Source organism: Sandaracinus amylolyticus (genome assembly GCF_000737325.1).
In the GTDB taxonomy this organism is placed as follows: domain Bacteria; phylum Myxococcota_A; class Polyangia; order Polyangiales; family Sandaracinaceae; genus Sandaracinus; species Sandaracinus amylolyticus.
Genome location: NZ_CP011125.1, coordinates 6,318,218 through 6,432,868, shown reverse-complemented (window position 1 = coordinate 6,432,868; position 114,651 = coordinate 6,318,218). Strand labels below are relative to the sequence as shown.

Sequence of the window (114,651 nt, the reverse complement as noted above, 5' to 3'; positions counted from 1 at the left end):
CGGGGATCGATGCGAGCGTTCGCGGCGAGGGCGTGCACCGTCGCGTCGTGAGCACGCCCGTCGAGGGGCGCAGCGTGCTCGTGCATTGCTTCTGGTACGAGCGGGCAATCGCGGGGCGGATGATCGGGCTCAACCCCGCGAACGCGCGCAGCCGTCTCCACGCGCCGTGCGCGCCGTACGAAGGGCCGGAGTACCTGGTGATCGTGCGCGATCACGGCGTCGACGTCGCGGACGGGCGGACGCGCGATGCGGCCGAGGCCGTCCTGTGCGCCCGCCTGTGGTCCGCGGGCGTCGGGCTCGACGAGCTCGTGCGACACGTGCCGTTCATCGACGAGCATCCACGCGCGATGCGCGCGCTCGCCCGACGCATCGACCCGCGGCTGCACCTCGTCGTCGGCGGGGATCTCTGGGCATACGCCGAGGATCGCGCGTGCGAAGTGACGCTGCGGCCCGAAGGCATGGCGTGCCGGTTCCTCGTCGGGCAGGTGCAGGTGGCTCTCGGAGCGCCAGTGGACGACGTTCCCGGCGCGGTCGCCGCGTGGCTGCTCGACGGGCTCTCGGTCGCGGCGCTCGCGCGCGTCGCCGGCGTGGAGATCGAGCGCCACGCTGAGGTGCTCGAGACCGATCCGGCACGATGGCACTGGCTTCACGTCCGGGATCGCATCGCGAATCCGCACGACGTCCTCGCGCCGCTGCGAGAGCTGCTGGCAGCGCTGGCACAGAGCCCGATCGCGACGCGGTTCTACTCGTACTCGAGCCTCTCTCAACTCTGCTTCTCGGCGAGCTCGCACCATCCGTGGGTCGACGCCGACTTGCCGGTGATCGCGCCGGGCCGCGATGGGACCTACCTCGTCCACGATCGCGACGGTGAGCCCGAGCGCTGCGGTCTTCGTCGTGCGGTCGAGCGCGTCGAAGCGACGCTCGCGCGATCGAAGGTCCCGCCGTTCTTCGGCTCGGCGCCGCACTGGGAGCTACCACTGCTCACCGAGGCTCTGGCGCGGCAGGGAAGCGCGCTGCGCCCGGAGCTGGTCCGAACCGGCGAATTCCATCGACTCGTCGTGGCGGACTCGAGCGGCGTGAAGCAATGCGACGTGGACGGTTTGTTCGTCACGTTCTCTCATCACACCGAGCACGTCTTCGCGCACTGGCCGACCTTGGACGAGGCGGTCGTCGCGATCCGACGCTATCTCGGCGGCGGCACAATCCTCCACGAGATCGCAGCGGATCCGCACGCGTCACGCCGAGGAAAGTACGTTCCGCCGTCGTGATTGCGCGGCTCGCCGGCACCGGCGCAGTCGATCGCGATCGCGCCGCTCAGAAGCGAACGCGCAGGTCCGACGCGTCGCCCAGGCACGCCAGCGACAACCCGACGAGCACGCCGACGCTCATCACGATCGTGCCCGTGACGACGAGGCTCGTCGCGAGCGCCTCGTCCTGGCCCGCCATCATCGCGCCCGCGAGCACCAGGCTGCCGGCATCGAGCCCCACGCCCAGCGTGATCCATCCGGCGGTGCGCACGTCGCGGCGATCGTCGTAGCGCAGCTCGAGCTCGGCCGGCTGCGCGATGTCGAGCGCGCGGTACGACGGATCGGGTGGGTCCTCGCCGCGCCCGAGCGTGAGCCGGTGCGCGCCCGGCGCGACGTCGATGTCGCACGGCGCGTCGCACACGCGCTCGAAGTCTCCGTCCTCCGGCGGCTCCCACGCGCGCACGTCGCGCGTGACGCGATAGAGCACGAGCCCGCGCTCGCTCGACGTGACGTGCACGCGCGTCCGCGCGACACCCGGCGCGACCTCGCCGATCATGGCGATCGGCGCGACCGGCACACCGAGCGCGCGTGCCTCCTGCGCCGACGCGCGCTCCGCCGCCGCGATCGTGACGATCGCGGCGATCACGACGCACGTCGCGACCGCCTTGCCCCCCATGAGCGCGGGAGCGTACTCGCAGTCGGGGCTCGCGCGCGATGCCGCGATCCGGGGACGCGCCTCAGGCCGAGCGGTGCGCCTTCTGCATCAGAACCGCACGACGGCTTCGGCGTGGTTGTTCATGAAGATGAGCGGGAAACCGACCGCCATGCTCACGCCCGCGAGGACACCACCGCCGATCAGGTATCCGGTGTTGTCGCCGTACGAGCCGGTGAGCACCGGCAAGGTCATCAGCAGCGTGCCGCCGATCATCCCGCCGATGAACACCATCCAGCCCGCCACACGGATGCCCGTCCGGTCCTCGTACTCGAGGAAGAGGTCCACGTCGCCGCGAAGGTCGATCGGCCGTCCGGAGCGCTGCGCGTCGCCGGTGCCGTGCGCGATCCCGAGCTGGTACGTGCCCGCGGGGATCTCGGTGTCGCAGGGGGCGTTGCAGATGACGGCGTATTGATCGATCCGCGCCGTGCCCGTGCCGCGCCCGGTCCACACCGCGACGGTGGCGCTGCCGGTGAGCTGGTGGAGCGAGAGCTCTTCGTCGTCGGTGGTGACGCGCAGCCGCGCCATCGGCGGACCGATCGGCGCGGCTGGCAGCGCGACGACCGGCGGCGGCGCGACGGGCGTGGCGAGCATCATCTCCGCCGGCCCCGCGGACTCGACCTCGGCGGCCGCGTACGTCCGGGTCTCGCCGGTGGGGAGCATCACGACGACGCGCTCGGGGGTGCGCTCGACGATCGTGCCGCGGAGGAAGCTGCCGTCGCGGAGTCGCACGACGTCGGGGGGCGTCGTCTGCGCGAGCGCGCCGGTCGGTGCAACGAGCGCGGTCGCGATCGCGAGGAGCGCGGCACCAAGGACGAGGAGAGCTGGGCGAAGGGAACGGGGGGCCGTCATGGCGCGCGAGGGTACTCCGCGGGCGCGTCCGAGCACGCGGCGATTCGGCGCTCGCTCACGCGAGGGCGCGAGCCGCGCACATCGCATCACGCGCGTCTGCGCTCAGGCCGAGCGGTGCGGCGTCTGCTCGAGCGCCTTCTGGATGAGCGCCTCGCGCTGCGTGCCTTCCATCTCGGCCTCGGGCGTGAGCACGAGGCGATGCGCGAGCACCGGCACCGCGAGCGCCTTGATGTCGTCGGGGATGACGAACGGGCGCCCCTGGATCAGCGCCCTCGCGCGCGCCGCCTGCACCAGCGCGAGCGACGCGCGCGGCGAGGCGCCGAGGAAGACGCGCGCCTGTTGACGCGTCGCGGTCGAGAGGCGGACGACGTAGTCGAGGATCTCCTCCTCGACGTGCACCTGGCCGACCATCTGCTGCATCGCGAGGATCTGCTCGGGCGCGAGCACCTGCTGCGGCTGCGGCGAGCCCTCGAGGAAGCGGCGGAGGATGCCGCGCTCGTCGCGCGCGCTCGGATAGCCGATCAGCAGCCGCACGAGGAAGCGATCGATCTGCGCCTCGGGCAGCGGGTACGTGCCGGCCTGCTCCACCGGGTTCTGCGTGGCGAGCACGATGAACGGCGTCGGCAGCGGGCGCGTGTCGCCCTCGATCGTCGCTTGGTGCTCCTGCATCGCCTCGAGGAGCGCGCTCTGGGTCTTCGCGGGCGCGCGGTTGATCTCGTCGCCCAGGAGGACGTTCGTGAAGATCGGGCCCTCGCGGAGCTGGAACGTTCCTTCGCGCGGCGAGAAGACGTACGTGCCGGTGATGTCGGCGGGCAGGAGATCCGGCGTGAATTGGATCCGCCGGAAGCCCGCGCCGAGCGTCGACGCGAACGCCTTGCACAGCGTCGTCTTCGCGACGCCGGGCACGCCCTCGAGCAGCGCGTGGCCCTTGGCGAGCAACGTGATGAGCAAGAGCTCGGGCACGGTGCGCGGACCGACGTACACGCGCTGCACCTCGTCGACGACGGCGTGGGCGCGCTCCGCGACGTGGGCGAGCGTACGAGGCTCGATCGGCGCGCTCATCTTGTCAGTGTCTCCAGCGAGCACGGGGCTTCATCCCAGGTTCCGCACCTTCTCGAGCAGCGCCTCGCCGGACGCCAGGATCTTCCGGAAGCGCGCCTCGGGCAGCGCGTCCCCACGCGTACCGCGCTCCCACTCCTCGCGCAGCTCGGCGAGCTCGCCGAGCAGCCTGCGTGCGCTCTCCACGTCGGTCGATCGCATCCCTCTGGCCTTCATCCGGTTCGCGACGTCGTCGATCGACACCGGCGCGATCAGTCCGAGGCGCCGGTGCAGCTCGATCTCGAGCTCGAGCTTGTAGACCATCGCAGGGTCGCCGAGGTTCGCAGGTCGCTGCGAGAACCACTCGATGCGCCCCGCGAAGCCGCCCGGGACGCTCGGGCGCGCGAACATCGCGGCACCGACGTAGGGTGAGCTCCGAGGGAGCACGCCCGCGGCGAGCACCATCAAGATGCCGGCGATCGCGGCGGCCGCGATGCGCAGCGCGGTCTCGGGCAGCTCGACGTCGGCGAGCCGCTCGAGCATGGCGCGCACGTCGTGGAGCGGACGATCGGCGCCCGGCTCGCCGTAGCGCCCGACCATCACCGCGCCCGGTGTGATCAAGAAGAGGCGTCCGCCGCGCCCGCCGTCGAGATAGTCGACGAGGTTCTCCGCGAAGCGCTGGTTGCCGCGCAGCTCGAGCATGTTGGCGATGAGCACGCTGGGATCCCCGATGGCGACGAGGCGGCCCGCCCCGACCGCGCCCGCGAGGACCACGGCGTCGCGCTCGCCGAACGAGAAGATCGGCTCGAGCTCGGGGTGGTAGACGACCATCGGGTGGTTCGTGACGAGCGCGCTGACGCCTTCGGTCAGCGGATGACCGGCGCTGGGCCGCGCGACGAGCAGCTCGTCGTTGCCGCGGAGGCGCAGCGCGTCGGCGCGGTTCGGACGGCCGCGTCCGATGCGGAACGTGCGCAGCAGCGTGTCGCCGCGCCCGAAGTCGTCACCCAGCGCGACGCGCCCGCCGGCGCGCATGAAGTCGGTGAGGCTCGCGGCGGGGAGCTCGTCGTTCGGTGAGACGACGATGAGCGCGTCGGCGGGCTGGAGCGTGCCGACGTCGAGGCGCGCGGGGATCTCGAGGGTGACCCCGCGCTCGCGCGCGATGGCGGCGAAGCGCCCGAGGCCGTTCCATGCGTCGCTCTCGGGCGAGAAGTCCTCGTCCTGCGCTCCGGCGCGCGCGGCGATCGCGACGAGCGCGAGCGCGAGCAGCGCGACGAGGAGATGACGAGGACGCGACGACACCGCGCGCGGAGAATAGCGAAGAACGGGGTCGTGGTCCGGGTCGCGGTCGACGTCCGGTGCGGGACGCGGGCGCCGCGCGCGTTCCGGCTCGGCGCCCGGAGCGTTCCGGCTGCGGAGCCGGACGGTGCAGAAAACGAGAACGGCGGCGAGACCTCTCGGTCGCGCCGCCGTTCCAGGAATCGCGGGTGAGCAGGAATGCTCACCACGATCCGAATGTCGCTATCAGGCGAGGTCGATGATGATCACGCCTCGGTCCGATTCCTCCGTCGCGGGCTTCTGCTCTCGACGACGACGAGGCTCGGGGAGCGGGAGCTGGATCACCGGCGCTTCCTGCGCCTCCTCCTGCTCGCGCCTGCGGATCTGCTCGATGATGTAGGGGGGCAACATCGGCCAGCTCCTTCCTTCCCGGGGAGGGCTGGGCCTCCCGATCGAGGGGAACGGCGTTCTCCGCAAGCCGGCTGCCCGCCTCGCACAGAGCACCTGACGAGCGATGATAGCAACGCAGGTGCCAGTGTCTAGCCAACTGCTTCCGACGCGTTTCCGCCCGGTCGCTCACGCACGCGTGATGTCTCGCCACACGTCTCGCAGTTCACGAACGGAAAGAGGTCTTCCATCGCTGAAAGATCCAGTCGTCTCTCGCGCGCGAAAGGCATAGGCGCGAGCGCCCGCGATCCCGAGCACCTCGCCGTGGACGTCCTCGGCCAGCGACGAGGACAGGAAGACCGCGAGCGGGGCGACGTGACCGGGGCTCATGGACCCCTCCTGGATCCCCTGGAAGGTCGGGAGCTCCTCGGTCTGCCGGGTGCGCGCCGTGGGCGCGAGCGCGTTCACGCGCACGCGATGCTTGCGCAGCTCGAGCGCGGCGGAGCGGGTGAGCGCGACGACCGCCGCCGAAGCGGCGCCGATCGCGGACTGACCTCGCGCGCCGAAGAACGCCGACGGTCCCGTGCAGAGCACGATCGCGCCGCCCTCCTTGCGGTCGACCATCACCTGGCCCGCCGCGCGCACGAGCGCGAACGAGCCCTTCACGTGCACGTCGAGCACGCGAGAGAGCAGCGCGTCGTCGGTCTTCAGCACCGATCGATCGGCGACGATCCCCGCGCAGGAGATCAGCGCGTCGAGGCGGCCGAGCTCGCTGACGGCGCGATCGACGATCGCGCTCGCGGCGCCGGGCGCGGAGACGTCGTGCGCGTCGGCGATCGCGGTGCCGCCCGCCCCGCGGATCTCCGCGACGACCGCGTCGGCGACGGTGGGGTCCACGCCCTCACCGACGAGGTCGCAGCCGAGATCGTTGACGAGCACCTTCGCGCCTTCGGCTGCACACGCCAGGGCGATCGCACGCCCGATGCCGCGGCCTCCGCCGGTGACGACGACGACCTTTCCTCCGAGGACCGGACCCTCGAGCTCCGACGGTGACGAGTCGCTGCTCACGCGAGCGAAGCTAGCAGGCGCGCGTCAGCGGACGAGCGCGCTGCGCTGCAGGACGAACGCCTGACCCGGCGTGAGCCGATCGTTGCTCCCGTCGCCGACGACCGACCAGTGCATCAGGTTCGTCATGTCGCCGTAGCGCGTGTCGCCGATCACGTCGGTCGCGCCGAAGGGCGCGCAGTCGGACGTCGGCTCGCCGGTGCACGGGCGCGCTTGCTCGGTCGTGTGGAAGAGGCCGAGGAAGTGCCCGACCTCGTGCGCCATGATGTGGCCCGCAAGCGTTCCGTCGCCGACGACGCCGGAGTCGAACGACACGACCACGCCGCTGTGCATCGTGCCGTGCACGCCGGGCGGGCCGGGGATGCCGCCCGCGATGCCGAGCGTGCCGCCTCCGCCGCCGATGGACCGCACGAAGAAGATCGAGACGCGCTGTCCGCTGCGCGACGCGCTCAGCCGGAAGAGCCCCGCGAGCTCGCTGCTCGATCCCTCGCGCGAGTCGATGATCTGGTAGCGCGTCGCGTCGGCGCTCGAGACGTCGTGGTACGCGACGTTGCCCACCGTGATCGACGCGCGCGACATCACGCTGCGGAAGCGCGAGAGGGCGTTCTGCACCCGCGCATTGGATCCCGCCTGCGACGCGGTCACCCCGACGCCGACGAGGAACACGTCGAGATCCAGCGTGCCCGACGAGACCGTTCCGCCCGGCGCGCGCCGCACGAGCGCGCTGACCTGCACCCGCGCGCGTCCGGTGTCGCCCTCCGTGCGCTGCATCGTGATCACGCGGACGCGATGCGCGCCCGGCACGTAGGGCAGGCGCTCGCGCGTCGCGTTCGGGACCAGCATCGCGATCGCCTCTTCGGTGTCGATCGGGAGCCAGCGATCGGGCGTGTCGCGCAGCTCCGCGATCTCGTCGAACGAGAAGATCTGTGTCTCGCGCGGATCGTGGACGTCGTAGAACGCGAGCGGCAGCGAGTCGCCCGAGAGCGTGCGCGCGACGAGCGTCACGCTCACGGAGTCGGGCGGGGTCGCGAACTCGAGATCGGTCGTGCCCGCGCCCGCCGCGAGCTCGTGCTCGCCGAGATCGATCGTCGTGACGCCGGTGCCGGGCGCGTAGCCGCAGCCCTGGAACGTCGCGCCGCTCCAGCTGACGTCGCCGCAGCGCTGACCGTCGATGCAGTCGGACACGTCGCTGCACGAGACGGTGCACTGGCCGTCGACGCAGGTGCGCGCGAGACAGTCGTCGTCGCTCGCGCAGGGGCGTGCGGGATCCGCGCCGCCGGGCATCGTGGGCACGCACGCGGTGACGAGCGCGCCGCCGCGCGCGACGGGCGCGCACAGCGCGTCGATCTCGACGCGCTCGATGCAGTCGAAGAGCGACTCGCACGGCGCGGTGCAGACGCCGCCGCGCTCGGGCGGCAAGCACAGGCCCGAGGCGCACTCGCCGTCGCTCTCGCACGCGGCGCCGTGCGGACGATCGCCGCCGGCGTCGTCGGGCGGCGTGGTGACGCACGCGCCGTCGACGCAGCGCCCGCCCGCGCCGCAGTCGGGGTCGCTGGTGCACCCGTTCGCCTGGCAGCGTCCGGCGACGCAGGTCGCGCCCGCGCCGCACGTGCTCGGATCGACGTCGCAGGTCGCGCGGCAGGCGCCGCGCCAGCACTGGTAGCCGTCGCGGCAGTCGGAGGGCGCGTCGCACGCGAGCAGGCAGAGCGGCGGGCCGAGCTCGGTCGCGCAGATCGCGCCCTCGCCGCACATCCCGTCCTCGCAGATGCGCGAGCAATAGCCGCCTGGGAAGGTCGCGCCGCCGACGCACGCGAGACCGTCGGCACACTCGCCGCACGCGGCGCCGTAGCCGGGTCCATCCGAATCGCACGCGATCACGAGGAGCGCGACGAGCGAGAGCGCGGTCACGGCGCTCGTACGCTTCCACTTCATTTGCGGCACGGTGTCGGAGTATACGTGGGCGAGGGCAGGGGAATAGGTCAGGATTCCGCCCTTGATTGCCTTGTTGTCCTTGACGCCGCCCGAAGGCCGGCCGCGAGTGATCGGATGAGCGCGCCTCGACTCGGACGCTACGAGCTCGTGAGGAAGATCGCCGCCGGCGGGATGGCGGAGATCTTCCTCGCGCGTCAGTGGGGCGCGGGCGGGTTCTTCCGCGACGTCGTCATCAAGCGGCTCTTCAAGCACCTCGCGGAGCACCCGCGCCAGCTGCGCATGTTCCAGGACGAAGGGCGCCTGCTCGCCGCGCTCTCGCACCCGAACATCCCGCAGGTGTTCGACCTCGGGTTCGCCGACGGGCACTGGTACATCGCGATGGAGTACGTCGACGGCTGGAACGTCGCCGACGTCTGGAGGCAAGGCGCGAAGACCGGGCAGACGATGCCGATGCAGGTCGCGCTCGGCATCGTGATGCAGGCGTGCGAAGCGCTGCACCACGCGCACGAGCGCGCCGATCGCGCGCGCCGTCCGCTGCGGATCGTGCATCGCGACGTGACGCCGCAGAACCTGATGCTCACGCGCGACGGCGTCGTGAAGCTGATGGACTTCGGGGTCGCGCAGACCACGGCGCGCAAGGACACCGAGGCGGGCGCGGTGCGCGGGACGTTCTCGTACATGGCGCCGGAGCAGGTGCGCGCGAAGCCGCTCGACAAGCGCGCCGACGTGTTCGCGCTCGGCGTGATCCTCTACGAGCTGACCACGGGCTCGCGTCTCTTCCGCGGCAGCGACGTGCAGATCATGACGCAGGTCGTGGAGCAGGACGTCGCGCCGCCCTCGACGCGCATCGCGGAGTATCCGCACGACCTCGAGGAGATCGTGCTCGGCGCGCTGCAGCGTGATCGCGGTCGGCGCACTCCGTCGGCGGCGCACATCGCGTGGAAGCTCGAGGAGCTCGCGCAGCGCAACGGGTTCCTGGTCGGTCCGCGCGCGGTCGCGCGGTACGTCTCGCAGGTCATCCCGGCGGAGCCGATCCTCGAGGAGGATCTCGCGCTGGTGCGCCCCGACGCGACGCCGCCCGACGACATCGCGCAGGAGATCGACGCGGCGCCCCCGCCGGAGAGCGAGAACGTGCAGGAGCTCGTCGACGACGAGGGTCTGCTCGAGGATCTGCAGCTGCTCAGCCTGCCGCCCGACGCCGACGACGGCGCGCTCGACGACGGCGAGGACACGCCCGCGCCGATCGCGTTCGACGGCCACGAGGTCGCCGACGAGGACATCGATCTCGACGACGTCGACGGCGATCGCGTGACGACGCCCTCCGAGCCGCCGCGTCGCGCCGACGACGCGACGCCCGAGGCGATGGGCCTGGCGGATCTGCTCGCGACCGAGCCGGTGAGCACGCGCCCGCCGCGCCCGTCGTACCTTCCGCCGGGCGTCGTGCCGCTGACCGCGGCGGAGCTCGAGCACGAAGAAGAGCAGCGCCCCGTCGTGCTGCTCGGCGCGCCGAAGAAGAAGAGCACGCCGAGCATGTCGCCGAGCGGGCGTGACTACGTGCGCGAGCTGGAGAAGCGGCTCGCTCGCGACGACGACGACCATCGATGATCCACGGAAACCAGCAGGCGGCCGAGCTCGCCGCGCGCGTGGCGGGGCTCGGTGCGCCGCGAGGGGTGTCGGGGGAGGGCGCGGGGCTCGCGCAGCTCTGGCTCTGGCTCGGTCACGCGGAGCGCGCGCGCGCCGAGGCGGAGCGCGCGTTCGCCGACGCGGATCTGCGCGGCGACGAGGTGCAGGCGGGCCACGCGCAGGCGGTGCTCTCGGCGCTCGATGCGCGCAGCGGTGATCTCGATCGCGCGCTCTCGCGCGCCGACGATGCGATCGCGCGGCTGCGCGCGAGCGAGCGGCTCGCCGACGCAGCGGGTGTGATGCTCGACGTGGCGGAGGCGCTGCTCTCGCGCGATGGCCCGGCGGATCTCTCGGCAGCGGCCGCGCGCCTCGCGGAAGCACGCACGGCGCTGAGCACCGAGCCGAGCGGTGCGGCGCGCGACCGACTGCGCCTGCTGCTCGCGTGGGCGCGCGGCGCGACGGGCGACGTCGACGGAGCGATCGCGGAGCTCGAGTCGCTCGAGCCTTCGGTGTCGAGCGCGCGCGACCTCGCGTGGCGCGTGCACGCGACGCTCGCGCATCTGCACGAGCTGCGCGGCGCCGAGGTCCATGCGCGCCGCAGCAGCGAGCGCGCGATGGAGCTGCTCGAAGATCTCGCGACCGCGCTGCCGCGCGAGGCGCGCGAGCACTTCTGGCTCGATCCACGTCGTGCCGCGGCGCGGGCGCGCGCATCGGGCAGCGCGCGGGCAGCGGCGAGCAGCGCCGCGAGCGTCCAGGGCGAGCCCGCGCGCGACGGCCGCTGGGCGCGCCTGCTCGAGATCACGAAGCGGCTCGCGGGCGAGCACGAGCTCGATCGTCTGCTCGAGCGCATCACCGACAGCGCGGTCGAGCTGAGCGGCGCCGAGCGCGGCTTCGTGCTGCTCGTCGGCGAGGACGGAAAGCTCGCGCCCGCCGCGGTGCGCGACGCGAAGAGCCCCGACGATCCGCACGTGGTCTTCAGCCAGTCGATCGCCGAGGCGGTGCAGATCGACGGCGAGCCGATCGTGACCGTCGACGCGCGCGCCGACGGGCGGCTCAGCGAGTACCTCTCGGTGCACAAGCTGATGCTGCAGTCGGTCGCGTGCCTTCCGATCCGCGATCGCTCGGGCATCGTCGGCGTGCTCTACGTCGAGCACCGCGTGCGCCGCGGTCGCTTCCGCTCGGGCGACGTCGAGCTGCTCCTCGCGTTCGCCGATCAGGCTGCGATCGCGCTCTCGAACGCGCGCCTGCTCGGAGAGAACGAGAAGAAGCGCCGCGAGCTCGAGGCCGCGAACGAGGCGCTCGAGAAGGCGAAGGACGAGATCGAGCGCCTGCTCGTCGCGCGCACCGCGGAGCTCGACGACGCGCGCCGCGAGCTCGGTCGCGCCCGCGACGCGCTGCGGAGCGCCCACGATCGACACGGCATCGTCGGCCGCAGCGAGGCGATCCGTCGCGTGCTCGCGATCGTCGATCGCGTGCGCGACGCGTCGGTGCCGGTCGTGATCCACGGCGAGAGCGGCACCGGCAAGGAGCTCGTCGCGCGCGCGATCCACTACGGCAGCAGCCGCGCGCGCAAGAGCTTCGTCGCGGTGAACTGCGCGGCGATCCCCGAGCAGCTCCTCGAGAGCGAGCTCTTCGGCCACGTGCGCGGCGCGTTCACCGGCGCCGATCGCGACCGCACCGGCGTCCTCGTGCAGGCCTCCGGCGGGACGCTCTTCCTCGACGAGATCGGCGACATGCCGCCGAAGATGCAGGTCGATCTCCTGCGCGTGCTGCAGGACGGCAAGGTGCGCCCGGTCGGCTCGGAAGAGGACGTGCTCGTCGACGTGCGGATCGTCTGCGCGTCGAACAAGAGCCTGCGCGATCAGGTCACGAAGGGGCTCTTCCGCGAGGACCTCTTCTATCGCCTCAGCGTCGTCGAGATCCGCCTGCCCGCGCTGCGCGAGCGCCGCGAGGACATCCCGCTGCTCTGCGATCACTTCCTCGCGTCGATCGCCAAGCGCGAGGAGAGCACGCCCAAGCGCATCTCGCGCGAGGCCGTGCGGAGGCTCGCGTCGCACCCGCTGCCGGGCAACGTGCGCCAGCTCGAGCACGTGCTGATGAACGCGTGCGTGATGGTCGAGGGCGACGTGATCGAGGCCGACGATCTCGCGCTGCTCGGCGACGACTTCCGTCCGTCGCTCGACGTCGCGCCGGCGGCCCCGAGCTTCGCCGACGAGGACGACGCGGAGGACGACGCCGACGACGTGCGCGCGCTCGGTGGCGCGCCCCCCGCGAACCTCGAGGAGTGGAAGACGCTCGAGCGCCGCAAGATCCTCGAGGCCCTCGAGGCGACGAATTGGAACCGCGTGCGCGCGGCCGCGCATCTCGGGATGCCGCGCCGCACCTTCTACCGTCGCCTCAAGGAGTACGACATCCTCTGACGCTTGCGGGCGCACGCGACGGAACGAGGTGCGGGAGCTATGCTCGATCGCATGCGTGCGCGGACACCGGCGCTCTTCGTGTCGATCGCGCTCGGGGCGACCCTGCTCGCGGCGACCCTGCTCGCGGGTTGCCCGCGGGAGCTGCAGCCGCCACCGCCGGGCGACGCGGCTGCATGCGAGACGCTCGAGGACTGCAACGCCGGGCGCAGCTGCGGCGAGCTCGCGCTCTGCGTCGGTGGGTTCTGCGAGGAGTCGACGACGTTCGCGATCCCGTGCCCCGGTGATGGCGTGCCCATCGTGATCCCGGAGCCCGAGGTCGAGACCGACTGAGCTACTCGGTGGCCGCGGTCGGAGCGGCGGCTTCGGCGTCCTCCTCGGCCGCGACCGCGCCCTCGGCGCCCTCGTCGGACACGTCGTCGCCACCCTCGCCCACGCGCGAGCGCTCGTCGCTCGTCGCATCCGCGGGCGGCGCCTCGCCACGGCGCTGGTAGCGCGGCGCCTCGCCCGGCCGCGACCAGTCGACCCAGTAAGTGGTGCGGTCTCGGACGTCGAAGTGCACGAACGTGCTGCGCGGGTAGTAGCCGACGCCCACGCGATCGAGCGTGCGCAGGTAGTCGCGGAGCACGGTGTTCGGCACGCCGTCGATCCGGATGTCGATCGCGTGACCGGCGACGTGCTGGCTCGTCTCGCGCGTGTAGCCGCCCGCCGAGCGGAACCCGCTCACCACGTGGATGGTGCGCCCACCGAAGTGATCGGACACGCGCGCCAGCAGCTCGAGGAGACGCGACGGCGGCTGCGGATACCGGTCGCGCCGGGTCGCGCCGCGCGGACGCATCAGCTCCTGCATGCGCCGCAGCGACGCGCGCGGCGCGCGCCCGCGGGTATCGACGAGCCGGATGCGGGTGCGCGTGCGGGTCGCGGTGCGGTAGATGGTCGCGACACCCGGCGTGCGCGGTCGTCCCCAGCGCGACGCGGCGCGCTCGACCTCGGCCTGCGCGACGTGCCCGGGCAGCACGATGCGCTGACCGACCCGCAGCGACTGCCCGTCGCGCAGCCTGTTGAGCCGCTGGAGGTCCGCGATGCTGCACCCGGCGTCGTGCGCGATCTCGCTGAGCGTCTGGCCTTCGCGCACGTAGGTGACGCCCGCTTCCGGAACGCGCAGCTCCTGGCCGGGGCGCACCTGGGCGTCGGGCCGGAGCCCGTTCGCGGCGGCGAGGTCCGACACGCGCACGTCGTAGCGGCGCGCGATGCGCGCGAGGCTCTGTCCCTCGCGAACGGTGTGGCTGCGCTGGGCGCTCGCCGCGCCGGGCATCGCGAGCACGGCCAGCGCGAGCCCGAGCATCGCGAGGAGGAGACGGAACGGCGTCATCACGTCGAGGGCGCGCAGGTTACGCGGGCTCGCGTCCGAGGCAAACGGCGGGAGCGCTCGCGCGTCGAACGAGCGGTCGGTGCTCGCGTCCGCTTTTTTTGATTCGAGCGGACCGCTCTGCGAACATGGCGACTCCGACCTTCGCTCGTTGACAACCGAGAGGAACGCGTGACGTGCCGTGCGACGCGACGGATCGCCCCGGGATCCGCGAGGCTCCCGGCGTGGGATATCAATTAGACGTCAGTTCCATCTAACTTCAGCGTCAATGGATTTGAATTGACGCGAAATGCTTGACGTTCCCGCCGATCCGCGCCAAGACGGGGGAGAGGCTCGGCCTCCCGTTCCGCATCCGCCTTTTCCGCCTTTGCGGGTTCCGCCTTTCGCCATGGAGCACGACGACAAGTTCGCCGCGATCGTGCCGGGCTCCTCCGTTGGGCCGGGAGACGGATCCGTGATCACCGGTGGGTCGATCACGGGCGGAGAAGCGGTCGCGGTCTCGCCGGAGCTCGAGACGGGCTCGGGTGGCGGCGCGGTCGCGCCCGCGAAGTCGAGCGAGCCGGCGAAGGCGAGCGCGGGCGAGCGCGCCTCGGCGCAGCGTGAGCCCGGTGGCTCCGACGGGCCGGACGCCGCCGCGAACGAGGCGGTCGAGGGAGAAGAGGACGACGAGGCGCCTCGCAAGGCGCGCGGTCGTGGAGATTCTGGGCGCGGAGCCGAAAAGGGCTCCAACTCCGACAAAGGCTCGGAGAAGGGCAAGCGCCAGCCCAACAACGTTCGCCGCCTGCGCATCGAGCGAATGATGTCGAAGGCGGAGCTGGCACGTCGTGCGAACCTCTCGGTGCTGACGATCGATCGCGTCGAGAAGGGATACGGGTGCCGGATGGATTCGAAGAGAAAGATCCTCGAGGCACTCGGCTTGAGCCTCGCGGACCGCGTACGCGTGTTCGGCGAGGAGGAGTGATGAAGCCCGATGTCCGAGGGGAAGCACCTGGTCGGGGTCGACATCGGGTCGAGCTCGATCAAGGTCTGTGAGCTGAAGGAGGGCCGCAGGGGCGCGCGCCAGCTGGTGCGCTTCGCGTATCACCCGCTTCCTCCGCAGACCATCGTCGACGGCCACATCATCAACTCCGCGGCGGTGGTGGAAGGGCTCGACAAGCTCTTCCACAAACAGAAGAACCGCGACGTCGCGCTGCGCGTGAGCGGGCACTCGGTGATCATCAAGAAGATCACCATGCCGCTGATGACGAGCGCCGAGCTCCGCGAGCAGATCAACTGGGAGGCGGAGCAGCACATCCCGTTCGATCTCGCGGAGGTCGAGATCGACTGGCAGGTGCTCCAGCAGCGGCAGGAGCAGGGCCAGATGGACGTGCTCCTCGTCGCGGCGAAGAAGGAAGAGGTCAACGACCTCACGAACATCGCCGCCGAGGCGAAGCTGCGCCCACGCGTGGTCGATCTCGATGCGTTCACCGTGCAGAACGCCTTCGAGGTCACGCAGCAGGGCGGCATCCCGACGGACAGGACGATTGCGCTGATCCACGTGGGCGCCTCGCTGACGACGCTGAACATCCTCAGCGCCGGCACGACCGCGTTCACGCGCGACATCGCGAACGGCGGCAACCAGATCACCGAGGAGATCCAGCGCTCACTCGGGATCAGCGCCGAAGAGGCCGAGGCCTACAAGTGCGGCGGCGACGGGCGCGGGCTCGTCCCGCGCGAGGTCCCGGAGATCGTGCAGCAGGTCGTCGAGCAGCTCGCGGGAGAGATCCAGCGCTCGCTCGACTTCTATCTAGCGACGAGCGGCGAGGGCGAGGTGCACCGCGTCGTGGTGTCGGGCGGGACCGCGAACATCCGCGCGCTGCTCGACGCGATCGAGCGGCGCGCGCGCGTTCCCGTCGAGCTGCTCGATCCGCTGCGCATCGCGGAGGCCGCGCCGAAGGCCGACGATGCGTCGCTGCTCCAGGCGCGCGCGGCGCAGGCGGCGGTCGCGTTCGGCCTCGCGCTGCGTCGTGAGCGGGAGAAGCTGCAATGATCCGCATCAACCTGCTGCCCGCTGCGAAGAAGCAGGCGCGCGGGACGAGCGCGGGCGGCGGCGCTGCGACGCCCTGGGCGGTCGGGTACGCGGCGGCGGCGCTGCTCACGTGCGTGGTGCTCGCGGTCGTGTACTTCGGCAAGGAGAGCGAGCTCGAGGAGCAGCGCGCGCGCAACACCGCGCTCGAGACGCAGATCCGACAGCTCACCGCGCAGAGCGCGAGCATCGACGAGGTGCGCGCGCAGCTCGCGCGCAGCCAGGAGCTCGAGCAGGTCGTCGCCGAGCTGCAGCGCGCGCGCTTCGGACCGACGCGCGTGCTGATGGAGCTCTCGCGCATCCTGAGCGCGGGCGGTGGGCCCTCGATCGATCCGCAGCGGCTCGAGGAGCTGCGTCGCGGCAACCCGCTCGCGGGGTTCAATCGCGGCTGGGACGCGCGACGGCTCTGGCTGACGTCGTTCGAGGAGCAGGATCGACAGGTGCGGATCCGCGGTGTCGGGCGCACCAACGAGGACGTCGCGGAATTCCTCCGGCGCCTCGCGCTCTCGGACTCGTTCGAGGGCGTGAACCTGCAGAAGACCGAGGCGGTCGAAGATCGCGAGACGCACCTCGCGCTGATCTCGTTCGAGCTCACGGCGACGGTGAGGTACTGAGATGGCCGCTGCACCGACCGCAAAGGCCGCCGGGGGCGCCAAGCAGCCGCAGACGTTCGCCGCGCAGCCCACCGCCGTGAAGGTGATGCTCGCGGTGTTCATCGTCGCGATCCTCGGCGCGATCTACTACTTCGCGCTGCACACGCCGATGGAAGAGGCCATCGCGAACGAGCAGGGGCGCTTCGGGCAGCTGCAGAACGACATGCGCGAGGCCGAGGAGCGGCAGCGCGAGTTCATCCGTCTGCGCGAGGAGGTCGCGTCGCGCGAGGGGCTCGATCGCGCGAACATGCGCGTGCTCCCCGAGCAGGCGGAGATCGCGGCGTTCCTCCAGGATCTGAACCGGCTCGCGGAGACGAGCGGCCTCCAGATGCGGCTCGTCGAGCCGCGCCCCGAAGAGCCCGACACGCACTACGTGCGGCTGCCGGTCGCGCTGCGCGTGCGCGGTCGTTATCACCAGCTCGCGCGCTTCTTCTACAACGTGAGCCGGCTCGAGCGCGCGATCAGCATGGAGAACATCGAGCTGAGCGACCCGACGGTGAGCGGCGAGGACGTGGTGCTCGACGTGGGCGTGCTCGCGACGACGTACCGGCGACCGACCGAGCCGGCCGCGGCACCGGAAGGGGCGGCGTCCGCGCCGCAGGGGGGCTGAGCGATGCGCCTCGTCGGAGATCACGTGTCGCTGCGGACGCTGCGCGTGCTCGTGTGCGCGCTCGCGCTCGCGGGATGCGAAGAGGACATCCAGGTCGGCCGCGGTGTCCCGCCTGCGGCGGGTGGAGGCGCGACGACGCCGACGCCGCCTCCCGACGTCACGCCCACGGCGCCTGCGGCCGCGCCCGATGCGGGCGTGGGGCTCTCGTACCGCGACGACGACTTCGTCGAGGCGGAGACGAACCGCGATCCGTTCCGCTCGTTCGCGGAGATCTTCGTCACGCGCCCGACGCGCGAGCCCGTGCAGCGCGAGGTCGTGATGCCGCGCACCGCGATCGACGACATGCGTCTGATCGCGATCGTGAGCGGGATGGCGAACCCGAGCGCGATGCTCGTCGACACCGACGGCACCGGGCACACGGTGCATCGCGGTGACTACCTCGGGCGGCCCGAGGTCGTGCAGACGGGCGGCGAGGACGCGGTGCCGATCACGCTGAACTGGCGTGTGGATCGGATCCGTCCCGGCGAAGTCGTGCTGACGCGCGAGGACCCGACGGCGCCCAATCGGCCGCCGCTCACGCGCGTGCTCCCGCTGCACTCCGAGTCGGCCGAAGCGACGCTCTGACGCGCGCGCCGCAGCGTCGTCCGCACGCTCTCGCGGGGTGGAGGACGACGTGCGCGCGCTGCACGAGCGAGATCGCGTCTCGCCGCTTTTTTGCGAATCGCGCGACGCGCGTTCGAAGATCACGACGTGGGACGAGAGGAGAGCTCCATGCGTCGGCTGTTCCCGATCGTGGCGATCGTCGCGCTGCTCTGGCAGGGCACGAGCGCGGTGCGCGCGCAGCCGGCGTCCTCGGCGCGCGTCGAAGCGCTCGCGCTGCGAGGCGACGAGACTCGCGCCGATGTCGTGATCCGCGGCGCGTTCGACGTGCCGGTCTACGCGGTGCGCAGTCGCGAGGGTGGGCGCGTCGTCGTCGTCGACGTGCAGGGCGCGTCGCTCGCCGATGCGGGCGCGTCGCTCGAGGGCGATGCGTCGCTGATCACGCGGACGACGTCGAGCACGAGCGCGCACGGCGTGCGCATCGAGCTGGAGACGCGGAGCGCGGTCTCGTATCGCGTGCGCGCGTCGTCGGGGCGCATCCAGCTGCGGCTCGAGGCGCTGCCCGACGCGAGCGACGAGAGCGAGAGCGCGGTCCCGGTCGTGTCGGGCGCGGAGGAGCCCGCGAGCGAGCCCGCGGCGGACGCGCCGCTCGCGGTGCGCGGCGTGAGCGTGGAGCGTCGCGACGGACGTGATCGCGTCGTCGTGTCGCTGAGCCGCGGCGCGGAGTTCCGGCTGCTTCCGGGGCGCGTCGGGCCGGCGCGGCTCGAGCTGCCCGCGGCGGAGATCGCGCCGGGCGCGCGTCGCGAGGTGCGCGTCGAGGGGGACGGCGCGGTCGTGCGCAGCGTGCGCGTGCGCAGCAGCGACGGACGCACGATCGTCGAGGTCGATCGCGCGGAGGGCGCGACGGGCACTGCGATCCGCGAAGGTGATCGCATCGTGTGGCTCTTCGCAGCGCCGCCGCCGAGCGCCGACACGCGCCCCCGCTCGCGCACCATCGCGCGCGAGACGCACCTCGACGACGAGCTCGGGACGCTCGAGGACGCGGGCGCGAGCGAGATCGAGTCGGAGGAAGCAGCGGCGTTCCTCACCGACGTCCCGCTGCAGGTCGATGCCGCGCGCGGATCGCGCCAGTACCGCGGGCGCCGCATCGATCTCGACTTCAACAACGCCGACATCCACAACATCCTGCGGCTCCTCGCGGAGGTCGGCGGCGTCAACATCGTCACCAGCGACGACGTGAGCGGCACCGTCACGATCCGCATGCGGAACGTGCCGTGGGACCAGGCGCTCGAGGTCGTGCTGCAGGCGAAGGGCCTCGGCATGGTGCGCCGCGGGAACCTGATCCGCGTCGCGCCGCTCTCGACGCTCGAGAAGGAGCGCGAGGCCGCGATCGCGCGACGCAAGCAGCAGGTGGAGCTCGCGCCGCTCGAGACGCGCCTGGTGCCGGTGAGCTACGCGACCGCGAGCGAGCTCGAGCCCCGCGTGCGCGAGCTGCTCTCGCCGCGCGGCACCGTGAGCGTCGACGAGCGCACCAACGTGCTGATCGTGCGCGACATGGTCGAGGCGCTCGACGACGTCGAGGAGCTCGTCCGCACGCTCGACACGCAGACGCCACAGGTGCTCGTCGAAGCGCGCATCGTCGAGGCGACGAGCCAGTACATCCGCGACGTCGGCATCCAGTGGGGTGGCGACGTGACGATGAGCACCGCGACGGGCAACCCGACGGGCCTCGTGTTCCCGTCGTCGGTGGGCGTCGCGGGTGGTGCGTCCGATCAGACGACGCCGACCGCGGGCCTCTCGCCGTTCTCGCGTCAGGTCGCGGTGCCGAACTTCGGCGTGAACCTCCCGGCGACGGTCGGCACCGGCAACGGCGGCGCCATCGGCCTCACGCTCGGATCGCTCGGCGGCAACGTGCACCTCGCGGTGCGCCTCAGCGCCGCGGAGGCCAGCGGCACCGTCCGCATCATCTCGAGCCCGCGCATCCTGACGCTCGACAACCACGAGGCGCACATCGCGCAGGGCACCCTGATCCCGTACTCGCAGATCAGCGCGCAGGGCGTCCAGACCGCGTTCCAGGAAGCGAAGCTCGAGCTGCGCGTGCGCCCGCACGTGACGAGCGACGGCAGCGTCGCGATGCACGTGCGCATCACGCGCGACGAGCCCGACTTCACGCGGACGTCGGTGCGCGGTGACCCGACGATCCTCAAGCGCGAGGCGGAGACCGATCTGCTCGTCGACGACGGGCACACCGCGGTCATCGGCGGCATCTACACGCGCACGACGGGCCGCAACGTCGATCAGGTGCCGTTCTTCGGCGACATCCCGATCCTCGGCGTGCTCTTCCAGCGCCGCCGCGTGCGAGACGAGCGCAGCGAGCTGCTGATCTTCCTCACGCCGCGCATCGTGAACCGCGACGAAGCGCTGCGGCGGTAGTCAGAAGCGCAGCAGAGGGAGCTCGACGCGCCCGGGAGGCAACGTGCCCCCGGGCGTTTGTCCTCCGTCGCTCGCCGCGACGCCGATCGCGACGCCGGCGCCGACCACGATCACCGCGCCGCCGATCAGCGCCCAGAACCACCACTCCTCGATCACCGAGCCGCCGTCACCGGTGCGCACCGGGACCGACGAGGGCACGAGCGGGCCACCTGCGCGCGCGACGACACGATCGCGCGCGTCGCGCAGCTCGGCGTAGAGCTCGATCGATCCGACGCCTTCGGGCACGTCCACCGACGCGACGAACCGCTCGCCGTCGCGCTGCGCGTCGATGCTGCGCCACTCGAGCTCGCCCTCGGCGCGCGCGAGCACGCGCACGGTGGCGCGATCGCTCGCGTCGCCTTCCACGTCGATCGCGACGCGCGTGCTCGAGCCCGCGCGCGCTGCGCTCGGCGCTTCGAGGCGGAGCGCGATCTCGGGATCGAGCGCGGCATCGGGGACCATCCGCGCGCGCACGGTCTCGACGAAGCGACGAATGCGCGGCGAGCCGCTGGGCTCGCGCACCGACCAGTACGGATCGATGCGGAAGAGCGACTCGAACGCCTCGCGCGCCGCCTCTTCGCGATCGAGCACCACCAGCGCCGAGCCCATCGTCTCGAGCGCGCTCGCGCGCTCGACGTCGCGCACCCCGGGCGTGCCGAGCGCGCGCCGTGCGGCGTCGACCGCGCCGGCGAACTCGAGCTCCGCGTAGAGGCGGCGCGCGTCGTCGACGAGCCGCTGCGCGTCGCTCGGCGCCTGCGCGTGCGCTTGCGCAGCGGTCATCACGAGCACGGCGAGCGCGATGCGTGTGCTCAGGGTCGCCACGTCGTCACCGTCGAGCTCGCGTCCCGCACTGCGATCTCGCGCGCGCCGTCGCCGTCGGCGTCGAGCACCGCGAGATCGATCGCGACCGCGTCGAGCGTCTCGGTCGAGGCGACCCAGAGCCCGCGCGCGTCGCGCGCCCACACGCTCACCGCGCCCGCGGCGTCGAGCGCGACGATCTCGTCGACGCAGTCGCCGTCGAGATCGACCGCCTCGAGGCGGCGCGCATCGGCCGCGAGCATCGGTGGGGTCGCGCCGGTGCGATCCTCGAGCAGCCCGTCGCCGCGGTTGAGCGCGATGCGCAAGGTCGCGCCCGTCGCGCTCGCGAGATCGAGCGTGCCGTCGCCGTCGAGATCGCCCAGCGTGATCGGCCCCGTCGCGGTCGCGATCGACGCTGGCAGCGCGCCGGGCTCGTCGCGGAACCCCGCCTCGAGCGCGAGCAGCACGCGGGTCGCGGTGTCGCTCGTCGCGACGAGATCGTCGCGACCGTCGCCCGTGAGATCGCCCGCGAGCACGCGCGTGAACGATCCCGTGGCGATGCTGCGCGGAGCATCCTCGTCCCACGCGCTGATCGCGAGCCCGGTGTCGCTCGCGATCGCGACGCCGCGCGCGCCGTCGTCGGTGCGCACCCCGAGCGCGACGTCGCGCGCCGACGCACCGAGCGTCGTCGAGCCCGCGCCGGGATCGTCGCCGCGCACCACCCGCGCGCCGTCGGCGCCTGCGATCACGACGTCGACGAGACAGTCGTCGTCGAGGTCGCCGCTCGCGACCGCGAGCGCACCGACCGCCCCGAGCTCCGCGACGAGCCCGCCCTCGAGCGCGACCAGCGCGCCCTCCGCGTCGATCGCGAGCAGCTCGTCGCGACCATCGGCGTCGACGTCCGCCGCGAGCATCCGCGCGCCGTCGGGCAGCGCATCGAACGCGCCGACCTCGCGCGGCGCGATGGGATCGACGTCGCGCGTGACGCAGCGCACGGCACGGAGGCGCTGCTCGACGACGCCCTGATCCCCGAAGCGCGCCTCGCTCGACGCGCGGGCGACGGTGCGCCCGTCGCGCGACACCCGCGCGCTCAGGACGAGCGTGTCGTTCACCCGCTCGCCCGCGACGAACGTCAGCGAGCGCTCGCCCGCGGGCAGCGCCGCGACCTCGTACGACGAGGCGAACACCATCTCGTCCGCCGCGGACGCGACGAGGCACACGGAGTCGCCGTCGCGGTCGTCGATTTCCAAGAGCACCCGGACGGCGCGTTCGCTTCCGCACGCGGCACAGAGCGACACGACCACGAGCCCCATCGCGGGCGGCGAAAACGCGCGCACCGCGCCTACATACCACGCGCGGCCTTCGTATACTGCGCCATGCTTCTTGGCCTGCGGGGCGTCGGCCCCGGTGCTCGCGGTCTGCGCGCGCTCGTGCCAGTCCTCGTCGCGCTGTTCGCGATCGCGAGCGCGTCGTGCGGCGCGCGATCGACGCTCGAGATCCACCAGTGGGACTCCGGCCCGGGCCCGGTCCCGTCGCCCGAGCGATGCAACGGCATCGACGACGATCTCGACGGGCTCGTCGCGAGCGGCGTGCTCGACGGCGGCGTGCTCGACGGCAGTCGGCGCGACGGCGCGGTCTGCGACGGCGACGGAGGGTGCGACGTCGATCAGCGCGTCGACGAGGACTTCCGCGACGATCTCGGCCGCTACGTGCACCCCGAGCACTGCGGCGCGTGCGGTCGCGCGTGCACCGTGGAGAGCGTCGAGCACTCGGTCGAGGTGACCTGCGGCGTCGTCGAGGAGAGCCCGGTGTGCGTCGCGCTCGCGTGCGAGCCCGGGTTCGCGCCGTCGAGCACCGGACGCTGCGTGCCGATCTGGGATCGCCTCTGCCTCTCGTGCGCCGACGACGGCGACTGCGGTGATCTCGCGATGGGCGCCAGCTGCTCGTTCCTCGCGGGCGAGCGGCGCTGCACCGTCGACTGCGCGCTCGGCTGCCCCGACGGCTACGCGTGCCTCGAGGGCGTGTGCGCGCCCGAGGGCGGCAGCTGCTCGTGCGATCCCGGCGACGACTTCGACCTCGCGTGCGCGCTGATCGATCCCGAGGGCCGGCGCTGCGCCGGGAGCGCGTCGTGCGACGACGGAACGCTCAGCGAGTGCGTCGCGCCCGACGAGGTGTGCGACGAGGTCGACAACGACTGCGACGGCACGATCGACGAGGGCTATCGCGACGCGCGCGGCGCGTACATCCTCGACATCCACCACTGCGGCGAGTGCGGCGTCGACTGCACGCTGAGCACGGTGCCCGAGGGCGATCTCGTGTGCGGAGGCGATCCCTTCGTGCCGACGTGCGTGCTCTCGTGCCCCGACGCGGAAGACGGCATCCAGCCCGGCGACGAGATCGACGGCGATCGCGACATCGCGACCGGCTGCGAGTGCACCGTGACGTCGCTCTCCGACGTGCCGGGCCCGGTGCGCGCGACCGGCGAGATGCTCGACGTGAACTGCGACGGCGCGGACGGCATCGTCGTGCAGAGCTTCTACGTCGCGGCCGACGGCAACGACGCGTGGCCGGGATCGCCGACGCGTCCGCTGCGCCACATCGACGTCGCGCTGGAGCGCGCCGCGATGTCGCTCGAGACCGCGAGCCCGCGGCCGCACGTGTTCGTCGCGGTCGGGCTCTACACCGAGACGCTGCACGTGCCCGACGGAGTGCAGCTGCACGGCGGCTATCGACGCGACTTCCTCTCGCTCGACCCCGACGGCTTCCGCGTCGAGGTGCGCGCGCCGAGTGACACCACTGCGCCCGGCGGCGCGGCGATGGAGGTGCGCGGCGCGGGCGCGCGCGAGACCGTGATCGAGTGGATCTCGCTGCGCGGCGTCGACGCGGACGGGCCCTCGGAGGCGGCGTTCGGCGCGTACCTGCTCGATCCCGGGCCGCGCTTCGTCATGCGCGACATGACGGTGCGCGCGGGCGTGCCGGGCAGCGGCGTCGGGGGCGCGAACGGCGTCGCGGGCGTCGGCTCGATGTCGATGCCGGAGGTCGGCGAGGTTCCGCGCGGTGCGGTCGAGGACGGGGCGCATCGCTGTCTACCGGGCGACGCGCGCAACGTCGTGCGCGGCGGGCGCGGAGGACGGAACGTGTGCGACGGAGTCGAGACACACGGCGGCGACGGCGGCTCGCCGCGCTGCCCGATGATGTCGACGTTCCAGCCCGCCGGCGTGGTCGGACGCAGCGCGGGCGCCGCGTCGGGCGGCGGGGGCGGCAACGGCGGTCAGGACTCGCGCGGTCCGATCACGCGCGAGACCGGCACGTGCCCGACCGCGGTGTGCTGCGGGCTCGCGGACTTCTCGGTGCCGACCGACTTCACCGGGCCGGAGCCGGGCCGCCCGGGCAACGACGGCGTGAACGGGACTGCCGGGAATTCGTGCGCCGAGCCCTTCGGTCGCTTCGATGACGATCGCTGGGTCGGCGTCGACGCGACCGCGGGCTCGGTGGGACGCCCCGGCAGCGGCGGCGGCGGCGGCGGCGCGGGCGGCGGCGCCGAGATGCAGTGGTTCGATCGCTCGTGCGAGTTCGTCGACGGGCTCGGCGGCGGCGGCGGCGGTGGCGGCGCCGGCGGATGCGGCGGTCAGCCCGGTCGCGCCGGGACGAGCGGCGCGCCCTCGGTCGCGATCCTCGTGCGCTACACCGCGGGCGCGCCCACGAGCGTGCCGACGATCTCGGGCGTGACCATCGCACCGGCCGACGGTGGTCGCGGCGGCGACGGCGGCGCGGGCGGTGACGGCGGACAGGGCGCGAACGGCGCGTTCGGTGGCGCGCTCGATCGCGCGTCGCGCACGACGCCGACGCTCGCCGGGCCCTTCGCCGGCGCGCGCGGCGGGCAGGGTGGCAACGGCGGCGCGGGTGGCGGCGGCGGCGCGGGCTGCGGCGGCGCGTCGGTCGGCGTGTGGATCACCGGCGTCTCGAGCGAGCCCTCCGGGGTCGGCGCGTGGCGCTCCGGGAACACGTTCGAGCTCGGTCGCGGTGGGCTCGCGGGGCGTGGTGGTGGCGGTGCGGCGGCGGCGCGCGACGGTGCGGCGGGAGGGTCGAGCGATGTCGTCGTTCGTTGAGCGTTCGCTCCTGCTCCTGGTCGCGCTGGTCGCGCTGAGCGGCTGCTACGAGGCGCACCTCTGCGGCACGCCCGAGGTCTGCAACCTGCGCGACGACGACTGCGACGGCCGCGCCGACGAGGGCTTCGTCGACGACGACGGCGTCTACCGCAGCGTCGAGGCGTGCGGGCAGTGCGGCATCGTCTGCGCCGACGTCTTCCCGACCGCCGAGCTCGTCGAGTGCGTCGACGACGAGGAGAACGGTCCGACGTGCGTGATCATCACCTGCGCCGAGGGCTTCCATCGCGCCGGCGACGGCGCGTGCGTGCCCGACGTGCCCTCGCTCTGTCTGCCCTGCACGACCGACGACGACTGCGGCCTGCGCCTGCCCGGCGCCCGCTGCCTCGAGACCGCGACCGGCGCGATGCGCTGCGGCCAGCCGTGCGACGACACCGCGCTCTGCCCCGAGGGCTTCGAGTGCCTGCCCGGCATGCCCGAGGGCGATCCCGGCCAGTGCGTCCCGCTCAGCGGCATCTGCGCGTGCGGCGAGGGCACGGAGGGCGTGGAGCTCGCGTGCATCCTCGAGAGCCCCGACGACGGCCAGCGCTGCGCCGGCATCCAGCGCTGCGGCGCCGACGGACCGAGCGAGTGCGAGCCCGCGCTCACCGAGGTCTGCAACGCGCAGGACGACGACTGCGACGGCGCGCTCGACGAGGACTTCCGCGACGAAGAGGGCCGCTACATCGCGCGCCTGCACTGCGGCGGCTGCGCGACCCCGTGCGTCGAGCCGGGGCCGAACATGATCGCGGAGTGCCTCCCCGACGGCGCCGCGCCGAGCGTGCGCTGCGAGGTCGAGTGCCTCGAGGGCTTCGTCGACGTCGATCGCATCCTCGCGAACGGCTGCGAGTGCGAGCGCTGGGACGGCAGCGGACCGCCGCCCGCCGTCGGCGGCGACGCGGACTGCGACGGCGTGCCCGACGACACGTCGGACTTCGTCTACGTGAGCGTCACCGGCAGCGACACCAACCCCGGCACGCTCGCGCGTCCGATGCGCACGCTGACCGCGGCGCAGGAGCGCGCGCGCGCGCAGGGCAAGGACGTGCTCGTCTCGCGCGGCATCTACGACGGGCCCTTCGACGTCGTCGGCGGCGTGAGCGTGTTCGGCGGGTACTCGCCGGACTTCCGCGATCGCGACCTCGAGCTCTACCCGGTGCTCATCGAGCGCAGCGCCGCCGAGGCGGGCACGCCGCCGCTCACCTGCCGCAACGTGACGGCGGCCACGCGCATCGAGGGCTTCGTCATCCAGGGCAGCGACGCGACGCGCGAGGGCGCGGGCAGCACCGCGGTGCTCGTCGACGGCTGCGGGCCCGCGGTGCGCTTCGCGTCGCTCACGGTGCTCGCGGGGCGTGGCGCCGACGGCGTGCGCGGCGACGACTCGAGCACGAACCTGCGCGACTGGGGCCTCAGCACGCTCACCCAGCTCGACGGAACGCGCGGCGCCGAGGGCGCGCCGGGCAACACCGACGGCGTCGCGTGCCGTCGCGTCGAGGGCGGCGCGGGCGGTCGTCACGCGTGCCGCGCGGTCGACGTGAGCGGCGGTCGCGGTGGTGCCGCGGAGTGCCCGGGGAACATCTGCACGAACGGCGCGGCGTGCGCGAACGCGGGCTGCACCGACTTCACGAGCGGCGGCGTCTGCGACATCGATCGCGTGCTCGCGCTCGCGACGCCGAACCCCGCCGCGCAGACGGGCCGCGGCCCGACGCCGGGCGCGGCGGGCGAGCTCTCGTTCAACGCGCCGACCAACCGCGGCGTCTGCAACTTCTGCGACGACAACCCGACGCTGCTCCGCGACGGCGGCAACGGCGTCGACGGCGGCAGCGGCGCGAACGGCGGGGGCGGGCTCGGGTGCAGCGCGCCTCCGATCGTCGACGTGCAGGGGCGGCTCGCCGGTCGTCGCGGCAGCGACGGCACGCCGGGCAGCGACGGCAGCGGCGGTGGCGGCGCGACGGCGGGCGGCGGGTACGAGGTGATCGGCGGCACGTCGGGCAGCTGCATCGATCGCAGCGGCGGCAGCGGAGGCGGCGGCGGCAGCGGCGGCTGCGGCGCGCCCCAGGCCGACGGCGGCGGCGGCGCGGGCTACTCGGTCGGCGTGCTCGTCATCGCGCGCGGCGGCGCCGGGCCGACGTTCGAGAGCACGGTGCGCGTCGTGACCTCGAGCGGCGGCCGCGGCGGCGACGGCGGCGTCGGCGCGGCGGGCGGCGCGGGCGGCACGGGCGCGGGCGGCGGGGTGGGCCGCTTCTGGTGCGCGCGCATGGGCGGCCGCGGCGGCGACGGCGGCCGTGGCGGCTCGGGCGGCGGCGGCGGTGGTGGATGCGGCGGCGGCAGCCACGGCGTGTACATCAGCGGCGCGGATGGGGGCTATCGCGACGCGGTCGCGGGCTCGGTGATGATCGAGCGCGCGGGCGTCGCGGGCCGCGGCGGCCGCGGCGGCTTCTCGCCGGGCATGTCGGGCACGGACGGCACGAACGGCACCGACGCGGCAGTCGTGCTGGCGCCGTGATCTCGAGAACGATCTAGGTGCTCACCGTGAGGCTTCGGTGTGCACGTTCGCGCGAGGGCGCGCTGGCGCGCGCTCGCGCTCACAGCTGTTTCGTTTGGGTCTCGTCGAGCGGGCCGCTCGTGGTGGGGTTGCTTCGCAGGGGCGCGATCTCGAGTCCCCGCAGATCGTGCTCGGCGATGTGATCTCGAGGACGGTCGCGATCTTCGACGCGCTGGCGATCTCGAGAACGCGCACTCGCACTCGCACGCTCGCTCCGCACTCGCACGCTTCCCCCGCCCTCCCGCTCCGAGCGCTTCGATCACGTCCAGACACGCGCTCACCTCCCGCGCGCTCCCGAGCGCCGTCAGGTTGCGCAGCCGTCGATTCCCGCCGCGCAGGCCGTCCGCCTCCGCGAGATTGAGCGGCACGCTGATCGCCGCGCGCTCGAGCTGTCGCGCCAGCTCCGCGCTGCGCGTCTTCACCGCTTCGCCCAGCCGCGCTGCGTCGCGCACCAGCTCGACGGCGTCCGTGTAGATCCTGAGCATCGTCGTCTCCGCGCCCGGCTCGAAGCTCGACTCGCGTCAGTGCGCGCCGACCCGAGCTCGGGTGCGCAGCACCCCCGCAGGCGCGCGCAGGCGGGGTCGAGGCTCGCGAAGCGACCGTGCAGCGAAATCGATGGCGAGCCGCTGTTGCTCGCTGTCGATTTCGCGGAGCGGCGGGCCCGCAGGGCCCGGCCTCGACGCCGCCGAGCACGCCAGCACGCTCGAGAAGCCCGAGCGACCCACTCCGGCCTGCAGGCGGCGTGATGGAGCTTGGGGTGCGGGGGCGGGGATGGGTGCGGGGGCGCGTGCGGGTGCGGGGGCGCGTGCGGGTGCGGGGTTGCTTCGCGCTGGGGTGATCTCGAGGACGCGCTCGTCGCCTTCGAGAGCGTGATCTCGAGAGCGCGCTGGGTGCTCACCGTGAGGCTTCGGTGTGCACGTTCGCGCGAGGGCGCGCTGGCGCGCGCTCGCGCTCACCGCTGTTTCGTTTGAGCCGTGTCGAGCGGGCCGCTCGTGGTGGGGTTGCTTCGCAGGGGCGCGATCTCGAGTCCCCGCGGATCGTGCTCGGAGGCGCGCTCTCGAGAACGGTCGCGCTCTTCGACGCGCTCGCGATCTCGAGAACGCGCTTCCCGCCCCCGCCCCCGCACTCGCCCTCGCCCCCGCCCTCGCACTCGCCCCCGCCCCCTCCCGCCCCTGGCGCGCTTCTCGCGCCCGTTGTTACCGTCCCGCGCGGGAGGGCAGCCATGCCGAGAAAGCTGAGAGCACAAGAGACACTCGACACCATCGAGGACGAGATCCTCTTCACCCGCGCGGCCCTGGAGGCCGACCCCGACGCCGCGGATCTGCTCCCGATGACCGACTCCTGGCTCGCGCTGGTCGACGCCACCCGCGCGACCGATCGCACGGCCCGCATCGCGGGCACGAGCGCGAGCGCCCTGCGCATCGTCGCGAACGGACGCCTCGACGACGCGTGCACCCGCTTCGGTCGCACGCTCGCGATCGACACGCCGACGACCTCGCCGCGCTGGCGGCGCTTCTTCGGCTCCGCGATCTCCTCCTGGATCGAGCAGCGCCTCGTCGCCCAGGTCGCCGCGGTCCGCGCGTGGCTGGCGATCACCGACGAGCCCGTGCTCGAGGCGCACCGCGCGCCGCTCGCGCAGTGGAGCGAGGCCGCGCAGGTCGCCCTCGACCGCACCGCCGCGAGCGCGCAGACCCGCGGCGCGGCGCAGATCGCGCGCGAGTCGCTGGCCGAGGATCTGACCCGCGAGCGCGACGGCGTGTACGCCGCGCTGCTGCAGCGAGCCGGCGAGCGCAGCCTCGCGCGCGACTGGGCCGCGCGCTTCTTCCGCGTCGAGCGCCGCCGCGGTGACCCCGACGCCGAGCCCGAAGGCCCGCCGAGCCCCGCCTCCTGATCGGAGCCCGCGCTCCGCAGGCCGGAAGCGACGATCGTGACGTCCGCGAGGGCGCCTCCCGACCCCGGGCAGGCGCCCTCGCGCGCTCGCGGAGCCCGATCCGGCGCCCGGAACGCGCTCTCGGACGCCCGATCCGGCCCTTCCGGCGCCGAGATCCCGGCCCCCACGGCCCCGCGGGAGCTCGCCCGGCCGCCGGATCGCGCCCCGGGCGCGTCACATGTATCGAATTCGCTCTCCGGAGAGCCCGCTCGGACCGCGCGCAGCGTCTGGACGACGCGGGAAGGAGCGAGCGAGCATCCCCCGATGGTGGCTCGCTCCCTCGTCCTCGCGGTGCTCCTGCTCGTCCCGATGCGCGCGCTGGCGCGCGACGTCCCGGTGTCCGACGCGACATCCCTCCGCGCCGCGCTCGCCGATGCGCAGCCCGGCGACGTCATCCTGCTCGCCGACGGCACCTACGACGTCGACGCGAACCTGCGGTGCGACGCCGACGGCACCGCCGAGGCGCCGATCGTCGTGCGCGCCGTGACCGCGCTCGGCGCGCACGTCCGCTTCGACGCCGTCGAGGGCTTCGTGGTGCGCGGCGCGCACTGGCGCTTCGAGGATCTCGAGATCGAAGGCGTGTGCGCCGTCGACAGCGAGTGCGAGCACGCGTGGCACGTCGTCGGCGACGCCGACTTCACGGTGATCCGCGGCAACCGCGCGCACGGCTTCAACGCGCAGATCAAGGCGAACGGGGAGGGCGACCCGCGCGTGTGGCCCGACGACGTGCTCGTCGAGGACAACGAATTCTTCAACCCGCGCGCCCGCATGACGAGCAACCCCGTCACGCCGATCGACGTGGTCGGGGGTCGTCGCTGGATCGTCCGCGGCAACTACATCCACGACCACCACAAGGGCATGGGCGACGGCATCAGCTACGCCGCGTTCCTGAAGGGCCACTCGCACGACGGGATCATCGAGCGCAACCTCGTCGTCTGCGAGCAGCTCCACACAGGCGGCACGCGCCTCGGGCTCTCGTTCGGCGGCGGCGGCACCGGCCCCGACTCGATCTGCGAGGGCGGCTCGTGCTCGCCCGAGCACCAGGGCGGCATCATGCGCAACAACGTGATCGTGCACTGCCCGAGCGACGTCGGCGTGTACGTGAACGAGTGCGCCGACTGCCTCGTCGCGCACAACACGCTCTACGACACGACCGGCATCGACGTGCGCTTCGCCGCGAGCGACGTGCGCGTGATCGGCAACCTGCTCTCGGGGCGCGTCCGCGCGCGCGACGGCGCGACGCTCGCGTCGAGCGGCAACCGCGAGATGGTCGCCGAGGCCGAGTGGACCGCGTGGTTCGTGTCGCCCGACGAGGCGGACTTCACGCTGCGCGACGGCGCGGAGATCGTCGATCGCGGCGCTGCGCTCGCGGAGGTGACCGACGACTTCTGCGGCAACGATCGCGACGACGGCATGCCCGATCTCGGCGCGGTCGAGCACGACGGAGACGGGCCGTGCGACACCACGATGCCCGGCGGCGGTGGAACGACGCCGGGCGTCGACGCGGGCATCGTGGTCGACGCGGGCATGGTCGACGCGAGCACCTCCGGCGTCGACGCGGGCACGTCCGGCGTCGATGCGAGCGCGCGCGTGGACGGCGGCGCGCCGGCGGGCGAGGTCTCGGGCGGGTGCGGCTGTCGCGCCGGCGGTCGCGGCGGATCGCGCGTCGCGTGGCTCGCGCTGCTCGCGCTCGTCGTGCTCAGCCGATCAGCTCGGACGCGATCGCGACGAGACGCGCAGGGTCGAACGGCTTCGCGAGCACGGCCTGGAACAGCGAAGGACGGAACCGCACGAGCTCGTCGGTCCTGATCTCGCCGCTGATCGCGATCGCGGGCACCTCGCGGAGCCAGCCCGCGGCGCGGATGCGCTCCATCATCTCGATGCCGCTCTCGGTCGGCATCGCGATGTCGGTGACGATCAGGTCGACGCTGCGCTGCGCGAGCGCCTCGCGCGCGGTCGCGCCGTTCGAGGCGCCGATCACCGTCGCGCCGCCCGACGCGAGGTACTGCGAGATCAGGTCGCGCATGTCCTCGTGGTCCTCCACCACGAGCACCGTGCGTCCGCGAAGTGGCCCGTTCACCGAAGGAATCGTCACAGCGTCCGTCTCGTGGACGTAGACGCTCCGCGATGCGCGCGCAACAACACACGTGATGACCGACGCATGCGCGGCTGGCTCACACGATGGTTCCCCGTTCGCGCGCTCGACCACGTCGGCGCGGGCGCGTACGCCCTCGTCGACGCGACCGTGATCTCGGCCGACGCGATCGCGAGCACGATCCGCCGACCCACGCCGCCGCGATCCGCTGGACGCTGCTCTACGAGCACAGCGAGCTCGGCTCGTCGCGCGCCGGCGGAGGGCGCGACAGCGCGCTGCGCGCTTTCGCGAGCGGCTGGCGCGGCGAGTCGATCGTGCTGCGCGCTGCGTGCGGTCGGACGATCGGCGTCGCGCTCGCGGACGCGCGCCTGCGCGCGCCGATCGATCCCGCGGACGGGACGCCGCTCGGCACCAGCCCCGCGTCGTCGGCGGCCTACGGCGCGCTCGTGTCGCGCGCGCCTGCGGGCGCGGGACCGGTCTTCGTGCGCGAGCACGGCATCCAGGCGGGCCAGACGCTGCGCCTGCGCGCGTGGCTCGAGCCAGCGGGGCCCACCGGCGGCTATCGCGACGCGGCGAGCCCGACCTCGGTGCAGTTCCGCGCCACGCGCGAGATCACGCTCGAGGACGATCTCCGGGCCTAGCTGCCTTTTGTGTTTCGTCGCAGCCCGTCGAACAACACCACGTTCTCCGCGGAATCCCAGCATCTGACGATGCCGGCTCCGCTCCGATCGCGGCATCGTTCGACGGGCTGCTAGACGCGGAACGCGTCGCGGTAGTGCTCGAGCGCGCGATCGACGTCGCGCTCCGCGAGCCCGAAGTCGCTCAGCCGGTAGCGGTGCACGCCGTGCCGGTGCTGCACCTCGCTGCGCAGCGTGTCGCGCATCCGCGTCTCGGCGTCCTTCGTCCACGGCATGCCGGTGCGCTCCTCGATGCCGCGCACCACCGCGAGCGGGTTCTCCATCAGCTCGCCGTAGCGCACGTCGACGAAGCGCGAGGCGCCCACGCGCTTCCGCACGTCCATCGCGCGCGTCATCATGCGCGTGCCTTTGCGCAGCCAGCTGCGACCGATCTCGTGGGGGTCGACGTCGTCGCTGAACACGCCGCGACCGTGGGCGAGCATGCTGCAGAAGCTCGGCACGACCTGCTGCGGATCGCGGTGCGTCCACACGATCGTCGCGTCGGGGAACACGTCGAGCAGGACGTCGAGCCACTCGAGGTGGTGCGGCGTCTTGAGCACCCAGCGCGCGTGCTCGCCCTCCGCGGGGCGCTGCCACTGCAGCGACTGCAGCACGCGCTTCATGTAGCGATAGGCGGGCGTCTGATCCTGCTCCTCGAGCCACATCGCGTAGCTCGGCACGCGCAGCGTGCTCTCGGGCACGGTGCTGCGGAACGCGAGGTCGAGCAGCAGCACGTCCTCTTCGGGCGCGAGCGCGTCGACCGGGTGCACCGCGAAGAAGTCGGGCGCCATCCACCGCAGCCCGGTCTCGGCGCGCTGCGCGTTCGCGACGCGCTTCTGTCGCTCCTCGAGATCGGCGCCCGCGGGATCGAGAGGGACCGGCGAGAGCGCCTCCCACGAGGAGAGCGTTCGGATGCGCGCGTCGCTCGCGAGGAGGCGATGCAGCAGCGTGGTGCCGGTGCGCGGCAGACCGACGATCACGATCGGCTTCGCGACGCGCTCCGACTCGATGCGCGGCTGACGGCGCACCAGCTCCTCGAGCCGCATGCGCGTCGCGAGCGTCGAGATGAGCCGCTCGCGCGTGATGTAGCGACCGATCGGGTGCAGCCGCGCCTCTTCGTCGATGGCGCGCAGCAGCACGCGCATCGGCTGGCGGAACGACGCGTCGCCGAGGTCGAGCAGCCCGGTGCGCTCCTCCGCGGCCTCGATCAGCGACGACTCGTCGAGCGAGATGCGCCATCCGCGTCCGCCGAGTCCGCGCATCAGCCGGTTCGCGAGGCGGATCACCCGCGGGCGATACGGACGGCGATAGTCGGTCGACGTCGCGCTCCGACGCGCGAAGAGGCGCACGCGCCTCACGGGAGCCCTCGGACGTCGGAGAGCTTCACCACGCGCGTGCGCGGCTGCGGGGGATCGCCCTCGGGCCGCACCCAGCGGAAGCACATCGTGCCGAACGTGTGCCCCGTGGTCTCGATCCAGTTGGGCACGCCGGGATCGCGATGCGCGACCACGATGCGCACGCTGCCGTCGTCGCGCGTCGTCGCGGTCGCGGTGTTCACGTGGATGCGGTGGTAGCGGTAGTCGAGCGACTCCATCCAGTGGTTGTTCAGCTGGAAGTTCCAGTGGTCGCACTTCGGCGGTGTCGCATCGATCACCAGCGCCTCGTCGTCCGCGAGGCGCCAGTACGAGTGGTAGTACGCGATGTCCGCGAGCCCCCCGAAGCGGTTCGAGATCTCCTGGTCGAAGCGCGGCAGCTCGTTCGTGTGCGCCTGGAACATCTGCGCCCACGACGCGAAGAGCATCGGCGCGCCGCGCACCAGCATCGCGGTGCTCTGGAAGCCCTCGTCGAGCATCGCAGGCGTGAGCGGCTCGAGCGCGCGATCCGCGCCGATGCGCTCGATGCGCAGCTCGGCGATGCGCTCCTTCGGATCGAGCCGCGACTGCCGGACGATCAGCGTGCCCGAGTCCTTCGTCATCGGGAGCCACGTCTGGCCGGGCTCGAGCGCCGCGGGCTTCTCGCAGGCGACGATCACCTCGAACGTTCCGTCCTCGCGCACGCGCAGCTCGCTCGTGTCGATCTGCCCGGTCGGCGGCATCCCGTTGCCGCGCCCGTAGTGCCCGATCTGCGTCGCGAACGAGAGGAAGTGCACCGTGCCGCGCGCGCCCACGATGCGATACGCGTGCTCGCCCGAGATCGCCGCGTTGAGATAGACGTTGTCCGGGTTGTCCGCGCCCATCTTCGCGGTCTCGTGGACCACCCGCTGCAGGACCGGCGCGCGCGGATCGTTGTGCTCCACGAACGTCTGGAGCGCGGCGCGCAGGATGCGCGACAGATAGCGATAGCCCTCGGCGCGCGTCAGCGGATCCGCGGGCCCGTCCTGCACGATCTGCCCGGCGGCCTTGAGCGCGTCGCAGAGCTCGGCCCACGACGTTCCGTCCATCACTCGCTGCGTGCTGTCGCTCATCGTCCTTCTCCGCCCTCGTCCGAACGACCGAGCGCGTGACCCGTGCTCGCGAGCAAGCGCTCGCTCGCGTCCCAGAGCCGCTTGCCGAGCTCGGCGTCGCGCGCCTGCGCGGCGCGATCCTTCACGCGCGTGACGTGCACGTAGAGCCCGGTGTCGCCCTCGATCGCGCGCGCGCCGACGAGATAGACGATCGGCTTCGCGGCGAGCGCAGGGTCCTTGAAGAACGCCTTCATGGTCGCGCCGAGCGCGGGCTTCGCCCACGACGGCGCCTCGCGCGCGATGTCCGTGTTCACCGCGCCCGGACAGACGGTGTGCACGGCGACCTCGCCGCGCAGCCGATTCGCGAGCTCGTGCGACCACGTCTCGGCGAGCAGCTTCGTCGCGCCGTACTCCTGCACCGCCTCGCGCATCGACCAGGCGCGGAACGAGCCGAGCCGCGAGAAGTCGATCGGCGGCGCGCTGCGATGCGACTCGCTCGACACGAACACGATGCGCGGCAGCCGATGGTCCTGACCGGGATCGCGCGCGTCGGGATCGTCGCCGGCGCGCGCGCCGGGCCCGCGCGCGATCACGCCGCGCTCGAGCAGGCGCCGCACGAGCAGCACGTTCGACAGGAAGTTCACCTGGAAGCTCTCGTCGAGCCCGTGCTTGGTGCGTCGCGCCTCGCGCGGGACGATCCCCGCGTTGAGCACCACCGCGTCGAGCGCGACGCCGTCCTCCGCGAGCTCCGCGACCATGCGCTCGATCGACGCGAGATCCCCGAGATCGAGCCCGACCGCCTCGACCGTGCCCGCGCCCGCGCCGGCCTCTCGGCGCACGACGTCCATGACCTCCGGGATGCCGCTGCGACACGCCATGACGACGTGCGCGCCGCGGCGCACGAGGTCGACGGTGATCGCGAGGCCGAGCCCGCGGTTCGCGCCCGTGACGAGCACGGTGCGCCCGTCGAGGCGCTCGTGGGGAGAGAGTGCGAGCGGCGGTGCGCGGTCGCGGATTCGGTCGACGATCCCACCGATCGTCGCAGCGAAGGCACCGTCGTAGCGTGGACGCAAGAGATCGCGAAGCCCCATGCGACGCGGGAGCATACGGGATCGCGCAACGAGTGGTGCGAACAAGAGCGCGACCGCTTCTCCGACCGCGGCGCGGCCTCTACGATGCGTGCATCGCGATGTCCGAACGCAACCTGCCTCGCCGCGTCGCGCGCCGCGTGCTGCGCGCTGCGCTCTCGACCCCCGCGCCCGTGCTGCGCCGCATGCTCGGCCCCGCGCCGGTGAACGATCGCGGCTCGCCGCTCGACCTGCAGACGCAGGCGATCCTGCGGCTGCTCGCCGACTGGCGCGAGCCGCCGCACGAGCTCGGCACGCTGCGCATGCGTCGCGACTTCGACCTGCAGGCGCCGCTCGTCGACGTCGAGCCCGCGCCGGTGCATCGCGTCGAGGATCGCTTCGTGCCCGGCGCGCACGGTGCGATCCGCGTGCGCATCTACGAGCCCGAGGCGCGCGCGTCGCGTGCCCGCCCGGCGTGCGTCTACTTCCACGGCGGCGGCTGGGTGATCGGCAGCCTCGAGTCGTACGACGCGGTGTGCCGCAAGATCGCGACGCGCGCGCGCTGCGTCGTGATCTCGGTCGACTACCGGCTCGCGCCAGAGCACGTGTTCCCCGCCGCGGCGCTCGATGCGATCGCCGCGTTCCAGTGGGTGATCGAGCACGCGGGCGAGCTCGGGATCGATCCGCGTCGCGTCGCCGTCGCGGGCGACAGCGCGGGCGGGAACCTCTCGGCGATCGTCGCGCGCGAAGCGCGCGCGCTGCGCTCCGCGTCGGGAGAGCCGCGCGCGCCCGCGTTCCAGCTGCTCGTCTACCCGGCGACCGATCTCACGCGCACGCACGAGTCGCATCGCCTCTTCGCGCGCGGGTTCCTGCTCGAGAAGGACACGATGGACTGGTTCCTCGGCCACTACGGGGTCGAGGACGAGCGCCATCCGCTCGGCTCACCGCTGCACGCCGACGACGTGCGCGACGTCGCGCCCGCGTACGTCGTCACCGCGGGCTTCGATCCGCTGCGCGACGAGGGCGAGGCGTACGCGAAGAAGCTCGGAGATGCGGGCGTGCGCGTCGAGGTGCGCTGCGAGCAAGGCCTCGTGCACGGGTTCTTCTCGATGGGCGGCGTGATCGACGCAGCGAGAACGGCCGTGGATCGTGCGATCGACGCGCTCTCGCGAGGCCTCGCCGGCACTGTTTAGTTCCACATGGACCGTGGATGCTCGTGGTAGGCTCGGAGCTTCGCGGAGCGAGCGCTCACCGATGCCGTCCCCTCTCCTCGGATACAACAACAACGTCCGGCACCGCGGGAAGATCTTCCACATCCAGACCGAGGATTCGGGGGTCACGCACGCGCACATCTTCACGCATCTCTTCGCCGACGGTGGGCGCATCATCGCGACGAAGAAGACGACGTACGCGCAGTACCTCGGGACGGAGCGCTTCCCGGGCATCGTGAAGAAGCTGATGCAGGCGCAGCACAAGGCGATGTTCATCGCGCTGCGCGACGGGCTCTTCGACGAGGACGAGGTCGCGGGCGCGCGTGCGTTCGCCGAGCGTCCGATCGTCCTCGAGGAGGACGCGACGCAGCCGACGTCGGTGGTCGCGCCGACCGCATCGCGCCCCGAGGTCGACGTCGACGCGCTCGAGCGCGCCGCCGCGCAGCTCTCCGGCGGCTACACGCCCCCGAGCGCGCCCGCGAAGCCCGCGCCCGCCGCGAAGTCCCCGCCGATCCCGCCCGCACCGAGCCGTGCGGCGCAGCCCGTCGCCGCCGCAGCACGCCCGGTGACGCCCGCTGCCGCGGTGAAGCCGCCGAGCAACCGCCCGCGCTACCAGGCGACGCAGCCCGCGTCGGTGCGCCCGCGCGCCCCGAAGCAGAACGAGTCGCTCTTCGGCGCCGACATCCTCAGCGAGAAGTCGCTCGACGAAGTGATCATGAGCTACCTCGCCGAGGACCTCGACGAGAAGGAGTGACGATCAGCGCGCTGCGCCGGTCGCGATCAGCGCGTCGATCTCGCTCTCGCTCCAGCCTGCGTCGTGCAGCACCGCGCGCGTGTCGCGCCCCTGCGTCGGCGCCGGGCCCGTCGCGGCCTCGCTCGCGATCGGGGTGCGCGGCACCGGCAGCGTGACGCCCGACGCGTCGTGCGCGACGAACATCTCGCGCGCGACGTGCTGCGGGTCGCTCGGCACTTCCTCGGGCATCAGCACCGGCTCGAGGCAGCAGTCGACCTTCTCGGCGAACGCGACCCACTCCGCGAACGTCTTGCTCGCGAAGACGTCGCGCAGCCGCGCCTTCCAGGTCTCCTGGTGCGGCCCCGGCATCAGCGCGTCCATGCCCGGCTCGATCCCCACGCCGGTGCAGAACGCGACCCAGAACTTCGGCTCGAGCGCGCCGAGCGCCATCGCGCGCCCGTCCTTCGTGCGGTACGTGCCGAACGGCGCGATGCCTCCGTTGAGCGCGCCCGCGCCCTGCGCGTGCGATCCATCGCCCGCGAGCGCCGCCATCAGCCCGAACGCGCCGAGCACCATCGAGCCCTCGCACATCGACACGTCGACGAAGCGTCCCGCGCCCGTCGTCGTGCGCGCGTGCAGCGCCGCGAGGATCCCGCTCACCGCGAAGAGCGCGCCGCCCGCCATGTCGGCCATCTGCACGCCGGGCACCTGGGGCGGACCGCTCTCCGGGCCCGTCAGCCCGAGCACGCCCGCGCGCGCGATGTACCCGATGTCGTGCCCCGCGCGCTGCGCGGCCGGACCGTCCTGACCGAACCCCGTGATCGCGCAGTACACGAGCCCCGGGCTCGCCGCGCGCAGCCGATCGAACCCGAGCCCGAGGCGCTCCATCACGCCGGGGCGAAAGCTCTCGATCAGCACGTCGTAGCGCGGCGCGAGGCGCAGCAGCGCCTCCTGTCCCTCGCGCTTCTTCAGGTCGAGCACGAGGCTGCGCTTGCCGCGGTTCAGCGCGTGGAACGCGGCGTTCATCGGCGTGCCCTTCGAGGCATCGCCGACCATCGGCGGCATGAAGCGCAGGTAGTCGCCGCCGCTGGGATCCTCGACCTTGTCCACGGCCGCGCCGAGATCCGCGAGGATCATCGACGCGAAGGGGCCGGGGAGCAGGCGCGAGAGATCGAGGATGCGCAGGCCCGAGAGCGGGCGTCGTGTCAGCCGATCGACCGCGTTCGGGCCGTGCGCGTCCGTCATGGAATCACGCGAGGATCTGCTGGAGCTTGGTCGCGAGCATCGCGTTGCCCGTGACCTTGAGCTTGCCGGTGAAGAAGAGCTGCATCGCCGCGCCCGGGTTGTCGGAGATGGTCTTCCAGTCGTCGGCCGAGAGCTCGAGCGTGCAGTCCGCGCCGCCCTTGTCGCCGGTGGTCACGCCGACGTCGTTCTTGCAGTCGACCGTCCAGACGCCGCCGCCGTCGCCGTTGATCTTGAAGAGGAAGACGGCGCCGATGGCCTTCGCCTTGTCGGGGTTGGCGGCGATCTTCTGCGGGAGGCGGGTTCCGAAATCGGTCTGGGCGTCGGCCATGAGATGTCCTCCGAAGGTTCCTGAACGCGAACGCCCGATCACCGAACCGGCACTGAATGGCGATTCAGCGGGCGCGTCGCGGTCATAGACCCCCATGCCGCACGGTGTCAAGGCGCCCCACGTCGTGCTACGACCGTCGCCTTCTTCCCGACGATCGGAGACAGCGCGCGTGGCCATCAAGGACTTTCTCAAGAAGCGTGGCATGGAGCTGATGCAGGACCCGAAGGTCACGAAGCTCATGCAGGACGAGCGCGTGATGAAGGTGGCGATGCAGGCCTTCCAGCTGCGCGGGAAGGTGCAGGAGCAGATCGACGGCAACGTCGAGAAGGTCGCGCACTCGCTGGGCCTCGTGACCAAGAGCGACGTCCGCGAGCTGAAGCGCACGATCAAGAAGCTCGAGACCGAGCTGAAGAAGCAGCAGGACGCCGCGAAGAAGGAGTGACGCGCGAGCAGAGTCTCTCGCGCGGGCGTGGCACCATCGGTCCGTGAATGACGGCGCGCGCTGCGTCGTCGATGGAGACCGAATGCGCCTGCTGATCTCGCTCGCTCTCGCGCTGTGGCTCGTCTCGGCTCCAGCGCTCGCGCAGGACGTGCAGCGGGCGCAGGAGCTCTTCCAGCAGGGCATCGCGGCGTACGACGCGGGGCGGCTCGACGAGGCCGTGCGCCTCTTGCGCGACGCCGACGCGATCGTCCACTCGCCCGAGCTGACGTTCAACATCGCGCGCGTGTACGAGCGCATGGGCGAGTCGCGCGAGGCCATCCGGCACTTCGAGCGCTACCTGCGCGAGGCGCGTCCCGAGGGCGACGAGCGCGCCGACGTCGAGCGCCGCATCACCGCGATGCGCGAGCTCGATCGCCGCATGCGCGATCAGGTCATGACGACGCCGCCCAGCACCGACGAGATGACCCAGGAGGCGCGCGTCTTCTTCGAGCGCGGCGTCGCCATGTTCCGCCGCCGCCAGTACGACGCCGCGCTCCAGGCGTTCACCGCCGCGTACAACTTCGCGAGGCTCCCCGAGGTCGTCTACAACCTCGCCGTCGCGAGCGAGCGCACGGGGCACACGCAGGACGCGATCGACTACTACCGCGAGTACCTGCGCGCGCGCCCCGATGGCCCCGACCGCGCGTACGTCGAGCGCCGCATCGCGCAGCTGCGCGCGCCGCGCTGACGATCACTCCTTCGGCTTCTTCTTCCTCACGAGCGGGCGCGACGCGAGCGGCGGGACGTGCGCGTCGGCATCGCTGCCGAACAGCCATCCGCCGGCGCGACGCAGCAGCTCGTGGTCGCTCGCCAGCAGCGCGCCGAGCGCATCGCGCGCCGCGGCCGCGTCCACCACCGCATCGTCCTTCGTCGTCTTGCGCACCCGCGCGGGGCGCACGAGCTCGAGCAGCTCGGTGCCCAGCGTCGCTGCTTCTGCGATCTGCTCGCGCGTGACCGGCGATCGATTGCGCAGCGCGGCCGCGTTCTTCTGGAAGAGCGCCGAGAGCTCGACGCAGTCGCGCGCGACGTCGAGCGCGCCGCGACCCTCGCGGATCTTCGCGACGCGCGCGGCCGGGAGCAGCCCCGCGAGCGCGAGCGACTCGGCGCTCGTGAGCAGCAGCTGACGCAGCTCGTGTGCGCGCTGCAGCTTCGGTGCGACGATGCGCGGCTTCGCGTTCTTCGCGCGCTCCGCGGCGCGCGCGGCGTACGCCACCGCGAGCGCGACGTCGGGCAGCCGCCGCACCTGCGCGAGCTCGAGGCGCGGCAGCTCGTCGCGCACGCGCCGCTCGTGCGCGAGCACCGCGTCCACGCCGGCGCGCACGTTCTGCAGCGCGATGACCGGGTCGAGCCGGAACGTGCTCGCTCGGCCGTCTGCCAGCGCGCGCTGCGCGATCGGCAGGAGCTCTTCGTACTGCGCGAGCCCTTCGGTCTGATCGGAGCTGGATGTGCTGCGTCGTGCGGTCGCCATCGTCGTCGTCCCCCCTCGCGCGAACGGTAGCGGCGGCGCGAGCGCGCGATCAAGCGCTCGCCCCCGCAGTCGCATGCGAGGTCGAGCGTGGACGCGGGATCGCGGCGCGGGTCGAGCGTGGATGGGTGCGTGGTGCGGGCGCTGGGCGAAGGGCCGAGCGTGGATGGGGTGCGTGGCGCGGGCGCTGCGGGAAGGGTCGAGCGTGCGCGTGGTGCGTGGCGCAGGGACCGCTCGAAGGGTCGAGCGTGGATGGAGTGCGTGAGGCGGGGATCGCGCGAAGGGTCGAGCGTGGGCGTGGTGCGTGGAGCCGGGATCGCGGGAAGGGTCGAGCGTGGGCGTGGTGCGTGGCGCCGGCGCCGCTCGGAGGGGCGATGCTCGGATATCGTGCTCGGCGAGCGCAGGAGGACGACGACGTGAGCCCGCTCGACCTGGAGAGCCCGCGGTGGGCGGAGCTGGAGACGCACTTCGGCGACGGCGGCGAGGTCCCGCTCGCGATCGAGCGCTGGCTCGGCGCGCGCGGCCGCGACCTCGAGCGCGACGAGTATGGCGAGCTCTTCGAGCTCTTCTTGCACCAGCTGTCGATCACGTCGTGCGCGTACGCGGTCGTGCCGTGGCTCGTGCACGGGCTCGCGGAGAGCGCGCCCGAGCTGGCGCTCGAGATCACGCCCGCGAGCACGATCCGCGGGGACTCGAGATCGCGCCGACCGCGAAGCAACCCCACCACGAGCGGCCCGCTCGACACGGCTCGAACGAAACAGCTGTGAGCGCGAGCGCGCGCCAGCGCGCCCTCGAGCGAACGTGCACACCGAAGCCTGACGGTGAGCACCCAGATCGTCCTCGAGGTCACCTCACCGCGAGCGACGAGCGCGTCGTCGAGATCACACCACCTGGAAGCCGGGATGGGTCGCTCGGGCTTCTCGAGCGTGCCGGCGTGCTCGGCGGCGTCGAGGCCGGGCCCTGCGGGCCCGCCGCTCCACGAAATCGACAGCGAGCGAACAGCGGCTCGCCATCGATTTCGCTGCACGGTCGCTTCGCGAGCCCCGACCCCGCCTGCGCGCGGGTGCGGAGGTGCTGCGCACCCGAGCTCGGGCCGGCTCGCACTGACGCGAGTCGAGCTTCGAGCCGGGCGCGGAGACGACGATGCTCAGGATCTACACGGACGCAGTCGCGCTGGTGCGCGATGCGGCGCGGCTCGGCGAGGCCGTGAAGACGCGCAGCGCGGAGCTGGCGCGACAGCTCGAGCGGGCGGGCCGAGGCCGACGGCGTGCGCGGCGGGAACCGACGGCTGCGCAACCTGACGGCGCTCGGGAGCGCGCGGGAGGTGAGCGCGTGCTGTGACGTCGCCGAGGCGCTCGGAGCGGCGAAGGTGGACGGCGCGATGCGCGCGCGGCTGGATCGGATCATCGGGACGCTGGTGCGCTGCACGCGGTGAAGCGACACGAGCCGGCGGTCGCGAGGCCGCCGGCTCGTGTTGCGAGTGCGAGTGCGAGTGCGAGTGCGGGTGCGAGTGCGGGTTCTCGCGATCGCGAGCGCGTCGATGCCCACGTGTCGTCGAGATCACGCGCTCGAGCACGATCTGCGGGGACTCGAGATCGCGCCGACCGCGGAGCAACCCCACTACGAGCGGCCCGCTCGTCGAGACCCTTCGAAACCAGCAGAGCGACGTGCGCGCGCAGCGCGCACCTGGAGCGAGTGCACACCGAAGCGGCACGGTCGCCACGACACTCAGCTGCCGGTGATCGTGCGCCAGAGCTCGTAGAGCACGCCGAAGCCGACGCCGTAGACGATCACCACCGGGATCACGAAGCCCGCGATCGCGAGGAGCACGCCCGCGCCGACGACGAGGTAGTCGGCGGCGCCGGGCTTCGCCTTCGGGTCGTCGCGGTACTTGCGGATGATCTCGAGGTTGCGGCGGTTCGAGCGGAAGAACATGTCGAACGCGTCGCCGAGGAACGGGATCGCGCCGACGACGGTGTCGATCGCGATGTTGAGCAGCATGCGCAGCAGCGCGATCGTCGGGACGCGCTCCTTCAGCGCGAGCAGGAGCAGCGACACCGAGCCGGTGCTGGTGATCGCGTCGCCCGCGCCCGGGATGAGGAAGCCGATGACCGGATCGAGCCCGAGGTGGATGTTCGTGCCCGGGATGCGCAGCGTCTCGTCGAGGAACCGCACGAGCTTCTCGGCCCACGGCGCGAGCTGCTGGGTCGCGAGCTTGCGCAGCTCGGGCGAGAGCTGATCGCCGCCGTCGATGCGCGCGAGCGCCTCGTCGACCGCGCGATCCGTGATGCGCTTGGCGTGCTCGTCGAGGTGGCGCTCCATCGAGAGGGATCGTCCCACGAAGAGCGAGTACGGACGAGCGCGCCCCGCGATTTCACCGGCGCCGGCGCGACCGCAGCGCGAGCGCGATCGCGAGGAGCGCGACGAGCGCGGCGTGGGCTCCACCACGCGGCGCGCCCGCGGCGCGGCACGAGCACCCCGCATCGCCCGCGCCGGTGTCGTGGCCGGCATCGCCCGCAGCGGCGGCGTCGGGGCGGCCCGCGTCGACGTCGATCGACGCGTCGGCCGCGCAGACGGCCTCGTCGATCGCGTCGTCGCAGTCGTCGTCGATCCCGTTGCACGACTCGGTCGTCTCGCCGGGCGCGATCACGGCGACGCACACGAGCTCGCCCTCGGTGCACGCGGTCGCGCCTGCGCTGCACGCGCCAGGGAGGCTGCTCTCGCACGCCTCGCCGCCGCCGGGATCGTCCTGGTCGATCGCGCCGTCGCAGTCGTCGTCGCGACCGTTGCAGACCTCGGCGCCCGAGGCGACGCACGCGCACGCGCCCGCGCTGCACGTCGGCGCGAGGCCGGGGCAGTGCGCGTCGGTCGTGCACTCGACGCACGCGGTGGGCGAGGACGCGAGGTCGCAGTAGGGCGTCGGCGCGGCGCAGCGCGTGTCGTCGGCGCACGCGTCGACGACGAGCGTGGTCGGCTGCGCTCCGTCGACGAGGGGATCGCCGTCGGTCGGCGTGTCGCCGCCGGCGTCGACCGCGAAGATCGTCGCCTGCAGGGTGAGCGTCGCGCGCTGGCTCGGGCGGGCGCGGAGCGTGACGGCGACGGGCTCGGTGGGCGCGAGCGAGCCGCCCTGGGCCGCGTTCGCGCCGGCGCCGAGGCGGGCGACGATCGTGCGCGAGGCGGGGTCGTACTCGGCCGCGTCGTCGCCCCCGGCGTCGGTCGCGGGCCCCGCGCCGACCACGAGGCTTCCCGGCTCGTAGTCGAGCTCGGGCGGAAGCACGTAGCGGAGCTCGGTGCCGGTGGAGGCGCCGTCACCGCGGTTCACGATGGCGATCGTGTGCTCGAGCTCGTCTCCGGGGAGCACGCGGCCGCCGTCGAGGTCGGTCACGGTCAGCGTCGCTCCCGAGAAGTCGGGGCCGCTCGCGGCGATCGAGGCGACGAAGCCGGCGAGGTGGAGCACGTCGCTCGTCGCCCGCGCCTCGATCGTCGCGGAGGTCGCGCCAGGCGGCAGCGGCGCGAGGACGTCGACCACGTCGATGTCCATGCCCGACATGCTCGCGGCCGCGCCGCTGAGCCGGGGCAGATCGCCGCTCGACGACGTCGGCGCGCCCGACGTGCTGCGCGTGCCGTTGAAGAAGTTGTCGAAGGGGTTCTGCGCGTCGAAGACGGGCACGTTCTGGAAGAGGAGCTGGTCGCCCGTGTACACGGCGTCGCCCCCGTAGGTGACCGCGCCGAGGCGCACGGGGGACCCCGCGGGGCGCGGGCGCAGGCCGCTCAGCATGGAGATCCGGCGGATCCCGCTGGAGACCGGAGCGAGCCCGTCGAGCACCGCGAGGTGCCGGAGCGGCGCGCCCTCGACGCGATGGAGCACGACCATCCACCAGCCGGCGAACGCGGTCGGGGAGGCGACGTTGGCGATCTCCCGCGAGCCGACGTCGCCGACGGTGTAGGCGCCGGCGCCGTGGGCGCGAACGATCGCGGTGACGTCTGCGACGCCCTGGTAGACGTCCGGCGGGGCGACCCAGAAGCTGACCGCGGTGACGTCGCCCGAGGAGCCGTCGGGGCGCACGAGCGTGACGGTGTCGTCGGGAGCGGTGCGGATCGCGGCCCAGTAGAGGTACGCGTGCGTGACGACGGCGCCCGCGGGGAGGTCGAGGACCGCGGTGCTGCGGGCGGCGGCGGACGTGATCGTGTCGCTCGCGGTCGCGCCGCCGGCGTCGGTCGTCCAGAAGACGTCGGGAGAGGGGTCGCCGGTCTGGGTGCCGCAGGAGCCCACGGTGCCGACGAGCGGCGCGGGCGTCGCGGGAGAGCAATCGTGGGCGAGCGTGTTGCCGATCAGCGCGAAGTCGCCGCGCTGTGTGACCTGCACGCGGACCAATGGGTGTTGCGCGCGGGCGAGCGCTGGCGCGAGGACGAGCAGCGAGAGGGCCAAGGCCGGCGCGATCCGCGACGCACTGAGCATGCGTCGGACGCTATCACGAGGCGTTCGCGCGCAGCGGCGCGCGCCCCGGTCGAGTGCGGGATGGACGGCGGGTGCGACGGCGACGGCGGGTGCGACGGCGACGGCGGGTGCGACGGCGACGGCGAGCGCGGAGCGCGAGCCCGGATCGCGCGTGACGAGCGAGGGCGCTTCGCGACCTCGCGCGTCGCGCGCTGTCATAGAGAGCGAGTGCGTTCTCCCCGCGCCCTCGCCGAAGCCTCTCCCCGCGCGGCCGTGGCCTAACGCCGAGCGAGCCAGTCGCGGACCATCGGCCACACCGTTCGCGTCGCCTCGCGGCCCATCACGAGATCCAGGTGGCCCAGCGGCCACGCTCGGTACGTCTTGTCGTGCGACTTGCTCGACTCGAACGCGGGCTTCACCGACTCCGGCGGCGCGAGCTGGTCCTCGATGCCCGCGATGACCAAGAGCGGCCGGTCGAGCATCTCGAACGCCGTCGAGTAGTCGATCATCCCGTCGAGGCTCTTGAAGCCCTGGCGCGAGCCCGCCTTGAAGATGTCGAGCGCGACCGAGAGGCTCGTGTGCTCGAACGTCTTGCTGAGGTACTCGTCGAGTACCTCCTTCTCGACCCCGCCCGGCACCCAGCCGCGGATCGGCAGCGGCAGGATGCGGTTGTCCCAGAGCGCCGCGCGCTTCTGGAGGTGCTTGCCGACGAAGCGCACCGGCAGCGCGGGGTTCGAGTCGAAGAGGCCAGTCCAGCCGATCGCCGCGGCCGCGTCGCGGAGCAGCATCAAGAGCGCGCTGCCCTGACCGAAGCGATACGGCGAGCCGATCGTCACGAGGCCGCGCACGTGCTCGCGCATCGACGTGCTGCCGACGGCGTAGGCGATGAGCCCGCCCATCGAGTGGCCGACGAGGAACACCTCGTCGTGCCCGGAGAGCGCCATCGCCTCGCGCACGAACGCGGGCACGTCCTCCTCGATGTACTCGTACATGACCTTCGGGCGCGGCGCGCCGAAGCGTCGCGAACGACCGTGGCCCCGCAGGTCGACGTTGAACACGTCCCAGCCCTCGCGCGCGAGGTAGTTCGCGAACGAGCGACGCGACGAGTGCCACGTGTAGCGGTTCTGACCGAACCCGTGGATCAGGATCACGCAGCCGCGCGTGGTCACGCCGTCGGCGACGGCGCGCTTGCGAACCATCCCCAGGGGATGCGGCCCCGGGGTCATCACGACGTCCTTGACGAAGATCCCGCGCTCGTTGCCGTCGATCGCCTGCTCGACGGTCTCGGTGCGGAGGATCATTCGAGGGGTTCCTTCTCCGTCATCCGGGGCTGCTCCCTGCACCCCCCCGAAGTCGTTCCTGCACGCGCTCGCGCAGGACCTCGTCGCGCTCCTGCGCGAGATGCGCCTGCAAGCGCGAGCGCGCGCCGGCGGTCCCCATCCGCCCGAGCGCATCGATGGCGGCCTCGCGGACCGCGGTGTCGGAGTGCGAGAGCAGCGGCGCGACGTCGGGCTCCGACGCTGCACCGAACGCGGTGGTGAGCGCCAGCACCGCCTCGCGCACCACGAGGCCCTCGGAGCGGCGCAGCAGACGACGCAACGTCGTGCGCACCTCGCTCGTGGTGAACGCGCCGAGCGCGTGCACCGCGCGCAGCCGCACGAACCCTGGCGTGCGCGCGTCGTCGATCGTCGCGCGCAGCAGCGGGATCGTGGTCGGGCCCATCGCGCGCCACGCATCGAGCGTCGGCGTGCTCTCGAAGCCCGAGAGCAGCGCGATCACGTCGGCGCGCGTGCGGGGCGGCGCAGGATCCTCGCGCCCGGGCCCCACCTCGTCCTGTGCCCTCGCCACCGATGCGGTCGCGACCGATGCCGTCGTCGTGAAGAGCGCGAGCGCGAGCGCGAAGGTCGGGAGCCGCACGAGCGAACAGCCTACACGATTCACCCGAGGAGGTCCCGCAGCGCCGGCTCGAGCTCGCGGAACTTGAAGCGGTAGCCGCTCTCGAGCGCGCGCGTCGGGAGCACCTTTCGCGAGCCGAGCACCTCGCTGCCGAACTCGCCGAGCGCGGTCTTGATCGCGAAGGCCGGCGCGGGGAGGAACGAGGGGCGACGCACGACGCGCCCGAGCACGTCGGCGAACTCCGACTGACGCACCGGCGAGGGCGAGGTCGCGTTGATCGCGCCGCGCAGCTCGCGATGCGCGATCGCGTGCTGGAGGATGCCGATCACGTCGTCGAGGTGGATCCACGGCCACCACTGGCGACCCGAACCGAGCTTGCCGCCGAAGCCCATCTTGAAGATCGGGAGCATGCGCTGGAGCGCGCCGCCCTCGGGCGACATCACGAGGCCGAGGCGCGGCGTCACCACGCGCACGCCGAGCGCCTCGGCCTTCATCGCCTCGCGCTCCCACTCGACGCAGACCTTCGCGAGGAAGTCGTCGGCCGGAGGATCGCCCTCGCGCACGTCGCGCTCGCCGGTCTCGCCGTAGTAGCCGATCGCGCTCGCGGACACGAGCACGTACGGGCGCTGGTTCTCGGGCAGCGCGGCGATCGCCTCGACGACGCGGCGGGTGCCCTCGACGCGGCTCTGCTCGATCGCGCGCTTCTTCTCGTCGGTCCAGCGCCCCGCGACGCTCTCGCCCGCGAGGTGCACGACCGCGTCGAGGCCCTGCACGGCTTGCTCGGGCACCGCGAGCTCCGGGCTCCATTTCCACGCGCGGCTGACGGCGGCGACCTTCTCCTGGGCGCGCGCGGGGTCGCGCGACAGCGCGACGATCTCGACGCGGCTCATGAGCAGCTGCGCGGCGAGGCGCGCCCCCACGAGGCCGGTGACGCCGGTGATCAGGATGCGCATGCCGGGCTCGGTCATGCGCGTCGCTCCGTCGAGCATGCTCAGGCGTTCCATCGTCCGGGATCTCCTCAGGCGGGCAGCGCGTAGGTGCGCTCGAGGTGCGCGATCACGTCGCGCGCGCCGTGGATCGACACGCCCGCGCTCGGGTCGTGCAGGAAGGGCAGGGCGACGTCGCCGTGGTGGGTGCGCAGCGCGTCGCGCGTCGGGCTCCCCTCGGCGCACGAGCGCGAGAGGTGCGGGAGCTCGAGCTCGCAGAGGACCTCGCGCACGAGGCGCGCGTCGGGGGACGCCTCGTGCGCGAAGAGCTCGAGCGGTGCGTCGGGCGCGCGGCTGGGGCGCGCGGCGCGTCCGCGCGGGAGGCGCAGCCCGGAGGCGAGCGCGGAGGTCGCGAGGGTGAGCGGACCGAGCGTGAGGCGCCGCGGCGCGCGGCCGTGCCCGTAGCGCGCGAAGAGGTACGCGATGATCGCGTCGGACTCGTAGAGCGCGCGATCGTCGGCGTTGGGATCGACGAGGAACGGGAACTGCGTCTTGCCGCCGCGGGCGCGCGCTTCGTCGCGGAAGCGTGTGCCGCCGCGCGGGCACGGGAAGACGAGCGCGTCGAGGTCGAGGATCGAGAGGGCCTCGCGCACCTTGCGACAGAACGGGCACGCCTCGAACTCCCAGAGGAGGAAGGGCTCGAGCGGTCGTGGACCGAGCGCGCCGACGCGCGCGCCGGACTGTCCGCGCACGAAGCTCGCGGCGGTGGACGTGAAGTGATCGAAGGCGCTCGTCACGCGGTGCGTGCTTATCACGGTTCGTGTTTCGGAACGCGCTTCAGAACGCGACCGACGCGCCGAGCACCGAGGCCCAGCCGCCGTGGATCTGCTCGCCGACGTAGACGTCGACCCCGATCGGGCGCAGCCAGATGGCGAGCACGCGATCGAGGAGGAGCACGCCGACGCCGAGCGCGGGCTGCACGAGGAAGTACGCCCAGTCGCCGGTGGGCGTGCCGACGTCGAACGCGAACGCGACGCCGAGGCTCGGTGAGACGACGATCGAGAAGTCAGGGCGCCGCAGCAGCTCGAGGTCCCAGCCGACGCGCACGCCGATCTGCATCGAGAAGTACGACGAGGCGTCCTGCGCGAGCATGAGCGCGACGAAGGGACCGACCGGCACGCCGTCGAGGTGGAGCCCGACCTCTTCGACGATGCGGAACGCGGCGGGCACGAAGCCGTCGAGCCGCACGCCGACGCCGATGCCGCCGCCCGCGAAGAACGGGCGCGCGACGTCGACGGGTGGAGGCGGCGCGTCGTCCTGCGCGGACGCGCCGGAGGCGATCGCGAGCGTGAGCGCGATCGCGAGGAGGGGTGCCGTCAGTCGTGGAGAGAGCGCGTCGACCACCACGCGCCGATGATGCCCAGAGACCGAGCCATTCGTCATGACAGCTGCCTTCGCCCTCGTGCCTCTCGCCGATCCCGATGACGATCCCGCGCCCGCGCCGGAAGGGCGCGATGCTGGTCACGACCCGCCCGTCGTGCTAGCCGCCCCGGCCGTGAACGCGCGCACGCAGCACAGCCGTGACGATGCCGCGCGCGGCCGGGACGACGACCTCGATCGCCAGTTGAGCGAGCGCTTCGGCCTTCCGAGCTTTCGGCCGTGGCAGCGCGAGGCGGTCGCGGAGATCCTGCACGGGAGCGGGCGCTGCTTGGTGCTCGCGCCGACGGGCGGCGGGAAGTCGCTCTGTTACCAGTTCCCCGCGTCGGTGCTCGGCGGCACGTCGATCGTGATCTCGCCGCTGATCGCGCTGATGGAGGATCAGGTCCGCAGCCTGAACGATCGCGGCATCCCCGCGACGTACCTGGCGTCGACGGTCGATGCGGACGAGCGGCGCGCGAGAGAGCGCGATCTGTTCGCGGGGAAGTTCGCGCTCGTCTACATCGCGCCGGAGCGGCTCGCCGCGCCGGGCGTGGTCGAGAAGCTCGCGCGGCTTCGCCCGCCGCTGGTCGCGATCGACGAGGCGCACTGCATCTCGCAGTGGGGGCACGACTTCCGGCCCGACTACCTGCGCATCGGCGAGGTGCTGCGCGCGCTCGCGCCGCCGCGCGTGGTCGCGTGCACCGCGACGGCGACGCCGGCGGTCCGGGCGGAGATCCTCGAGAAGCTCGGCCTACCGGACGGGGAAACCAAGGTCGTGCTGCGCGGGTTCGCGCGCCCGAACCTGCACCTGTCGGCGATCGAGTGCGACGGGCGCAGCTCGCGGCGCAGCTGGATGATGCGCGCGATCGACGACGCGCTCGGCAGCCCGCGCGAGCCGAAGGGCGCGGCGATCGTCTACGCGGGCACGCGCAGGTCGACGGAGGAGGTCGCGGGGCTGGTCGCGGCGCGCGGGTATCGCGTCGCGGCGTACCACGCGGGGCTCGAGCCCGAGCAGCGCAGCGTGGTGAGCGAGGCCTTCGCGAAGCGTCAGCTCGACGTGGTGGTCGCGACGAACGCGTTCGGCATGGGCATCGATCGCCCGGACATCCGGTGCGTCGTGCACGTCGCGCCGCCGGGCTCGATCGAGGCGTACTACCAGGAGGTCGGCCGTGCGGGGCGCGACGGGCAGCCGGCGTGGGGCCTCCTGCTGAGCGGGTCGAACGACATCGGGCTGCGGCGGAGGCTGATCGAGCACGGTCGCGACGGGCAGCAGGTCGATCCCGCGGAGCGCGATCGCCAGTGGAACCTGTTCCGCGAGCTGCTGCGCTACGTCGAGGCGGGCAGCTGCCGGCACGACTTCATCCTCCGGTACTTCGGGGACGAGCAGGAGCTGCTCGGTGGCTGCGGCCACTGCGACGTGTGCGAGCGCCTCGAGCGCGAGGGCGAGGGCGAGCGGAAGATCGGCGAGGAGGAGGCGCTGATCGTGCGCAAGGCGCTCGCGGGCGTGGCGCGCGCCCAGCGTCGCGCGGGCATGCTCGCGGTCGCCGACATGCTGCACGGCGTGAGCGACGAGCGTCAGAAGAAGCTCGGGTTCACGGAGCTGAGCACGTTCGGGATCCTGAAGGGTCACTCGCGCGAGTGGCTGATCTCGCTGCTGCGCCGGATGGTCACGGCGGGGCTCGTCGAGATCACGGCGAGCGAGTTCCCGATGCCGTACCTCAGCGCGCTCGGCGCGAAGGTGATGCGCGCGCAGGAGCCGGTGCGCGTGCTCCTTCCGCCGGTCGAGACGACGAAGGCGCCGAAGGGGCGCGGCGGCACGCGCGTGGAGCGCGACGGGAGCGCGCGCACGACGGCGGCGGTCGCGGGGCTGAGCTCGAAGACGGCAGCGGCGTTCGAGCGGCTGCGCGCGGTGCGGCTCGAGATCGCGAAGGAGCAGCACGTGCCGGCGTACGTCGTCTGCCACGATCGCGTGCTGGTCGAGATCGCGGAGCGACGACCGACGACGATCGACGAGATGGCGCAGGTGCGCGGGATGGGCCCCGCGCGCATCGCGGCGTACGGCGAGCGCTTCCTCGCCGCGCTGGACGAGGGCGGCTGAGCCGGAGCGTGTCGCGGCGCCCGAGTGGCGTGCGCCGCGCGTGCTCGGGCACACTCGCGGACATGTTCTTCGTCGACTTCGACCAGGAGCGCGGTCTGGCGGTGGTGGGGCTCGCGCCGCCTGGAACCGACGCCGACTGGATCGCGTACGCCGATGCGATCGACGAGATGAACCGTACGATCCCGCCTGGGGTCCGGCCGGTGCTGCTCCAGCTGATCCGCTCGGGCATGCCGATGCCGAGCGCGCTCGTGCGGAGACGCCTCGCCGACCTGCGCGCGACGATCCGCCGCGACGCGATCAACGTCGTCGTCAGCGACTCCGCGACGCTGCGCGCCGCGCAGACCGCGCTGGATTGGGTCCGCAAGCCGCACTACGACAGCTCGACGCACGCGGCCGTCGAGAGCGCGATCGCGCACGTCGAGCGTGCCCTCGGCAGCCCAGCGCCCGGCCTCGGTCGGCTCGCCGCGCGTGCCGAGCTCGCGATGCGGCGGTGAGTCGCGCGCCGCCGGCGCGCCGCGCCCGCTAGGCGGTGCCGGCGCGGCGCCGGCTCTGCCAGAGCATCAGCGTGGTCAGGCCGATCGCGATGAACGTCAGCTGCGGCACGCGCGCGAGCAGCGCGAGCGAGACCGCGGCGGCGGGCGTCGTGCCGAGCGCCTCGGCGGACATCCGGAACACGAGCTCCGCGGTGCCGACCTGGCCCGGCACGAACACGCCGAGCGCCGCGGCGACGAGGTTCACGCCCTGCACCGCGAGCGCACCGAGCACGCTGATGTCGATGCCCACCGCGTGCGCGAGGACCGCGTACTGAACCATCTGGATCGCGCGGCCCGTGAACATCATCGCGACGGGACCGAGCGCGACGACGGGGATGTCGCGCGATGCCTCGTGGAAGAGCCGCGCCTTCTCGCCGAGCTTCGGCCAGCGACGCGCGAGCAAGCGCTCGATCTCGGGGTGCGTCGCCGCGACGCGCATCCCGACGCCCGACGCCATGAGCACCACGAAGTGCGCGAAGATCGCCCACGCGAGCCCGGCGTCCGAGGACGTCGCGAGCGCGCCCGGAATGCAGAAGAGCGAGAACGCCGCCGAGCTGATGAGCACGTTGGCCTGGTTCGTCGTGCCCATCGCGATCGCGACCTGCGGCGGGATCCACGCCGAGAGCAGCGTCGCCTTCGCCGCTTCGCTCGCGCTGCGCCCCGCGGGCACGACGCCCATCACGCCTTGTGCCGCGAGCTGCACGAAGTAGAGCCGCGTGAACGGGATCGCGCGGCCGCGCTCGCCGAGGACGAGCCGCGTCGCGTACGCGTCGGTCGCGATGCGCACGGCCTCGAGCAGCAGCGCGAGCGGAAGCCACGCGGCTGCGTGCGGGAGGATCTCGACGATGCGCTCCGCGCCCGCGTCGTGGACCGTCCACGCGAGCACCCCGAAGCCCACCAGCGCGACGACGACGCGGATCAGCGTGCCTGCGAGCGACGTGCGTCTCGGGGCCGCCTCCATCGGCCGGGCAGCGTGGGGCCCGAGCGCCGCGCTGTCGAGGGCGTCGCGTCGATTGCTCGGCTCGGCGCTCGCGAGGACAATGTTCGTCGCATGAGCGGCGCGCATCGCGACGACGAAGAGGACGACGAGGGCGAGCTCCGAGCGCCCGCCGCCGACTGGGCCGGCGAGGACGCGATCACCGGCCGGCGCCTGCAGCCGGTGCACGCGATCGAGCGCGTCGCCGAGAAGACCGGGCGCGACCCCGCGCTCCTTCGGCGCTGGGTCGACGCGATCGAGCGCAAGGGCCAAGCGATCCTCCACGGCCCACCGGGCTGCGGAAAGAGCTACCTCGCGCGCGAGCTCGCGCGTCACCTCGTCGGCGGCGGCGACGGCTTCACGCGGCAGCTCGTGCTGCACGCGAGCACGACCTACGAGGACTTCGTGCAGGGCTATCGCCCGCTCACGCGCGCCGACGGCACCGTGCAGTGGCCGCTGATGCGCGGTCGCTTCCTGCAGTTCGCGGAGAAAGCGTACGAGCGGCGCGGGCGCTGCGTGCTGGTGCTCGACGAGATGCATCGCGCGGACGTCGGGCGCGTGCTCGGTGAGCTCGTGCATCTGCTCGAGTACCGCGGCGAGCCGATGCCGCTCGCGGCGGGCGACTCGCCGTTCGTCTTGCCGTCGAACGTGCGGATCATCGGCACGATGTCGTCGACCGACGGCGCGCGGTCGGGCGGCGATCTCGTGCTGCGACGGCGCTTCGCGTACCTGCGCGTGACGCCGGACCTCGAGGTGCTGCGGCGCTTTCACGCGCGCACTGGGTTCGAGGTCGAGGGCCTGCTGAGCGTGCTGCACCGCATCGAGCAGCTGGTGCGCGATCCCGATCGCTCGCTCGGCGTCTCGTTCTTCCTGCGCGAGCACCTCGCGGACGAGATCGAAGACGTTTGGCGCTTCGAGGTCGAGCCGATGCTCGAGGCGCTCCTCGCGGATCGTCCCGCCGAGGCCGCGCGCCTGCGCTGGGACGTCGTGCGCTGGAAGATCCTCCGGGACTAGAACGTCGTTGCGGCTTTCGCGCCCATCGCGGCGTGCGTCCTCGACGGCGTCGAACCGAGCGACGTTCTAGCGCGCGGCGCACTCCACGTTCGCGACGAACGTGCTCGCCGGCGAGCCGCGCCACATCAGCGTCTCTCGCGTCTCGCCGACCGCGAGCGGCAACGACTGCGGCGTCGGGTTCACGTTCGTCGACACGCGGCACGTCATCGGCTGCGCGCATCCGTTCCGCAGCCGCACGTAGTGGTCCCAGCCGAACGCCTGCATGCGCGCTTCCGCGAGCACCGCGACGCACTCGGGGCGCGAGCCCTGCACTTCCACGCTCGATGCCTGGGCGAGCGCGAAGCCCGCGCTGGATGCGATCACGAGCGCGAGGACGAACGAAACGCGGCGCACGAGACCAATTCTGGTCCCGGCGCCGCGCCGTGGCGAATTCCCGGCGCTGCCGAAAATCGGCTCGCCCGCGGGTCCCTACCGTCCGCGCGCTCCGCGCGCTCCCGTCCGGGACCTGCGGGACGAGCACTCCGGCAAGGACTCAGCTCTTCCCGAGCTTCTTCTTCAGCAGATCGCCGAGCGTGCCCATGCCGCTTCCGCCGCCCTTGGCGCGGAACGAGTCGAAGTCCGCGCGCTCGGCGTCCTCCACCGCGGCCTTGATGCTGATGCGCGTGCGGTTGTCGCTCGCCTCGATCACCTTCGCCGTGACCTCGCGACCGACCGGGAACTCCTTGCGGAGATCCGCCCCGAGGCGCGTGCCCGTCTCGGCGTTCGGGATCACCGCGCGGCCCGCGCGGCCCTTGGTGCCCGCGAGCTGGCAGACGACGCCGTAGTTCTCGACCTTCTCGACGATCGCCTTCACGACCGAGCCGACGATCACGCCCGCGCCGCCGCGATCCTCGGCGCCCACCGCCGCGCCCTCGCTCGCAGGCGCGAGCGCGATGCGCTTGCGCGCGACGTCGACCGAGAGCACGCGCACCAGCAGCGACTGCCCGATCTGCACGGCCTCTTCGGGACGACGCACGCGCGCGCCGAGCTCCGACACGTGCAAGAGCCCCTCGACGCCCGACGCGATGCGCACGAACGCGCCGAACTCCGCGAGCCGGCTCACCTGGCCCGCGACGACCTTGCCGACCGGCGCGACCGCCTCGATCGCACTCCACGGATCGGCCGCGAGCGCCTTGAGCGAGAGCGTGATCTCGACCTTCTCGCCCTTGTCGGTGGTCTTCTTCTCGACGTTCTTGACCTGCACCTCGACGACGTCGCCGAGCTGCACGACGTCCTCGGGCTTCACGCGGTCGTGCGAGAGCTCGCGCATCGGGATGAGGCCCTCGATGCCGCCGAGATCGACGAACGCGCCGAACTCGCGCAGCTGCGAGACGCGGCCCTTCACGGTGCTGCCGATCGCCAGCGTCGCGAGCACACGCTCGCGCGCGTCCTTCGCCTCGCGCTCGAGGAGCTGGCGGCGCGAGAGGACCACGTCGCGGTCGTCGAGCTTCGTGATCACGAACGAGAGCGAGCGCCCGATGAACGTCGACGGGTCCTGCACGTACTGGTTGTCGAGCTGCGAGAACGGGCAGAACCCGCGGATGCCGCCGAGATCGACCTCGGCGCCGCCCTTGTTCACGCCGGTGACCTTGCCCTCGACCGGCGCGCCCTGCTCGAACGCGGCGCGGAAGCGATCGGTGCTCGCGACGTCGCGCCCGAAGCGCTTGCCGAGCTTGATCTGGCCGCCGTCGAGCCCGACGACCCACGCCTTCACGCGATCGCCGACCTTCACGGTCATCTCGCCGCGCGCGTCCTTCAGGTCGATCGACTCGAAGTAGCCCTGCTGCTTGTCGTCGAGATCGACGAACACCGAGTCGGGCCCGACGTGACCGACCACGCCCTCGACCTCTTCACCCACCGACAGGCGCCGCTGCTTCGCGACCGGCACGTCTCCGCGCGCGAAGAGGTCCGCGAAGCTCTCGCCCTTCCGTCCACCGCTGCTGCTCATATGAGGGCGCGCACCGTAGCACGCGCCCTCCGAGCCGCCCTCGATCTGCGGAATTGCGAGCGATCTCCAGGAGATCACGCCAGCTCTTCGAGCGCGGCCGCTTCCGCTGCAGCGCGCTCGCGCGCCGCGTCGAGCTCGCGCGCGTCGCCGCCGTCGATCGCCTCGCCGCACGCCCATCGAGCGCGCAGCGCGCGCATCAGCCGCGCGATCCCCGCGACGTGCGCGCCCAGCGCGCGATCGATCGCGACCAGGTCCGCGACGCCCGCGTCCGCGCGCGCTTCGCCGAGCCGATGCACCGTGCGCAGCGCGCGCTCGATGCGGCGCCGCTCGTCGCGCGCGAGCGGGAACGCGTTCTCGATCGCGCGACGCTGCAGCGCGGCCGCGCGCAGGAGACGCCAACGCGCGGGGCCGCGGCTGCGCCGCGCGAGCGAGACGAGCGCCGACACCCGCGCGTCCTCCGCGTGCAGCGCGAACGGCAACGACACGAGCAACATCGCCGTCGTGATCGCGATCACGCGCACCCACGCGTCGCCGTCGCCGAAGCGCGCGAGCACCCACGTCGCGCTCGCACCGCCGATCGCGGCGATCGCGAGGTGCGTGATCACCGCGGCGACGTCGCGCGAGCGCAGCGCGCGCGACGCGTAGATCATCGCCGCGACCACCGCGCCGGCGGCGATCGGCGCGACGGGCCGCAGCCACGCCCACGCCAGCGCAGCGATCGCGCCGAGCCCGACCGCGAGCGGCGTCGGCGCGCCCGAGATCATCGGCGCGAGCGCGGCGCCGAACAGCGCGAGGCCCAGCGCTGCAGGACCGGCAGGCATCGCGCGCAGCGTCTCCGCGACGAGCAGCGTGAGCCCGAGCACGCCGATCGACACCAGCGTGTAGCGAGTCATCGGTTGCCCCAAGCGGGGCTGGGGCCCCGCGCGGAGTGTTCGGGGTGGGGGGACCCGATCCGGCTCCGCCGGGCGGGGGGAGGGGCCTTCCAAGACCGCTCCCGGCAACCAGGCGCGAGCATCAGAAGGCCTCCGCGGACGCGCGGCGCGCGGCACCACGGCTCAGCGAGTACGAGCGTCCCGCGCCCGAAGCCGCCTCCGTCTGCTCGAAGCTCGAGCGATCGCGGCGAAGCGCGTCGATGCGCGCGGCGTACGCAGGGGAGGGCGCGGCCGCGTTCGCGCGCTGGAGCTCAGCGAGGTTGGTGTCGGTCATGCGCAGCGCCTCGTCGCGGCGGCCCTCCTGCCACGCGGTGATCGCGGCGACCTGCTGCGCATCGATCGCGGTCGCGAGCGCGTCGGCGTGCAGCTCGACGTCGCGCGACGCCTCGACCTCGCTCGCGCTCGCGACCGCGCGCACCGAGGCCACACCGCCGTCGATCGCGCGCGCGGTCCCGTCCTCGACGGTCACGTAGCGCACGCGCACCGCGCTGCTCGCGAGCGAGCCCGACGCACCGATCGGCGCCGCGAGCTCGAGCACGACCTTGCGGCGCTCGCCCGCGAAGAGCGTCCCGAGCGGGAGCCGCACGCGCGTGCCTTCGATCGACGCGACTGCGCCGTGCGCGTGGCGCAGCATCGCGCCCGCGGGGAGATCGATCTCCGCGACCACGTCGTCGGCGACCGTGCTCGACGCCTGCTCGAGCTCCTGGCGGAGGAACGGATCGAGCTGCGCGCCGTCGCTGAGGAACGCGTAGTTGCCGCGGCCCGAGTCCGCGACGGTCCCGAGGAAGCGCTCGTCGTAGTCGACGCCGATGCCGAGCGACGACGTGGTCACGCGCTCCGATGCGCGCGACGCGACGCGCGTCGCGATCGAGGGCAGCGCCTCGCCCGAGCCGTCCTGTCCGTCGGAGACGAGCACCAGGCGTCGCACGTGATCGCTCGGCGCGGCGGCGAGCGCGCGCGCGCCGAGATCGAGGCCCGCGGGGATGTTCGTCCCGCCGTCGGCGGTGACGGCGCGGACACGCGCGGGAAGCGTCTCGCGCAGCTCGCGCACGCTCGCGAGCGGCTGCAGCACCTGCGCCTCGTGGTCGTAGACGATCACCGCGAGGCGATCGTCGTCGTGCATGCGTGCGAGGAGCGACACGACGGCCTCGCGCGCCTGCACGATCTTGTCGCCGTTCATCGACCCCGAGTGATCGAGCACGACCGCGAGCGAGACCGGCGCGCGGCGCGCGACGCCGCCCTGCTCCCCCGTGAGGCGCAGCTCGGCGTAGAGCGCGCGCACGCCGCCCTCGAGCGCCGCGCCCTCGGTGAACGCGAAGAAGCCGTCGACGCGCGGGCCCTGCAGCGCGACGCGCGGCGCGCCGCTCGCGGTCGTGGGCGACGCAACGGTCGGCGCGACGAGCGCGGGCACGGCGCTCGCGGGCTCCGGCGTGGTGGAGAGGACGATGCCGCCGGTGGCGAGCGCGACCGCGGCCGCGGCGAGCCCCCACGCACGACGACGACGCTTCGGGATCTGCAGGTTCATCTCGGTGCCTCCTCGTTCGAGCGAGGCGTCCGAGCAGCGGGCGCGCCAGCGTGAAGAGCGCGCGATTCTGCGGAAAACCCAAGCGGCTTCCGCGGCGCGATGCGACGAATCGTAGACTCGTGATGCTACGATTCGTCGATCATCGCTCGAGCGACTCGCAGCTCTGCGGAGAGGTCGCGACGACCTGCTCGGCGAGCGACTCGAGCGTGGCTGCGGGCCCGAAGTCGCAGCCCGGCGCGCGATAGGCGCCCGCGACCTCGTCCCAGACGACGCGCACCGGACGTCCGTCGATCGCGAGGCGCGCGTCGTGCCGCTCGCCTTCCCAGCGCACCTCGTGCTCGCCGATGACGCGCGTCCGCGCCCCGCCGCACCCGGCCAGCATCGACAGCAATCCGATCGCGATCACGGTCTCGCGCATGCTCGCTGCGGTACCGCGACTGCGCATCGAGCGCCAGTTCTAGCCGGCACCCCAGAGCGCGCGCGACGGAGGGACGAGCCTTCCCGCCTCGAAGCGCGCACCGCCCTCGCGATCGCGCGCGAGCAGGATCGAGCCGTCGAGATCGATCCAGTCGGCGCGCGAGACGAGCAGGCACGCAGGCGCGATCGCGAGCGACGTGCACACCATGCATCCGAGGGCGACGCGCAGGCCCGCGGCGCGCGCCGCGTCGATCGTCGCGATCGCGCCGGTGAGCCCGCCCGCTTTGTCGAGCTTCACGTTCACCGCGTCGTAGCGATCGGCGAGCGACGCGATCGTGTGCGCGTCGTGCGCGGACTCGTCCGCGCAGATCGGAATCGGGCGCGCGCGTCCGCGCAGCGCGTGGTCGTGCGCCGCCGGGAGGGGCTGCTCGAGGAGCGCGACGCCGAGCGCGGCGAGCCTCGGCGCGAGCGCGTCGTACGTCGTCGCGTCCCAGCCCTCGTTCGCGTCGACCCACAGCATCGCGCGCGGCGCTGCGTCGCGCACCGCGCGCACGCGATCGAGATCGGCGCCGTCGCCTGCGAGCTTGAGCTTCAGCAGCGGACGATCGAGCGCGCGCGCCGCGCTCGCCATGTGCTCGGGCGTGTCGATCGAGATCGTCGTCGCGGTCACGAACGGCGCGGGCACGTCGAGCCCGGCGAGCTCCGCGACGCCGCGCCCCGTGCGCTTGGCCTCGAGATCCCACAGCGCGAGATCGAGCGCGCTCCGCGCGGCGCCGCGTGCGGTGAGCGAGCGTCGATCGAGCGCGCGCTCCTCGTCGATCGCCGCGATGACGCTCGCCGTCGTCTCGCCGTAGCGCGCGTAGGGCACGCACTCGCCGCGGCCGACGTGCGCGCCGTCGACGAGCTCGACGACGACGACCTCGGCCTCGGTCTTCGCGCCGCGCGCGATCGTGAACGTGCCCGCGATCGGCCAGCGCTCGGCGCGGACCGTGCGGTTCATGCGCGCTTGCCGCGTCGTACGTCGATCGCGCGCGCGACGACGCCGCCGAGCACGATCGACACGACGGGCATCAGCGCGCGACCGATCGCGAACCACGCGGGGAGACCGCGCGCCTCGTCGCTGCTGACCATCCCGAAGAACCCGATGATCCCGCCGAGCACCGCGGCGTGCGCGATCGGCGCCCAGCCCGCGAGCCGCGCCGTGATCACGCCCGCGACGATCCCGTTCGGCAGCATCCCCGCGAGCCAGATCGCGAGGCCGCGCTCGGTGGGCTGCGTGCCTTCGCCCGACGGGATGTCGCCGGGCATCGTCGACGCGATCACGCCGAGGAACAGCTGGCCGAGCACGAACAGCGTGATCCATCCGCCGACGATCGCGAGCACGCTGCGGATCGGCGTGCCCTTGGGCTCGCCGCCCGCGGGCACCGTCGTGGTCGAGCGCTCGGTGCTCATCGACGGATCCGCAGACCTTCGAGCACGAGATCGATCAGCGTGCTCGCGACCTGCGGCGGCGGTGCGTCGAGGCGACCGTGGAGGAAGCCGAGCGCGAGCTGCTCGATCGCGCCGACGACGGCGAGCGCGGAGATGCGCGGATCGGGCACGCGCAGCAGCTCCTTCTGCACCGCGATCTCGGTGAGCTTCACCGCGTTCTTCTCGATGTCGAGCGCGAGCGCGCGGATTGGCGCGCGGGCGCCGTGACCGGGCGCGCGGTTCTCCTGCAGATACAAGCGCACGACGTCGAGATAGCCGACCGCGACGGGGATCAGATCGCGCGCGAGCCCCTGGTACGCCTGCACCAGCGACTCGCGATCGTTCGCCGCGTTGAGCGCGTCCTCGCAGCGCTGCATCGCCGCGCGCACGAGCGTGGACACCGGCTCGAAGATCGCGTCGACCAGCTCGGTCTTGTCCTCGAAGTAGCGGTAGAAGCTGCCCTTCGCGACGTCCGCCTCGCGCGCGATGTCGTCGATCGTGACGGCCTCGACGCCCTTCTCGAGGAAGAGCCCGAGCGCGGCGTGCGCGATCGCCTGCGTCCGCTGCTTGCGGTTGACGTCGCGCTTGCCGCCCGGCGGGCCGGGGCGCTCTTTCGGTGCGCGCTTCACGGCGACCGCGGCGACTCCTTCTTCGCCCGGCGATGCCGACGACGCCCGGACCGCACGCGCCGAAGTCCGACTGGACACGGCGCGTGGGATGTCACATAAAAGGATGACTGTCCGGTCATCGTTTGGTGTGACGGGGCCGAGCGAGGGAGGTGCGTCGTGATCGGGATTCCTCTCGGGCTGCTCTACGCGAACGCGAGCGAGTGGGTGATCCACAAGTACATCCTCCACGAGCGCGGCCGGAAGAAGGGCGGCTTGTGGCAGTTCCACTGGGTCGAGCACCACCGGAACGTGCGCCTCCACGGGCACCACGATCCCGACTACGACCGCTCGGTGTTCGGCTGGCACGCGCAGGGCAAAGAGGCGCTGATGCTCACGCTCGGCGCGGCGGCGCACCTGCCGCTCTTCCCGATCGCGCCGTTCTTCACCGCGACGGTGGTGTTCAGCGCGATCGACTACTACCGGAAGCACAAGCGCTCGCACATGGACCCGGAGTGGGCGCGCGAGCACCTGCCCTGGCACTACGACCATCACATGGGGCCCGACCAGGACAAGAACTGGTGCGTGACGCACCCGTGGTTCGACGTCCTGATGGGCACGCGCGTGCCGTACGTGGGCACGCAGCGCGAGCTCGAGGATCGCGCGCGCATGCAGAAGGCGATGGAGCGCCGGAAGCAGCGCGCGGCCGAGAAGGCCGCGCAGCCGGCGGACGCGAGCGAGAGCGCGCCGATCGAGGCCGAGCCCGCGAGCGCGTGACACGCGAGGCGCGCGCTGGTAGACGCGCGTCTCGTGCGCAGGCTCGCTCTCGGAGGGATCGCAGCGATCGCGATCATGGCTGGGTGCGGCGGTGGGGAGCGCGAAGGCGCGCCGCCACCGCCGCGTGAAGCGACGACGACGTCGCCGGCGCCGCGGCACGATCCGAGGTTCGTCGCGCAGTGCACGGCGGGCGAGCCCACGCGGTTCGCGAGCGGTCTGTCGCGTGTGCGCGGCGTCGCGATCGCGGTGGGCGACACCTCGCAGATGATCGTGGTCGACGCGGACGCCGGGTCGGTGTCGGCGATCGCGTCGCGCGTGGTCGAGGGTGCGGCGCCGCAGCCGATCGCGATGCCGGGCGCGGAAGGGCTCTTCGCGCTCGAGGCGATCGACGGCGAGCGCTTCGTGGTGATCACGCGGGGTGCGTGCCCCGAGGGTCACGAGGCGACCCATTGTCTGGCCGCGCGTCTCCTCGGGCCCGATGCGGGCGTGCGCTCGGAGGCGGTGATCATCGAGCTGCCCGGCGCGCTGCGCACGGTGCGCGTGGGCGCGAGCGGCGACGCGGTGTGGATCGCGCGGACGAGCGCGGGCCCGCAGCCGGAGCTCGATCGGATCGCGGCGGGGGAGGGCTCGCTCGAGGTGACGACGCGTGCGCTGGGAGACGGGATCGACGCGCGCGAGCAAGCGACGGAGATCCTCGGGCTCGCGGTGTCGGGCGGGAGCTGGGCCGTGCTGTGGCGGCACGGCGCGGCGGAGGACGCGACCAGCGGCGTCGTGCTCTCGACGCAGCTCGACGAGCACGACGTGGAGGCGCTGCACGAGGCGCTCGTGCTCGAGTCGTTCCAGTGGTACGCGGGCGCGCTCTCGGTGATCGCGGCGTTCGAGTTCGCGCGGCCGATCTTCGTGCGCATCGGCGCGGACGGAGAGGTCCGCGGCGACGTGCGCGCGGTGCCGCCGGGCGAGGCGCCGCCGCAGCCGTTCGCGACGCGCAGGACGGCGGCGATCGTGGGGGGCGGCGAGCGGCTCGAGCTCGAGGTGCGCGACGGAGCCGGCGATGCGATCGCGCCGCGCGTCGCGATCGAGGGTGCGTTCGTCGCGGACGTCGCGCGGCGCGCAGATGGGTTCGTGGTGGCCTACGCGCGGCGCGATGGTGGGCTCGCGATCGAGACGCGCGACGTGCGTTGCGCCGCAGCGTCTCGTTGAGAAATCGGTTCGCCCGCCGTTCCCTCCCGTCCGGGACCTGGGGGGCGAGCACTCCGGCAAGTCATTCGCCGCTCGGAGGTCGTTCTCCGAGATCGCAGCCGGCTCCCCAGTTCGGCTCCAGCGGGTATCGCTCGCAGAAGAGCTCGACGACGCGGCCCTGCCACGCGATCTCGCCCTCGACCATCGCGGTGTTGCAGGCCGTGCCCGCGCGCGTGCGCACCTCGACGAGGCCGCCGCCGAGGATCTCGGGGCGCCGCGCGTGGCGCACCTCGTTCGTGACCGTGTCCGACGTCCGCACGTCCTCGAGACGATCGGCGGCCTCGGGCGCGACGTCGCGCTGCACACCGCGGTAGCCGCCGATCCATCCGCGCGCCGGTGCGGGCGCGCCGTCGTCGCATCCCTCGAGCGCGGGACGCCAGAGATCGCGGCCGGCGCTGCGCACGGCGTCGATCTCGGCGCGCGTGCGCCCGTGGATCCACAGGAACCCACCGAACAGCGTCGCGAGCAACACCGCGACCATCGCGCCCTCGGTGTGCACGCCGCCGCGCGTGTCGCGCAGCAGCGATCGCGCGCCGGCGCGCCTTCGCTTGTCGTCAATGAAGCGCATCACGTGCTGCCCAGAGATCGTCGACGACGTCGGCGCATGCGCCGCCACACTCCGGCAGCACCGTGCTGCGGAGCCACTCTTCGTAGAGCGGGTCGGCGATCGCGGGATCGGCCGAGCCGCCGGTCGGGAAGCGCCAGCGGCGCAATCGGGCGCGCCACTCGGTGCGGAACGCTTCTTCTTCCACCGAGTGCTCCGCGAGATCGTCGCCGGAGTTCGCGAGGTGCCACGTCGAGTAGTACTCGGCCTGCGCGACCACGACGCTCGCGACCGTGCCCATGTCGCTCGGCGATCCGCGCCCGACGTCGACCCACTGCGTGCTGAAGATGCGCGCGACGTTCACGCCCTGCTCGAGCACGCGAAGGCGCGGGCTGTCGCCGATCGCGATGACGCGAACCTGGTAGGGCTCGGTGCCCACGGGGCGGTTCGCGGGCGCGGGCACGTACGCGTCGACGCCGTCGACCTCGGGGCAGTACGGGAGGTCCCGACCGATGTGCGCGTTGTCCTCGCCGATGATGCGGTACGCCATGTCGAGGCCCATCGCGATCTCCGCGAGCCGATGCGTGTGCAGGTTCGCGAGCGCGCAGAACGCGGCCGTCCCCGAGGGCACTGCGGCCATCGGGCGGCGCACGAAGAAGCCGTGTCGCAGGTCGCGACCGAGCCGCGAGCGCAGCACGCTCTCGACCTCGTCGGCGGCGAGGCGCGGCGTCTCGCGCGCGACCGCGTCGGCGGCGTCGGTGCCGCGCCGGAGCTCCTCGACGAGCTGAGGCTGCATCTCGGCGCGCGCGCCGGAGTAGCGATCGAGGAGCTGGCGGCAGAAGCCGTCGGGCGCGGGGTACTCGCTGCGCGGGTTGCCCTCGCCGGTGATGATCCCGAAGCGCACACACAGATCGGCCGCGCTCTCGGTGAGCGTCGCGCCTGCGAGCACCGCGAGCGAGACCGAGCTCGCCGCGTTCACGGTCGCGATCGCGTTCATGCTCGTCGCGTGACCGACCGCCGCGGAGAACGCGGCCTCGTCCGCGGCCTGCTGCATGCGCTCTTGGTACGCGACCGTCGCGCCCACGCCGGCGAGCGCGTAGAGCGCGCCGACGAGGAAGACGGACATGAAGAGGCCGACCACCATGATCGCGCCGCCCTCGTCGCGGATCAGCGACGCGCGGCTATGCTGCGCGGCGATGCAGGATCGACGCGTCGCGATCGTCGGCGCCGGGCTGATGACGTCGGCGATGATCGCCATCGCGTGGATCGGCATGCGCAGCGCGCCGCCGGCGCGCGAGGACGACGCGGGGCTCGGCGTGCTCGGCGCGCAGCTGCTCGACGGCGCGATGATCGATCCCGAGGCGCCGCGCGCGACGCGCTTCCGGCTCAACGGCGTCGCGGTGAGCGCGGTCGCGGGGCGCAGCGCGGGCACGCTCGATCGCACGCTCGACGTGGCGCGCGCGGCGTGCGCGTCGCCGCCGATCGATCCGCTCGCGCTCGCCGACGCGATGCGTGCGCCGTCAGTCATCGCATCGGCTCCTTCCGAGGAGACCGCGGGGATCACCAGCGTGATGCAGGACGATCGCGGCTTCGTGGTGTGCCTCGATCGCGCGGCGAGCGGCGCGATGCGCTACGCGTACGCGCGGCGCGATGCGACCGGCGTGCGCTTCGTGATCGTGTGGACGGACGCCGCGGTTCGTTACGACGATCTCGCGCACGCGGACACACGCGGCGACGACGTCCCCGAGCTTCCGCTGCCGTCGGGCGCGCGCCGGCGTTTCAGCTTCGTGCGCGAGGACGGGCGCGATCAGATGGTGATCTACGACGTGCACGACGATCCCGAGGCGCTCGAGCGATGGGCGCAGGGCGCGCTTCCTTCGCGCGGCTGGAGCGCGCCGGTGGCGTCCGGCGACGAGCTCGGCGCGCGCGTGCTCGTCGCCGATCGCGGCGGACGGCGCGTGCACCTCGTGCTGCGCGACGACGGAACGCTGGTGGCGATCGCAGGCGCTCACGGGGCCCCCCAGTCGCCGTCGCCGTAATTCATGTCGCCGACGTGCACCGTGCCCCAGTCGTCGGCCTCGATCGGGCGTCGACCGCTGGTGCAGATCAGCCGGCGCACCACGGGCACGCGGCACGCGAAGCCGTGCGTGATGCGGATGCGCACCTCGGGCGGCACGGCGTCGCCGCTCGGTCGATGCACGCGCACGTCGATCGTCGTCGCGGCGCGCACCGCGTCGGCGCGCATCGCGAGATCGGGCGTGCCGAGCGCGTCGGCGATGCTGTCGCCGTCGCGCGGCTCGATCGCCGCGATCACCGTCATCGCCGCGAGCTCGATCGCGGCCCGGCGCGAGAGCGGGCGCCGGCGCGGCGCCGACGACGGATCGTCGCGCCGCGCGAGCTGATCCGCGAGCTCGTCCGCCGTCGCGCTGCGCCCGTCGATCACCAGCCGCGGCTCGCCCTCGTAGTAGCGGGGATCGTCGTCGAGCACCGTCATCGCGGAGCGCACCGCGCGATGCGCCGCGTGCTGCACCACGAGGTTCCCCGCGTAGAGCAGACCGATCTGCACGAGCCCGAGGAAGAGCGTGAGGATCGGGACGAACGCGAGCAGGAACTCGACGTACGCCGCACCCTCTTCGCTCTTCCACACGCTGCGCATGTCACGGCACCGGCGACGTGACCGCCTCGCGGATCGAGGCGTGATAGAGCACCAGCGGGATCGCGACCGTCGCGATCGCGAACGCGGTCACGAGCGAGACGAGCACGAGCACCGCGAGGTACTCGACCTGATAGGCACCACGCTCGTCGTGGTGCAGCGCGGGCTCGCCCGGCGCGCGACGCGTCTTCGTCCGGCGCATCGTCATCGCAGCCTCTCGATCCCGCCGCCGCCGCGACGACCACGACGACGGCGCGAGGGCTCGGCGGACGCGACCGACTCCTCGCGATCCGCCTCGAACGGGCGCGACCAGTAGAAGACCTCGTCCTCCGCACCGACCGTGAAGCGCTGCTCCGGATTCGGCGGCGCGAGATCGGGGTGCGCGGACGTGTCGATGCGCACCACGAAGCGCTGTCCCGGCGGCTGCTCGATCGCGACGTGCGCGAGCCCGGCCACGTCGGTGCGCGCGACCACGTGACCGTCGACCTGCACGTCGAGATCGGGACGGCCGGCATCCACGACGACGACCACGTCGCGCACCCGCCGCTCGCACCGCACCTCGAACTCGAGCGGCGGCGTGGACACGCGTCCTTCCGCGTCTCGCCGCGACCACGCGCGCACGCGCCCGCGCAAGTGATCGGGGCGCGCGCGGAGATCGTCGGGGCAGCGCGCGACGAGCTCGAGCGTCGCGCCTTCGGGTCGCTCCGCGTCGAGGCGCAGCGCGCCGTCCTCGCCGGTCTCACCGATCAGCAGGCCGCCCTCGGTGATCGCGACGCCGGAGATCGGCGCGCCGTCGCGCGTGGCGCGCACCACGACGCGATGCGTTCCGGGCTGCACGACGTCGCAGCCGAGGACCGCGAGCACAGCGACGCAAAGGAGCGCGCGCCTCATCGTTGCGCCCTCTCGGCGAGGATGCGCGCCGCGATCCCGTATGCGCGCTGGTGCGGCGCACGCGCCGCGAGCGTCGCGTACACCTCGCTCGCTTCCTCGAGGCGACCGCTCGCGAGGTGCTCCGCGGCCTGGCGCTCCAGCGTGTCGAGGCGCGCCGTCGTATCGACGTCGGCGGCGCGCGGCGTCACGGCGTCGGTGGTCGGTGCGGTGTCGCTCGCCTCGACCACGACGTGCAGCGGTCCGTTCGCGATCGCCGCGCCCGACGTGACGAAGTGCGCGACGATCACGCCCACACCGAACGTCATCGCCGCGCCGACCACCACGCGCCCCACGATCTCGAGCGCGCTCGGACGCGTGCGCGCCGCGGGAAAGCGCAGCGTCGACACGCTCGGGCCCGCTTCTTCGATCGGCGCGGTGATCACGGTCTCGGGAAGGCCGAGCGTCCGCGTCGGCACGCTCGCGAGCGGCGCGCTGCCCGCGTCCTCCTCGACCTCCGCGATCACCGTCGGTGGCAGCGCGAGCGCAGCCGGCTCGGCGGGGACCGCCTTCGAAGCCGACGACACGGGCGACGGCTCCGCGACCGTCGTCTCGTCGTGGAACTCGACGTCCTCCGCGTCGGCGAGCGGATCGGTCGTCGGGTCTTTCACGTCGTCAGAACCCGGCATCGAGCCCTCGGATCACGAACGGCGCCATCAGCACCACGAGGATGCTGCACATCACCAGCACGAGCGGCAGCATCATCAGCACCGCCGCGCGCGACGCGGCCTCTTCGCCCTGCACGCTGCGCCGCATGCGCAACGTCGCGGCCTGTTGCTTCAGCGTGTCGGCGAGCGGCGTGCCCTTCTCCTCGGCCTGCTGGATCGCGCCCACGAAGTTGCGCACCGGCTCGATCGGCACGCGCGCCGCGAGCTCGTCGAGCGCGCGACGCCTCGTGACCCCGAGCGACATCTGTCGCGTCACGTACGCGAGCTCCTCGGTGAGCGCTTCCTGCTGCTTGCTCCCGGTCGCGATCACCTGCGCGATCGCCGCGACGAAATCGAGGCCTGCGCTCATCGCGAGCGCGATCAGATCGACCGCGCCGGGCAGCGAGCGATCGATCTCGCGCTGTCGGCGCGCCGCGGTCGCGCTCACGTGCTGGAACGGGAGGTACACACCGAGGGCCGCCGCGAACGGCACGATCGTCCCCGGCAGATCGGTGATGCGCACCATCACCGCCGCGCCGGTCGTCGCGAGCACCGCGCCGAGGAACGAGAGCGCGAGGAGCTCGTCGACGTCGTAGCCGCTCCAGTCGCCCGCCTCGCGCAGCGACTTCTCGAGACGCACGCGCGGCCCCGCGAAGGGCAGGTGCCGCGTCCATCGCGCGAGCCAGCGCACGACCGGATCCACGGTCGCGAGGAACCCACCGCGCGCGAGCAGCTCGCCGCGCCGGAGGCCGCGCATGCCGAGCAGCACCGGGCCCCGCACCGGCTCGGTCGCGAGCCCACCCGCGACGAGCCCGAGCCCGCCGGCGAAGAGCAACACCGCAGCGAACGCGCTGACGCCGATCATCGCTAGAGGCTCACGTCCAGGATGCGTCGCGCGAGCACGACCGCCGCCAGCCACAGGCCCGCCGCGACCATCGTCGCGAGCAGTCCGACCGTCGTCGACGAGAGCGGCTCGAGCCACGCGGAGTCGATGCGATGGATCGCGAACAGCACGACGAACGGGATCGCGAGCATCACGTACGCCTGCATGCGGCTCTCGGACGTCTTCGCGTCGAGCACGCCCTGGAGGCGCGTCATCTCGCGCAGCCCTGCCGACGTCTCTTCGAGGATCGCCGGCAGATCGCCGCCCGTCTGACGCCCGACGAGCAGCGCCGCGAGCGCGCTCGTCACGAGCGGGCTCGCGATGCGATCCGAGAAGTCGAGCAGCGCGCGATCGAGCGGCAGGCCGAGGCGCGTCTGCTTGAGCAGCGTGTCGACCTCCTCCGCGATCGGGCCGCGCACCACGTCGGTCGTGACCGCGAGCGCTTCACCGAGCGACGGCGTCGAGCGCAGCGCGTTCGCGAGCGAGCCGAGCCACGTCTCGAGCTGCGCCTCGATCGTCGCGATGCGCTGGGCACGTCGGCGCGCGAGCATCACGCGCGCGAGCACCACGCCGCCGAGCGCGATCCCGAGCCACAGCGCGTCCTGCACGGCCGCCCCGATCGCGCCCGCGACGACCGCGAGCACCTGCAGCGCGAGGTACGCATCGCCGCCGATGCGCGCGCGCACGAAGCGCAGATCCGCGTCGTCCTTCGCCGCGCGCTCGTTCCATGCGCGACGCAGCGGGCTGTCCCCGCCGGCGATCGTCCCGCCGACGAAGAGCGCGAGCCCGATGCTCGAGGCGATCACGCCGACCCAGAGCCAGAGCGACGACACGCCGCCTTCCGCCACGGTCGTCATCACCGGCGTTCTGCGCGCGCGAGATCGTCGCTCGACCGCGAGGGTAGCCCCTGCACGATCGTGATGTCGTCGGGGTTGCGGAGCACGAGCATCAGCTCACCGCGCGCCGCGGCGACCGCGAGCGTCTGGCTCTGCTCGAGCGTCATGCTCAGCGTCACCTGCCCGGCGCGCGTCGTGCCCTGACGATCGCGCCGCAGATCCGCGCCGATGTCCGCGCCCGTCGCGAGGACGAGCGCGTTCTGCAGGATCGTCGACGCGACGTCGTGGTTGCCCTCGCGCGTCGTGAGCACGACGTCGACGCGATCACCGGGCCTCAAGAGCCCGCCGAACGTCGATGTCGCGTCCGCCTCGATGCTCACCGCGCGCTGCCCGTCGCGCACGAGGCTCGACAGATCGCGGTGCTCCTCCGACGTGACGAGATCGGACCACAGGAGCGTCTCGCCCGCGCGCAGCGCGCTCGACACGCGCACGCCGACGACGCGCGGCACGTCCGCGCCGCGCACGTGGCGCTGCTCGACGTAGCGCTCGGGCATGTCCTGCGTCGCGAGGGCGTCCTCGCGCAGCGGAGTCCCGAGCGGCACGTCGCGCGTCACGACCGCGACCTGCACGTACGCGCCGCCCGTCACGTGCTGCTCGTACTGCTGCATGTAGACGAAGAGACACCCCGCTCCGAGCGCCATGCACACCACGCCCGCGACGACCGCCCTGCTGCGCTGCGCAGCGGGCTCGTTGCGGGCGCTCGACTCGACTCGTGCCGACACGATCTCCGAGACCTCCGCGAGTGGGCCACCAACATAGCGGCGTCGCGCGCGACGTGGCAGCGAGAACGCTCGTGCGCGATCTCTTCAGAGCGCCATGCACGAGTGACAGCCGGTCCAGCCCGACGCGGTGCACGTGCACCGCTCGTACTGGCCCGCGCCACAAGCGCGGAAGCCCATCATCCCGGCGCACACGTCGTTGTCGAGCAGCTCGTCGGTGCAGGTGGCCGCACCTTCCTCACAGGTCGTCGGAGGAGGCTCGCCACACCACGGCAGCGTTCCGCTCAGCGAGCCGAGCGACCCCTCGGCGAGCGTGATCGGATCCCACTGGTGCCCGTGCGACCAGTCGAAGCCCGCGCCGAACGCGTTCGCCGCGAGCTCGAGCTCGACGCCCAGCTGCGCCTCGCACGACCACGGCAGGTCGACGTTCCACGCGCAGCCCGCGGTCTCCGACGTGAACTCCACGCCGAGCGTGCCGGTGAGATCGACCGTGCCCGTCGCGCCGAGGTCGACGTCCGCCGGGCCCACCGAGAAGTCCCAGCCGACCTGCAGGCGCAGCTGGAGGCCGGCGGTGATGCTGCCGCTCGCCGAGAGCGATCCCGCGCGCGACGTCGACACCTCGGCGAACGAGTCGAACTCGAAGGTCGGGCCGTCGATGTGATTCTCGCCGTCCTTCACGCCGAACTCCGCGTGCGCGCTCGCCTCGGCGCCCGCCTCGGCGCTGATCTCGCCCGCGTCCGCCGCCGCGCTGAACGAGCCGTTCAGGATCGGCACCGCGCTCAGCGTGACCGGCACCGGGCCGACCGCGAACGCCGCGAGGCGCACCTCGGGCGCCGTGCCGCCGCCGAGCAGCGCCGCGAAGTCCGCGTCGCACGAGAGCTGCGCGCCGCCGGTGCCCTCGAGGCGCATGCCCGCGCGCACCGAGCCGTCGACCACGAAGTACGCGTCGGGCTCGAACGAGACCGAGCCGATGCTCGGCGGCCACACGCTCGGACCGTCGATGTCGATGCCGTGATCGAACTCGAGGCTCGCGGTCAGGTCGGTCTCGAGGAAGGGCCCGGCGAACAGCGTGCCGCCGTACTCCGCGGTGCACCCCGCGGTGTCGGTGCCGAAGCTGCGCCCACCGGTGATCTCGCAAGGCGTGGTGTCCATGCATCCACCGCCGAGCGACTCGGTCGCGACGCCGGGCTCCGCGACCGTCGGCTGATCCACGCGGTGCGGGCGGTAGTGGAAGAGGAAGTGCAGCTGCCGGTAGTACTCGGGGAGCGCGGCCTGGCGCGTCATCGCGACCACGCGCCCGTCGGGCGCCTGCTCGATCGACGTGATGCGCCGCAGATAGCCGTCGGTCGTGTTGCCGGCGACGACGTGATCGACGCGCAGCGGCGACGCTCCGTCGAAGTCGAACACCAGCCGATCCTCGAGCACCTCGACCGACTCGAACGTGTCGAGCGACTCGACGTCGAGCGCGTCGGGGGTCTCCTCGAGCTCGAGGATCTCGATCCACGATCCGCTCGCCGGTGGGCCGACCTCGTTGCTGCATCCGAGCATCGCGAGGGCGATCACCGCCACCAGCGCACGTCCGAGATTGTTCTCCTGGCGCATACAGTCCTCCAGCTCGTCGATCATTCCGCGGGCAGCTCGGGGGCAGCGTCCACGCACCACGTGTCGTCGGCGTTGCGAGCGACGCACGTGTACGTCTCTTCGTCGCACAGATCGCTCGCGCACTCCGCGTCGATCTCGCAGTCGGCACCGGCCGCGAGGTAGGGCCGGCAAACGCCTGGGGAATCGATGTCCGCACCGGGCGCGCAGTAGAAGCCGCGCGCGCACTCCGCGCCGACGTCGCACTCGCCGCCCTCGGGGACGTAGCGCCGGCAGTCGGCGCGCGGCGGCGTCGTCTCGTCGCCGAAGTCGGTGACGTAGCAGTAGAGCCCGTCGCCGCACGCGAGGAGGCTCGAGTAGTCGTTCTCCGTGGGAGAACAATCCGCGCCCTCGCCGAGCGAGCCGCGGAACGCGGCGTCGGCGAGGATCGCGCCCGCATCGTCGAGCACCGGGCACGACTCCGGCGCTGCGCGCAGCGTCGCGAGCACCGCGTCGGCGGCCTCCTCGTCGAACGTGATCGCGCCCGACGTCGCCGCCTCGCCGCTGCGGAACGACGTGCAGATGCAGGTCGTGCGCTGCACGCAGAGCTGCATCGACTCGTAGCGGAAGTCGGGGTCGGTGCAGCACGCGACGTGCGCCGCGCAGAACGCCTCGGCGTACGCGGGGCAGAACGTGTCGTCCGCGTCGGGCGTGCACGTCTCTTCGACGTACGGCACGTCCTCGAGCTCGCCGGCATCGGGATCGGCGTCGCTCGCGACCTTGCATCCGAGCACGAACGACATGCCGATGAGCGCGCCGAGCGCGAGCATCGCACCCGCGACGCTCGCGCTCGTCCGATCGAGCGAGGAGGTTCTCTCGCTCAAGGACGCCACCCGCGCGGAGGACCGAACGAGCGGCGCGCCTCGACGTGCCACGGCTCGCGCGAGTAGGGGCGGTGCAGCGACACGCCGAGCCCGCGCGCGATGCGGATGAGGCGCGGCACGTCGTTCGTGTCGACGGCCTGGTACCACGTGCCGACGCGGCGGACGTTGCGCACGAGGTGGCGCGACGGGCCCCACGGCGGGAAGGCCGGCGCGCCGCGACCGCTCTGGTAGAGGTTCCAGAGCGAGGCCTGCTGCGCGTAGGTGCGGAGGCCCGTGCGCGAGCCGTAGAGCGACCCGCTCCAGCCGCGACGGCGCGCGGTGCGGAGCAGCCAGAGCCACGAGCGACCCACGCGCCCGAGGTCGAAGCGATAGCGGCGGAAGTTGACGAGCGACTCGGTCGCGACGCCGACGGTCGCGTCCTCGAGCATCTCGGTGCCGTCGGGATCGACGTCGAGCTCGCTCTCGAGATCGGACGCGAGCTCCTCCGCGTCGAGCGTGTCGACCGCGAGCTCGGTGGGCAGCGACTCGACGTCCACGCCGCGCACGCGCCAGTAGCGCGCGCTCGCGTCGTCGATGACGTCGAGGTCGGCGACCCACACGCCGTACTCCTCGTCCGACGCCTCTTCGGAGATCACACCCTCGCGCCACTCCGACCACGTCGTGCCGTCGAGGCTCGTCGCGATCTCGATCTGCATCGGCGCGGGCGAGCGATACAGGTACGAGAGGCGCACGAACTCGGTCTCCGCGTCGTGCACCGTCGCGCCGTCGAGCTCGCTCTCGATCTCCGCGGCATCGAGCAACGAGAACACGGCGTCGTGCCCGTGATCGTCGCTCGCTTCGGTCGCGTCCGCGGTCTCGGCGGCACATCCGCCGCCGACCAGCGCGAGCGCGAGAAGGCATGTCCTCCCTCGCATCCGTTCCACCCCTTGCGATGCCGAGCGTCCGACTCGGCGGGCGAGCACCTTCGCAACCGACGTGCCTCGAAGGGCCGGAGCGGCCAGCGTGGCCACCGAGGACGATCTGCTCGCTCGAGATCGCAGCGATCGCGCGGATGCGGCACGAGGACCGCAGGGCGCCGCAGGGGTGTGTCCAGGTTCTGGTCGGTGGGCGCGGCGTGCGGACAGCGCGATGGGAGCGGTCGACCTCGACGCTGGAGTCGAGCGGCACCGGCGACGGTGTGCGCTCGTCTCGGACGCGGAAGCAACTCACCGCAGAGCGCCGCAGAGAGCCACAGAGGATGGGTTCGAATCTCTCTGCGGTCCTCTGCGGCTCTCTGTGGTGGATCTCTCCGCTTCGATCAGCGCTCGTTGAGGCGCGGCAGCAGCTCGACGAAGTTGCAGGGCCGGTAACGGCTGTCGAGCTGCAGCTTCAGGATCTCGTCCCACCCGTCGCGGCACGCGCCGGTCGAGCCCGGGAGCGCGAAGATCAGCGTCGCGTTCGCCACCGCCGCGAGCGCGCGCGACTGGATCGCGGCGAGCCCGATCGACTTGTGGCTGATGAACCGGAAGTGCTCGCCGAACCCCGGGATCTCCTTCTCCGCGACCGCGAACACCGCCTCGGGCGTCACGTCGCGCCCGGTGATCCCGGTGCCGCCGGTGATGAGCACGACGTCGATCCCCGGGTTCGCGATCCACGCGCGCAGCTGCGCCTCGATGAGCTCGCGATCGTCCTTGAGGATCAGCTTCGCGACGACGAGGTGCCCCGCGTCGCGCGCGCGCTCCGCGAGCAAGCGCCCCGAGTGATCCGTCTCGTCGTCGCGCGAGTCGCTCACGGTGAGCACCGCGACGCACACCGGGACGAACGCGATGCTCTCGTCGATGCCGGGGCCCTTCACGCGTCGGCCCTTCCCTTGTTGGGCTTGCCCTTCTTGCGCGCCTTCGCGCGCGCCGCGGCGGCGTCGGGCTTCTCTTCCTTCGCGGCGCTCTCGGGCAGCGGCTCACCGCTCTTCTCCGCGTCGAGGCGCGCGTCGTACTCCTCGGCGAGGCGCGCGCTCTCGTCGATCTTCGCCTTCTCCTCCGCGGTGAGCGGCGTGAGGATGTTGAAGCGCTTGGTGCCGAAGATCAGGTACGCGCAGACGAGCACGATCGGCAGCGAGAGCAGGTGGCCCATGTTGAGCAGCCAGCCGTCGTCGACGCCCTGCGACTCCTTCGCGAACTCCGCGATGAAGCGCAGCGTGAAGTGGATCATGAGGAACAGATAGAAGGTCGCGCCCGGGCGCAGCTTCCGCGCGAAGCGCGGCTGGAACCAGAGCGTCGCGAACGCGAGCTCGGCGAAGTAGAGGATCGCCTCGTAGAGCACGACCGGATGGCGCGGCTCGAGGTACCCGCGCGCGACGAACGCGCCCGTCGCGTCGCGGCCCCAGTCGGTGAACTGCACGGCCCACGGCCCCTCGGTGACGCGACCGACGAGCTCGTGGTTGAAGAAGTTCCCGAGACGCACCCACGGGAACACCCAGATCGCGACCATCATCACGGCGTCGGCGTAGCGATGGAACGCGATGCCGAGCTGCTTGCCGTTGCGCTGCCAGAAGATCCACAGCGCGAGCAGGCACCCGAGGCCGCCGCCGTGGCTCGCGAGGCCGGATCCGAGCGCCCAGAAGCGACCGAGGTGCACGTCGAGCGGCCAGAGGCTGTTCACCTCGATCGAGAGATCGAAGAGGCCGTCCCACTCGTAGAAGATCAGGTGGATGTAGTGCGCGCCGAGGAGCATGCCGATCGGCACCCACAGCGTGAGCCGCTCGGCGTGGTGCTTGGGAAGGCCCCAGAGCTTGAAGTAGTGCGGCGCTTTCCACGCACAGAGCAGGAGGCCCGTCGCGAAGAGGAGGCCGTACCAGCGGAGCTCGATCGCGCCGATCCGCGCGATGATCGGGTTCATGTCCCAGTGCACTCGAATACCTCGGAACGACGGAAAGAGATGCGCTCGCCGCATACCGCATCCGCGCGCCCGACGCGAGCCGGCCACGGTATCCTCGCGGGCCGGATGCGTGGCTGGGGTCTGGGGCTGCTCTCGTGCGTGAGCGTGTTGTTGGCGAGCGCGTGCGCGTGCAGCGACGGGCCCGCGCCCACGCCGGTCGAAGCGCCGCCACGGACGCCGCTCGCGCTCGAGCGCTACCACGTGCAGTGGGACGCGGACGCGCGCACCGAGGCGCTGAGCGAAGGGCGCGCCGTGATCGAGCGGCTCGAGTGCACGCGATGTCACGTCGTCGACGAGATCGCGGCGGCGGGTCGCAGCGAGCACTGCGTGAGCTGCCACGTGTTCCTCGACGGGCTGCCGCGCGACGATCGTCGCTATCGGACCATCGCGTCGCGCTACGGCGAGGACACGATCGAGCGCTATCAGCGCAACATCGAGCACTACCTCGCGGTCCCCGATCTCACCGGCATCGCGCGGCGCCTGCGCCCCGAGTTCATCCGCGACTACGTCGCCGCGCCCTTCGACGTGCGACCGACGATGCACGAGACGATGGTGCGCATCGCCGCGAGCGAGGACGACGTCCGCGCGATCACGCGCTACTTCGCGGCGGTCGCCGAGGTGCGCGATCCGTTCGGCGAGACGAGCGCGTCACCCGAGCCCGAGCTCGCGCGCGACGAGTCGCGCATCGCGCGCGGACGACAGCTCTTCCAGGAGCGCGGCTGCAACGCCTGTCACTACGTCGGCAACATCCGGTTGGGCCGCACCGAGGAGCAGATCCGCGGCGCCGGCATCCCGGCGCGCCTCGCGCCCAACCTGCGCTTCGTGCGCGAGCGCATGCACGCCGACGTCGTCGTCGACTGGATCGTCGATCCCCAGCGCATCGCGCCGGGCACGCTGATGCCGAACCTGCGCGTGCGGCGCGAGGACGCCGAGCTCATCCGCGACTTCTTGTGGTTCGCGGATCCCGAGCTCGAGCCCATGCCGCCCAAGGACGAGTTCGTGCTGCCGCCCGCGGTGCAGCGCCCGGTGTCGTGGGAAGAGGTGAAGGAGCGCGTGCTCGGCCGCGTGTGCGTCCACTGTCACATGAACGATCACGAGCGCGATCTCGGGCCGGGCAACGCGGGTGGGTGGGGCTGGCCCAGCGAGCGCGTGCACTTCCGCACCTACGAAGCGCTCGTCAGCGGCATGCCGGGCATCGAGGATCGCCAGTGGTCGTACCTCGAGACCTGGGAGAACGCGTCGATGCCGCTCCTGCTCGAGGTGATGCTGCGACGGCGGGACGAGGAGCGTCGTGATCACGTGCTTCCGTTCCACGATCACGAGCGACCCGCGTACACCGATCACGAGCCCGGCATGCCGATGGGCCTCCCGTCGATCCCCGACGACGAGATCGCGCTCGTGCGCGCGTGGATCGAGCAGGGCTGCCCCGGCCCGACGGAGATCACCGGCATGCCCGGCATCACCGACGGCTTCCTCGTGCCCGACGGACCGATCGCGGTGAACCACGGCTGCGGCGTGCGCGTGCCGATGGATCCGCGGCCCGAGTGGGCATCGCAGCCGCCGCCCGAGTGGGCGCGCGAAGAGCGGTGAGCCGCTTCGTCGCCGCGTGGTTGGACCTGCCCGAGGGGCAGGGCGGGCGCGCGGTGCGCATGCTCGCGCTGATCTTCCTGCTCTCGTCGGCGCTCTCGCTCATGAAGGCGGCGCAGAGCGGGATCTTCCTCGTCGCGTACCCGCGCTCGATGATCCCGTGGGCGTTCGCGGCGTCGTCGGTGCTGCTCGCGTCGCTCTCGTCGCTGACGGTCGCGTACGCGCAGCGGCTCGGCACCGCGCGGCTCGGGACGATCTCGCTGTCGTGGTCGGCCATCGCGATGGTCGTGCTGCGCGCGCTTTTGTTGGTCGACCAACCAAGTATCCCGTTCGTGCTCTACGTCGTGATCGAGGCCGCGTCGGGCGTGCTCGTGATCCAAGTGTGGGCGGTCGCGAGCGCGGCGACGGATGCGCGCACGGCGCGACGCTTGTTGCCGGTGGCGGGGATCGGCGCGGCGCTCGCGTGGACGATCGCGGGGCTCGCGGTGCAGCCGATCGTCGAGGTGATCGCGAGCGAGGGACTGCTGCTGCTCGCGCCGGTGCTGCTCGGCGCGGCGTGGTGGGTCGCGCGCGTGATGGCGCGGCTCGATCTCGACGAGCGCGATCGCCGAGGGACCAAGGTGAGCGCGCCGCTGGCAGAGGCGTTCCGCTTCGTCGCGAAGGTGCCGCTGCTGCGCATGATGGCGGTGCTCTCGATCCTCGCGCTCGTCGTGGAAGAGGTGATGGACTTCCACGTGATGGCGACCGCGCGCGAGACGCTCGGTGACGCGGAGGCGATCAGCGCGTTCATCGGGCGCTACTACGCGATCACGAGCGCGATCGGGATCCTGCTGCTCGCCGGGCCCGCGGCGCGTGTGCTCGGTGCGCTCGGCGCGACGCGCGCGCTGATCGCGACGCCGCTCGTCACCGCGATCGCGGCGGTGTTCGCGACGCTGGTGCCGGGGCTGACGTCCGCGGTGCTGCTGCGCGGGACCGGGCGCGTGCTGAAGCAGGCGCTGTGGTCCAACGCGCAGGAGCAGATGCAGACGCCGCTCTCGCACGCGCGTCGTGCCCAGGCGCGCGCGGCGACGCGCGGCGTGCTCGCGCCGGTGGGATACGCGGTGTGCGCGCTCGGGCTCGCGGCGATTCCCGAGCACGTGGACGAGCGATGGCTCGCCGCGCTCGTGCTCGTGCTCTCGACGATCACCGTGATCGTCATCGCGACGAGCGCGCGGAAGACGTACCTGCGCGCGCTCGAGCGCGCGGTCGACGAGCGGCGGTTGTTCCTGGGGGTCGGTCGTGCGCCGCGCCTCGCGCCGCTCGAGCGCGACGTGATCGAGCTGCTCGAGCGCGAGATCCGCGGGAGTGACGCCGCGCGCGCGATGCTCGCCGCGGAGATGCTCGGACTCTCGGGCGACGCGGTGCAGATCGATCGCATCGCGCTCGGGTTGGTGCACGCAGACGCGCGCGTGCGCGCGGCCAGCGCCGAGGCGCTCTCGCGCATTCCGGATCTCGCGGGCGCGCGGCATCTGGCGCGCGCGCTGGGGCGCGAGATCGATGTCGAGGTCCGTCGCGCCATCGTGAGCGCGATGCGCCCTTCGATCGCACAGCTCGCGACCGCACGCTCCGATCGCGCAATCCAGGACGCGCTCGCGCGCGCCGAGCACGACGCGGATCTGCAGGTCGCTTCGATCGCGCGCGCGCTGTGTCTGCGGTGCACGCACGACGGACCGGCCCTCGGTGCGGCGCTGCTGCCCGCGCTGCGCGGTGAGGACCCGGGCGCGCGTGGCACCGCGCTCGACGAGCTCACGGTCGAGGCCGCGCACGCGAAAGGAATGCAGGAGACGCTCCGCGCGCTGCTCGCGCACGCCGCGCCCGACGTGCGGATCCACGCCGCGGAGCGCGTGATCGCGCTCGGTCTGCTCACCCTGTTGCCCGACGTCGTGGTCCTTCTGAAGGACCCGGCGACGGGCCCCGCGGTGGCGCGAGTGCTGGTCGAGGTCGGCGAGGTCGCGTTCGGGGATCACACGCGTCCCGCGGGCGCGAGCACGCTCGCGTCGCTCACCGAGATCGCGCGTCGCATCGCGCGCTCGCCGGGCGCGGCATCGTCGGACGCGCTCCTCAAGCGGCTGCTCGAGCATCGTGATCCCGCGATCCGACATCACGCGACGTTCGCGCTCGCGGATGCGATCCGCGCCGGACGTCGCGCGCCGCTCGAGCCCGAGGTCACGCTGCCGCTCGTCGAGCGCGAGGTGCGCCGATCGTTCTTGCTCGCGTCGATCCTCGCGGGCATCGCGCGCGACGACGGGGTGCCGGACTGGGAGTTCGAGCCCCACGTTCGTTTCCTCGCGCGCGAGGTCGAGCTGCGCATCGAGGCGTCGCGCGCGGAGGTGCTCGAGCTCTTGTTGCTGCGCGGCGCGAGCCCGCGCCTCGTGTCGGCGATCGAGGCATCGCGCCGTGCGCCGTCGCGCGAGCGTGACGCTCAGGTCGCGGAGCTGCTCGAGATGGCGCTCGATCCCGTGATCGCGCGCAAGGTCGTGCCGGTGTTCGAGCGGCTCTCGCTGCGCGAGCGCATCGACGCAGCGCGCCGCGTCGGGCTCGTCGATCGAGAAGCGATCGAGGACCCGCTGGACGCGATCGTGCTGCTCGACGATGCTCACCTGCGTCGCTGCGCGCTGCTCACGTACGGCGCGCGCTTCGAGCAGCGCTTCCCCGACCTCGCCGAGATCGATCGCCCGATGATCCCGCGCATCGAACGCATCCGATTCTTGCGCAGCGTGCCGCTCTTCGAGGGCCTCTCGGGCGAGGATCTGCTGAGCGTCGCCGACGTGCTCGAGCAGGTCGAGCAGCGCGCCGGCGCGGCGGTGTTCCACGAGGGCGACCCCGGCGAGGACCTCTATCTCGTGGTGCGTGGGACGATCGCGATCGAGCAGGGTGGGGTGCGCATCGCGGAGCTCGGAGAGCGCGAATTCTTCGGCGATCTCGCGGTGCTGGACCATCAGCCGCGCAGCGGCGACGCGCTCTGCGTGAGCGACGCGCAGCTACTGCGGCTGCGCGGCGCCGATCTACGCGAGCTGATGGTCACGCGTCCGCCGATCGTGCAGGGCATCGTGCGCGTGCTGGTACGCCGGCTGCGCGACGCGGGCCATCGCCGTGCGTCCCATGCGTGAGTGCTCGCCGGCACCGGGCCCGCACGGGAGCGTGCGGAGCACGCGGAGGGGAGGGCGCGGTGCCCGCGAGCCGATTTGGCGTCCCATGCGTGAGTGCTCGCCGGCGCCGGGCGCGCACGGGAGCGTGCGGAGCACGCGTACGGGAGGGCGCGGTGCCCGCGAGCCGATTTGGCGTCCCATGCGTGAGTGCTCGCCGGCGCCGGGCGCGCACGGGAGCGTGCGGAGCACGCGTACGGGAGGGCCCGTCGCCCGCGAGCCGATGTTGCGCCTCATGCGTGAGTGGATCGCGGCGCTGATCGTGCTCGTCGCGATCAGCGCGAGCGCGCAGGAGCGCGCTGAGGTGCGCCTCCTGAACGGCGCGAACACTCCGCTCGATCCGTCGCGCGCCGTGCTGATGCCCTCGCTGCGCATCCCCAACGACGCGGCGCTCCCGCGCGTGTGGTCGTTCGACGGCAGCAGCGACGCGCGCGACGTGCGCATCGAGCTCGTCGGGATCGACGCCGACGAGGCGTCGATCGAGAGCGTCGATGCGCTCGGCATCACGCGACACGCCCAGGAGCACGTTCCGCTGCGTCGCGAGAGAGGTGTGTCGCGGTCTGCGTTCCTGCGGCTCGTCACGACGGACCTCGACGCCGAGGCGCCCGATGTGACCGATCGCGTGCTGCTCGTCGCGCTCGGCGACCTCGTGCGCGTCACCGCGGCGGGCGTGACGTACGAGATCCGCGTCGCGCCGCCCCGCCGCGCGAGACTGCGGATGCGCATCGTGCGCAACGACGTCGGAGGGCGCCCCGCGATCGGCGGCGACGAAGCGCGCGCGGCAGCGCTGGCGCGCGAGCAGGTGACGATCGCGAACGAGGTCTGGGCGCAGTGCGGGATCGGCTTCGGCGATCCGCTCGAGCTCGACGTCGCGGTCGTGGACCCGCCGAGCGCGTCGATGCTGAGCGTCGCCGACGTCGACGGTCTTCCTGCGCGCGGCGGGGGCGTGATCCGCATGCGCGTCGACGGCCGCGCGATCCCGGCGATCACCACGCGGCCTGGTGCGCGACCGGTCGAGACCGCGCTCGCGATCGCGACCGCGCTTCGCCGCGCGCGCTTCGTCGCGCGAGTCTTCGAGAACGAGCGCACCGAGAACGGCGCGGATCGCTCGGCGGACGTCGTGGTGCGCCGACGCGATGGATCGTTCGTCACGATCACGCGCGACGACGACGCGCCGCTCTCCACCGACGCGCAGCAGCGCGTGTCGATCGCCGAGGTCGATCTCGGCGATGGACTGCGCGAGTTCGACAACATGGCCGCGCTCACCGGCACGCTCGAGGAGCGCGCGCTCGTCCGCGCGATCACGGACGAGGACGAGCGCACGATCGACGTGCTCGTCGTCAGCGAATTCACCGGCCGAACGCGCGACGGCGAGGCGTTCGTCTCGGGCGAAGCGGCGGGCGCGCCGGGCTCGATCGCGAACGTCGTGCTGATCTCGCGCGAAGGGATCGCACGCGCCCGCGCCGCGTTCACGCTCGCGCACGAGCTCGGCCACGTGCTCCTCGATCACCCGCTGCACCCCGATCACCTCGGCCCCGATCAGCCGTGGCGCCTCATGGACTCGGACGCGAGCGACTCGACGATCCTCGGCCCGCGAAGGCTCACCGAGACCGAGTGCGCACGAGCCCGACGCTTCGCGCACCTCGAGTGACGATGAAGCCCGGCGACAGGGTGCGGCTCGTCAGCGTTCCGGACGGCCTGCGAGACGACGAGCAGCTCTCGACGAAGTCGCTCTTCGAGGCGTGCCTCGGCCGAACGTTCGTCGTCCAAGCCATCCAACCGATGGAGGGCTCGCGATTTCTCGTCGAGCTCCACGTCGGTCACGTCGTCGGCACCCAGGACTTCGTGCACTCGATCTGGGTCGAGCCCGATCACCTCGCGCGCGTGGGCTGACGCGTCACTCGAACGCCGCGATCAGCGCGTCGGTCAGCGTCGGTGCGCCCACCAGCTCGAGCCCCGCGCGCTCTTCCGGCGTCGTCTGCGTCAGGTTCCCGCGGGGCAGGATCACCTTCGAGAAGCCCATCTTGCGGGCTTCCTGGAGACGGCTCGATGCGCGCGGCACCGCGCGCAGCTCGCCCGCGAGGCCCACCTCGCCGAACACCGCGAGCCCTTCGGAGATCGCGCGATCCCGCAGGCTCGACACCACCGCGATCGCCAGCGCGAGATCCGCCGCGCGCTCGTCGACGCGCGCACCGCCCGCGATGGACGCGAACACGTCCTGATCGAGCACGTGCACGTCCGCTTTGCGATCGAGCACCGCGAGCAGGATCGACAAGCGGCTCCCCTCGATGCCCGTCGACACGCGACGCGGCGGTCCCATCCGCGCCGGCGCGACGAGCGCCTGCACCTCGATCAGCACCGGCCGCGTTCCTTCCGCGCTCGGCAGCACCACCGAGCCCGGCGCGCGCGACGGACGCTCCGCGAGGAACAGCGCGCTCGGGTCCGGCACCTCGCGCAAGCCCTCGCGCACCATCTCGAACACGGCCATCTCGTGCGCCGGGCCGAAGCGGTTCTTCGTCGCGCGCACCACGCGGTACGCGAGGCTCGGATCGCCCTCGAAGGTCAGCACCGTGTCGACGAGGTGCTCGAGCACCTTCGGCCCCGCGAGCATCCCTTCCTTCGTCACGTGACCGATCAGGAAGAGCGAGAGCCCGCGTCGCTTCGCGATCTCGACGAGCCGCGCCGCGACCTCGCGCAGCTGACCGACGCTGCCCGCCGCGCTCTCGAGCGCGCCCGAGCGCACCGTCTGGATCGAGTCGACGACGATCGTCGCGGGCTCGAGCTCGCCGATCGCGCGCTCGATGTCCTCGAGCTCCGTGGTCGCCTGCACCATCACGCGTTCCATCCCGGGGAGCGCGAGCCGCGACGCCCGCATCGCGACCTGCGCCGCGCTCTCCTCGCCCGTCACGTAGAGCGCCTTCGCGCCGCCGCGCGCGATGCCCGCGAGCGCCTGCATGAGCAGCGTCGACTTGCCGATGCCGGGATCGCCGCCGAGCAGCACGACGCCGCCGAGCACCGCGCCACCGCCGAGCACGCGGTCGAGCTCCTCCGAGCCCGTCGCGATCCTGCGTGCTCCGTCGGGTGGGACCTCTCCGATCGGCGTGGGCCGCGCGAGGTGATCACCCGCGACGTTCGCCGCGGTGCTCCGCGCGCTCTTCGCAGGCGCGCGCTCCTCGACGAACGTGTTCCACTCCCCGCAGGTCGCGCAGCGGCCCATCCAGCGTGGGCTCGCCGCACCACACGCGGTGCAGGTGAAGACGGTCTTGTCCTTGCTCGATGCCTTGGTCATCGCGAGGCCTTCTCGGGCTCGTCGTGCGCGCGTTGCGATCGCGTGCCTCGCTCCCGCGGAAGCCGGCGACTATACTGCTGCTCGTGCGCTCGCGAGCGATGTGGTTCTGGTTCGCGGCAACGGCGCTGACGATCAGCGTCGTCCCGCGTGGTGTCCACGCACAGTCCGCCCGCGACCTCGGCTCGCCGGTGGGCGACCCCAGCGCGACGACGGGAGGACGGGCGCCATCCACGACGCCTCCGGCGCAGCCGCCGAGCTCGTACGAGAGCGTCGACGTGCCGCCGCCTCCGGGCAGCGCCCAGCCCGGCATCCAGTACCCCGGACAGCCCGACGCGCGACGTCGCGCGCCGCTGACGACGGACGCGGGCGTGCGCATCCCGAGCGGCATCGCGACGCGGCTGCGCGCGCTCGACAGTGACTTCCAGGTGCTCGCCGCGCGCGGCGGCGGGAGCATCGTCGACGGCGTGCTCGGCATCCTCACCGGCGGCCTCACGATCACGATCGGCATCCTGCTGCTCGAGGAGCCCGCGGGCCCGGGCGGCCTGAACATGTCGCCGTACCTCTTCACGTACGGCGGCGCGAGCGCGGTGCGCGGCATCCTCAGCCTCGTGCTGATGACGAACCCGTCGGGCGCGGCGATCACGTACTCGCACATGCCGATGACGACGATGGCCGAGGTGCAGGCGCGCCTCGACTACGGCGAGCGCGAGCTCGCGAGCCTCGCGGATCGCGCGCGCCTCTCGCGCATCATCGACGGCTCGCTGAACGTCGCGGTCGGCCTCGCGATCATCCCGATCTACCTCGGCCCGAACAACTTCGAGATCCGCAACACGTTCGACTGGTTCGTGCTCATCGGCGCGGGCATCTCGGCGATCAGCGGCGTGATCACGCTGCTGAGCAGCACCGAGGCCGAGCGTCGCTGGTCGGCGTACGAAGAGCTGCGTGATCGGCTGCGCGCGCGCGGCGAGGGCGGCGATGCGCGCACCGGCGACGACGCGCCGCGCTCGGAGCTCGAGCTCGAGGTCCCCGCGGGCCGTGGTCCTTCGATCGCGCCGATGGCATCGGGCGGCGCGGGAAGCGGCGTCGTCGGTGTGACCGGCACGTTCTGATCGCGTCGAAGCTCGGGAACACGCACGGAGCCGGGGATGTCCTGGCTCCGTGCGCGCGTTTCTGGCGTTCGTCGTGCTGCTCGCGTGTGCTGCGCCGTGCGCCGCGCAGGATCGCTTCGTCGAGATCGGCACGCTCGGCGATGCACGACATCCTGCGCGCCGTGTGGTCGCGTGGGTCCCGCGCGAGCACGGGGCGACACCGCTCCCCGTGCTCTACGTCCACGACGGGCAGGCCGCGTTCTCGCTCTTCGGGATCGATCGCACGCTGCGCGCGCTGATCGACGAGGGCGTGGTCACGCCGTGGGTCGTCGTCGCGATCGACACCGTCGATCTCGAGCGTCGACGCCACGAGCTCGCGCAGCACGCCGAGGCATACGCGGACTTCGTCGCCGACGTGGTCGCGCCCGCGGTCGCATCGCGCCTGCGCGTTCGGAGCGATCGCGAGGGCACTGCGTCGATCGGCTACTCGTACGGCGGGCTCGCCGCGGTGCGGCTCGCGCTGCATCGCCCGGATCGGTTCGGCCGCGCGATCGCGATGTCGCCGAGCCTGTGGTGGCGCAGCCGCGACGCGCTCGCGCGCATGCGTCGCGCGCGTGTGGTCCCGGCACGCCTGTGGATCGACATCGGGAGCCTCGAAGGACGACGCGGCGAGACGGTGCCGTACATGGTCCGCGACGCGCGCGCGCTGCGTGACCTCGCGATCTCGCGCGGCATGACGTTCGGTCGCGAGCTCGGCTACGACGAGGCGATCGGCGAGGCGCACGATCTCTTCGCGGCGGGTCGTCGCATGCGCGCCGCGCTCGCGTTCGGGCTCGGCGAGCTCGACCTCTCGAGCACGACCCCGAGCGCGCTCGAGGTCGTCCGTTATCCCGGCGCGCGTCGCACCACGTTCGCGGTGCGCGCGCAGTACCCGCGCGGTCTCTCGCTCACCTGGCCGCCGCAGCGCGCGGGTCTCGCGCGCGACGTCGTCGATGCGCGCGCCGCGATCCACGCGCGCCTCGGCGAGGTCGAAGCGCACGCGCCCTGAGCGCTCAGCGCGCGCCCCAGCGCCTCCTCAGGATCCACTCCGCGCCGAAGAGCGCGACGAGCAACAGGAACGCCCACGGGCTCGCGAGCGGCCGCTCCGTGACCACGCCGAGCGAGCGCACGCGCGTCGCGTCGAAGCGCTCGAGATCCGGCGCCTGCTCCGGGTCCTCGAAGATCTCTCCGCCGGTGCGCGCCGCGAGCTCGCGCAGCACGTCGGGCCGCGGCCGCGGATCGGCGAGCTCCTGGCCGCCGCTCTCCACGACGAACACCTCTTCCGCGAGCACATCCGTCGCGCCCCGCTCGACCGCGACCACGCGATATCCGCCGGGCTCGTCGGGCGCGACGAGCTCCACGCGCGCGCGTCCCTCGCCGTCGGTGCGCGCGTCGGCCGACGCGAGCGGACGATCCGCTTCGCCGAGCACCGTGATCGTCACCTCGCGCGCCGCGAGCGGCACGTAGCGCTCGTCCGCGAGCGTCGCGTCGATGCGCATGCGCGCGCCGGGCCCGTAGCTCTCGCGATCGGTCTCGATGCGCGCCGGCTCGAGCGCCGGATCGCGCGACAGCCAGCGCAGCGCGCGATCCCAGAACCGCTCGTACGCCGACGCATCGCCCTGCTGACCGCCGCTCGTCATGCCCCAGCGCCACGACGTGTCGGTCATCAGCGCCATCACGCGCCCGCGCCCCGCGCTCCCGCTCACCAGCACCGAGAGCGGCGCGCCGCTGAGGTCACGTCGTGTCGGGTGCTGCAACAAGCGCTGCCCGCCGCTGCGCACCTCGGTCGTCACGTTCAGCCCCTGCAGCGGCGAGAGCGCGGCCCATGCGGCTGCGTTCGCGCGCGCATCGGGCAACAGCGCGACGAGCGGATGGCGCGATGCGTCCTCGGCGAGCACGGGCTGGAATCGATCGGTCGTGATCGCCTGCGTGTCCGGTGTCCCGCGCGGGAGCACGCCGACCGGGAGCACCTCGGCGATCGGCGTCTCCGCGTATCCCGCGGCCGAGAACGAGAGCGGTCCGCCGATCATCGCGAACGATCCGCCGCGCATCACGTAGTCGCGGATGCGCGGCAGATAGCCCGCCATCTGATACGGCGCGTACTCGAAGTTCTGGAACAGCACGACGTCGAAGCTGCCGAGGTGCTCGTGGAACAGCTCGTCCGTCGGGAACGGGATCAGCGCGAGCTCTTCGGGCTGCGCCATCGTCATGTCCGACGTGTTGCGCAGGATGAAGAACGAGATGAGGTCCGTCGTGGGATCGCGCGTCAGGAACGCGCGCAGGAAGCGCTCGTCCCAGCTCGGCTGACCGGCGACCAAGAGCACGCGCAGGTTGTCGCGCGCGACGCGCACCAGGAACGCGCGCTCGTTGTTCTGCGGCACCGCGTCGCCCGGCGCGGTCGGGATCACGACGCGATAGACGCTGCGCCCCAGCCGATCCGGCGTGAACGCGAGGTCGACCGTCGCCTCGCCGTCCTCGGGCACCACGACCGTGGTCTCGCGCAGCGTCTCCTCGCCGCGCATCAGCGCGACCGGGATCTCGCCCGCGCTCTCGCCGAGACGTCGCACCGTCACGCGCACCATCGCGGTGCGCCGCAGGAACCCCACGCGATCTGCGCGCACCTCCGCGATCGCGTCGTCGCGCAGCGCTGCGTCCGCGCCGAGCGCGACGGCGTGCACGCGCAGCCCGAGCCGCGTCGCGGTGTCGAGCGCACCGCCCGCGAGATCCGCGCCGTCGGAGACCACGAGCACCGCGCCGAGCTCGTCGCCCGCAGGGCGCTCCGCGGCGGCTTCGATCGCCGCGGCGAGGCGCGTGTCGTCCTCGATCGGCGCGAGCTCCTCCGCGAGCGTCTCGAGCCGCGCCGGACGCAGCGCCGCGCCGAACGTGTACACGTCGGGCGCGCGCTCGCGCTGGGCGCCGGACCATCGCGCGGCGAGCGACTCCGCTTCGTCGGCGCGCGTGCGCGCGTCCTCCTCGTCGCCGGTGCGCACGATCCCGCTGCGCGACGCGTCGAAGAGCACCGCGAGCCGGCCGGGGCGCTGATCGAGCCGCTCGCCCGACCACGTCGGCTGGATCGCGACGAGCAGCGCGACGACCGCGGTCGCGACGCGCAGCGCGATCAAAGTGCGGCGCCGCCGCGCGTCGCTCACGCCGAGGTGCCGCAGCCCGATCACCACGACGGCGACGAGCGCCAGCGCGATCAGCAGCGCGCTGATCACACCACCGGGGATCTCGAGCGCGAGGCGAGCGTCGCTCACGGGATCGCGGCTCCGCGCCTCCGCATGATGAACGGCGCGTGCACCTGATCGTCCTTGTAGTCGAGGCAGAGCGAGTACATCGCGAGGTTCACGCCGAGGCGGATCGCGCGCTCGCGCTGCGCTTCACCGCCGGGCGTGACGGAGTGCTCCCACGTACCGAGGTTGTCGCGCGCCCACGCGCCGCCGAGATCGTGCCGCGAGTACACCAGCGCGACGCGATCGCCGAGCGTGATGCCCTCGAGGTGATCGGGCCCCGCCACGCGTCCTTCGGGACGCTGCAGCAGGTAGAACGAGCGGAAGACCGTGTGCTGCGCGGGCAGCCGCGCGAGCGGCGCGTCGGGCATCGCGCGCGCGAGCTCGCGACGGATCGACGCGTCGAACCCATCGTCCTCGGGGGACGCATCGTCGATCAGCACGAACCCGCCGAACCCGAGGAAGCGCCGCAGCCCCGCGATCTCGGGCTCGGAGAGCGGCGGGAACGCGGCGTCGCCGCTCCAGTAGAGGAACGGCGTCTCGAAGATCGACGGATCGTCGAGGCGCACGCGCGAGGGCTCGAGGCGCGTGTCGATGCTCGTGCGCTTGCGGACCTCCCACGCGAGGCGTCGCGGCGCGGTCTCGCGCGGCCGCGGGTGGCCGCCTTCGTAGTCGACCGAGCGCACGTCGAACAGCGAGGACTCGCCGAGCGCGCGCGCCGTGGTCGGGGTCATCGCGTGCGGCGCGAGCGCCGCGGCGATCAGCGCGCACGCGAGCGTCATCGCGGTGCGCGCGACACCGCGCGGGTGCTGGGAAGGCTGGTGCAGCGTGCCGCAGCGAGCTCGCATCGGGCTCCGGAACGTAGCGCACGCGCTCGCGGCGTGCCTGATCGTTTGCGGTGATGTCGTTCTCTGTCGGCACGGGGCTATGCATCGATTTGCATGGCGGTGGAGGGCGCACTGACGAGCTCGCTCCGGGAACGGGTGCTCGCACGATGGTCGGCCCGCGACGGGGGCGCGCCGGATCGCGACGCCGAGCGGCTCGCGCTCCTCGAGCGCTGCATGGGCTCGCTCGACGGCTCGTGCGATCTCGAGCCCGCGCCGTGCCACGACGTCGCCTCCGCGCACCAGCTCGCAGGCACGACCGCTGCGCTGGTGCATCTCGGCGCCGTGCTCCGCGACCTCACGCTCTGTGACTCCGACGCCGCGGTCCGCTTGCGAGCGCTGTCGAGCACCGTCGATCGCGCGCTCGACGCGCACATCGCCGCGCTCGAGGTCGGCGTGGAGCGCGCGTTCGCGATCCCCGATCTCGCGGTCCGCGACGACGTCGGTGCGCCCGACGAGGTCGACTACGTCTGGGACGTCGCGACCGACTCGATGTCGTGGATCGATCGCCGCCGCGTGCGCACGGTGCCCGCGGCGCAGCACTTCGGGCACACGCGTGCGGTGTTCCACACGCACATCCATGCCGACGATCGGGATCGCGTCGCGCGGACGCTGCGCGAGTCGATCGCGCGCGACGACGAGCTCTTCTGGTCGGAGTATCGACTTCAGCGTGTCGACGGCACGTGGGGCGACGTGCTCGACCGCGCCGTCCTGGTGCGCTCCGGCGGCCGCGTCGTGCACGCGCTCGGTCACCTCCGCGAGCGCACGATGGTGCGGCGGCTGGTGCGCGAGCTCGAGGACGCGAAGGAGCGGCTCGAGGCCGCGAACGCCGCCGCGCAGATCGGGACCTTCCGCGTCGATCGCGAGCGCCTCGTGACGGTGCGCGACGCGACGCTCAACCGCATCCTCGGTCGCCCCGCCGAGCCCTCCGTCCACGCCTACGGCGAGACGCTCGCGTGGGTGCATCCCGGCGATCGTGAGCGGCTCGGCGCGGAGCTCGATCGCGCGATGATGGACGGATCGGTCGCCCCGATCGAATGCCGCGTCTTCCGGCCGGACGGCACCACGCGATGGGTCCGCGGTCGCGCGCGCGGCCTGCGCACCGAGGACGGAACGCTGCGCTGGCTCACCGGCGCCGTGCTCGACGTCACCGACGAGCACGAGCACGCGGTCGAGCGCCAGCGGCTGCTCGACGAGGCGCGCCGCTCGCGCGCGGAGGCCGAGGCGATGGGCCGCGCGAAGCAGGAGTTCCTCGCGCTCGTCTCGCACGAGCTGCGCGGCCCGCTGAACGCGATGCTCGGCTGGCTCTCGCTGATCCGCTCCGGGAAGCTCGACCCCGCGCAGGTCGATCGCGCGCTCGCGACCCTCGATCGCAACGCGCACGCGCAGTCGCGGCTGATCGAGGACCTTCTCGACATGTCGCGCGTGCTCGCGGGGAAGATGCGCCTCGAGCTCGACGTGATCGACGTCGCGGCGCTCGCGTCCGACGCGGTCGCGTCGTGGGAGCCCGCCGCGCTCGCGAAGTCGATCGCGCTCTCGAGCGCAGGGTGCCGCGGAGAGCGCGCGCTCGTGCTCGGCGACGCGGCGCGGCTCCAGCAGGTGCTCTCGAACCTCGTCGGCAACGCGATCAAGTTCACGCCGCGCGGAGGGCGCGTCGCGATCACGGTGACGTGCTCCCCCGACCGCGTGCGCATCACCGTGCGCGACACCGGGCCCGGCATCCCCGAGAGCGAGCGCCCTCGCATCTTCGAGAGCTTCCGGCAGGCGGGCTCGGACGGCGGGCGCAGGGAGGCCGGCCTCGGCCTCGGGCTCGCGCTCGTCAAGACGCTCGTCGAGCTGCACGGGGGCGACGTGCACGTCGAGACCCCCGCGGACGGCGTGGGCGCGAGCCTCGTGGTCGAGCTCCCGCGCCGCGATCAGCCCTGATGCTTGTCGCGCTCGGATGGCTGGGGCAGGCTCCGGGCCCGCTTGCCGCCGCTCGCTCGACGTCGCCTCGCTCGCTCCGGTGTCGCTCTCGCGCTGACGCTCGCGCTGGCGGGCTGCGGATCGAGCGCGTCGGAGGAGCCGGCTCCGCCTCCGCGGCGCGAGCGCGAGACGTCGCGCGCGCCCGAGCCGTCGCGCGAGCCCGAGCCGCAGCGTGCGCCGGCGAGCGAGGTGCCGATCGTGCGCGGCAGCCGCCCGATCATGAGCACGCTCTATCAGATCACGATCGTCTCGGACGACGACGCGCGCGCGCACCGCGCGATCGAGGCCGCGCTCGACGAGGTGGAGCGGCTCGGCATCGTGCTCTCGGAGTGGCGCCCCGACAGCGAGGTCACGCGCATCAACGAGGCCGCGGGTCGCGAGCCCGTGCGCGTCGGCGCCGACACGATGGCGAACGTGCGCGAGTCGCTCCGCATCGCGGAGTGGACCGACGGCGCGTACGACATCACGTGGGCCGCGCTGCGCGAGTTCTATCTGTTCCAGCCCGGCGAAGCGCGCGTGCCCGACATGGACGCGGTGCGCGCGCGCCTGCCGCTCGTGAGCTGGCGCGACGTGATCGTCGACGAGGCCGCGAGCACGGTGATGCTGCGCCGCGAGGGCCAGGCGATCGGGCTCGGCGGCATCGCGAAGGGCTGGGCGGTCGATCGCGCGAGCGCGGTGCTGCAGGAGCACGGCTTCCGCGACTTCATGATCTTCGGCGGCGGCCAGGTGCTGGTGCACGGCGCGCGCGGCGACCGCGGATGGCGCGTCGGCATCCAACACCCGCGACGCAGCGACTACATCGGGTTCGTCGAGGCGACCGACGCATCGATCGCGACCTCCGGCGACTACGAGCACGCGTTCCGCGCGCCCGACGGAACGCACTGGCACCACATCATCGATCTCACGACGGGCCTGCCCGCGCGCGGCACGACGTCGGTGACGATCATCGCGCCGACCGGCCTGCTCGCGGACGGGCTCGACACCGGCTGCTTCGTGATGGGCCCCGAGCGCTGCCTCGCGATGCTCGAGCGCCTGCCCGAGCGCGTCGAGGCGGTGATCATCGACGCGGACCTGAAGGTCTGGACGACACCGGGCGTGCGCGAGCGGCTCACGATGCGGGTCGAGCTCGACGCGGAAGGTCGGCTGCCGCGGTAGGCAGTCGCGCTCGCACGCGAGCGGCCCCATGCTCTCCGCCATGCTGAGCACCCCGATCGCTCGCCTGCGCCTCGTCGCGATCATCGAGGCCATCTCCTATCTGGTCCTCCTCTTCGTCGCGATGCCGCTCAAGTACGTGTGGGGCATCCCGCTCGCCGTGCGCGTCGCGGGCCCGGTGCACGGCATCCTCTTCGTCGCGTTCCTCATCGCGCTCTTCCGCGCCGCGGACGCGCGCTCGTGGTCGTGGCGTCGCAGCGCGCTCGTGTTCGCGACCTCGCTCGTGCCCTTCGCGACGTTCTGGATCGATCGCTCGCTGCGCGAGGAGGACCTCGCGCCCGCGCCCGCCACCAGCTGAGCGATCGCCCGATTTCCTCCGCCGCGCGCGCCGTCGTATCCTCGTCGGCGATGAGCGCCGGCGAAGACGGCGCCGAGGGGTGGGGCGACGACGGGGAGTACGGCCGCACCACGATCGGCACCGACATGTTCGGGACCCAGGAGGTCCCCGACTATCCGGCGATCGCGCGGCTCGGAGGCTTCGAGATCCTCGGCCGCATCGCGCGCGGAGGCATGGCGGAGCTCTACCTCGCGCGCTCGCGCCAGGGCGACGGCACCGTGCGCCACGTCGTCGTCAAGCGCGTGCTCACCGAGATGCAGCACGACGCCGAGATGGTGCGGATGTTCGTCGAGGAGGGGCGCATCGCGCGGCGTCTCTTCCACCCGAACGTCTGCCACGTCTACGAGTGCGGCGAGGACCAGGGCCTCACGTACATGGCGCTCGAGTGGGTCCACGGCGTGTCGCTGCGCGACGTGATCCGTCGCTCGCAGCAGCACGGCGGGCTGCCGGTGCCGATCGCGGTGCACGTCATCGCGAAGATCGCGGCGGCGCTCGAGTACGTGCACCACGCGCGCGGCATCGACGGAAAGCCGCTCGCGATCATCCATCAGGACGTCTCGCCCCACAACGTGATGCTCGGCTGGAAGGGCGACGTGAAGCTGCTCGACTTCGGCATCGCGAAGACGAGCGCGCAGGCGCAGATCGCCAGCAATCACCCGCAGGGCAAGTACGAGTACATGTCACCCGAGCAGCTCTGCGGCGCGCCGATCGACGCGCGCAGCGACATCTTCGCGCTCGGCGTGTGCCTCCACGAGGCGCTCTGCGGGCGCTCGCTGCACGGCCGCGAGAGCCTCCCGATGATCATGAGCGCGGTGGTCGAGGAGCCTGCGCCGTCGATCCGCTCGGTCCGCCCCGAGCTCCCCGAGGCGCTCGAGCACATCGTCGCGAAGGCGCTCGCGAAGCGCCCCGAGGATCGCTACCAGAGCGCGGCCGAGATGCAGCGCGCGCTCGAGGCGTGGCTCGATCGCGCGGGCCAGAACGTCAGCGAGGCGCGCGTCGCGCTGATCATCGGCGGCATGTTCGACGCGGAGGACAAGGCGCCGCTGCGTCCCGGCGCCGCGAACATCACGGGCACGCTGCCCGCGATCCTCTCGGGCGAGATCGAGCTGCCGCGCTCCTCGAGCGATCCGCCGCGCGAGCGCCACCGCGAGCCCTCGCTGAGCGACTCCGCGACGCGCACGCTGGTCGACGAGGACGACGAGAAGCCGGAGCGCAGCGTGTCGATCGCGGTGATCGGCGCGGCGATCGGCATCGCGCTCGTCATCCTGATCACGGCGTGGATCGTCCTGGCGGTGCGCTGATCCCGAAGAGGCGCGTCGCGTTGCGCCAGTAGAGGTCCTCGAGCACGTCGCGCGGCAGATCGAGCCCGTCGATCGTCCAGTCGCCCTGGATCGGCGTCGGATGCGCGAAGCGGCGATCCGCGGTCTCGAAGTAGCGGAAGTGCGCCTCGTAGAACACCGGCACGCGCGACGGCGGATCTGCCTCGCGCCCCGCCGAGCCGAGCACCAGCGTGCCGCGCGCGCCGATCTGGAAGTCGGTGCCGAACAGGATGCGCTCGCGGTGGCGCACGAAGAGCGCGCGCATGCGCGCGGGATCGTGGCGGCCGATCTCCGGGATGCGCGCGCCGGTCTCGACGAAGAGGTTCGGATACGCGTCGAGCATGCGCGCGACGGTCTCGGGCTCCTCGGGCGCGTTGCCGAAGTGCGCGCCGAGGAAGCGCGTGCGCGGATGGCGCGCGACGCGTCGCTCGTACTGCTCGAACACCTCGCGCCAGCTCGGCCACGCGCCGTGACCGTCGGGGCGCGCGCCGTGGAAGCTCCACGACGGATGCGCGGAGAGCTCGTCCCAGCGCTCGTTGTCGCGCGTCGCGGGCTCGAAGAACGCCTGGGGATCGCCGCTGTGGATCAGCACCGGCAGCGCGAGCTCGCCCGCCGTCTCGAACACCACGTCGAGCCGCGGATCGTCGACCGCGAGGAGCGATCCATCGGCGAGCGAGATGCCGAGCCCGAGCGCCTTGAACACCTTGAGCCCGACCGCGCCCGCGTCGCGACACGCGTGCAGCGAGCGACGCGCGTAGTCCGCGAAGTCGGCGCGCTCGACGCGCGAGAGATCCAGATGGCAGTACGGGCGCAGCGCGCCGTTCGTGCGTCGCATCGCCTCGGCGGACTCCTCGAGCCCGCCGCCGTTCGGATGCCCGCCCGACGCGTTCAGCGCCATCACGACGCCGCCGTGCTCGCGGAACGTGCGCAGCGCGCGCTCGGCGAGCGCCGGCGGGACGTGCACGTGCACGTCGATGCGCGGGATGTCGGCGAAGCGGCGCGTGCTCGCGCGCGGCGCGTCGGGCCACACCCGCCACGCGATCGCGATCGTCATCGCGGCGACCGCGACCACCAGCCCGAGCCGGCTCCCTCGAGGCGTGCCCCGCATCGCGCGAAGATACTCGCCCGCGCGCAGTGTCGTGGGGGTCGCGCGCAGTGTCGTGCGGGTCGCGCGCGGTGTCGTGGGGGTCGCGCGCAGTGTCGTGGGGTCGCGCGCAGTGTCGTGCGGGTCGCGCGCAGTGTCGTGGGGGTCGCGCGCAGTGTCGTGGGGGTCGCGCGCAGTGAGTTACGGGTCGCGCGCAGTGTCGTGCGGGTCGCGCGCAGTGTCTTGCGGGTCGCGCGCAGTGTCTTGCGGGTCGCGCGCAGTGTCTTGCGGGTCGCGCGCGGCGTCGCGCGACCCGCCGTCACGCCGGCTCGGGTGAGGAACGCTGCCGTTCCTCCGCGATCAGCAGTCCGTCACCTCGCACGCGGTCTGGCACCCGTCACAGAACACGCAGTCGGAGTAGGCGCCGTACGCGGCGACGGCCGGGAGGGGCGCCGCGGCGGCGCACGCCTGGGCGCATGCGTCGGTCGTGCACTCGTTCACGCAGCTCAAGAGCGCCGCGCAGCCGGCCGTCGCCGCGCAGTCGAGCCCCGCCGCCTCGCACACGGAGTCGACCGCGCACTCGACGCACGCCTCGCAGCTCGCGCCCTCGGCTTCACAGCTCGAAGGGCAGTCCGCCGCGCAGCTCTCGGTCGACTCGGCGCCGGGCGTGCACGCGCCGTCTCCGCAGACTGCGCAGTCCTGGGGGCACGACGCGAGCGACTCGCCGGCGGCGCAGACGCCGTCGGGGCAGGGCGGGCAGTCGGCCGGACAGGAGGCGCTCGTCTCCGCAGCGCCACAGGTGCCGTCGCCGCACGTGCTCGGCCCGCAATCGGCCGGGCAGGACCCCGGCGTCTCGCCTGCGCTGCACGTGCGATCGCCGCATGCCGGCCCGTCGGGACAGAAGGCCGCTGCTCCGCACGCGGTCTCGCAGGGACCGCACGCCACGCACTGGGCGAGGTCGAAGTACTCGCTCTGCGCCGACCCCGGGGCGGCCGACGCGCACTCCCGCGCGCAGACCTCATCGTCGGCGCACCCGCTGAGGCACCGCCCGAGGGCGATGCAGTCGGGGCCGCAGTTCTGCCGCACGGTCGCGCATCGTCCTTGCTGCGCGCACTCCTGGCACTCGCCGCAGTCGGTGATTCCCTCGCAGCTCGGGCAGTCCACGGCGCACGAGTCGACCTCCGACTCGTCGCAGGTCCCGTCGCCGCACTCGGGGCCTGCCGTGCAGTCGGCGGGACAGTCCTCGCCGTCGTCGCAGGTGCCGTCGCCGCAGGTGATCGGGGCGCGCGCGTCGGGGCCTCGTCCGCCGTCGAGCGGAGGGGCGCCGGCGTCGCTCCCGCCGCCGGCGTCGCTCCCGCCGTCGCCCCCGCTGTCTCCGCACCCCGCCGCGAGGGCGACGAGAAGAGCGACCCCGAACGACCTCGACCAGCTGCGCCCCATGCACGGACCTCCTCGGTGAGCGAGACCCGTGTATCCGGCGGCGCGCGGCGCGCGCTATCCGCTTCGAGCGCGCGCGTTATCCACTCGCGGCGCGGCGGCGCGTGTCCGAGGGGCTCTCGCCGAAGCGCGCGCGGTACTCGACGCTGAACCGCCCGAGGTGCACGAAGCCGCAGGCGAGCGCCACGTCGGTGACCGATCGCTCGGGCGACTCGAGCAAGAGGCGGCGCGAGAGCTCGAGCCGCCGCTGGCGGTGGAACGCGATCGGCGAGGCGTCGCGGTGCGCGCGGAACGCCGCGGCGATGACGCGTCCGCTCGCGCCGATCGCGCGCGCGAGCTCGGCGCTCGAGACCGGGCGGTCGGCGTTCGCCGCGAGGTACTCCTCGGCGCGTCGCAGCAGCGCGGGCTCCGAGGCTCGACGCGGCTCGACGAGGAGGTGGCTCTCGGTGTGCGGCAGGCCGAGCAGGATCGCGTGGACGATGGTGTCCGCGAGCCGCGCCGCGACCGGAGGTGCGGTCAGCACGCTCGAGCCGGCGCGCACGTCGTCGAGGACGGAGCGCAGCAGGCGGAGCACCGAAGCGCCGCCGCCGCGGGTGAGATCGATGGCGACCTCGAAGCACGGCGCGCCGCGGCCCGAGGCGCCGGCGAGGGCCTCGAAGCTCGCGCGGAGCGTGGCGAGCGGGATCGAGAGCTGGATGCCGCGATAGCCCGCGCCGAGCGTGAACCCGGCGGGCGCGTTCGGGGAGACGATGGCGCCGCTGCGGCCGGGGACGAGCGGCGCCGTGGTCCCCGACTGCTGCGACTCGCCGCCCTTCCGCACCGGCACGACGAGCCCGAACCGCTGCGTGACGTGGGCGGAGTGCGCGCGGATCTCGGCGCGGTAGCCGCTCATCACGATCGCGACGTCGCCGAGCTGCAGGCGCGACGCGCGGAACTCGAAGGGATCGCGGCCGCGCAGCGGCTCGACGCGCACCGGCGAGTTGATCGACGACTGCATCTGCACCGCCTCGTCGAGCGACCGCGTGTGGATCAGCGGGGTGCCGACGAAGTGGTGTGCGTCGCTGGTGCGTGCTGCAGATGGCATGTCGAGGGCGGCGTCAGCTGGGATCGGGTTTCTTGCCGGGCTTGCGGCGGGTGGAGGGCACCAGCGCGTCGAACTTCTTCGCCAGCTCGCCGTCCCCGACGAACGCGAGCTGACCGACCGCGCTGATCTTCCGCACCGACTGCTCGATGCGCCGCATCGCCGCGTCGCGCGCCGCGGTCGCGCTCTTCGCGCCGTGCTTGCGCGACTCCTGCGTGGTGTCGGCGCCCCGCGTCGTGGCGAGCGCCGCGCGCAGCGCGTCGAGGTCGCTCTCGAGCACGCCCGCGAGGCGCGCCTCGTCGGGCTTCGCGGCGGCCCGCGCCACGATCTGATCGCCCGCGGCGAGCACCGACTTGACGACGGTGGGCCGCACCTCGAGGCCGAGCCCCCACGCGCGCTGCGCGCTGGCGCCGAGCTCGTCGGCGCTCGAGATCGTCCGGCGGATCGCCATCACGAGCTCCTTGGCGCGCGCGGCGGCGCCGTTCTGCTCGGCGGTCGCCGCGCCGCGCTCGGCGCGCGTCTGCAGCGCCTCGGGCACCAGCGTGCCGATGGCGGCGATGTCGCGCGAGAGCCCGTCGCGCAGCCCCGCGGGGAGCCTCGGATCGATGCGCGCGCGGTGCTCGGTCGCGAGCTCGAGCGCAGCGAGCGCCATCTGCGTCAGCTCGGTCGGTCCCCGCTTCGTCCGCGTCGTCTTCGCCGTCGCCATGTGTCCCCCCTCGTTGAACGGCCGCGAGCGTATTTCGGGGCGCGCGCGGCGCGCAACGGGGACGACGGCTCAGGGTCTCAGGTCGCGCGCGAGCTCGTCCGCGCGGGTGATCGCGAGGCCGCAGGCGCGGGCCCGGCACACGTAGGCGGTCGGTCCGCCGTTCTGCTGTCGTCGCCCCCCGAGCCGCGACGCGAGCCCCACGTCGCCCGCGCCGGGATCGACCCGGGCGAGCACGCGGTTCGGGGCCCACGCGCGGCGCGCGACGTCGAGCAGCGGGTCTGCTCGCGCGTCGTCCTCGCGCGCGACGATCATCACCTCGGTCGCGCCGCGCGCGTAGCGATCCATCGCGCCGATCAGGTGCCCGAAGCCCATCGGCTGATCGAGCGCGCTGCCCACGTTCGCGCGCAGCACCGACTCCGCGATGCGCTCGTACCGCTCGTCGCCGAGGTGCGCGCCGAGCCGCAGCAGCGCGTGCGCGATCGACGACGTGCCCGAGGGCACCGCGTGATCGTACGCGTCGCGCGTGTGCGCGATCAGATCGCGCGCGTCCTTCGACGCGAAGCGGAAGCTGCGCTCGTCCTCGTCCCAGAAGCGCTCGATCGCGCGATCGACGAGCGCCTTCGCGAAGTCGAGCGCGTCGCGATCCCCCGACGCTTCGTGCACGTCGAGCGCCGCGCCCGCGAGGTCCGCGTGGTCCTCGAGGAACGCATCGATGCGCGCCTCGCCCTCCATCCACACGCGCTTCAGCGCAGCGCCGTCCCACAGCCGCGCGCGCACCGTCGCGAGCGCACGACGCGCCATCTCGAGCAGCGCGCGATCCCCGAGCGCGCCCGACGCGTCCGCGAGCGCGCCGATCATCAGCCCGTTCCACGTCGCGATCACCTTCTCGTCGCGGAACGGCTTCGGCCTCTTCTCGCGCGCGTCGAACAGCTTCGCGCGCGCGGGCTCGAGCCTCGCGCGCGCCTCCTCGACGGTGATCCCGAGCCGCGTCGCGACCACGTCGAGCGCGCGGTTCGCGTGCAGCACCGTCGCGCCGGTGTGCTCGAAGTTGCCGCCCTCGGCGACGCCCCACGCGAGCTTCGCGACCGCGCTCTCCTCGGGCGCGAGCAGCGCGTCGAGCTCCTCGGGGCGCCACACGAAGAACTTCCCTTCTTCGCCCTCGCTGTCGGCGTCCTGCGTTGCGTAGAACGCGCCCTCCGCGTCGGTCATCTCGCGCGTCACCCACGACGCGATCGCGCGCACCGTCTCGGCGTCGCGCGCGTCGCCCCACGCGCGGTGCGCGTCGGCGTAGAGCCGCATCAGGAGCGCGTTGTCGTAGAGCATCTTCTCGAAGTGCGGCACGAGCCATCGCTCGTCGGTCGAGTAGCGATGGAACCCGCCCCCGAGGTGATCCCAGATGCCGCCGGCGCGCATCGCGTCGAGCGCCTTGCGCACCCGCGCGCCCATCGTCGCGTCGCCGGCGTGCGCGGCGCGCAGCATCACGTCGAGCGACATCGTGCTCGGGAACTTCGGGCGGCTGCCGAACCCGCCGTGGGCCTCGTCGAAGCGCGTCGCGAGCTTCTTCGCGGCGCGCGTCGCGACGTCGCTCGGCACGTCGCGCGCATCGCTGCGCGTCGTGGTCGCGCGCACGATGTCGCTCGTGAGCTCGTCCGCGGTGCGCACGATCTCGTCGCGCCGGTGATCCCACGCCTCGCGCACCGCGCGCAGCACGGTCGCGAAGCTCGGCATGCCGTAGCGCTCGACCGGCGGGAAGTACGTGCCCGCGTAGAACGGCTTGCGCTCCGGCGTGAGGAACACGGTGAGCGGCCAGCCGCCGCTGCGCCCCATCATCTGCACGACGAGCTGGTAGATCTGATCGAGGTCGGGGCGCTCCTCGCGATCGACCTTCACGTTCACGAAGAGCTCGTTCATGAGCGCGGCGGTCGCGGGGTCGTCGAACGACTCGCGCTCCATCACGTGGCACCAGTGGCACGCGCTGTAGCCGATCGAGAGGAGGATCGGCTTGTCCTCGGCGGCCGCGCGCGAGAGCGCGTCGTCGCCCCACGGGTACCACTCGACCGGGTTGTGCGCGTGCTGGCGCAGGTACGGCGAGCGCTCTTCGGCGAGGCGGTTCGGCATGGGCGGCACATGGAGCGCCCCCGTCGCGCCGGCAACGCGCGCCCGAGCTGCGGTCGCGACGCTCCGATCGATTGGCCTCGGAGACCATTTCTGCGAGACTGCCGCCCGGTGAGCGAGGGCCGCGACAAGCCGGGGGGAGCCGGCGAGGGAAGCGCGACGCAGAGCAGCGAAGCGCCGCGCTGGGCCGCCGACGAGCCCACGGCCATGTGGGACGAGGGCTCGCTGCGTGATCGCGGGTTCGACGACGTCGCGCAGGCACCGTCGCCGACGACCGGCCCGGCGACCGCGCCCGGTGTCGGCGGAGACGATCGCGCGACGGTGCACTCGGTCCCGTCCGCCGCGCCGCGTCCGGTGGCGCCGCCGCCCGCGGGCGGGCTCAGCTGGCCGATGACGGTGGCGATCGCGACGATCGTCGCGGTGGTCGTCTACTTCGCCGTCCGCCTGCTGATGCGCTGAAGCGCAGGGACACGGCACTGACGGCGCAGCGAGCCGTCGAATTCGGCGGCAGAACGCGATTCTGCAGCGCGGAATCGCCTCCGGCGCCGCCAAGACGCGATTCTGCGACGCCGACTCGCCTCCAGGACGGCGAGGAGGCGATCCTCGCGCCCGAGAACCGCGGTGATTACAGCGCGACTCCCGGGCGCCGCGCCGTTGCCGGCCGAGATCGCAAGCGGGCTGAGGACCCGCGCGCAGCTCGGGGTCGACGGGGGGCGCGCAGCGCCCGGGCCCGCCGCGCCGGTTGGCGGCCGAGATCGCAAGCGGGCTGAGGACCCGCGCGCAGCTCGGGGGGTCGACAGGGGGGGCGCGCAGCCCCCGGGCCCGCCGCGCCGGTTGGCGGCCGAGATCGCAAGCGGGCTGAGGACCCGCGCGCAGCTCGGGGGGTCGACAGGGGGGGCGCGCAGCCCCCGGGCCCGCCGCGCCGGTTGGCGGCCGAGATCGCAAGCGGGCTGAGGACCCGCGCGCAGCTCGGGGGGTCGACAGGGGGGCGCGCAGCCCCCGGGCCCGCCGCGCCGGTTGGCGGCCGAGATCGCAAGCGGGCTGAGGACCCGCGCGCAGCTCGGGGGGTCGACAGGGGGGGCGCGCAGCCCCCCCGGGGCTAGTTGGTGCTCTGGAAGACGACCGGGAAGCTCATCTGGGTCGAGCCGCCCGACGAGGGGAAGCGCCAGCGGCGCACGTTCCGCTCGATGCAGTCCGACAGGTTCCCGACGCCGACGCCACGCGCCGTCGCCTGCGTCACCGTGCCCGAGCCGCCGATCGTGATGTCGACGTCCATGCGCGTCGTGGGCACGTCGCGCATGCCGCGGATCGCGAGCTCCCAGCAGCTCTGGAGGCCGCGCTGCTCGCGCGAGACGACCGCGCGCACCTGCGCCGGCTCGAGCCCTTCGCCGCTGCCATCGCCGCCGCCGCCGCCGGTGCGCTCGCCCGCGGTCGGGCGCGGCGCGATCGGCGCGACGCCCGCCGACGAGCCCTCGTCCGCGAACCGCGCGAACGCCGGATCGAGGGCCTTCGTCGGCGCGGTCGCCGGCGGGGTCGCAGTGGTGGCGGGCGTGCTGCCCGCGCTCGCGCCGCGACGGCCGTGGCCGGCGCGCGCCGTCTCGGTCGGCTGCTCGGGCGCCGGTGCCGCCGGCGTCTCCGGCGTCGGCGCGGCGGCCTCGGGCGCCGGCTGCGCGGGCACCTCGACCGGCGCCTCGCGCGGCTGCTGCGGCTGGGTCGCGACCGGCGGCGTCGTCACCGCCACCATCGGTCCGGGCGTCGCGGCCGGGAGCAGCCGCGGCGCGATGATCAGCGCCATCACGACGCCGAAGCCGAGCGCGCTCGCGATGCCCATCCAGGCGCCGACCGGAAGGCCACGGCGCTCGCGCTCGGCGCGCGGCTGCGCGACCGGCGCCGGTGCGCTCGTCGCGAGCACCGACACCGCGGGCGCGACCGGCGTCGACTTCGGGGCCGCGACGGGCGCGCTCGGGAACGGATCGGGCAGCGCTTCGTCGAGCTCGACCGCGGCGGGCGGCGGCACCGACTTCGCCTTGGTCGCGGGCGCCGGGGCGATCGAGGGCGCCATCAGCTGCGCCTCGTCCGCGAGATCGAGCGAGCTCGCGACGCGCGTGGGCTCGCCCTCGAGATCGTCGAAGCCCTCGTCGTCGAGCGCCGGTGCGGCCGACGCGCCGAGGCGCCCGCCGATCGGCACGACGTTCGAATTCCGCGCAGCCGCCGCGGTCGAGGGCGCCGAGCGGGTCGCGGCCGAGCTCGTGCTCGACGCGGTCGCCGGGCGCGCGGTGCCGGGACGCGACGCGGTCGCGCCGCCCGGGCGTGCCGAGGGCGCCGCGGGACGCGCCGGGGCCGGCGGCTTCGCGGGCGGCATCGTCGGCGGGCGCGCCTCGCTCTTGCGCAGCAGCGCGGCGAGCTCGGGGATGTCCTTCAGCGGGCGCCAGTCGTCGAAGCCCTCGCGCCACGCGAGCGAGTCGCCGGTGACCGCGCCGGTCGAGATCTTCCGCGAGATCTCCTCGCGGCGCATGGGGCCGACCGGGACGTCGTTGATCGCGACGTGCCACTGGTCGAGCGCCGTCGTGCGCGGCGCCTCGGGCGTCAGCGAGGGCGGGCCCGCCGCGACGCTGCGCCGGAAGTCGGCGCCGAGCGCCGAGCGCGGCGCTGCGGCAGGGCGCGTGGGCGCGGGGCCGACGTGCGATCCCCCGCGCTGGGTGCGGCGCGATGCCCCTGCCGGGTTGAGCAGGCCCGACCCGCCGCGGCTGGTCGACGCGGGCGCAGGGCGCGCGGCGCCCGGACGGCTCGTCCCCGCGGACGCCGCGGGCGTCGGCGCGACGGAGGCGCTGGCCTTCGCGTCGGGCGAGGACGTCTCGTCGATCGCCTGATCCGCGCGCAGCACGATGCTGTTGCCGCATCGACGGCAATCCATCTTCAGCGTGCGACCGGCGACCTTCTCGTCGGCGATCTGGTACTTCGCCTTGCAGTTGGGGCAGAGGAACTTCATCCGAAATGCGCTCCACCGTGCGAGAGGGCGGGTCGACGGAAGGAAAGGTCTGAGCTGGTCAACGGGGCCGTTAGAGCAGGCTCATCAGGTGTTCTTTGATTCCGCGCTTCGTCTCTTCGTCCGGGGCGCTGCCGATCGCGCGCTCCCAGATCTCGATCGCGCGGTGCTTGAAGCCTGCGCGTTGATAGAGGACCGCGAGGTTCTTCAGGGCTGCGAAGTTGCGCGGCGCGAGGTCCACCGCGGTCTCCATCTCGTGGATAGCCTCGAACAGATTGTCGCGCCGACCGTACAGCAATCCGAGGTGGTAGTGGAGGCGGAAGGAAAGCGGGTCGATCCCCACACCTCTCCGCAAGTGTGCGATGGCGTCGTCGATGTTCCCCGCTTTGTACGCCTCGATGCCCGACGTCAGCGCGTCGGACGCCTGTGACGAGAGCTCCTCGTCCTCGTCGCGCTCGTTCGTGGTGCCTTCCAGCGCGCGCTCGATCGCCTGCGTGACGTCGGAGATCTTGAACGGCTTCTCGAGGAACACCTGGACGCCGTACGACTCGCGCAAGTCCTCGGCGAAGCGCCATCCGCGATAGATGGCGCTCAGCATGATGATCGGGATGTGCCCGTACTTCTGGCTGCCCTTGATGCGACGGCAGATGTCGAAGCCGTGGATCTCGGGGAGCATCGCATCGAGCAGGATCAGATCGGGCACGTGCTCGCGCACCATCTGGAGCGCGTCGCCGCCCTTCGCGGCCTCGAGCACCTGGTAGCCGCGCTCCTGGAGCACGCGGCGGAGCATGCGGCGGATGTCGTCCTCGTCGTCGACGACGAGCACGCGCTTCACGCGATCGGGCGCGCGCAGCGCGCTGGCGATCTCTTCCTTCGGGAGCGGGCCGACGCGCGAGTCGAACACCGGGTCGAGCGTCGGCAGGCGTCGCTCCGTGGGGCGCGTGCCGGGCTGCGTTCCCGGGCGCGTGCCGGCGTTCGTGATGCGGCGCGGAGGAGGAACGCCCGGCGGGGTCGCCTGCGCGTCGAGATCGTCGCTGCCGATCACGGCGCGCGTGCGCGCTCGCGGGAGCGGAGGCGGCGCGGCGCTGCGGATGCCGAGCGACTCGAGGTAGTCCGCCGGCGCGTTGGGCCCGACGTAGTGCGGCTCGCCGCGATCGAGCTGCTGGTACGCGGCGTCGATCACCTCCGCGAGGTGATCGTGCAGCGCGACGTACGGGTGCACGGTGCGGCCGGTGACGAACTCGATCTCGTCGATGACGCGCCGATCGTCGGGGTCGGCCATCGCGAGGAAGATCTCCTCGTCCTTGACGGAGAACGGCAGGATGAGCGACTGCCGCGCGACGTCGATCGGGACGAGCCGCAGGTTCTGCGTCGGGACGACGACCTGCGAGAGATCGATGCCGGGCACGCCGTGCTGCTCGCTCAGCGCGCGCAGCAGATCGACCTCCTCGAGCTTGCCCGATCGCATCGCTGCGGACGCGAGGCGTGTCCCGGGGCTGCGTCGTTGCTGATCGAGCAGGTCGTCGAGCTCACCGGGCGTCACGAGCTTCTGCTTGAGGAGGATCTTCCCCAGCTGCTTCTTGTCGCCCGGGCCGGCCATTCAGCGAGACACGGATCCTACGCGAGGTCCGGTCTCGCCGTAAACGAGGAACGCAGGCTTACAACCCAGATACGATCCGGTACTCGCCGTTCTCGCGCACCAGCTCGAGGCGATTGTCGGCGAGGCGTCGCGCCCAGCGCTCGCCCTCGGCGGTCTGGACCTTGAAGCGACCAGTGTACGTGAAGTCGACGACCACGCGATCGCTGCGGAACGTGACGCGGCGGTAGCGCATCTCGTAGCGCACCTCGATCACGTCCTCCGCGAGCCGCGCGACGCGCTCCTGCAGGAGGCCGTAGTCGATGTCGTCCTCGGTCGTCGGCGTGCCGTTGTCGTCGTAGTAGCTCTCGGACACGAGGCGCAGGATCTGCCCGGGGTTCCGGGCCTCCATCGCGTGTCGGTACTGCTCGACGAACTCGACGACCTCGCGGTTGTCGTCGGTGTCCTCGACGTCGGTGTTCGGGATCATCCGCGCGGCGCAGCCCGTGGAGGCGACGGCGAGCAGGGACATCAGGGCGAGTGGACGCATCGATCGCATGAGCGGATGGACGCCGAACGGGCGCGCGGGCCGAAGGTATTCCGCGGGCGCGCCCGGGGCCAGCTCCGTCGTCAGAACTGCGCGACCCAGCCGCGCACCCACTCGGCGGCGTCCTGGTCGGGGCACGGGTTGTCGGTCGCGTCGAGCTCGAGGCGCTCGCCGACGCGCTTCGCGCCGAGCTCGGTCAGCAGCGCGTCCCACTTCTTCGGGCCGCCGAGGAAGCTGTCCTTGTAGTTGCGATCGCCGAGGCCCACGAGCCCGTAGCGCACGCGCGAGAGATCGGGGCGCTGATCGCGGAGCTCGTCGAAGAGCGGCTCGATGTTCTGCGGGATGTCGCCGATGCCGGTGCTCGACGTGATCAGGAGGACGACCGACTGGGCCGCGAGATCCGCGTCGCCGAGCCCGCCTTCCTTGAAGAGCGCGGTCTCGTGGCCGAGCGCGTCGAGCGTGTCCTTCACCACGTCCCCGACCATCTCGGCGTTGCCCGACTCGCTCCCCACGATCATGAAGATCTTCACGGCGGGCGATGATGGTGTAGCCGCGAGATCGTCTCAAGGACCGATCGTGATCGGCGTCACTCGCGACGGCATCACGTGCGTGGGACGATCGGGCTCTTGAGCGGCGCGCACGCGGAGAGTAGGGTCCGCGCGCGATGAAGTACCGGGTCACGATCGACGGGCGCGAGCGCGAGGTGGACGTGACCATCGCGCCGAGCGGAGCCATCGCGGTCACGCTCGACGGTGCGAAGGTCGACGGCGAGGTGCGGCCGGTGCCGGGCGGCGTGAGCGTGCGGCTCGGCGCGCGCGTGCACGACGTGATCGTGGCGAACGCGGGTGGCGACGAGGTGCAGCTCGCGGCGGGCGCGGCGCGCGCGGTCGCGCACGTGCTGAGCGAGCGGGCGCGCGCGGATCGCAAGCGCGCGGGTGGTGGCGCGAGCGCGAAGGAGCTGCGCGCGCCGATGCCGGGCCGTGTCGTGCGCGTGCTGTGCGCGGCGGGCGAGAGCGTGACGGCGGGCCAGCCGCTCGTCGTCGTCGAGGCGATGAAGATGGAGAACGAGCTCCGCGCGCCGGGCGACGCGACCATCGCGCAGGTGCACGTGAGCGAGGGCGCGAGCGTCGAGGGACGCGCGCTGCTCGTGACGTTCGGCTGACGAGCGATCAGCGGATCCCGTAGTCCTTGATCTTGTAGAGCAGCGCGCGATGGCTGATCTCGAGCAGCCTCGCCGCCGCCGTGCGGTTCCCGCCGGTCTGCTCGAGCGCGCGACGGATGAGCGTCTCCTCCATCCAGCGCGCCGTCTTCTTGATCGAGAGCTCGTCGCTCGCGAGCGCGACGAGGCGCGCGTCTTCCTTCCGCTTCACGCGCTCCGGGAGATCCACCTCGCCGATCACGTCGCGCTCCGCGAGCACCATCGCGCGCTCCACGACGTTCTCGAGCTCGCGCACGTTGCCCGGCCAGTGATAGGCGAGCAGCATCTTGCGCGCGGCCTCGTCGACGCCGCGCACGCGCGTACCGAGCCGCGTGTTGTTGCGCGCGACGAAGTGATCGACGAGCAGCGGCACGTCGTCCTTGCGATCGCGCAGCGGCGGCACGGTGAGCGGCAGCACGTTGAGGCGATAGAAGAGGTCCTCGCGGAACGTGCCCTCGCGCACCTCGCTCTCGAGATCGCGCACCGTCGCCGCGACGACGCGCACGTCGACCTTGCGATCCTTGGTCTCGCCGACGCGCCGCAGCGTTCCTTCCTGCAGCACGCGCAGCAGCTTCACCTGCAGCGCGAGCGGGAGCTCGCCGATCTCGTCGAGGAAGATCGTGCCCTCGTGCGCTGCCTCGAAGAGCCCCGTCTTGTCGCTCGTCGCGTCGGTGAACGCGCCGCGCTTGTGCCCGAAGAGCTCGCTCTCGAGCAGTGACTCCGGGATCGCGCCGCAGTTCACCGCGACGAACGCCTTGCTCTTGCGCGGACCCCGATCGTGCAGCGCGCGCGCGACGAGCTCCTTGCCCGTGCCGCTCTCGCCCTGGATCAGCACCGTCGTCGCGACCTCGGCCGCGCGATCGACGACGCGGAAGACGCGGTGCATCGCCTCGCTGCGGCCGATCATCGTCTCGAAGCGGGCGCTCTGGGCGCGCTCCTCGCGCAGCGCCTGGTTCTCGCGGCGCAGCTGCTCGCGCTCTTCCGCCTTGCGCAGCGCGAGCAGCACCTCGTCCTGCTTGAACGGCTTGCTCACGTAGTCGTACGCGCCCGCCTTCATCGCCTCGATCGCGAGATCGACCGAGCCGAACGCGCTCATCACGATCACGACCGCGTCCGCGCCGCGTCGCTTGAGCTCCTTCGTGAGCTCGATGCCGCTCATGCCGCCCATCCGCACGTCGGCGATCACGAAGTCGGGCGCGCTCGCGTCGATCGTCTCGAGCGCCTGCTCCGCGCTCGCGCACGTCTCCACCTCGTAGCCGTGCTTCCGCAGCATCGTGCGCAGCACGAGCCGCAGGTTCTCCTCGTCGTCGACGACCAGGACGCGCGCGCTCATCCGGCGCGAGCATACCCGTTGGAAACGCGCGCGGGCAGCGACGACGCAGCACACGACGACGGCGAGGTCGCGCGAGCGCAGCGGCCGGTGCGCCGATCGTCCGGAGGTGGAGCGATGCATTCAGGCAATCGGCTCGGGGCGGTGCTGTCCGTCCTGATCGCGCTGGTGATCACGACGGGCTGCTTCGAGCGGAACACGGGGGCGATCGTCCCGCGGCTCGGGAACGTGCAGGAGGTGCGGCTCACGACCGGCGGCTTCCGCAACGTCGATCTCGTGCTGCTCGTCGACGACTCGGGATCGATGGAAGAGGAGCAGGACATCCTCGAGGAGCGCATCGCCGATCTCGTGCGCGATCTGACCACGCCGCCCGACGAGAACGGAGATGGACGGGCCGACTGGGGGGCGGTCGATCGCCTGCGCGTCGCGATCGTGACGACCGACATGGGCACGTCGGGCGTGCCGGCGCCGGACGGCGTCGGCGTCTGCGAAGGGCTCGGTGACGACGGCGAGTACCAGAGCGCGGCGTCGTGCAGCGGCGCGGAGCTCGGGCTGCAGGTCTACCAGACCGGCGAAGACGCCGGCGCGTTCGCGGCGCGAATCGGCTGCATCGTCGACTCGCTCGGTCTGAACGGCTGCGGCATCGAGCAGCAGCTCGAAGCGGCATCGCGCGCGGTCGAGCGTGGCAGCGACGTGCCCGACGGGTTCCCCGCGGAGGACGCGATCCTCGCGGTGCTCGTGCTCAGCGACGAAGAGGACTGCTCGCTCGAGCAGCCGGACGCGTTCTACGCGGAGTTCGAGCGCACCGGTCGCGTGAACCTGCTCTGCCAGGACGCGGCGCTGGGCGCGAACGGCGCGAGCCAGGCGTGGCTGCGCTCGATCGACTCGCTCGCGACGCGGCTCGCGGCGGGACGCGAGGACGGCAGCTTCGTCTTCGGCGCGATCACCGGTCTGCCGATCGATCTCTCGGGGGAGAGCCCCGCGACGATCCTCGCCGATCCGCGCATGGTCTACGGCGAGCGCACCGACTCGATGAACCGGCGAGTTCCCACCGCGGCGTGCACCTCGGAGAACGGCGACGCGACGCCGGCGCGGCGCATCGTGGAGGTCGCGAGCCGCTTCGAGCGCTCGGTGCTGCACAGCATCTGCTCGGACGACTTCGGTCCCGCGATCCAAGAGGTGACGCGCGCGATCGCGCAGCAGATCGGCGAGTTCTGCCTGCCGCGCCGCATCCCGCTGGTCGGTGAGCGCGTCGAGTGCGAGCTGCGCGTGAAGCTCGCCGAGGGCGAGTCGTGCGATCGCGCGCGCGGCCAGACCGAGGTCGAGCGCGACGACGGACGCGCGGTGTGTGTCGTCGACCAGGTCGCGGCCGACGGCTCGACGGGGCAAGGCTACTTCTACGCCGACAGCGAGGAGTGCCCGCAAATCGTCTTCACCGACGCCGCGCGCCCGCCGCTCGGCGCGTCGGTCGTCGCGTCGTGTTACTTCGAGACGCCGCGCGACGGCGGAGCCCCGCCGACGATCGAAGAGGACGCCGGCTCGCCCACCGGTCCCTGATCGATCGCGTGACGAGATCGCCCGGCCCGCGCCCGCTCGGTGTCAACCGAGTTGGCGCGGGCTTCGCGCTTCGAGCCGCGGATCCCCCGTGATTCGCTCGGCACGCGCGGTGGATCGGACCTTGCGCACGGAACGACCCGGTCTCGCTCGATCGTGGCCTCCAGGCATTGATCGGGACGACACCGGGACTGTATCGTTGGCCCGCCCGTGAGACGCGCAGCGTTGGAACGACGCGTCGGACGGGGAGCTTCTGGAGGATTTTCGATGGGTCTTCGTCGGAGGAAGATCGGGACCGCGCTCGTGATCGCGGCGATCGGCATCGTGGGGATGGGGTGCTTCGAGCGCTCGCTCCAGCCGGTCAACCCGTGCACGCGCTCTCGCGCAGGCGACAACATCCGCGTCGAGAGCGTCGACGAGGTCGATCTGCTCTTCATGATCGACAACTCGAACTCGATGGCCGAGGAGCAGACCTCGCTCACCGAGGAGCTGCCGACCCTGGTGCGCGTGCTCGCCTCGGGTGATCGCGACGGCGACGGCATGCAAGACTTCGAGCCGGTGCGCTCGCTGCACATCGGCGTCGTCACCAGCGACATGGGCGTCGGTGGCTTCGAGGTCCCGACCTGCGACGGCGGCCTCTTCGGCGCCAACGCGGGCGACGACGGCGTGCTCATCACGCGCGGCCGCACGTCCATCCCGGGCTGCGAGGCGACGTACCCGAACGTCTTCGACTTCCAGCGTGATCGCGACGATCCCATGACGTTCGCGGCGGACGTCGCGTGCGTCGCGACGACCGGCACCGGCGGCTGCGGCTTCGAGCAGCAGCTCGAGGCCGTTCTCAAGGCGCTCTCGCCCGCGTCGGCGCAGCCGTGGACGGTCGCGGACTACGTGCCGCCGTTCTTCCACAACAGCACGCTCGGCCACTCGGGCCCCGGCGGCGCGAACGACGGCTTCATCCGCCCGAACTCGGCGCTCGCGGTCATCCTCGTCACCGACGAAGAGGACTGCTCGACGCCGAACCCGGCGCTCTTCGATCCGGGCAGCCCGGACTTCAGCTCGGTCGACCTCAACCTCCGCTGCTTCTCGTTCCCGGCGCAGGTCCACCCGGTCGAGCGCTACGTCCGCGGCATCGACGGTCGTAGCGGTCTGCTCGGCCTCCGCCAGAACCCGAACCTGCTGATCTTCGCCGGCATCGTCGGCGTCCCGGTCGAGTCGGTCTCGGATCCGAGCGCGATCAACTACGAGGAGATCCTCGCGCACCCCGACATGATGGAGATGATCGACCCGTCGATGCCGACGCGTCTTCGTCCCTCGTGCAACGTGCCGGGCCGCGGCGTCGCGTTCCCGCCGCGCCGCATCGTGCGTGCCGCGCAGGCCATCGAGCAGGCGGGCGGCAGCGCGACCATCCAGTCGATCTGTCAGGAGAGCTACGCCGGCGCGCTCGACGCGATCATCGCGAAGATCGCCGACGCGCTCGGTGGCGCGTGCCTCCCGCGCGACCTGAACCCGGATGCCGAGGGCTTCGTCCAGTGCGACGTCTTCGAGATCCTTCCGGCGACGGGCGACACGACGAGCTGCGAAGGCCTGCCCGGCCGTGACCCGGACTTCGCGGAGACCGTCGACGTCAACGGCGTCCCGCGTCAGATGTGCAAGGTCATCCAGATCAGCCCCGCGGCGGCGGGTGGCGGCGGCCAGGGCTGGTTCTACGAGACCGCCGAGGCGGCGGTGCCTGGCAGCGACATCGGCGAGCTGTGCGGTGCCGACGGCCAGCGCATCTCGTTCGCCGGCATCAGCCCGACGACGAACTCGGACATCCGCCTGGAGTGCCTCCAGACGGTGCGCCCGGGCGCGGGCACGCCGGGCTCGATCGGCGACTTCTGCGATCCCGCCGCGGCGGACCAGTGCCCCGGGCTCGACCCGGCGAACCGCTCGGGCATCCTCGCGTGCGACGCGGCGGACCGCACCTGCCGCGTGCCCTGCGAGAACGACTCGCAGTGCACCGCCGCGGGCCTGCTCGGCGACACCTGCGACGACCGCCCGTGGCTCGACGCGGTCGGCGCGAACGATCCCGACATCAGCGAGGAAGAGCGTGCGCGCCGCATGATGGCGATCCCCGCGGGGACCGACCCGAATTCGCCGCACAACTTCTGCGTGAACCCGACCTGCATCTGACGCAGCGTCGAACCTGACGAAAAAGGCCGGTGAGCGTCGCTCACCGGCCTTTTTCGCGTCCATTGACACTGCTCTTGTGTTCAGTCAGTGGATCGGATCCACGCCGTGGATCGCGCTCCGTACGTCCCGCTCTGGGTGAAGACGAACCACTCGTTCCTCGAGGGCGCGAGCCACCCCGAGGAGCTCGTCGACCGCGCCCACCAGCTCGCGCTGCCCGCCATCGCGATCACCGACCGCGACGGCGTGTACGGCGTCGTGAAAGCGCACGTGCGCGGCAAGGAGCTCGCGAGCGCAGGCGGCGACGGGCAAGCAGAGCGTTCGCACGGCGCGCAACGCGTGATCGTCGGCGCGCAGGTGACGGTGCTCGATCGCGACGCGCCTCGTGACGCGATCGCGACCAGCGGGACGCTCCCGGGCACGCGCCGCGTGGTGCTCCTCGCGCAGAGCCGTGAGGGCTACGCGCGCATCGCGCAGCTGCTCTCGAAGGGCCATGCGCGGGCCGAGGCGAAGAACCTCGCGCGCGTGACCTGGGACGAGCTGTGCGAGATCGGCGACGGCGTGATCGCGCTCGCGCCCGATGCGCGCTCGCTCGAGCGCATCGCCGACGCGTTCGAAGGCCGCGCCTACGCGATGCTCACGCGCCACCTCGAGGCGCCCGATCGCGACCTCGAGCGCGCGCTGCGCGAGGTCGCGCGACGCCGCGCGATCCCGACCGTCGCCGCGATCGAGGTCCTCTATCACACGCGCGCGCGGCAGCCGCTGCAGGACGTGCTCACGTGCATCCGCCACGGCGTCACGCTCACCACCGCGGGCCGCCACCTCCGCGCGAACGCGGAGCACGAGCTGCCCACGCCCGCGCAGATGCGCGCGCTCTTCGAGGACGATCTCGCGTCCGTCGATCGCACGCTCGAGGTCGCCGCGCGCTGCACGTTCGAGATGAGCGCGATCCGCTACGTCTATCCCGCCGAGCGCCTGCCCGCGGGCGAGACGCAGCAAGGATGGCTGCGCGCGCTGACGCTCGACGGCGCGCGACGTCGCTATCCGATGGGCGTCCCCGACGACGCGATGACGCAGATCGAGAAGGAGCTCGCGCTGATCGAGGACCTCGACTACGGCGGCTACTTCCTGACGATGTGGGACGTCGTCCGGTTCTGCCGCGAGAAGGGGATCCTCTGTCAGGGCCGCGGCAGCGCGGCGAACTCGATCGTCTGCTTCTGCCTCGGCATCACCGCGATCGATCCGGTGCGCATGGATCTGCTCTTCGAGCGCTTCCTCTCGAAGGAGCGCGCGGAGCCGCCCGACATCGACGTCGACATCGAGCACGAGCGGCGCGAGGAGGTCATCCAGTACGTCTACGAGCGCTGGGGCCGCCGCCACGCCGCGATGGTCGCGAACCTCATCCGCTACCGCGCGCGCAGCGCGCTGCGCGACGTCGGCAAGGCGCTCGACCTCCCGCAGCTCGTGCTCGATCGCGCGGCGAAGACGCTCGACGTGTACGCGGTGTCGATCGACGAGCAGGCGATGAAGAACGCGGGGCTCGATCTCGAGATCCCCTCGGTGCGCCACCTGCTCGCGCTCGTGCGGCAGATCCAGGACTTCCCGCGCCACCTCGGGATCCACCCCGGCGGCTTCCTCCTCGGCAGCGAGCCCGTCGACACGCTCTGCCCGATCGAGCCCGCGACGATGGAAGGGCGCACCGTCGTGCAGTGGGACAAGCAGGACGTCGAGGACCTCGGCCTCTTCAAGGTCGATCTGCTCGGCCTCGGCGCGCTCACGGTCGTGCACCGCGCGTTCGATCTCCTGCGCGATCACGACGAGATCGATCTCGAGATCGCGACCGTGCCCGCCGAAGATCCGACGACGTTCCAGATGGTCTCGCGCGGCGACACCGTCGGCGTCTTCCAGATCGAGTCGCGCGCGCAGATGGCGATGCTCCCGCGCCTCCGACCGCGCACCTTCTACGATCTCGTGATCGAGGTCGCGATCGTGCGCCCCGGTCCGATCCAGGGCGACATGGTGCACCCGTACCTGCGCCGCCGCGCCGGGCTCGAGCAGGTCACGTACCCGCACCCGAAGCTCGAGCGCGTGCTGAGCAAGACGCTCGGCGTCCCGATCTTCCAGGAGCAGGTCATGAAGCTCGCGATCGAGTGCGCGGGCTACTCCGGAGGCGAGGCCGATCGACTGCGCCGCGACATGGCCGCGTGGCGCTCGAAGGGACGCATCGAGGCGCACCGCGAGCGCCTGATCACGCGCATGGTCGCCGACGGGATCCCGCAGGACTTCGCGGAGCGCGTCTTCCACCAGATCAAGGGCTTCGGCGAGTACGGCTTCCCCGAGTCGCACGCCGCGAGCTTCGC

The 114,651-nt window shown here is 72.7% G+C and carries 102 protein-coding genes and 1 pseudogene (2 of these 103 only partly in view); 42 read left to right on the top strand and 61 right to left on the bottom strand.

What is annotated here, in order from left to right:
* Positions 1-1,268, top strand: the 3' portion of a protein-coding gene (locus DB32_RS27030; protein WP_157069439.1) for a DUF6193 family natural product biosynthesis protein. Its footprint begins 151 nt before the window's first position; 1,268 of the gene's 1,419 nt are visible here — the last part of the coding sequence; the start codon falls outside the window, past its left edge; it ends in the stop codon at positions 1,266-1,268.
* Between the two features lie 46 nt (positions 1,269-1,314).
* Here DB32_RS27030 and DB32_RS27025 read toward each other — a convergent pair whose 3' ends face one another.
* The 7 genes from DB32_RS27025 to DB32_RS48565 form a co-directional block, all read right to left on the bottom strand.
* The gene (locus DB32_RS27025; protein WP_053235527.1) at positions 1,315-1,923 is read right to left on the bottom strand and encodes a hypothetical protein; all 609 of its coding nucleotides are present in this window, start codon (positions 1,921-1,923) and stop codon (positions 1,315-1,317) included.
* A gap of 87 nt (positions 1,924-2,010) precedes the next feature.
* Positions 2,011-2,811: a hypothetical protein gene (locus DB32_RS27020; protein ID WP_053235526.1), complete on the bottom strand. Its 801-nt coding sequence runs from the start codon at positions 2,809-2,811 to the stop codon at positions 2,011-2,013.
* A 102-nt stretch (positions 2,812-2,913) separates the two neighbouring features.
* On the bottom strand, positions 2,914-3,873 hold the full coding sequence (locus tag DB32_RS27015; RefSeq protein WP_053235525.1) for an AAA family ATPase: 960 nt from the start codon (positions 3,871-3,873) through the stop codon (positions 2,914-2,916).
* A 30-nt stretch (positions 3,874-3,903) separates the two neighbouring features.
* Positions 3,904-5,148 carry a DUF4350 domain-containing protein gene (locus DB32_RS27010; RefSeq protein ID WP_053235524.1) on the bottom strand — a complete coding sequence of 415 codons (1,245 nt, stop codon included), beginning with the start codon at positions 5,146-5,148 and terminating at the stop codon, positions 3,904-3,906.
* Between the two features lie 222 nt (positions 5,149-5,370).
* Positions 5,371-5,535 carry a hypothetical protein gene (locus DB32_RS48570; protein WP_169791567.1) on the bottom strand — a complete coding sequence of 55 codons (165 nt, stop codon included), beginning with the start codon at positions 5,533-5,535 and terminating at the stop codon, positions 5,371-5,373.
* A 165-nt stretch (positions 5,536-5,700) separates the two neighbouring features.
* On the bottom strand, positions 5,701-6,579 hold the full coding sequence (locus DB32_RS27005) for an SDR family NAD(P)-dependent oxidoreductase (RefSeq protein ID WP_053235523.1): 879 nt from the start codon (positions 6,577-6,579) through the stop codon (positions 5,701-5,703).
* A gap of 24 nt (positions 6,580-6,603) precedes the next feature.
* Positions 6,604-8,508 (bottom strand): M12 family metallo-peptidase, encoded by a 1,905-nt coding sequence (locus DB32_RS48565; RefSeq protein WP_053235522.1) that lies wholly within the window; start codon positions 8,506-8,508, stop codon positions 6,604-6,606.
* 114 nt (positions 8,509-8,622) lie between these two features.
* Here DB32_RS48565 and DB32_RS48560 point away from each other — a divergent pair, with 114 nt between their 5' ends.
* The 3 genes from DB32_RS48560 to DB32_RS26985 are packed head-to-tail and all read left to right on the top strand — an operon-like array spanning position 8,623 to position 12,881.
* The gene (locus DB32_RS48560) at positions 8,623-10,113 is read left to right on the top strand and encodes a serine/threonine protein kinase (protein ID WP_053235521.1); all 1,491 of its coding nucleotides are present in this window, start codon (positions 8,623-8,625) and stop codon (positions 10,111-10,113) included.
* Positions 10,110-12,551 carry a sigma-54-dependent Fis family transcriptional regulator gene (locus DB32_RS26990; protein WP_053235520.1) on the top strand — a complete coding sequence of 814 codons (2,442 nt, stop codon included), beginning with the start codon at positions 10,110-10,112 and terminating at the stop codon, positions 12,549-12,551. Before DB32_RS48560 ends, DB32_RS26990 begins: the two co-directional genes overlap by 4 nt.
* Before the next feature lie 51 nt (positions 12,552-12,602).
* A complete protein-coding gene (locus tag DB32_RS26985) occupies positions 12,603-12,881 on the top strand; it encodes a hypothetical protein (RefSeq protein WP_157069437.1) in 279 nt (92 codons plus the stop codon).
* Position 12,882: 1 nt separating this feature from the next.
* On the opposite strand, the gene DB32_RS26980 is transcribed toward DB32_RS26985, so the two are convergent.
* Positions 12,883-13,920, bottom strand: a complete 1,038-nt coding sequence (locus tag DB32_RS26980) for a LysM peptidoglycan-binding domain-containing protein (RefSeq protein WP_053235518.1) — start codon at positions 13,918-13,920, stop codon at positions 12,883-12,885.
* A 385-nt stretch (positions 13,921-14,305) separates the two neighbouring features.
* Here DB32_RS26980 and DB32_RS47140 point away from each other — a divergent pair, with 385 nt between their 5' ends.
* The 6 genes from DB32_RS47140 (at position 14,306) to DB32_RS26950 (ending at position 20,278) form a co-directional block, all read left to right on the top strand.
* On the top strand, positions 14,306-14,878 hold the full coding sequence (locus tag DB32_RS47140; protein WP_157069436.1) for a helix-turn-helix transcriptional regulator: 573 nt from the start codon (positions 14,306-14,308) through the stop codon (positions 14,876-14,878).
* Positions 14,879-14,887: 9 nt separating this feature from the next.
* Complete coding sequence (gene pilM / locus DB32_RS26970; RefSeq protein ID WP_053235517.1) at positions 14,888-15,946, top strand: type IV pilus assembly protein PilM; 1,059 nt, start codon at positions 14,888-14,890, stop codon at positions 15,944-15,946.
* A complete protein-coding gene (locus DB32_RS26965; protein ID WP_053235516.1) occupies positions 15,943-16,596 on the top strand; it encodes a PilN domain-containing protein in 654 nt (217 codons plus the stop codon). Before pilM ends, DB32_RS26965 begins: the two co-directional genes overlap by 4 nt.
* A 1-nt stretch (position 16,597) precedes the next feature.
* Positions 16,598-17,245: a type IV pilus inner membrane component PilO gene (locus DB32_RS26960; RefSeq protein ID WP_053235515.1), complete on the top strand. Its 648-nt coding sequence runs from the start codon at positions 16,598-16,600 to the stop codon at positions 17,243-17,245.
* Positions 17,246-17,248: 3 nt separating this feature from the next.
* Positions 17,249-17,869 carry a hypothetical protein gene (locus DB32_RS26955; protein ID WP_053235514.1) on the top strand — a complete coding sequence of 207 codons (621 nt, stop codon included), beginning with the start codon at positions 17,249-17,251 and terminating at the stop codon, positions 17,867-17,869.
* 147 nt (positions 17,870-18,016) lie between these two features.
* Positions 18,017-20,278 carry a type IV pilus secretin PilQ gene (locus tag DB32_RS26950; protein WP_053238969.1) on the top strand — a complete coding sequence of 754 codons (2,262 nt, stop codon included), beginning with the start codon at positions 18,017-18,019 and terminating at the stop codon, positions 20,276-20,278.
* Here the strand turns inward: DB32_RS26950 and DB32_RS26945 are convergent, their stop codons facing one another.
* Both DB32_RS26945 and DB32_RS48555 read right to left on the bottom strand, forming a co-directional pair.
* Positions 20,279-21,139: a tetratricopeptide repeat protein gene (locus DB32_RS26945; RefSeq protein ID WP_053235513.1), complete on the bottom strand. Its 861-nt coding sequence runs from the start codon at positions 21,137-21,139 to the stop codon at positions 20,279-20,281.
* Positions 21,127-22,617: an FG-GAP repeat domain-containing protein gene (locus DB32_RS48555; RefSeq protein WP_169791566.1), complete on the bottom strand. Its 1,491-nt coding sequence runs from the start codon at positions 22,615-22,617 to the stop codon at positions 21,127-21,129. Before DB32_RS48555 ends, DB32_RS26945 begins: the two co-directional genes overlap by 13 nt.
* Here DB32_RS48555 and DB32_RS48550 point away from each other — a divergent pair.
* A complete protein-coding gene (locus DB32_RS48550) occupies positions 22,546-25,224 on the top strand; it encodes a hypothetical protein (protein WP_169791565.1) in 2,679 nt (892 codons plus the stop codon). The genes DB32_RS48555 and DB32_RS48550 overlap by 72 nt on opposite strands.
* A complete protein-coding gene (locus DB32_RS50035; RefSeq protein WP_275935493.1) occupies positions 25,208-27,763 on the top strand; it encodes a hypothetical protein in 2,556 nt (851 codons plus the stop codon). Before DB32_RS48550 ends, DB32_RS50035 begins: the two co-directional genes overlap by 17 nt.
* 293 nt (positions 27,764-28,056) lie before the next feature.
* Here the strand turns inward: DB32_RS50035 and DB32_RS50295 are convergent.
* A pseudogene (locus DB32_RS50295) lies at positions 28,057-28,287 on the bottom strand (four helix bundle protein); the annotation flags it as partial.
* Positions 28,288-28,712: 425 nt separating this feature from the next.
* Between DB32_RS50295 and DB32_RS26925 the strand changes: the two are divergent.
* Both DB32_RS26925 and DB32_RS26920 read left to right on the top strand, forming a co-directional pair.
* Positions 28,713-29,693: a hypothetical protein gene (locus tag DB32_RS26925; protein ID WP_157069434.1), complete on the top strand. Its 981-nt coding sequence runs from the start codon at positions 28,713-28,715 to the stop codon at positions 29,691-29,693.
* A 303-nt stretch (positions 29,694-29,996) separates the two neighbouring features.
* The gene (locus tag DB32_RS26920) at positions 29,997-31,541 is read left to right on the top strand and encodes a chondroitinase-B domain-containing protein (RefSeq protein ID WP_053235508.1); all 1,545 of its coding nucleotides are present in this window, start codon (positions 29,997-29,999) and stop codon (positions 31,539-31,541) included.
* Here the strand turns inward: DB32_RS26920 and DB32_RS26915 are convergent.
* Positions 31,432-31,812, bottom strand: coding sequence for a response regulator (locus DB32_RS26915; RefSeq protein ID WP_157069433.1), 381 nt, complete (start codon positions 31,810-31,812; stop codon positions 31,432-31,434). The genes DB32_RS26920 and DB32_RS26915 overlap by 110 nt on opposite strands.
* 101 nt (positions 31,813-31,913) lie before the next feature.
* Here DB32_RS26915 and DB32_RS26910 point away from each other — a divergent pair, with 101 nt between their 5' ends.
* Positions 31,914-32,468 carry a hypothetical protein gene (locus DB32_RS26910; RefSeq protein ID WP_053235506.1) on the top strand — a complete coding sequence of 185 codons (555 nt, stop codon included), beginning with the start codon at positions 31,914-31,916 and terminating at the stop codon, positions 32,466-32,468.
* A 110-nt stretch (positions 32,469-32,578) separates the two neighbouring features.
* Here DB32_RS26910 and DB32_RS26905 read toward each other — a convergent pair whose 3' ends face one another.
* Genes DB32_RS26905 through DB32_RS26895 form a run of 3 tightly spaced genes read right to left on the bottom strand, consistent with a single transcriptional unit; the run spans position 32,579 to position 36,038 of the window.
* Positions 32,579-33,862 (bottom strand): sulfotransferase family protein, encoded by a 1,284-nt coding sequence (locus DB32_RS26905; RefSeq protein ID WP_053235505.1) that lies wholly within the window; start codon positions 33,860-33,862, stop codon positions 32,579-32,581.
* Complete coding sequence (locus DB32_RS26900; protein WP_157069432.1) at positions 33,859-34,968, bottom strand: DUF1214 domain-containing protein; 1,110 nt, start codon at positions 34,966-34,968, stop codon at positions 33,859-33,861. Before DB32_RS26900 ends, DB32_RS26905 begins: the two co-directional genes overlap by 4 nt.
* Positions 34,965-36,038, bottom strand: coding sequence for an SDR family NAD(P)-dependent oxidoreductase (locus DB32_RS26895; RefSeq protein ID WP_169791564.1), 1,074 nt, complete (start codon positions 36,036-36,038; stop codon positions 34,965-34,967). The genes DB32_RS26900 and DB32_RS26895 overlap by 4 nt, the downstream gene beginning before the upstream one ends.
* Positions 36,039-36,136: 98 nt before the next feature.
* Between DB32_RS26895 and DB32_RS26890 the strand changes: the two genes are divergently transcribed.
* Both DB32_RS26890 and DB32_RS26885 read left to right on the top strand, forming a co-directional pair.
* Positions 36,137-37,207, top strand: coding sequence for an alpha/beta hydrolase (locus DB32_RS26890; protein ID WP_075097639.1), 1,071 nt, complete (start codon positions 36,137-36,139; stop codon positions 37,205-37,207).
* A gap of 61 nt (positions 37,208-37,268) precedes the next feature.
* The gene (locus tag DB32_RS26885; RefSeq protein ID WP_053235503.1) at positions 37,269-37,979 is read left to right on the top strand and encodes a hypothetical protein; all 711 of its coding nucleotides are present in this window, start codon (positions 37,269-37,271) and stop codon (positions 37,977-37,979) included.
* Positions 37,980-37,982: 3 nt separating this feature from the next.
* Here DB32_RS26885 and DB32_RS26880 read toward each other — a convergent pair whose 3' ends face one another.
* Both DB32_RS26880 and DB32_RS45665 read right to left on the bottom strand, forming a co-directional pair.
* Positions 37,983-39,203, bottom strand: a complete 1,221-nt coding sequence (locus DB32_RS26880) for a CaiB/BaiF CoA transferase family protein (RefSeq protein WP_053235502.1) — start codon at positions 39,201-39,203, stop codon at positions 37,983-37,985.
* A 4-nt stretch (positions 39,204-39,207) separates the two neighbouring features.
* On the bottom strand, positions 39,208-39,708 hold the full coding sequence (locus DB32_RS45665; RefSeq protein ID WP_169791563.1) for an SCP2 sterol-binding domain-containing protein: 501 nt from the start codon (positions 39,706-39,708) through the stop codon (positions 39,208-39,210).
* On the opposite strand from DB32_RS45665, the gene DB32_RS26870 reads away from it, so the two are divergent.
* Positions 39,701-39,973, top strand: a complete 273-nt coding sequence (locus DB32_RS26870) for a hypothetical protein (protein WP_169791562.1) — start codon at positions 39,701-39,703, stop codon at positions 39,971-39,973. The two genes, DB32_RS45665 and DB32_RS26870, sit on opposite strands and share 8 nt — an antisense overlap.
* Before the next feature lie 82 nt (positions 39,974-40,055).
* On the top strand, positions 40,056-40,700 hold the full coding sequence (locus DB32_RS26865) for a tetratricopeptide repeat protein (RefSeq protein ID WP_053235499.1): 645 nt from the start codon (positions 40,056-40,058) through the stop codon (positions 40,698-40,700).
* 3 nt (positions 40,701-40,703) lie between these two features.
* On the opposite strand, the gene DB32_RS26860 is transcribed toward DB32_RS26865, so the two are convergent.
* Positions 40,704-41,480 (bottom strand): hypothetical protein, encoded by a 777-nt coding sequence (locus DB32_RS26860; RefSeq protein ID WP_053235498.1) that lies wholly within the window; start codon positions 41,478-41,480, stop codon positions 40,704-40,706.
* A gap of 413 nt (positions 41,481-41,893) precedes the next feature.
* On the opposite strand from DB32_RS26860, the gene DB32_RS47130 reads away from it, so the two are divergent.
* Both DB32_RS47130 and DB32_RS47125 read left to right on the top strand, forming a co-directional pair.
* Positions 41,894-42,244 carry a hypothetical protein gene (locus DB32_RS47130; protein WP_157069430.1) on the top strand — a complete coding sequence of 117 codons (351 nt, stop codon included), beginning with the start codon at positions 41,894-41,896 and terminating at the stop codon, positions 42,242-42,244.
* 500 nt (positions 42,245-42,744) lie between these two features.
* Entirely contained in the window at positions 42,745-42,912 is a 168-nt protein-coding gene (locus DB32_RS47125) for a hypothetical protein (RefSeq protein ID WP_157069429.1), read from the top strand.
* 293 nt (positions 42,913-43,205) lie between these two features.
* Here DB32_RS47125 and DB32_RS26845 read toward each other — a convergent pair whose 3' ends face one another.
* From DB32_RS26845 to DB32_RS47120, 7 genes are all read right to left on the bottom strand, one after another.
* Positions 43,206-43,799 (bottom strand): DUF4112 domain-containing protein, encoded by a 594-nt coding sequence (locus DB32_RS26845; RefSeq protein WP_169791561.1) that lies wholly within the window; start codon positions 43,797-43,799, stop codon positions 43,206-43,208.
* A gap of 52 nt (positions 43,800-43,851) precedes the next feature.
* On the bottom strand, positions 43,852-45,843 hold the full coding sequence (locus DB32_RS26840) for a MopE-related protein (protein WP_157069428.1): 1,992 nt from the start codon (positions 45,841-45,843) through the stop codon (positions 43,852-43,854).
* Between the two features lie 350 nt (positions 45,844-46,193).
* On the bottom strand, positions 46,194-47,216 hold the full coding sequence (locus DB32_RS26835) for an alpha/beta hydrolase (protein WP_053235493.1): 1,023 nt from the start codon (positions 47,214-47,216) through the stop codon (positions 46,194-46,196).
* Between the two features lie 19 nt (positions 47,217-47,235).
* Positions 47,236-47,832 carry a HEAT repeat domain-containing protein gene (locus DB32_RS26830; protein ID WP_053235492.1) on the bottom strand — a complete coding sequence of 199 codons (597 nt, stop codon included), beginning with the start codon at positions 47,830-47,832 and terminating at the stop codon, positions 47,236-47,238.
* 20 nt (positions 47,833-47,852) lie between these two features.
* Positions 47,853-48,815 carry a TIGR01777 family oxidoreductase gene (locus DB32_RS26825; RefSeq protein WP_053235491.1) on the bottom strand — a complete coding sequence of 321 codons (963 nt, stop codon included), beginning with the start codon at positions 48,813-48,815 and terminating at the stop codon, positions 47,853-47,855.
* A 14-nt stretch (positions 48,816-48,829) separates the two neighbouring features.
* Positions 48,830-49,534, bottom strand: coding sequence for a glutathione S-transferase N-terminal domain-containing protein (locus DB32_RS26820; protein WP_053235490.1), 705 nt, complete (start codon positions 49,532-49,534; stop codon positions 48,830-48,832).
* A 40-nt stretch (positions 49,535-49,574) separates the two neighbouring features.
* Positions 49,575-50,144: a hypothetical protein gene (locus DB32_RS47120; protein ID WP_053235489.1), complete on the bottom strand. Its 570-nt coding sequence runs from the start codon at positions 50,142-50,144 to the stop codon at positions 49,575-49,577.
* Between the two features lie 148 nt (positions 50,145-50,292).
* Here DB32_RS47120 and DB32_RS26810 point away from each other — a divergent pair, with 148 nt between their 5' ends.
* Complete coding sequence (locus DB32_RS26810) at positions 50,293-52,254, top strand: RecQ family ATP-dependent DNA helicase (RefSeq protein WP_053235488.1); 1,962 nt, start codon at positions 50,293-50,295, stop codon at positions 52,252-52,254.
* A gap of 62 nt (positions 52,255-52,316) precedes the next feature.
* The gene (locus tag DB32_RS26805; protein ID WP_053235487.1) at positions 52,317-52,748 is read left to right on the top strand and encodes a hypothetical protein; all 432 of its coding nucleotides are present in this window, start codon (positions 52,317-52,319) and stop codon (positions 52,746-52,748) included.
* Between the two features lie 28 nt (positions 52,749-52,776).
* On the opposite strand, the gene DB32_RS26800 is transcribed toward DB32_RS26805, so the two are convergent.
* Positions 52,777-53,748 carry a lysylphosphatidylglycerol synthase domain-containing protein gene (locus DB32_RS26800; RefSeq protein WP_053235486.1) on the bottom strand — a complete coding sequence of 324 codons (972 nt, stop codon included), beginning with the start codon at positions 53,746-53,748 and terminating at the stop codon, positions 52,777-52,779.
* 90 nt (positions 53,749-53,838) lie between these two features.
* Here DB32_RS26800 and DB32_RS26795 point away from each other — a divergent pair, with 90 nt between their 5' ends.
* The gene (locus DB32_RS26795; RefSeq protein ID WP_053235485.1) at positions 53,839-54,777 is read left to right on the top strand and encodes an McrB family protein; all 939 of its coding nucleotides are present in this window, start codon (positions 53,839-53,841) and stop codon (positions 54,775-54,777) included.
* 66 nt (positions 54,778-54,843) lie between these two features.
* Here DB32_RS26795 and DB32_RS26790 read toward each other — a convergent pair whose 3' ends face one another.
* The 8 genes from DB32_RS26790 to DB32_RS47115 form a co-directional block, all read right to left on the bottom strand.
* Complete coding sequence (locus tag DB32_RS26790; protein ID WP_053235484.1) at positions 54,844-55,170, bottom strand: hypothetical protein; 327 nt, start codon at positions 55,168-55,170, stop codon at positions 54,844-54,846.
* A 139-nt stretch (positions 55,171-55,309) separates the two neighbouring features.
* The gene (locus DB32_RS26785) at positions 55,310-56,764 is read right to left on the bottom strand and encodes a S1 RNA-binding domain-containing protein (protein WP_053235483.1); all 1,455 of its coding nucleotides are present in this window, start codon (positions 56,762-56,764) and stop codon (positions 55,310-55,312) included.
* 74 nt (positions 56,765-56,838) lie between these two features.
* Positions 56,839-57,657 carry a hypothetical protein gene (locus tag DB32_RS26780; protein ID WP_053235482.1) on the bottom strand — a complete coding sequence of 273 codons (819 nt, stop codon included), beginning with the start codon at positions 57,655-57,657 and terminating at the stop codon, positions 56,839-56,841.
* Positions 57,658-57,778: 121 nt separating this feature from the next.
* A complete protein-coding gene (locus DB32_RS26775; RefSeq protein ID WP_053235481.1) occupies positions 57,779-59,221 on the bottom strand; it encodes a vWA domain-containing protein in 1,443 nt (480 codons plus the stop codon).
* 139 nt (positions 59,222-59,360) lie between these two features.
* Complete coding sequence (locus DB32_RS26770; RefSeq protein WP_157069425.1) at positions 59,361-59,666, bottom strand: hypothetical protein; 306 nt, start codon at positions 59,664-59,666, stop codon at positions 59,361-59,363.
* Between the two features lie 12 nt (positions 59,667-59,678).
* The gene (dgcA, locus tag DB32_RS26765) at positions 59,679-60,638 is read right to left on the bottom strand and encodes an N-acetyl-D-Glu racemase DgcA (protein WP_053235479.1); all 960 of its coding nucleotides are present in this window, start codon (positions 60,636-60,638) and stop codon (positions 59,679-59,681) included.
* Positions 60,635-61,090, bottom strand: a complete 456-nt coding sequence (locus tag DB32_RS26760; protein ID WP_053235478.1) for a hypothetical protein — start codon at positions 61,088-61,090, stop codon at positions 60,635-60,637. Before DB32_RS26760 ends, dgcA begins: the two co-directional genes overlap by 4 nt.
* Complete coding sequence (locus DB32_RS47115; protein ID WP_053235477.1) at positions 61,087-61,737, bottom strand: TetR/AcrR family transcriptional regulator; 651 nt, start codon at positions 61,735-61,737, stop codon at positions 61,087-61,089. The genes DB32_RS26760 and DB32_RS47115 overlap by 4 nt, the downstream gene beginning before the upstream one ends.
* Positions 61,738-61,893: 156 nt before the next feature.
* On the opposite strand from DB32_RS47115, the gene DB32_RS26750 reads away from it, so the two are divergent.
* Both DB32_RS26750 and DB32_RS26745 read left to right on the top strand, forming a co-directional pair.
* The gene (locus tag DB32_RS26750; RefSeq protein ID WP_075097638.1) at positions 61,894-62,490 is read left to right on the top strand and encodes a sterol desaturase family protein; all 597 of its coding nucleotides are present in this window, start codon (positions 61,894-61,896) and stop codon (positions 62,488-62,490) included.
* A gap of 33 nt (positions 62,491-62,523) precedes the next feature.
* A complete protein-coding gene (locus DB32_RS26745; protein ID WP_053235476.1) occupies positions 62,524-63,690 on the top strand; it encodes a hypothetical protein in 1,167 nt (388 codons plus the stop codon).
* A 61-nt stretch (positions 63,691-63,751) separates the two neighbouring features.
* On the opposite strand, the gene DB32_RS26740 is transcribed toward DB32_RS26745, so the two are convergent.
* Together DB32_RS26740 and DB32_RS26735 are read right to left on the bottom strand one after the other, a co-directional pair.
* Positions 63,752-64,300, bottom strand: coding sequence for a hypothetical protein (locus DB32_RS26740; RefSeq protein WP_157069423.1), 549 nt, complete (start codon positions 64,298-64,300; stop codon positions 63,752-63,754).
* A complete protein-coding gene (locus DB32_RS26735) occupies positions 64,284-65,531 on the bottom strand; it encodes a hypothetical protein (RefSeq protein WP_053235474.1) in 1,248 nt (415 codons plus the stop codon). Before DB32_RS26735 ends, DB32_RS26740 begins: the two co-directional genes overlap by 17 nt.
* On the opposite strand from DB32_RS26735, the gene DB32_RS26730 reads away from it, so the two are divergent.
* Complete coding sequence (locus DB32_RS26730; protein WP_157069422.1) at positions 65,470-66,312, top strand: hypothetical protein; 843 nt, start codon at positions 65,470-65,472, stop codon at positions 66,310-66,312. The genes DB32_RS26735 and DB32_RS26730 overlap by 62 nt on opposite strands.
* On the opposite strand, the gene DB32_RS26725 is transcribed toward DB32_RS26730, so the two are convergent.
* The 12 genes from DB32_RS26725 to DB32_RS26670 form a co-directional block, all read right to left on the bottom strand.
* Entirely contained in the window at positions 66,282-66,929 is a 648-nt protein-coding gene (locus DB32_RS26725) for a TadE/TadG family type IV pilus assembly protein (protein ID WP_053235472.1), read from the bottom strand. The genes DB32_RS26730 and DB32_RS26725 overlap by 31 nt on opposite strands.
* 1 nt (position 66,930) lies before the next feature.
* The gene (locus DB32_RS26720) at positions 66,931-67,134 is read right to left on the bottom strand and encodes a hypothetical protein (protein WP_053235471.1); all 204 of its coding nucleotides are present in this window, start codon (positions 67,132-67,134) and stop codon (positions 66,931-66,933) included.
* Positions 67,131-67,817, bottom strand: coding sequence for a hypothetical protein (locus tag DB32_RS26715; RefSeq protein WP_157069421.1), 687 nt, complete (start codon positions 67,815-67,817; stop codon positions 67,131-67,133). Before DB32_RS26715 ends, DB32_RS26720 begins: the two co-directional genes overlap by 4 nt.
* Positions 67,814-68,482, bottom strand: a complete 669-nt coding sequence (locus tag DB32_RS26710; protein WP_157069420.1) for a hypothetical protein — start codon at positions 68,480-68,482, stop codon at positions 67,814-67,816. The genes DB32_RS26715 and DB32_RS26710 overlap by 4 nt, the downstream gene beginning before the upstream one ends.
* The gene (locus DB32_RS26705; RefSeq protein WP_053235468.1) at positions 68,469-69,365 is read right to left on the bottom strand and encodes a type II secretion system F family protein; all 897 of its coding nucleotides are present in this window, start codon (positions 69,363-69,365) and stop codon (positions 68,469-68,471) included. Before DB32_RS26705 ends, DB32_RS26710 begins: the two co-directional genes overlap by 14 nt.
* Before the next feature lie 2 nt (positions 69,366-69,367).
* Positions 69,368-70,240, bottom strand: a complete 873-nt coding sequence (locus DB32_RS26700) for a type II secretion system F family protein (RefSeq protein ID WP_053235467.1) — start codon at positions 70,238-70,240, stop codon at positions 69,368-69,370.
* Positions 70,240-71,001 carry a Flp pilus assembly protein CpaB gene (gene cpaB, locus DB32_RS26695; RefSeq protein ID WP_053235466.1) on the bottom strand — a complete coding sequence of 254 codons (762 nt, stop codon included), beginning with the start codon at positions 70,999-71,001 and terminating at the stop codon, positions 70,240-70,242. Before cpaB ends, DB32_RS26700 begins: the two co-directional genes overlap by 1 nt.
* An 84-nt stretch (positions 71,002-71,085) precedes the next feature.
* Positions 71,086-72,624, bottom strand: a complete 1,539-nt coding sequence (locus tag DB32_RS26690) for a hypothetical protein (protein WP_053235465.1) — start codon at positions 72,622-72,624, stop codon at positions 71,086-71,088.
* The gene (locus DB32_RS26685) at positions 72,621-73,460 is read right to left on the bottom strand and encodes a hypothetical protein (protein ID WP_157069419.1); all 840 of its coding nucleotides are present in this window, start codon (positions 73,458-73,460) and stop codon (positions 72,621-72,623) included. The genes DB32_RS26690 and DB32_RS26685 overlap by 4 nt, the downstream gene beginning before the upstream one ends.
* Positions 73,457-74,374: a hypothetical protein gene (locus DB32_RS26680; protein ID WP_053235463.1), complete on the bottom strand. Its 918-nt coding sequence runs from the start codon at positions 74,372-74,374 to the stop codon at positions 73,457-73,459. The genes DB32_RS26685 and DB32_RS26680 overlap by 4 nt, the downstream gene beginning before the upstream one ends.
* 383 nt (positions 74,375-74,757) lie before the next feature.
* Complete coding sequence (gene moaB / locus DB32_RS26675; protein WP_053235462.1) at positions 74,758-75,294, bottom strand: molybdenum cofactor biosynthesis protein B; 537 nt, start codon at positions 75,292-75,294, stop codon at positions 74,758-74,760.
* Positions 75,291-76,334 (bottom strand): prolipoprotein diacylglyceryl transferase, encoded by a 1,044-nt coding sequence (locus DB32_RS26670; protein WP_053235461.1) that lies wholly within the window; start codon positions 76,332-76,334, stop codon positions 75,291-75,293. The genes moaB and DB32_RS26670 overlap by 4 nt, the downstream gene beginning before the upstream one ends.
* 105 nt (positions 76,335-76,439) lie before the next feature.
* Here DB32_RS26670 and DB32_RS26665 point away from each other — a divergent pair, with 105 nt between their 5' ends.
* The 4 genes from DB32_RS26665 (at position 76,440) to DB32_RS26650 (ending at position 83,038) form a co-directional block, all read left to right on the top strand.
* Positions 76,440-77,963 carry a c-type cytochrome gene (locus DB32_RS26665; protein WP_053235460.1) on the top strand — a complete coding sequence of 508 codons (1,524 nt, stop codon included), beginning with the start codon at positions 76,440-76,442 and terminating at the stop codon, positions 77,961-77,963.
* Complete coding sequence (locus DB32_RS26660; protein ID WP_053235459.1) at positions 77,960-81,109, top strand: cyclic nucleotide-binding domain-containing protein; 3,150 nt, start codon at positions 77,960-77,962, stop codon at positions 81,107-81,109. Before DB32_RS26665 ends, DB32_RS26660 begins: the two co-directional genes overlap by 4 nt.
* Before the next feature lie 271 nt (positions 81,110-81,380).
* Complete coding sequence (locus tag DB32_RS26655) at positions 81,381-82,796, top strand: ImmA/IrrE family metallo-endopeptidase (protein ID WP_157069417.1); 1,416 nt, start codon at positions 81,381-81,383, stop codon at positions 82,794-82,796.
* 2 nt (positions 82,797-82,798) lie between these two features.
* The gene (locus DB32_RS26650; protein ID WP_053235457.1) at positions 82,799-83,038 is read left to right on the top strand and encodes a hypothetical protein; all 240 of its coding nucleotides are present in this window, start codon (positions 82,799-82,801) and stop codon (positions 83,036-83,038) included.
* A 4-nt stretch (positions 83,039-83,042) separates the two neighbouring features.
* Here DB32_RS26650 and radA read toward each other — a convergent pair whose 3' ends face one another.
* Positions 83,043-84,434: a DNA repair protein RadA gene (gene radA, locus DB32_RS26645; RefSeq protein ID WP_053235456.1), complete on the bottom strand. Its 1,392-nt coding sequence runs from the start codon at positions 84,432-84,434 to the stop codon at positions 83,043-83,045.
* Between the two features lie 83 nt (positions 84,435-84,517).
* On the opposite strand from radA, the gene DB32_RS26640 reads away from it, so the two are divergent.
* Entirely contained in the window at positions 84,518-85,543 is a 1,026-nt protein-coding gene (locus DB32_RS26640) for a DUF3824 domain-containing protein (RefSeq protein WP_053235455.1), read from the top strand.
* 49 nt (positions 85,544-85,592) lie between these two features.
* Positions 85,593-86,570, top strand: a complete 978-nt coding sequence (locus DB32_RS26635) for an alpha/beta hydrolase (protein WP_053235454.1) — start codon at positions 85,593-85,595, stop codon at positions 86,568-86,570.
* 4 nt (positions 86,571-86,574) lie between these two features.
* Here the strand turns inward: DB32_RS26635 and DB32_RS26630 are convergent, their stop codons facing one another.
* On the bottom strand, positions 86,575-88,818 hold the full coding sequence (locus DB32_RS26630; RefSeq protein ID WP_053235453.1) for a glutamine amidotransferase: 2,244 nt from the start codon (positions 88,816-88,818) through the stop codon (positions 86,575-86,577).
* Entirely contained in the window at positions 88,815-89,639 is an 825-nt protein-coding gene (locus DB32_RS48545) for a DUF4159 domain-containing protein (protein ID WP_169791560.1), read from the bottom strand. Before DB32_RS48545 ends, DB32_RS26630 begins: the two co-directional genes overlap by 4 nt.
* A gap of 135 nt (positions 89,640-89,774) precedes the next feature.
* Here DB32_RS48545 and DB32_RS26620 point away from each other — a divergent pair, with 135 nt between their 5' ends.
* The 4 genes from DB32_RS26620 to DB32_RS26605 are packed head-to-tail and all read left to right on the top strand — an operon-like array spanning position 89,775 to position 94,490.
* Entirely contained in the window at positions 89,775-91,601 is a 1,827-nt protein-coding gene (locus DB32_RS26620; RefSeq protein ID WP_169791559.1) for a sensor histidine kinase, read from the top strand.
* A gap of 42 nt (positions 91,602-91,643) precedes the next feature.
* Positions 91,644-92,795, top strand: coding sequence for an FAD:protein FMN transferase (locus DB32_RS26615; RefSeq protein ID WP_053235450.1), 1,152 nt, complete (start codon positions 91,644-91,646; stop codon positions 92,793-92,795).
* Positions 92,796-92,835: 40 nt separating this feature from the next.
* Positions 92,836-93,150: a DUF3817 domain-containing protein gene (locus DB32_RS26610; protein WP_205627083.1), complete on the top strand. Its 315-nt coding sequence runs from the start codon at positions 92,836-92,838 to the stop codon at positions 93,148-93,150.
* Between the two features lie 50 nt (positions 93,151-93,200).
* Positions 93,201-94,490: a serine/threonine protein kinase gene (locus tag DB32_RS26605; protein WP_053235448.1), complete on the top strand. Its 1,290-nt coding sequence runs from the start codon at positions 93,201-93,203 to the stop codon at positions 94,488-94,490.
* Here the strand turns inward: DB32_RS26605 and DB32_RS26600 are convergent.
* From DB32_RS26600 to DB32_RS26580, 5 genes are all read right to left on the bottom strand, one after another.
* Positions 94,459-95,616, bottom strand: coding sequence for an amidohydrolase family protein (locus tag DB32_RS26600; protein WP_157069416.1), 1,158 nt, complete (start codon positions 95,614-95,616; stop codon positions 94,459-94,461). The genes DB32_RS26605 and DB32_RS26600 overlap by 32 nt on opposite strands.
* A 336-nt stretch (positions 95,617-95,952) precedes the next feature.
* Positions 95,953-97,032 (bottom strand): hypothetical protein, encoded by a 1,080-nt coding sequence (locus DB32_RS26595; protein ID WP_053235446.1) that lies wholly within the window; start codon positions 97,030-97,032, stop codon positions 95,953-95,955.
* Between the two features lie 76 nt (positions 97,033-97,108).
* Positions 97,109-98,113 carry an AraC family transcriptional regulator gene (locus tag DB32_RS26590; RefSeq protein ID WP_053235445.1) on the bottom strand — a complete coding sequence of 335 codons (1,005 nt, stop codon included), beginning with the start codon at positions 98,111-98,113 and terminating at the stop codon, positions 97,109-97,111.
* Between the two features lie 13 nt (positions 98,114-98,126).
* Entirely contained in the window at positions 98,127-98,816 is a 690-nt protein-coding gene (locus DB32_RS26585; RefSeq protein ID WP_053235444.1) for a hypothetical protein, read from the bottom strand.
* A 69-nt stretch (positions 98,817-98,885) separates the two neighbouring features.
* The gene (locus DB32_RS26580; protein ID WP_053235443.1) at positions 98,886-100,934 is read right to left on the bottom strand and encodes a thioredoxin domain-containing protein; all 2,049 of its coding nucleotides are present in this window, start codon (positions 100,932-100,934) and stop codon (positions 98,886-98,888) included.
* Positions 100,935-101,042: 108 nt separating this feature from the next.
* Here DB32_RS26580 and DB32_RS26575 point away from each other — a divergent pair, with 108 nt between their 5' ends.
* Complete coding sequence (locus DB32_RS26575) at positions 101,043-101,390, top strand: hypothetical protein (protein WP_053235442.1); 348 nt, start codon at positions 101,043-101,045, stop codon at positions 101,388-101,390.
* A gap of 640 nt (positions 101,391-102,030) precedes the next feature.
* Here DB32_RS26575 and DB32_RS26570 read toward each other — a convergent pair.
* The 4 genes from DB32_RS26570 to DB32_RS26555 form a co-directional block, all read right to left on the bottom strand.
* Positions 102,031-103,920 carry a GYF domain-containing protein gene (locus tag DB32_RS26570; protein ID WP_053235441.1) on the bottom strand — a complete coding sequence of 630 codons (1,890 nt, stop codon included), beginning with the start codon at positions 103,918-103,920 and terminating at the stop codon, positions 102,031-102,033.
* Between the two features lie 70 nt (positions 103,921-103,990).
* Complete coding sequence (locus tag DB32_RS50030) at positions 103,991-105,517, bottom strand: response regulator (protein ID WP_053235440.1); 1,527 nt, start codon at positions 105,515-105,517, stop codon at positions 103,991-103,993.
* Between the two features lie 58 nt (positions 105,518-105,575).
* Complete coding sequence (locus DB32_RS26560) at positions 105,576-106,025, bottom strand: hypothetical protein (protein WP_053235439.1); 450 nt, start codon at positions 106,023-106,025, stop codon at positions 105,576-105,578.
* A gap of 98 nt (positions 106,026-106,123) precedes the next feature.
* Positions 106,124-106,570: a flavodoxin domain-containing protein gene (locus tag DB32_RS26555; protein WP_053235438.1), complete on the bottom strand. Its 447-nt coding sequence runs from the start codon at positions 106,568-106,570 to the stop codon at positions 106,124-106,126.
* Between the two features lie 134 nt (positions 106,571-106,704).
* On the opposite strand from DB32_RS26555, the gene DB32_RS50025 reads away from it, so the two are divergent.
* Complete coding sequence (locus DB32_RS50025; protein ID WP_053235437.1) at positions 106,705-107,202, top strand: acyl-CoA carboxylase biotin carboxyl carrier protein subunit; 498 nt, start codon at positions 106,705-106,707, stop codon at positions 107,200-107,202.
* 7 nt (positions 107,203-107,209) lie between these two features.
* Here DB32_RS50025 and DB32_RS26545 read toward each other — a convergent pair whose 3' ends face one another.
* Positions 107,210-108,571 carry a sigma-54-dependent transcriptional regulator gene (locus DB32_RS26545; RefSeq protein ID WP_053235436.1) on the bottom strand — a complete coding sequence of 454 codons (1,362 nt, stop codon included), beginning with the start codon at positions 108,569-108,571 and terminating at the stop codon, positions 107,210-107,212.
* Between the two features lie 114 nt (positions 108,572-108,685).
* On the opposite strand from DB32_RS26545, the gene DB32_RS26540 reads away from it, so the two are divergent.
* The 3 genes from DB32_RS26540 to DB32_RS26530 all read left to right on the top strand — a co-directional run.
* Entirely contained in the window at positions 108,686-110,125 is a 1,440-nt protein-coding gene (locus DB32_RS26540) for a hypothetical protein (protein WP_157069415.1), read from the top strand.
* A 264-nt stretch (positions 110,126-110,389) separates the two neighbouring features.
* Positions 110,390-112,294: a hypothetical protein gene (locus DB32_RS26535; protein WP_053235434.1), complete on the top strand. Its 1,905-nt coding sequence runs from the start codon at positions 110,390-110,392 to the stop codon at positions 112,292-112,294.
* Between the two features lie 105 nt (positions 112,295-112,399).
* Positions 112,400-114,651, top strand: partial view of an error-prone DNA polymerase gene (locus DB32_RS26530; RefSeq protein ID WP_053238966.1) — the 5' portion only. Its footprint extends 937 nt past the window's final position; only the first 2,252 of its 3,189 coding nucleotides appear in the window; it begins with the start codon at positions 112,400-112,402; the stop codon falls past the right edge of the window.

Bases quoted from the DNA above. Each gene is read 5' to 3' on its own strand.
- DB32_RS26730 (WP_157069422.1), top strand. From the start codon at position 65,470: ATGCAGGATCGACGCGTCGCGATCGTCGGCGCCGGGCTGATGACGTCG.
- DB32_RS26735 (WP_053235474.1), bottom strand. From the start codon at position 65,531: ATGGCGATCATCGCCGACGTCATCAGCCCGGCGCCGACGATCGCGACG.
- DB32_RS26705 (WP_053235468.1), bottom strand. From the start codon at position 69,365: ATGATCGGCGTCAGCGCGTTCGCTGCGGTGTTGCTCTTCGCCGGCGGG.
- DB32_RS47140 (WP_157069436.1), top strand. From the start codon at position 14,306: ATGGAGCACGACGACAAGTTCGCCGCGATCGTGCCGGGCTCCTCCGTT.
- DB32_RS26845 (WP_169791561.1), bottom strand. From the start codon at position 43,799: ATGGAGCGCCACCTCGACGAGCACGCCAAGCGCATCACGGATCGCGCG.
- DB32_RS26960 (WP_053235515.1), top strand. From the start codon at position 16,598: ATGGCCGCTGCACCGACCGCAAAGGCCGCCGGGGGCGCCAAGCAGCCG.
- DB32_RS27015 (WP_053235525.1), bottom strand. From the start codon at position 3,873: ATGAGCGCGCCGATCGAGCCTCGTACGCTCGCCCACGTCGCGGAGCGC.
- DB32_RS26795 (WP_053235485.1), top strand. From the start codon at position 53,839: ATGAGCGGCGCGCATCGCGACGACGAAGAGGACGACGAGGGCGAGCTC.
- DB32_RS26835 (WP_053235493.1), bottom strand. From the start codon at position 47,216: ATGATCCTCCGCACCGAGACCGTCGAGCAGGCGATCGACGGCAACGAG.
- DB32_RS26545 (WP_053235436.1), bottom strand. From the start codon at position 108,571: ATGAGCGCGCGCGTCCTGGTCGTCGACGACGAGGAGAACCTGCGGCTC.
- DB32_RS26760 (WP_053235478.1), bottom strand. From the start codon at position 61,090: ATGAGCACCGAGCGCTCGACCACGACGGTGCCCGCGGGCGGCGAGCCC.
- DB32_RS26725 (WP_053235472.1), bottom strand. From the start codon at position 66,929: ATGCGCAGCGTGTGGAAGAGCGAAGAGGGTGCGGCGTACGTCGAGTTC.
- DB32_RS26885 (WP_053235503.1), top strand. From the start codon at position 37,269: ATGCCGTCCCCTCTCCTCGGATACAACAACAACGTCCGGCACCGCGGG.
- DB32_RS26605 (WP_053235448.1), top strand. From the start codon at position 93,201: ATGAGCGCCGGCGAAGACGGCGCCGAGGGGTGGGGCGACGACGGGGAG.
- DB32_RS26920 (WP_053235508.1), top strand. From the start codon at position 29,997: ATGGTGGCTCGCTCCCTCGTCCTCGCGGTGCTCCTGCTCGTCCCGATG.
- DB32_RS45665 (WP_169791563.1), bottom strand. From the start codon at position 39,708: ATGGCCACGCGCGCTGTCTCCGATCGTCGGGAAGAAGGCGACGGTCGT.
- DB32_RS50025 (WP_053235437.1), top strand. From the start codon at position 106,705: ATGAAGTACCGGGTCACGATCGACGGGCGCGAGCGCGAGGTGGACGTG.
- DB32_RS26890 (WP_075097639.1), top strand. From the start codon at position 36,137: ATGTCCGAACGCAACCTGCCTCGCCGCGTCGCGCGCCGCGTGCTGCGC.
- DB32_RS26980 (WP_053235518.1), bottom strand. From the start codon at position 13,920: ATGACGCCGTTCCGTCTCCTCCTCGCGATGCTCGGGCTCGCGCTGGCC.
- DB32_RS26785 (WP_053235483.1), bottom strand. From the start codon at position 56,764: ATGAGCAGCAGCGGTGGACGGAAGGGCGAGAGCTTCGCGGACCTCTTC.
- DB32_RS26570 (WP_053235441.1), bottom strand. From the start codon at position 103,920: ATGAAGTTCCTCTGCCCCAACTGCAAGGCGAAGTACCAGATCGCCGAC.
- DB32_RS26865 (WP_053235499.1), top strand. From the start codon at position 40,056: ATGCGCCTGCTGATCTCGCTCGCTCTCGCGCTGTGGCTCGTCTCGGCT.
- DB32_RS26770 (WP_157069425.1), bottom strand. From the start codon at position 59,666: ATGCGCAGTCGCGGTACCGCAGCGAGCATGCGCGAGACCGTGATCGCG.
- DB32_RS26860 (WP_053235498.1), bottom strand. From the start codon at position 41,480: ATGGCGACCGCACGACGCAGCACATCCAGCTCCGATCAGACCGAAGGG.
- DB32_RS48545 (WP_169791560.1), bottom strand. From the start codon at position 89,639: ATGCGAGCTCGCTGCGGCACGCTGCACCAGCCTTCCCAGCACCCGCGC.
- pilM (WP_053235517.1), top strand. From the start codon at position 14,888: ATGTCCGAGGGGAAGCACCTGGTCGGGGTCGACATCGGGTCGAGCTCG.
- DB32_RS26540 (WP_157069415.1), top strand. From the start codon at position 108,686: ATGCATTCAGGCAATCGGCTCGGGGCGGTGCTGTCCGTCCTGATCGCG.
- DB32_RS26950 (WP_053238969.1), top strand. From the start codon at position 18,017: ATGCGTCGGCTGTTCCCGATCGTGGCGATCGTCGCGCTGCTCTGGCAG.
- DB32_RS26775 (WP_053235481.1), bottom strand. From the start codon at position 59,221: ATGAACCTGCAGATCCCGAAGCGTCGTCGTCGTGCGTGGGGGCTCGCC.
- DB32_RS48560 (WP_053235521.1), top strand. From the start codon at position 8,623: ATGAGCGCGCCTCGACTCGGACGCTACGAGCTCGTGAGGAAGATCGCC.
- DB32_RS26560 (WP_053235439.1), bottom strand. From the start codon at position 106,025: ATGTCCCTGCTCGCCGTCGCCTCCACGGGCTGCGCCGCGCGGATGATC.
- radA (WP_053235456.1), bottom strand. From the start codon at position 84,434: ATGACCAAGGCATCGAGCAAGGACAAGACCGTCTTCACCTGCACCGCG.
- DB32_RS26650 (WP_053235457.1), top strand. From the start codon at position 82,799: ATGAAGCCCGGCGACAGGGTGCGGCTCGTCAGCGTTCCGGACGGCCTG.
- DB32_RS26700 (WP_053235467.1), bottom strand. From the start codon at position 70,240: ATGACGACCGTGGCGGAAGGCGGCGTGTCGTCGCTCTGGCTCTGGGTC.
- DB32_RS26805 (WP_053235487.1), top strand. From the start codon at position 52,317: ATGTTCTTCGTCGACTTCGACCAGGAGCGCGGTCTGGCGGTGGTGGGG.
- DB32_RS27020 (WP_053235526.1), bottom strand. From the start codon at position 2,811: ATGACGGCCCCCCGTTCCCTTCGCCCAGCTCTCCTCGTCCTTGGTGCC.
- DB32_RS26595 (WP_053235446.1), bottom strand. From the start codon at position 97,032: ATGGGGCGCAGCTGGTCGAGGTCGTTCGGGGTCGCTCTTCTCGTCGCC.
- DB32_RS26900 (WP_157069432.1), bottom strand. From the start codon at position 34,968: ATGAGCGACAGCACGCAGCGAGTGATGGACGGAACGTCGTGGGCCGAG.
- DB32_RS48570 (WP_169791567.1), bottom strand. From the start codon at position 5,535: ATGTTGCCCCCCTACATCATCGAGCAGATCCGCAGGCGCGAGCAGGAG.
- DB32_RS26955 (WP_053235514.1), top strand. From the start codon at position 17,249: ATGCGCCTCGTCGGAGATCACGTGTCGCTGCGGACGCTGCGCGTGCTC.
- DB32_RS26780 (WP_053235482.1), bottom strand. From the start codon at position 57,657: ATGACTCGCTACACGCTGGTGTCGATCGGCGTGCTCGGGCTCACGCTG.
- DB32_RS26965 (WP_053235516.1), top strand. From the start codon at position 15,943: ATGATCCGCATCAACCTGCTGCCCGCTGCGAAGAAGCAGGCGCGCGGG.
- DB32_RS26910 (WP_053235506.1), top strand. From the start codon at position 31,914: ATGGTTCCCCGTTCGCGCGCTCGACCACGTCGGCGCGGGCGCGTACGC.
- DB32_RS26580 (WP_053235443.1), bottom strand. From the start codon at position 100,934: ATGCCGAACCGCCTCGCCGAAGAGCGCTCGCCGTACCTGCGCCAGCAC.
- DB32_RS26800 (WP_053235486.1), bottom strand. From the start codon at position 53,748: ATGGAGGCGGCCCCGAGACGCACGTCGCTCGCAGGCACGCTGATCCGC.
- dgcA (WP_053235479.1), bottom strand. From the start codon at position 60,638: ATGAACCGCACGGTCCGCGCCGAGCGCTGGCCGATCGCGGGCACGTTC.
- DB32_RS26610 (WP_205627083.1), top strand. From the start codon at position 92,836: ATGCTGAGCACCCCGATCGCTCGCCTGCGCCTCGTCGCGATCATCGAG.
- DB32_RS26710 (WP_157069420.1), bottom strand. From the start codon at position 68,482: ATGCCGGGTTCTGACGACGTGAAAGACCCGACGACCGATCCGCTCGCC.
- DB32_RS26985 (WP_157069437.1), top strand. From the start codon at position 12,603: ATGCGTGCGCGGACACCGGCGCTCTTCGTGTCGATCGCGCTCGGGGCG.
- DB32_RS26680 (WP_053235463.1), bottom strand. From the start codon at position 74,374: ATGCGAGGGAGGACATGCCTTCTCGCGCTCGCGCTGGTCGGCGGCGGA.
- DB32_RS26535 (WP_053235434.1), top strand. From the start codon at position 110,390: ATGGGTCTTCGTCGGAGGAAGATCGGGACCGCGCTCGTGATCGCGGCG.
- DB32_RS26600 (WP_157069416.1), bottom strand. From the start codon at position 95,616: ATGCGGGGCACGCCTCGAGGGAGCCGGCTCGGGCTGGTGGTCGCGGTC.
- DB32_RS26895 (WP_169791564.1), bottom strand. From the start codon at position 36,038: ATGGGGCTTCGCGATCTCTTGCGTCCACGCTACGACGGTGCCTTCGCT.
- DB32_RS26720 (WP_053235471.1), bottom strand. From the start codon at position 67,134: ATGACGATGCGCCGGACGAAGACGCGTCGCGCGCCGGGCGAGCCCGCG.
- DB32_RS26990 (WP_053235520.1), top strand. From the start codon at position 10,110: ATGATCCACGGAAACCAGCAGGCGGCCGAGCTCGCCGCGCGCGTGGCG.
- DB32_RS50035 (WP_275935493.1), top strand. From the start codon at position 25,208: ATGTCGTCGTTCGTTGAGCGTTCGCTCCTGCTCCTGGTCGCGCTGGTC.
- DB32_RS26665 (WP_053235460.1), top strand. From the start codon at position 76,440: ATGCGTGGCTGGGGTCTGGGGCTGCTCTCGTGCGTGAGCGTGTTGTTG.
- DB32_RS26690 (WP_053235465.1), bottom strand. From the start codon at position 72,624: ATGATCGACGAGCTGGAGGACTGTATGCGCCAGGAGAACAATCTCGGA.
- DB32_RS26715 (WP_157069421.1), bottom strand. From the start codon at position 67,817: ATGAGGCGCGCGCTCCTTTGCGTCGCTGTGCTCGCGGTCCTCGGCTGC.
- DB32_RS26880 (WP_053235502.1), bottom strand. From the start codon at position 39,203: ATGACGGACGCGCACGGCCCGAACGCGGTCGATCGGCTGACACGACGC.
- DB32_RS26670 (WP_053235461.1), bottom strand. From the start codon at position 76,334: ATGAACCCGATCATCGCGCGGATCGGCGCGATCGAGCTCCGCTGGTAC.
- DB32_RS26825 (WP_053235491.1), bottom strand. From the start codon at position 48,815: ATGGAACGCCTGAGCATGCTCGACGGAGCGACGCGCATGACCGAGCCC.
- DB32_RS27025 (WP_053235527.1), bottom strand. From the start codon at position 1,923: ATGGGGGGCAAGGCGGTCGCGACGTGCGTCGTGATCGCCGCGATCGTC.
- DB32_RS50030 (WP_053235440.1), bottom strand. From the start codon at position 105,517: ATGGCCGGCCCGGGCGACAAGAAGCAGCTGGGGAAGATCCTCCTCAAG.
- DB32_RS48565 (WP_053235522.1), bottom strand. From the start codon at position 8,508: ATGAAGTGGAAGCGTACGAGCGCCGTGACCGCGCTCTCGCTCGTCGCG.
- DB32_RS26590 (WP_053235445.1), bottom strand. From the start codon at position 98,113: ATGCCATCTGCAGCACGCACCAGCGACGCACACCACTTCGTCGGCACC.
- DB32_RS26655 (WP_157069417.1), top strand. From the start codon at position 81,381: ATGCGTGAGTGGATCGCGGCGCTGATCGTGCTCGTCGCGATCAGCGCG.
- DB32_RS26585 (WP_053235444.1), bottom strand. From the start codon at position 98,816: ATGGCGACGGCGAAGACGACGCGGACGAAGCGGGGACCGACCGAGCTG.